Raw genomic sequence first — 115,343 nt, forward strand, 5'->3', positions numbered from 1 at the left:
GCGTGAGAGGGCCGTCTTCTCCGTCGTGTCCGCGCTCGGGACACACTGCGACAGCCGCCGTCCCAGCACCGCCGACTCCGGCCCCCGCACCGCGGTGTGCACGGTGCGCGAGCCACCGAAGCGCTGCACCTGGGCCTCGTGGATGTCCACCAGCGCCACCGCCGCCGCGCGCACCGACGCGTCATTGCCCTTGCGCAGCAGCCCCACCAGCGAGGGCACCGCGGCCTCCTGGCCGGTGCGCCCCAGCGCGCGCGCCGCCTCCAGGGTGTAGAAGGGGTCGGGCAGCAGGCCCAGCAGCGCGGGCACCACTACGGGGTCTCCACACCGGCCCAGCACGTCGATGGCGGGGAAGATGCGGAAGAAGTTTCCGCTGCCCAGCGCCGCCAGCAGCGCGTCCACCGCCGCGCCGCCGCCCACGCGGCCCAGCGCCTCGATGGCCGCCACCGCCACGTTGTCGTCCGGGTGCACGGTGAGCCGGGACAAGAGCGGCACCGAGCGCCGGCTGCGACGCCGGCCCAGCACCTGGGCGACGTCACAGACGATGGCGGGGTTGGCGTCATCCCCCAGCGCCTCCAGCGTGCCCTCGACATCACCGGTGGAGGCCACCAACGCCTCCACGGCGGCCGCCAGTCGCGCCTCACTGTCGCGGCGGTGGAGCAGCACGTCGCGCAGCGGCGCCACCGCGGGCGTCCCCAGCTTCGCCAGGGCGCCCACCACCGCGCGCCGCACCGCCCAGCTCTGGGCATCCAGCCCGCCCACCAGCAGCGCCAGGCTGGCGGCGCCGCGCCGGGCGAGCTGCTCCACCTCATCCACCTGGGAGCGGTCCTCCGCCGACAGCGTCAGCGGGTGCACCGACGTCGAGGACGCGGCCGTCATGCCCGCTGCTCCCGCGGCGAGGCCGCCACGGCCTCAGGGCTGTCCTTCACCCCACCCAACGCGCCTCGCAGCCGCGCGAGGCTCTCCGACTGCGAGCCTTGCAGCCGCGTGAGGTGGGCCAGCCGGCCCGCCACCTCCTGCACCTCCGTGGCGGTGATGGCCGTCGCGCGCGCCTGCTGCGCGGTGGCGGTGGTGATGTCCCGCGCCCGGAGGCGAATCTCCTCCACGCTCTTGGCCAGGCCCTCCATCACCGCCGTCGCCTCCGCGCTGGCGCGTGCCACCACGGCCACGCCCGTGGCCTGGCGGCTGGCGGAGGCCGTGAGCGCACCGAGCGCCTCCGTCTGCTCGTCCAGCGCGCGCGACGTCTGCCGCGCCACGCGCCGTACCTCGTCCGCCTCCCGCACCAGCCCGCTGAGCGCCTTCGACTGCTCCTCCGCGGCCCGCGTCACCGACGCGGCCAGCTTCGCCACCTGGCGGCTGGCCGTTTCACTCTGCTTGAGGGCGCGGGCCTGCTCTGTCATGCCGCGCGCGGACTGGGCCACCTGCTTGCGCGTTTCTTCCATCGCCCGCGTCACCTCCTGGGCGGCCGTGGCCTGCTCGGCCAGCCCCACCAGGGTGCGCTGGGTGGCCGCCGCCGCCTCCTGCGCCAACGTGCCCACCCCCGCCACGTCACGGCTCTGGGTGGTCACCACCCCGCTCACACCCTGGACGAGCTGACGCATCTGGGAGGTGCCCTTGGCCAGGTCCGCCGCCGCCACCGCCTGCTCCTGCACGGCGCGCGACACCTTCTGTACCGCCTCCGCGAGCTGACCGTTGGAGCGCACCACGTCGCGCAGCGCGCGCGCCTGCTCGGAGGTGGCCTGCGTCGTCTGCCGCGACATGCGCCGCATCTCCGCGCCGCCCTGCGCCAGCGCCTGGGCGGCCTGCGCCTGCTCCGCCGCGGATATGGCGATGGCCCGTCCCTGTTCGCTCACCTTCGCGGTGCCCTGGACCAGGGCCTGCGTGGCCTGCACCTGCTCGCTGGAGGCGCGCGACACCTCGCGCACGTTGCTCCCCAGGTCCTCAACCCCCTTGAGGATGGTGGACAGCGCGCGCTCGGCATCTCCTGCCAGCGCCGCGCCCTCGTCCGCCGCACGCACGCCTTCGCCCGAAGCGGTGGCCGCCTCGCGCGCCGTCGTCTGCAGACCCCGGACGATTTTCGCCACGTCCGCGCTGGCCGCCGCCGCGCGGTCCGCCAGCGCGCGAATCTCCTCCGCCACCACCGCGAAGCCCCGGCCGTGCTCACCGGCGCGCGCCGCCTCGATACTGGCGTTGAGGGACAAGAGATTCGTGCGGTCCGCGATGAGGTTGATGGTCTGCACGATGTCGCCAATCTCCTCGGCGCGCCGCCCCATCTCCTTCATCACCCCGGCCGACCCGACAATGGACTCGCGGATACGGCCAAAGCCGGCGATGGAGCGCGCCACCGTGGCGCCACCCTCCCGCGCGGTGCTCCCCACGCGCTCGGCGGTGGTGCGCGCCTCCTCCATCATCTGCGCCACCCGCCGCGTGGACGCCTCCAGTTGCGCGGAGGCCGTGGCGCTGCCAGCCGCCAGGGAATTGATTTGCTCGGAGGCCTTCGCCACCGTCTGCGCGGAGCGGGCGAGCTGCTCGATGGTGGCCGCGTTGGCCTCCACGGTCGCCGCGTTCTTCTCCGCCGTGGCGGCCACCTCCTCCACGCTGGCGGCCACCTCCTCCACGGAGGACGCGGTGCTGGCGGAGTGGGTCTCCAGCGTCCGGGCGTTCTCCGCCACGCCCTTCACGCTGCGCGCCAGCTCCTCCACCGTGGCCGCCGTGTCCTCCACGCTGGAGGCCATGGCCGTGGCGTCCCGGGACGCCTCGGCCAGGGAGCGGACCATTCCCGTCACCGCCTGCGTCACCTGCGCCACGCGCTCGCCCACGCCCTGCGAATCCGTGGACAGCCGGACAATGCCCTTGGCCATCTCCTCGGCGGTGGCGGCCACCTGCTCGGTGGCGGCGGCGCTGGACTGGTTGCGCGCCACCAGGTCCGCCACGGTGGCGTTCATCTCCGTCATGGAGGCCAGCAGCTCCTCGCTGGAGGCGGCCAGCTCCTCCGCGTTGGCGCTCACGCCCTTCACCGAGCGCGACACCTCCTCCAGCGCCCCCGCCGTGGTGTCCGCCGAGGCCGCCAGGTGCGCGGCGTCCTTGCGCACGCCAGCCACCGAGGCGTTCACCTCCTGGAGGGTGCCCGCGGTGGCCTCGGCCTCCTGCACCTGGGCCCGCGCGGAGTCGCTCACCGTGCGCTGCGAGCGCACCAGCTCATGGACGGACTGGCCCGTCTCCTCCACGTGCGCGGCCACCGATTCGATGGCGGCGCGCACCTGCTCGGAGGCCGCGGCCTGCTCGTTGCCGCCGGCCGCCAGCCGCGTCGCGAGCCCCTCCACCTCCTGCACCAACCCCACGCTCTCCTGGACACTGCGCGCCGCGTCTTCGGCCAGGGTACGGGCCTCTTCCAGCGCCACCCCTGCGTTACCGCTGTCCGTCGCCATCCAACGTCTCCTCCCCGATGACCCGAGGGAAATCGATGAGCATCACCAGGCGCGGGCCCACCTGGGCCACGGCCTTCACGAAACCGCGCGCTCCCTCCACGACCAGCGGAGGGGGCGGCTTGAGCTGCTGGGGGTCCAGCTTCAGCACCTCGCGGGCGCTGTCCACCACGAGCCCCACGACCCGGCTGCCGAGCTGCGCCACCACCACCCGGGAGTCGAGCGTGCGCTCCACCGGCGGCAGGCCGAAGCGCAGGCGGGCATCCACCACCGGGATGACGCGCCCGCGCACCTGCACCAACCCGGCGACGTGCGGCGCGGCGCCCGGTACGGGCGTGGCCCCCGTGAAGGACTCCATCTGGAGCACATCCGCAGCGGGCAGCACGTACTCGGCTCCGTCTACCTTGAACACGACATGCAGCACGCTCATGCGAGGCGCCCCTCTTCCCGGACGGAAGCCCTGCGTTGGTGCGGCGCGCCGCCACCTCGCGCCAGCCCGAGCGCGGCCAGGTCCAACACCAGCGTGGGCCGCCCATCCCCCAGGTCCGTGGCGCCCGCCACGCCGGGCACGCGCACCAAGGGGTCCTCCAGCGGACGCAGGACGATTTCCTGCTGCCCCACCAACCGCTCCACACCGAACGCGACCAGCTCACCGCGCTGGCGCACGAGGAGCGCCTTGGCCACCGAGCCTCCACGGCCGTCCGCTTCCCCGCGCCCCAGCAACCGGGCCAGCCCCATCAGCGGCACCGAGTTCCCCCGGCGCTCCAGCAGGGCCACGCCCCCCGCGCCGGCGGGCCACACCAGTCGCGCGGCGTCCACCTCGACGAGCTCCTCCACGGAGCCCACCGCCACGGCGTAGCGAAGCCCGGCGCACTCGAAGACGAGCGCGTCCAGCAGCGTAATCGTGAGCGGCACGCGGAGCCGGAAGGTGGTGCCGGCGCCGGGCCGCGTCTCCATCCCCAGCTCGCCACCCAGTTGGTCCACGATGATGCGTTGGACGATGTCCATGCCCATGCCCCGCCCGCTGGTCATGTTGGCGGCATCCCGGGTGGAGAAGCCGGGCCGGCAGAGCACTTCCAGCAGCGCGTCCGGCGTCGGAGGCACGGGCACGCCCGCGCGCGCGGCCACCGCCCGCGCATCCACGCCGCGCCCGTCATCCGACACGGTGAGGTCCAGCAGCCCACCCGCCCGGCCATGGCTGGCCACACGCACCACGCCCTCCTCCGGCTTGCCCGCGACGCGGCGCGCTTCCGGCGACTCCAGCGCATGGTCCACCGCGTTGCGCACCAGGTGCACCAGCGCGGGCAGCAGCCGGTCCGCCACGGCCTTGTCCAGCTCCGCGTCCCCCACGTCCAGCTCCAGCCGCACCGACTTGCCCGTGCTGCGGCGCAGGCCGCGCACCAGCAGCGGCAGCCGCTCCAGCACATCCCCCACCCGCACCATGCGCAGGCGGAGGATGGCCGTGCGCATGTCGCGAAGCTGGCGTGCGTTCTCCTGGAGGATGGCCTGCAGCTCGCGCGTGGGCGCGCCGGCCGCCGTCAGCGCCGCCACCGCGCGGGTCAGCCGCGAACGGTTGACCACGAGCGCCGCCAGCCGCTCCAGCGCCTCGTCCAGGCGCGACACGTCCACCCGCAGGGAGCCGCCGCCGCGCCGCGCCTCCTCGGGCTCCTCCTCCGCCAGCGCCGACTCGGGCAAGGGCGCCAGGGCGGGTGCCCGGGGGGCTACGACGGCCAGCGGGCGCACCGACGCGGGCGGGCCCCCCGCGGCCTCCAGCAGCGCGGCGTCGGAGGCCTCGGTGAGCAGCAGCAGCACGAAGGTGAGCGCCCCACCGCCCGCGGCGGGCCCCGACAGGGGCAGCACCTTCACCGTCTCGCCCAGCGAGGCCACGCGCTCGCGCACGCTGTTGATGGTGATGCCGTTGGCGGCGCGGTCCGCGCCAGGGATGAAGTCCAGCCGCACCGCGCGGCGGCCTTCGGTGGCGCCCGTGGAGAGCTGCTCTCGCTCCGCCGCGGAGAGCCGGGAGGCCACGGCCTCCTCCAGCGCCAGCGCGGCGGGCGCGGCCTTCGCGGCGCTCTCACCCGGAGCGCCTTCGGCATCCAGCGCCTCCAGCCGAGACATCAGGCCCGGGGGCACCGGCGCGGCCTGCTTGCCCGCGGCGAGCTGGCGGACGCGCTGCTCGATTTCGCGCAGCCCCTCCATCAGCGGCTCCACGCTGGCCTCGGGCAGGCGGCCCCCCGCCCGGTCGGCGTGGCGCAGGCACGTCTCCATCCAATGGGCGATGTCGACGATGGGCTCCACATCCACCATGGCCGACAAGCCCTTGATGGTGTGCACGGCGCGGAAGAGCTCGCGCACGGCGCGCGGGTGCGGCAGCCCCCGCCGGATGCTGGCCTCCATGGCCAGCAACTGACGGTGCCCCATCCCCAGCAACTCCTCCGCCTCCGCCAGATAGGCGGGAAGGAAGTCCGCGAGGTCCACGGACGCGCTCAAGCGCGCCTCCCCTCCAGCAGCCCACGCACCTCCGACAGAATGGCGTCCGGCGTGAAGGGCTTCGTCATGAAACGGCTGGCACCCGCCGCCAACGCCCGCGTCCGCGAGGCCTCGTCCCCACGCGTGGTGACGATGATGATGGGCAGCTCGCGCAGCCGGTCCTGCCCTCGCACGAACTCCACCACCTCGATGCCGCCGATGTCCGGCATGTTCAGGTCCAGCACCAGCAAGTCATACGGCTGGAGCGACAGCCGCTCGATGGCCTCCAAGCCACTGGAAGCATGCGAGAAGGTGAGGCCCGGATAGGGCCGCAGGCACGCGACCACCATGTCGCGCATCACTTTGCTGTCATCAACGACGAGCACATCGGCCATGGCGTCCCCTGGAAACGGCCACCGAACCTAGAGCGATTCCGCGAAGTTGAAAGACATTGCCGGACATGGGGCTGTTGCAGCGCACACTGGCAGACAGTCCACAACAGCGCCGTGCCCCGCCTGGGACCGCCGGTATCAGTCCCGACGCGCCTGCGGTGCGGACGCCGCCGGACTGGGCGTCCTCACCTCGAGTGAGGGGATACGTGGAAGGCGAGCGCGACGGACTGGGGCCCCTCTTCCACTCCGTCTCCTGCCTGGCCTGTCACCTGGGCAACGGCCGCGGCCGGCCGACCGCGGAGGGCCATCCTCCGGCATGGCGGAGAAGCGGCGTCCTCACGCAAGGCGTTCCTCCGGTTGTCGCCGGAGGAACGGGACGCGCTCGTCACCCTCCGGGGCTCACTCGAGTCATCCGAGGGACGCCGTCAGTCCCTCATCGCGGGCGGGCCCTCGCGCGGCAGACGGACGCGAAACGTGGCGCCCTCTCCGGGGGTGCTGTCCACGGACACGCCGCCCCCATGCGCCTCCACGATGCGGCGCAGCCGGTACAGGCCCAGGCCCAACCCGCCGTAGTGCCGCACCGGCACGGCGCGCTCGAAGCGGCGGAAGAGGCTCTCCAGCCGCCCGGGCGCGATGCCGATGCCATGGTCCTTCACCATCAGCGTCGCCACGTCCCGCTCGGACTCCAGCGCCACCTCCACCGGCTTGCCCGGCCCGAACTTCATCGCGTTGGACAACAGGTGCGTCATCACCTGGGACAGGCGCGCCGCGTCCCACCGTCCCGGCGTGGGCTCCAGCGGGCTGAGCACCAACAGACAGCCCGCGCGCGCCGCCGCATCCTCCGAACGGGACACCGCCTCGCGCACCACCAGCGCCAGGTCCACGTCCTCCAGGTGCAGCCGGGGCGCGCCGCCCTGGAGCTGCGACACGTCCAGCAGCGACTCCACCAGGTCCGACAGGCGCTGCACCTGCCGGTCCGCCGAATCCAGCGCGCGCTCCAGCCGCTCCGTCCCGCTGCTCAGGCCCGCGCGCAGCACGCCCTGGGCGCCCTGCACGCGCAGCCGCAACGCCGCCAGCGGGGTGCGCAGCTCGTGGGCCGCCACGCTGAGGAAGTCGTCGCGCGCGCGCACCGCCTCCTGCGTCTCGCGGTAGAGGCGCAGTTGCTCCGTCACGTCGCCAATGATGCCGGCCATCCGCACCGGACGCCCCTGCGCGTCCCGCAGCGCCCGGCCACGGCTCACGCACGAGCGCCAGGTGCCGGTGACGTGCCGCAGCCGCAGGGACACGTCATAGGGCGTGCCCCGCTCCAGGTGCGCGGACAGCGCGGCCATGACGTCCGGCCGGTCCTCCGGGTGAATCAGCTCCAGGAAGGCGGAGAACGTCCCGCCGAAGTCCCCCGGCCCCAGGCCCAGCATGTCCAGCAGCGGCGGACTCCAGTAGAAGGCCTGGCCGCGCAAATCCCAGTCCCAGATGCCGTCGTAGGAGCCGCTCACCACCAGGCGGTAGCGCGCCTCGCTCTCCCGGGCGGTGCGCTCGGCCTGCTCCAGCAGCCCCACCCGCCGCTCCAGCTGGCGCACCATCCGGTACAGGTGGTCCTCGGTGCTCAGGTCCCCGGGTGGCGACGTGTGGGAAGGCCCGCCGGCGCGCAGCTCACGCAGCAGCGCGCCCACCAGCTCGTCGCCCTCCTGCGTCCTGCGCACGAAGCCGTTGGCCCCCACGTTGTGGGCCATGCGCAAGTCCAGCTCATCGGGCGCGATGGTGTGCGTGAGGATGACGGGCACCCGGGCCAGCCTGGGGTCCTGCCGGAAGCCCAGGCACAGCTTGAAGCCGTCCATGCCCGGCATCAGCGCGTCCGCCAGCACCACATCCGGACCGCGGCGCCGCGCCAGGTCCAGCGCCGTGGCGCCATCCGCCGCCAGCACCACCTCGAAACGGAAGGGCGCCAGGTACAGCTGCGCCAGCTTGCGGGAGACCGGGTCGTCATCCGCCACCAGCACACGGGGACGCCGTGCCTCCGGCCCCCCGGACGCCTCCACCGGAAAGGCCTGCCGCGCCCCTTCCACCAGCGCCCCCAGCGACAGGGGCCGGCTCAGGTAGCGCTCCACCGACAGGCCGAGCGGGCGCAGCGCCTCCCGCTCTGCGGGGAAGGCGCTGATTTGTAGCAGGGCGCCCGCCAGCGACAGTGCGCTCCGCAGCGACTCCAGGTGCGTCCCATCCGACATCAACAGGCCAGCCGCCGCCACCACCACCTGCACCGACTGCGTCTGCAGCAGCGTCAGCGCGCCCGGAACGTCCGCGGAAGCCCAGACCCGCCAGCCCTGACTTTCCAGAGCAAGCACCTGGAGCTCCCGGGAGGCACCAGGGTCTTCGATGAGCAGGAGGGAGGGCGTCATCACGACGAGTCGAAGGCGAGCGTGCGGCCAGGGCGTCCGGACACCCCAGATGAAGGAAAGAGTCGCAGTCTGGGCACCGGACGCAGCGAGTCAAGCAGTCCGGCGGCAAGTGTTCTCCGGTGCAAATGACCGCCAGTCGGTCGCCGGCCCTCGGCTTCTCCCTCCAGAAACGCACTTGCGTGGCGGATGCATCCACGGCGGCAGCGGTATCCCGTCAACAGTCGCATCCGGGCAGGCAGGGGCCACCTGTGGCCAGCCCGCCCTCCCCGAGGTCTTTCCCAGTGACATGCCGCGCGGCTTCCGGAGCTCCAACTTCCCGCACCATCCCCGCCGTCGGGTGACGCCAGACACGCCAGCCACCAGGCACCGGGGGCGTGACCTTCAACTCACGGTTCACCCAGGCACGGCGGCAACGAAGATTCTTCTGCATCCAGATTGCATTGGAAGCAGATACAACACCGAGTGCATGCGCGAGGAGTCGGGGGAGACCCGCTGGGATGCATGACGCGGAGCGTGAGGACTCAACGCTCCAGGTCTCAGCAGGGTGAAAGTGGCCGTCAAATCGGTTATCGAAAGGGCATCATGGGAGCAAAGAGAAGTGCCGTGCAGCCGAAGCTCACTGAATTCCAGGACCGGATTCGTTCCGCGGGCTTGCGCAGCACCGCGCCCCGTGTGGCGGTGTTGCGGGAGCTGGAGGACGCCACGTCCCCGATGAGCCACGCCGACCTGGTGGACGCGCTGGGTGACGAGGGCTACGACCGGGTGACCATCTACCGCAACCTGACGGACCTCACCGAGGCCGGCCTCGTGGTGCGGGCGGACCTGGGCGACCACGTCTGGCGCTTCGAGCTGAAGCGCGCGGGCGTGGGGCACGGCGGCAGCCACCCGCACTTCACCTGCACCGACTGCGGCACCGTGGCCTGCCTCCCGGAGGAGTCGGTCCGCATCGCGTCCTCGAAGGGCGTGCCCCGCGCGGTGTCCCAGCGCTCGGTGGAAGTGCAGCTTCGCGGTCTCTGCGACGGCTGCAACTGAGTGACGCTCGACGCGGTGAAGCGGCTCAGTCAGCCGCCCAACTGAGCGTGAGCGCCTGCCCGGCTGCCCTGCGGCCGGGGGTGCCCCTGGGGCACCCGGCCTGGATTGGCGAGAGCAGGAAGCGGCCCCACCCTTGCTCCCAGCAGTCGGACCAACCGAACTGAACCCAGGGAGAGGGATGATGAAGAAGCTCATCACCGCAGTCGCATTGTGCGTGGGAAGCGCCGCGTTCGCGCAGCAACAGCCGTCGCAAACGCAGGTACCCCGCCCCGGTACGGAGAAGAGCACCGGCGTGGACGCCACCGAAGTGGGGCCCGCCATCGGCAAGGCCGCCAAGGACGTGACGGGCGTCCAGACGGAGGAGGAAGGCACCTTCAAGATGGACAAGGCCATGAGCCTGCGAGGCACCCTCAAGGATGCCACCGCGGACGGCGTGAGCCTGTCCCGCCCGGGCCTGCCCGACGCGGACCTGGACGTGCGGGACAAGACGGTGCTGATGCTGGACGGCAAGAAGGTCGCCAAGACGGATGAGATTCCGGAAGGCGCCGCGGTGCGCGCGAAGTTCCAGCTGGAGGGCGATGAGGTCGTCGCGCTGGAGCTGCGCGCCACCAGCCCCAAGGGTGCCAAGAAGAAGCAGCCGGGCACCGGCGGCGCGGGCACGCAGCCGCATGAGTCCGTCGACAAGGAGCTCGACGGCACGCCGACGCGGTAGTCCTGGCGACACGCGCATCGTGCCTCGGAACGGGCCCGCTTCCACACTGGAGGCGGGCCCGTTCGTTTTTCGTCACCGCGTGGCGCTCTTCTTCTCCAGGCAGGGAAGCGTTTTGCCCACGCAGACCCTGTTTCCCGGGCGGCCAGGCGTCCAAGGCCCGGTATGCGAATTGCTGTGCGTCCCGCAGGAGGAGGAAGCGGTGAATCGACGACTGTGGGGCGGGTGTCTCGGGGCAGTGGTGATGACGGCATGGGCATGCGGTGGCTCGAACGAGCCCACCTCCCCCACGACGGGCAACGATATCGACAACATTCCACCGGTGACGCGGCCAGAGCCCGACGCCGGCACGCAGCCAGATGCGGGGACGGAGCCGGACGCGGGCTCGGAGCCGGACGCGGGCTCGGAGCCCGACGGGGGCTCGGAGCCACAGCCGGACGCGGGCAGCGGTCCCGTTGAAGGACCGTGGCCGACGGACGCGGTGACGAACTACTCGTCTCGCTACAACATCTCCCGGGTGCAGGCCGTGGGCGTGGATGCCGCGCACAACATCTGGCTGCTGGATGGCGACCGGATTGGCGTGCTGCGCGCGGACTCGCGGCAGGTCGTCTGGACGCGCTCGCCCATTGGCCAGGCCCAGGGCGGCTTCGGTTCGGACCGGGCGGCCACCGGCTCCACCGTCATCTGCGGTGGCAGCGCGGGCCGCGCCTACGTGGGCTACGCCACGACCGACCTGCGCGCGGACCCGGACTTCCCGGGCCTGCAACCCAACTACATCGTCAGCCCCAACGAGTGCTACCAGCCCGACCCGGCGCAGCCGTGCTACCCGTACAGCCACCGTCGGCTCCAGTACTACAGGCAGGGTGACGTGGACGTGGTGCGCCTGGATGGCAGCGGGCAGATTGTCCTCGAGGAGCACCTGCACCAGTCGGTGCGCAACACGACGGACGCGAACGGCAATCCCCGCGTGCAGACAGGCCCGCGCCGGCTGGATGACGTGCACAACCTGGGCATCCGCAACAGCAACGACCACCACTTCGACGAGGACCGCAGCATCCTGAGCTGCGTGACGGTGATGCACGGCCGTGACGAGGGCGACGTCTACGTGGGCTCCAACCACGGCGTCACTCGCATCCGCGGCCTGGAGTACAGCTCCCACCGGCACCCGGTGTGGCTCAACGAGAAGGGCAGCCAGATGGCGGGCTACACCTACGGGCTCGGCATCGCGCAGGACGGGGACGTCCTCATCGCCAACGAGTGGATGTTCGGCATCGTCACGCCGACGCCCCGCCACGGCGACTGGGACAACATGGACAAGCGCGTCAACCTGATGAAGGTGGAGTCCTCCTACCTGCCCCAGCTCAACAGCATCAGCGAGTTCGACAGCTGGCGCGGCTTCCAGCAGACGACCGACGGCCGCTACTACCTGGGCAGCAAGGACCACGGCCTGTGGGAGATGACGATTACGGGGGCCTCCAATCAGGCCCAGACGGGCACCCGGCTGACCGGCGCCAACGCGGAGCAGAACGCCGCGCTCCAGAACATCAACGCGCTGGCGGCCACGGGTGACGGCTCGCTTTACATCGGCACGGACCGCTCGGGCCTGTGGCGCCTCACGCCGCAGAAGACGCTGGAGAAGGTGGCGGACGTGAACGGCTCCCGGGTGCGGCAGCTCATCTACGACCCGCGGGTGACGCCGGCGGCGCTGTACGTCCTCACCGACAAGGGCCTGACGGTCCTCCGCGGCAACTGAAGCGCGGGGAAGCCCCAGGGGTGCCACACACGGGCGCCCCGGGGGTTCGCGTCTTGAAGCTACCGCGCGCCCGCGGCGGCCTTGGTGGGCACCGGGGGCCGCGTGGGCAGGCGGAGGATGAACGTGGAGCCTTTTCCCTGTGCGGAGCGCACGGTGATGCTGCCGCCCATGGCCTCCACGATTTGACGGGTGATGTAGAGGCCCAGGCCCAGGCCGCCGTAGTGCCGCTCCGACACCGCGCGCTCGAACTTGCCGAACAGGCGCGCCATGCCGTCCTCGGAGATGCCGATGCCCTGGTCCTTCACGGCGAGCACCGCCGTGGGGCCCTCGCTGGCCAGCGACACCTCCACCGGCTGGCCTCCGCCGTACTTCACGGCGTTGGAGAGCAGGTTCACCAGCACCTGCTCCAGGCGCAGCGAATCCCATTCGCCCAGCAGCGGTCCGTCCACGTGCAGCGACAACGTGCTGCCGGCGCGGGTGAACTCCTCGGAGAAGGCCTCCGCCATCTGCCGCACCATCTGCGCCAGGTCCAGTTCCCGGGGCTCCAGCGACAGCCGGCCCGCGGCCAGCCGCGACACGTCCAGCAGCGTGTTGACCAGCCCCACCAGCCGCGACAACTGGCGGTCCAGCACGCGGGCCCTGGGCGCCAGCTCCGCGGGCGGCTCCTGGTTCGAGCCGCCTACCTGGCGCAGCAGCAACTGAAGGTGCAGGCGCAGGCTGGTGAGGGGCGTGCGCAGCTCGTGGGCCGCCACGCTGAGGAACTCATCCCGGGCGCGCACGGCCTCCTGCGTCTCGCGCAGCGCCTGCTCGCGCACCGAGCGCTCCCGGGCCGCGCCCGCGTCGCGCTGGGCCTCCACGCGGCGGCGCTCCGTCATGTCCTCCACGTAGATGCACGCGGCGACGATGGCGCCATCACGGCGCACGGGGTGGTAGCTGGCGCGGTAGACGCGGGTGCGCTCGCCGTGGGCGCCCGACTCGCGGTGGATGATTTCCACGCCCTCCAGCGCCACGCCCGTCTCCAGCACGCGGCGGACGCGGCGCACGACGTCGGCCGCGGAGGGCTCGGCGCGCAGCACCTCCACCATGGGCTGGCCCAGGTGGGCCTCGCGCGACACGCCATGCATGGCGGCCATGGCGTCGCTCACCTCGACGAAGCGCAGCTCGCGGTCGATGATGGCCATGCCCAGCGGCACCGTGGACATGAGCTCGGCCAGCTCCACCGGCCGCGAACCGCCGCCGGAAGGGGGCGTGGCGATTCCTCCACCTTCTGTAGCCATCCCAACGGTCACCGTCACTGCACGCCCCCCGGACGTCTGTCCAATGACGGAAGGATGCCTGATGACGCTTCGGAATCTTCCTGAAATCGCGCGGGTTTTCCACGCACCTTGAGCGCCGGCCGCTGGCTGGGCAGGCGTGCGAGGGACACCTGCTTCAACCCACCTCGCCAGGCTCGCTACAATCGAGCCCTCACGCCGTCCCCGGCACCGAAAGGAACCGAACCGCATGCGCCTGAGACGTCTCGCCCGTCGTGACGCCCCCCTGGCAGCCCCGGCCAACAGCTTCCGGCGGAACCTGCAGGAGGACGGGCGCAATGCGCTGGTCGCGCGCAGCGGAGCCGACCCCTTCCGCACGGAGCGGCGCCTGCGCTGGCGGGACCACTTCTCCCTTTCGGAGAACGTGCTGATGGTCCAGCACATGCACGCCGAGCACGACGGCCTGCGCATCGCGCAGCTGTCGGACGTGCACGTGGGGCAGGCCACCTCGGCGCTGCGCATCCGCCGCGCGGTGGAGGCGGTCAACGAGGAGAAGCCGGACCTGGTGTTCCTCACCGGCGACTACGTCACGCACAGCCCCAAGCCGTTGCCGCGCGTGCGCGAGCTGCTGGCTGGCATCAAGGGCCCCGTCTACGTGGTGATGGGCAACCATGACCACTGGGTGAACGCGCCGTACCTGCGCGAGTCCTTCGAGCGGATGGGCTACACGGTGCTGCAGAATGAGCACCGCCAGGTGCACGTGAAGGGCGCGCCGGTGACGGTGCTGGGCATCGACGACGGGCTCACCGGCCGGGACGACGTGGAGGCCACCTTCCGAGGTGCGCCGGTGTCCGGCACACGGCTGGTGCTGGCCCACACGCCGCCCACGGCGGAGAAGCTGCCGGCGCACGCGGGGCTGGTGCAGTTCTCCGGGCACACGCACGGCGGCCAGTTCGTGGTGCGCGGCCTGACGGAGGCCCTCTTCCGCCGCGCGGGCCAGCCGTACATCCGCGGCCACTACCACGTGAATGGCAACCAGCTGTACGTGAACCGGGGCCTGGGCTTCGGCTTCGGCGGCCCCTACCTGCGCCGGGGCAGCGAGCCGGAGGTGGCCTTCTTCACGCTGCGACAGGCCGCCGTCAGCGCCGGGTAGCGCACGCCAGCCTGGCTTGCGAGCCCGCCGCGCATCTCCTAAGCAGGGGGCATGCACCCGAGGCTCTGGTGGCCTGCATCCCTGCTCCTCGTGTGCCTTGCTTGTGAAAGCGTTCCTCGCAAGGCCCACGAGACGGAGCACTACGGCTTCATCAGCGACGACTCGGACTATGTCTGGGCCCGAGGTCCATGGTCTGCCGTCGAGCCATCCCGGGACGTGGATGACGTCATCGACCGCCTGTGCCCCGCCATCATGAAGCTTCCGGGCGCGACCGACAGGGATTACGGACAGGAATACTGCGGCCTCATCTACTCCCGAGGCGACGACATCTACCGCGTCAGCCATCCCTCTCCCCTCGGCCGATGGCAACTGCGCAGGGAAGCGACGAAGAAGTCCTGCTTCCCCGTTCGCAAGGTCATCGACCCCGAGGCCCGGTCCCTCTCCATCCTCGCCGACTACCACAGTCATCCCTGGCACCCTTCGCCGCTATCCGAGCCGGACCGGCGCGCAGCCAATCAACTCTGGCTCATCAAGATTCAGTTCGATTCGGCGTGCCACATCCAGAAGCTGATCCCCCACCTGGATGATGTAGACAGGCCCGGCGAGGTCTACTCGCGTCGAGGGAAGCAATGGGTCCGCATCGGGCTCATCAAGCCCGCAGACAAACCGTTCGGCTTCATCACCCCCGTCGGACGCGAGGACTGACAGGAGACATCATGCCAAAGTGGTTGCCCCTGATGTGCCTGTGCACGCTCGCGGCATGCGCCCTCTTCAAGAAGCCGCCTCGTCCTGTCCACGCGCCCGCGGAGGAAGCCTCGAGGTTCGAGCTCCCCGTTGGAATGCCGGAAGAGGGACGCGTCATCATCCGGCGCCCCCTGGCCCAGGCTGTCCAGCTCGCCATGGAGGACTACCTGCCATGGGACCTGAAGCTCCCGCCGGGCGACCGGCCCGGAGGGGAGTGCCTCTATCGGCGAGAGTCCTACGACGTGACAGCGGCTCCGTACGAAGGCGGAATCATCCTCGTGAGCATCTCGCTGGACCCCGACGCATGCGAGAGAAAGGGTGCCCCCTACGACATGGGGGCGCGGTATGCGATCGACTCGAAGACCTGGCGAATCCTTGCGGTCCAGCGCTGAGGATTCCCAACGCAGATGCGCGGAGGCCCCGGCCGTCAGCGCCCCCACGCCCTGAGCCTCAAGGCCGCAGCGGAACGCCCAGCCTCCCGCTCCCCAGCCCTTCCGCCTTCTTGCGCCGCAGGCTGAAGGGCCCGGACCCGAAGTAGACGATGAACAGCGCGCCACCCGCCATGGAGAGGTTCTTCATGAAGTGGATGAGCTGGTCCTGCGCCTGCACCGGGTCCGTCACCAGCCAGAACCTGTGGACCATGAAGGCGGCGGACAGCAGGAAGATGGCGATGGCCGCCGCGCCCAGGCGAGCGAACACGCCCAGCAGCACGGACAAGCCGCCCACCACCAGCGCCACGCCGGACCCCAGCACCGCCATGCGCGGCTCCGGCACCCCGGACGCCTGGGCCACGCCCGTCAGCGCCTCCAACTGGAAGAAGTGGTTCAGGCCGCTGGTGATGAAGATGGCCGAAAAGAGCAGCCGGCCAATCGGCGCTAGCACGCCCATGAATCCTCCCTGTCGTCCCTCCTCCCAGCCCCTCAACGCTGGCAGGACGTCGTCATTCTCAAATTGAGCATCGATTCCTGCGTGACACCGGCCGCTCGCCTAGCCGCTCGCCCTGCGCCGCCAGCCCCTTGAGGCCACGGCACGCTGCGACAACACGCCACACGCGGGCCTCCAGGCCAGCACGTATGGTGCCCGGGCCGTGAAGAACGCCCTCACCGTCACCCTCCTGTTGTCCAGCGCCCTGCTGCTCGTCCCCACCTCGAGCGCCTGGGCCTGCGCCACCTGCGCCTGTGGCGACCCCACGCTCATGTCCATGGGCACCGAGCAGCCGTTCTCCGGCCGCCTGCGCGTGTCCTCCACCGTCCGGGGCTGGGGCCACACGGTCGGCGAGGAAGGGGTGGACGCCCTGCGCCTGCGCGAGGCGCGCATGGACCTGGCGGTGGCCTACGCGCCGCTCCCCTGGCTGTTCCTCTCCGCCACCCTGCCCCTGCAGGCCCGCGAGGTGCGGCACGTCAGCCTCGCCCGGGACCGCGGCTGGGGCATTGGCGACGTGGAGGTCGCCGCGAAGGTGTTCCTCTTCCAGGACAAGGCCTTCTCCGCGGACCACCTGTTCAGCGTGTTGGGCGGCGTGAAGCTCCCCACCGCGCCCGTGCTGCGCGGTCCCGACGGCACCCAACTGGCCCTGGACAGTCAGCTCGGCAGCGGTTCCGTGGATCCACTGGCCGGCCTCGCCTATCAGCACTTCCGCGGCAGTTGGTCCTTCCTGGCCAGCGCCACCGGATTCTTCCCCACGCGCGGCATCCAAGGCTTCCGCGCGGGTGTCTCCCTCCGCACCACGCTCGCCGCGCAATACCAGCCATCGGCCCGCTGGGCCCTGCGCCTGGGCTTCGACAGCCGCCTGGAAGCGCCGGCCGACTCGGAAGCCGAGCACCAGGGCCACACGGACAGCGAGCGCCATGAGCACACGGGCGGATTCATCGGCTACGCGTCTCCCGACGTGATTTTCAGCCCGGGCATGGACGTCGTCGTCGCGGCGGGCGTGCGCGTGCCCTTCATCAACCAACTGCGTGGCCGCGTCGTCCCCACGCCCATCGCGATGTTGTCCGTCGCCTACGACCTCTGAACCATGCGCACCTTCCTCAAGCCCGTCACCGTGGGCGCCGCCGCGCTCCTGTCTCTCGCCGGCTGCGGCGGCACCAACGTCCAGGACGGCATGACGCTCGACCTCGCGCTCATCACCGCCCGGGCGCGGCCCATCTCGGGCGCGGCCGGCGAGCGCGAGCTCATGAACGACCAGGGCACCCGCGCCGTCCTCACCAGCGGCTTCGTCACGCTGGGCAGCGTGGAGCTGCTCCCGTGCGCGGAGGTCGGCTGGAAACGCTTCCTGCGTCAACTGTCCCCCGTGGGCACAGCGTGGGCCCACCACACGGTGACCCACCCCACGCGACTGGACACCGCGCACGTCGTGAACCTGGGCAGCGCGGATGGGACGGTCATTCCGCTGGGCGCGGTGCACCCGCCGCCGGGCCGCTACTGCCACGCGCGCCTCAACTTCGAGCCCGCGGGCAACGACGCGCAAGGCCTGGCCGCTGCCGCCCAGGGCGACGCGCCGGTGGACATGGTGGGCCGCAGCCTGCACCTGCGCGGCACCCTGAGTACCGGACAGGACAGCGAGCCCCAGCCCTTCGAGGTGAGCTTCCAGACGCGCGCCTCGGTGGACGTGCTACTGGAGTGGGTGACGCTGTCGGAAGCCAATCCTCACACGCAGCTCGTCTTTGCGCTCTCGTGGGATACGTGGCTGGATGGCGTCAGCGCCGAGCAGCCACCCGCCAACGTGGACCTGGTGGGCAACGTGGCCCGCTCGGTGGTGCCTCCCTCCTCCGTCGCACCATGACGCCTCCGCCCCAAGCCGCCCCGCCGCTCCCCGAGCCCGACTCCCGGGCCCGCATCAACCTGGAGTGGCTGCTGCGCTTGCGATGGGGCCTGCTCTTGGGCCAGACGCTCGTCATCGGCGTGGCGGCCTTCGGGTTGGAGCTGGCGCTGCCGATACCGGAGCTCTCCGCGCTGCTGGGCCTGGAGGCGCTGACCAACGTGTCGGTGCGGACGTGGCTGGCGCGCGGCCTCCGGGTGACGGAGGGCACCCTGGGCAAGCTGATGCTGTGGGACACGCTGGTGCTCACCGGCTTGCTGGCCCTCAGCGGCGGCACGCACAACCCCTTCACCACGCTCTACCTGGTGAACGTGGCGCTGGGCACCGTGCTGCTGCCCTCGCGGTGGATGTGGGGCCTGCTCGGCTTCACGCTGACGGCCTTCGGTTCGCTGTTCGTGTTGCAGGACGTGGAGCTGCCAGCGGGCCTGTCGCGGCCGGACCACGCGGAGCTGATGCGGCTGCACATCAACGGCATGTGGGTGGCCTTCGCCGTGGCCGCGGGCTTCATCGTCTACTTCGTCCAGCGCGTCACGCGGGCGCTCGGGGCGCGGGAGCAGGAGCTGGCGCAGGCGCGCGCGCTGCACGCGCGGCGGGAGAAGGTGGCCTCGCTGGCGACGCTCGCCGCGGGCGCCGCGCACGAGCTGTCCACGCCGCTGTCCACCATCGCCGTGGTGACCAAGGAAGTGGAGCGCGCGCTGGCCATCGCGGGCACCTCCGAGTCCGTTCGCGAAGATTTGCGCCTCATCCGTCAGCAGGTGGACCGCTGCCGCGACGTCCTGGTGCAGATGTCCGCGGACGCCGGGCAGACGACGGGGGAGCCTTTCCACCCCGTGCCCCTGGGTCGGCTGGTGGAGGACATGCTGGCGGAGCTTCCCGGCGCGGAGCGCGTGACGGTCGACCTGCCCACCGAGGCCCGCGACTGGCGCGTCCACGGCCCGCCCCGGGCACTGGCCCGGGTGCTGCGCGGGCTGGTGAAGAACGCGCTCCAGGCGTCGCAGGTGTCACGTCCCGTAGAGCTGCGCGTGCAAGCGCGCGGCGAGGGTGCCCTGCTGGAGGTGCGCGACGCGGGCACGGGGATGGCGGCGGACGTGTTGTCCCGGGCGGGCGAGCCCTTCTTCACCACCAAGCCACCGGGCGAAGGAATGGGCCTGGGGCTCTTCCTGGCACGCACGCTGGTGGAGCAGTTGGGCGGCTCCCTGGAGCTGCGCTCGACGCCGGGCCGGGGCACCACGGCGAGCCTCTCGCTGCCGGTGACGGAGGGCGCGCCATGAGCATCGCGAGCGCGGGCACGGAGCAGCGCCCCAGCCTGTTGCTGGTGGATGACGATTCCACCCTGCGCGAACGGCTGGCCCGCGCCTTCCGCGAGCGCGGCTGGGACGTCACCACCGCGGGGGACTACGACGAGGCCCTTGCCGCCGCGCGCCGCGAGTCGCCCGAGTACGCGGTGGTGGACCTGCGCATGCCGGGCCGCAGCGGCCTGGAGGTGGTGAGGGATTTGCTCGCGGTGGATGCCTCCACGCGCGTCGTCGTCCTCACGGGTTATGGAAGCATCGCCACCACGGTGGATGCCATCCGGCTGGGCGCGGTGAACTACCTCCCGAAGCCCGCGGACGCGGACGACCTGCTCGCGGCCTTTGCGCGTGCGTCCGGCGAACCCTCCGTCGCGACATCGGAAAGCTTCGAGGCCCCGTCCCTGGCGCGCGCCGAGTGGGAGCACATCAACCGCGTGCTGGCGGACTGCGGCGGCAACATCTCCGAGGCGGCGCGCAAGCTGGGCATCCACCGGCGCTCGCTCCAGCGCAAGCTGCAGAAGTACCCGCCTTCCCGCTGAAACGCTCACGCCTCCCGGGAATTACCGGACTCGCAGCGAGCGAGGGCCCCGTGCCAGTCACTGGGGACCTTTGCTATGGGTGGCGGAATGTCGACCGCACTCCAGACCCGTCCTCCCAGCCACCTGGCCCCCGGCCGCTTCGGCCAGACGCGCTACATGATTCGCCGCAAGTTCTTCAAGCTGTTCGGCGACGCGTTCCACATCTACGACGAGGCGGGCAACCTCGCCTTCTACTCGAAGCTGAAGGCCTTCAAGTTGAAGGAAGACATCCGCATCTACACCGACGAGGAGATGCGTGAGGAACTGCTCACCATCAAGGCGCGCGGCATCCTCGACTTCGGCATGACGTACGACGTGACGGATGCCACCACGGGCGAGCGCGTGGGCGCGCTGCGCCGCAAGGGCCTGCGCTCCATCCTCCGCGACCAATGGCTGGTGCTGGACGCGAATGACCAGGAGGTGGGGAAGATTGAAGAGGACAGCATGATGTTGGCGCTGGTGCGCCGCTTCCTGACCGCGCTGATTCCCCAGTCCTTCACCGGGACAATCGGCCTCAACCAGGTGCTCGCCTTCCACCAGCGCTTCAACCCGTTCATCCAGAAGATTGATTTGGACTTCTCCATGGACACCGACCGCCAGCTGGACCGGAGGTTCGGCATCGCGGCGGCGGTGCTCATGTGCGCCATCGAGGGCCGGCAGCAGTAGTCCTCCCAGACTGGTGACGGCGGCCTTCAGGGAGCCGCCGTCATGTCACGCAGAGAGGGCCTCAGCGGGAGCGCGCGCTTCGACCCGCCAGCAAGCGGCGGTGAACCGCACCTCGTCGCCGTACACATAGGGCTCGAAGGCAGCGCGGATGGTTTCGATGACGTGAGTCCGGGTCCTCTCGTCGGCTTCGTGAAGCACGCGGCCGACGGGCCCGAGCCGGGTCACATACTGGAGCAACCCCTGCTCGGGCAGGGTACAGGTGACATCAATGGGGTGGATGCCGATGTCCATCCAGCCGCTCTGCTCCAGGATGCGATGGACCCGCTCCCCGTCCGCGAAGGCGAACTGGCCCGGCGCGTTCGGCTGGCGGGCGGGCAGGTTTGGCAGGAGGGGCGCCGCGGCCCGCTCAGCGGTCGTCATGAACGGGTTCTCCGAGGGACTTCGCCAGGCGATGAAGCTCAGTCCGGCATGCTCCCTTGCGGAACGTCTCAGGTTCACGAAGGCCCGGACGGCATCGTCGAAGAACATCACGCCGAAGCGTGAAATCACCATGTCGAAGCGCCCTCGCTCGAAAGCGTGATGCTCCGCGTTGGCCTCGATGAAGCTGGCGGCCACATGCTCCGCTTCGGCCCGGGCCCGCGCCGCCGCGAGCATGGGCGCGGAGATGTCGATGCCGACGCAGTGTCCCTGGGCGCCGAGCCGCCGCGCGACGGCGAGCGTCGTGCCGCCCGTCCCACAGCCCACGTCGAGCACCTGACGCGCGCCGCGGGCTTGGACAGCGTCGACGAGCAGGTCCTCGAACGGCTTGAACATCCCTTCGAGCAGGTCCCGGCTATCGACCCAGGCCTGTCCCGCGGGGCCATTCCAAAGCGCTGCCTGCCCCTCCGGGGGCTGGTGACCAGATGCCATCGCGCGTCTCCCTTCACATGCCTTCAAGAAATGAAGGCCGTACAGTGCCAGTTCAAGTCGACTTGAGGTCAACAGGGTGAGAGACCTGGACATCACCGAGGTGGCCCGGCGCACGGGCGTTCCTGCCTCGACGCTGCGTTTCTATGAGGCCAAGGGCCTGCTCTCCTCGACGGGCAGGCGAGGCCTGCGCCGCCTGTTCAATCCGGATGTGCTGGAGCGGCTCGCACTCATCGCCCTGGGACGCGAAGCCGGCTTCTCACTGGATGAGCTGGCTCGGATGTTCGCGCCGGACGGACAACCGCGCATTGACCGGGAGCTGCTGACCGCGAAGGCCGAGGAGCTCGACAGCACCATCCGGCGGCTGAGCGCCATGCGCGATGGCTTGCGGCACGCGGCGAACTGTCCCGCGCCGAGCCACATGGCATGTCCCAGGTTTCGCCAGCTCCTGGCGACTGCCACGGCCTCCAGAAAAAAGCGGGCGCACGCGTCGCACGGGAGCGAAGGCGGACGCACGCGCCGCCGGAAGCAAGCCCCATCACGTCCGGCGCACGATTAGGTGGCGCCGTCCGTGGGCTCGCGGGCAGGGGGCTCGCGAGCGGCTGCGGCACGCAACACAGGGAGCAGGCGTCATGAGGCTGGCTCGCATGGACGCGCGTCCAAGGACGCGTCGGCGACTGAGCAAGGCCCACCAATTGCCACCGTGATGCAAATACAACAAAACCCACTATACTCCTCGCCCACGAGGAAGAACGGGGATTCTTCCCGCTGCTTTCCTCCTGCATGCGGGACATGCCCCTGCTATCCAACGCAGACCCCGCGGGCGTTACCAGGGCAGCAGGCCAGGGCCAGGAGCGCATGCATGTTCCACGAGCCACCGCGAGGATGGCCTTCTCCCCTCGCTCGCGATGACACAACTCGCTCAGACCCCACTCCCCGACTTCGCCGCCCCTTCCGCTGCTTCGTCGCGTGAGACGGTGGGCGCCAAGGGCCGCCGCATCGTCGGCATCGACGCCCTCCGAGGGCTGGTCATGGCGCTGATGATTGTCGACCACGTGCGGGAGTACTTCTACCTGCACGCACAGGTGAGCGACCCGGTGGTGATATCCACCACGCCGCCCAGCCTCTTCTTCACGCGGTTCGCCGCACACCTCTGCGCGCCCGTGTTCGTCATCCTGACGGGCGTGGCGGCCTGGCTCTATGGCCAGCGGCACGGAGGGCGCCAAGCCGCCTCCAGCTTCCTGTTCAAGCGCGGCCTCTTCCTGCTCGTGCTGGAGCTGACCGTCATCAACTTCGCCTGGACCTTCACGCTCCTGCCCCGGACCTATTACTTCCAGGTCATCGGCGCGATTGGCCTGTCGATGATGGTGCTGTCCGCCCTGCTCTACCTGCCACGCCCCGCGCTGCTCACCTTCGCGCTGCTCGTGATTTTCGGCCACAACCTGCTCGACCCGATTCACTTCGAAGCGGGCCAGCCGGGACAGGCCCTGTGGGCGCTGCTGCATGACCGGGGCTTCATCGCCCTTCCGTGGGGCGCGCAGCTCAAGACGTCCTACCCCGTCCTGCCGTGGATGGGCGTCATCGCGCTGGGCTTCGCGGTGGGACCGTGGTTCTCGTCCCAGGTCGCCCCAGCGGTGAGGCGCCGCCGCCTGCTTCTGGCGTCCGCCTCATCGGTGGGCCTCTTCGTGCTGCTCCGCCTCATCAACGTCTACGGCGAGCCCTTGCCGTGGTCGCCCGGCGCTACGCCGATGGAAACGGTCATGTCCTTCGTCAATCTGACGAAGTACCCGCCGTCGCTCGACTTCCTGCTGCTGACGCTCGGCGTGGGCGCGGGCCTGCTGGCGCTGCTGGACAAAGCGCCTGCGTCACTGACATCCACCCTGGCGGTGTTCGGCGCCGCGCCGCTGTTCTTCTACGTCGTCCACCTGTACCTGCTGCACGCGATGAACAAGCTCGCGCTGCTCACCTTCGGTCCCAACCAGGGCGCGCTGTTCAGCCTGCCGAATGTCAGCGCACTCTGGCTCATGGCGCTGCTGACGACGGTGCCCATGTGGTTCGCCTGCCGCGCCTTCGCCGCGCTGAAGGCCCGCTCCTCCAGCCCCTGGATGAGCTACCTCTGACAATCGGCCCCGGGCTCAGGTCCGCGCCATGACGGGGAAGAGGTTCGCCTCGCGGGGGGACGGCAGTCCCCGCCAGCGCGGGTGAAGACTCGCGGCACGTAGTCGCAGAACGCGGCCTGGAGCGCCGAGGTGCCGGGCCCGATTTCGGTGACGGTGGGAACGCGCTTCGAAGCCATCCATCCACCCTACGCGATTCCCACCAGCGGCCAACGGACGCGAGCCCACACCGGAAATCCCCAGCGCTGCGTACTCTCAGCCTTCACCCGGAAGCCGACCAGTCGCCTGTTGTCACAATGCCCATCAGCAACTGAAGGGTTGCGCGCATGACCTATCTACCCCCGTCCGCTCATCCCCCCGCCATTCTGCCTTGCGCCCCAGCAGAATGGCGAAAGCCGAATCTGAGCCTCGCTGAAGCGATGCGGCTCTTGAGGAAGAGAGGGAGCGGGCTCCCTTCCTTCCCTGGACTTCAACGTCTACGGGCTGAACATGCCGGTGAGCACGCTGGCGCGGCCTCGAGGCAGCGAGCGCTTGAACGGGCTCGTCGCGAGACTTGAGCCGGGCTGGTACCAGCTCTGGATTTCCGCGAAGTACGTCCCGCCCGCCCGCAGCACGTCCGGGGGCAGGTACACGCTCTGGAGATCCGTGTGCAGCATCGCCACGCGCGTCGCGGTGGTGGAGCCGTTGCTCGTGCCGAGCCGGTAGATGTTCACCACGTAGTTCGTGGCCGTGCCGATCAGCGGCTTCGACCAGCGCAGCGAGGCGTCGGTCCCCACGCCCGTGAGGTTCTGGAACGCGCCGCGCGTGTTCACCAGGGGCGCCTGCACCGGCCCGACGAGGGGCTCCACGGGCGCGGCGGTGAACGCGCTCGCCTCTTGCTCCACGCGGATGTCCACGCTCATGGTGTAGGGCGTCGCGGTTCCCAGCGCGTAGCTGTGCGTGAAGCCCGCGACGGCGGTCGCCACCTTCTGCCACGCCGCCGGGAGCGGGTTGTTGTAGGTCATGCTCCCCGTGACGATGTCGGTCCGCTGCGCGTCAGGATTGAGCTTCACGAGCAGTGGCGGCCCGCTGATGGACGCGAACGCCGAGCTCAGCGCGGCCGGCCGGGCGGACATCCAGATCTCGTTGTACGTGCTGACCGCGCCCGGGTTCACCTGGGTGCGCATGGCTTCGAAGGCCGAGCGTCTCCAGTCCACCTCGAAGGTGCCTGTCGCGACGGGCTGGGTGAAGGTTCCGTTGACGGTGGTGGGCTGGCCCTCCACCTGCGTCATGCTCGCGTTGAGCACCTTGTGCATCGCGCGGTAGGACACTCCATTCGCGCTCGTCTGCAACCGCATCTGCGCGAGCGAGAACACATCCCCGCGGCTGCTGTCGAGCAGCACCGGGTTGAGCATGTGGGCGTAATCGAAGCTCAGCCCGGAGAGCGACGTGGCGCCCGCCAGGGGGCGCCCCGTGGCGGCGCCGCCCATGTAGCCGAACGCGCCCGCGTTCAACGAATACATGTCCAGGAAGTCCCCCGGCTGCCAGGGGGACAAGCCGGTGGCGGACACCGTCACGGGAGTGGGCAGCGAGGCGAAGGTGCCATCGCGGCCCCACTCCGTGGAGCCCAAATCGAACGCGCGGCCGGTGCTCACCAGGTAGCGCGAGCCCAGCTTCAGGTAGATGCGGCCGGAAGGGACGTTCGGCACGGAGATGGTGCCGTCCGCAGAGCCCGTGCCCGGATAGGCCGTGAACGCCCCCGTCGATGAGTCCCGCAGGTATGCCACCACCGACGTGGCGGACTGGTCGTAAGGCTTCGTCTCGTTGCCCGACGTGGCGACGAAGGTGACCAGGCTGGTACCGGTGACATGGGTGACCAGGTCTTGGGTGACCTGGGAGGTCGCGTCCGTCGATACGGAGGAGTCCACCGCCTCGGCCTCGTCGAGCCCCGCGCAGCCGACCCCTGTCATGCCGGCCAAAAGCCCGAGGGAAATCAATGACATCTTCATTGTGAAGGCAACCCTTTCGGCGAGGCACGAATAGCGCCGCGCAGGGAGACTCATACCGGGTCGGTCTGACTTTTCCGGGAGCGCTTCGACTCCAACTTTCCCTCGGGGATATGAAAACAAACGCGCTTCTCGACAGGTGAGCCCGGCAACGGACTCTGTAATGACTGGCACCATTCGCTTGGTGACTGCGGTCACCGCCGGGGGGCCTGGAGCGCGTTGCGTGGTGCCATGCCCTCGCCTCCGTGCCTTGCTCCCAGCAGAATGGCGAAAGTCGAGTCTAAGCGCGGGCGCCGGCCTCCTGGAGCACCCGCCAGGAGGCCGCGGCCTTCGCGTCACAGGAAGCGTTTGAAGAGGTCCAGCTTCCCCGTGTAGGGCGGGTAGCGCAGCTTCATGTCGAGCAGGAAGGGCCGCTTCACCACGCCCTTGCGGTGGCTGAAGGCGTCGAAGCTGGCCTGGCCGTGGTAGCCGCCGCTGCCGGACTCCCCCACGCCGCCGAAAGACAGGCCCTTCGCCGCGAAGTGGACGCACACGTCGTTGGCCACCGCGCCGCCGCTCGACGTCTCCGTGAGGACGCGCTCGTTCACCGCCGCGTCCTTGGAGAAGGTGTAGAGCGCCAGCGGCTTCGGCCTCGCGCGGACGAAGCGGATGGCCTCGTCGATGCTCGGACAGTCCACCAGCGGCAGCAGGGGCCCGAAAATCTCCTCCTGCATCAGCGGGCTGGACAGCGGCGCGTCGGTGATGACGGTGGGCGCGAAGAAGCGGCTGTCCGCGTCCCGCTCACCGCCAACGGCCACGGTCCCGTCCTGCGCCAGCTTCGAGACGCGCTCGAAGTGCCGCGAACTGATGATGCGGCCATAGTCGCGGCTCTCACGCGCGTTCGCGCCGTAGAAGCTGGTGACGGCCTTCTGGACCAGCTCCGTGAAGCGGCCCTTGAGCTCGGGCGGAATGAGCACGTAGTCCGGGGCGATGCAGGTCTGCCCGGCGTTGAGGTACTTGCCCCAGGCGATGCGGCGCGCGGTGACTTCCAGGTCCGCGCTCTTGTCGATGATGCAGGGGCTCTTGCCGCCCAGCTCCAGCACGGTGGGCGTCAGGTGCTTCGCCGCGGCTTCCGCCACCACCCGGCCCACCTGGGGACCGCCGGTGAAGAAGATGAGGTCCCAGCGCTCGTCGAGCAGGGCCCGGCTCACCTCCGCGCCGCCTTCCACGACGGCGACGACGTCCTCGGGGAAGGCTTCTTTCAGCATCCGCGCGAGCACGGCGGACGTCGCCGGGGACAGCTCGCTGGGCTTCAGCACGGCGGTACAGCCCGCGGCGAGCGCCCCGATGAGCGGAGCAATCGCCAGCTGATAGGGGTAGTTCCACGGGGAGATGATGAGCGTCACGCCCAGCGGGTCCGAGTACTGCCAGACGCGCGCGGGTTGGATGGCGAGCGGCGCCGCCCCCTTGCGCGGCGCCATCCACGCCTTCACGTTCTTCAGCGCGTCCTTCAGCTCCCCGTAGATGCTGCCCACCTCCGTGAGGTAGGCCTCCTCGGGGCTCTTGGAGAGGTCCGACTGCAGGGCGGCGAGAATCTCCGCCTCGTACTTGCGTGCCGCCCGTTCGAGCACCTGCAACTGCTCCCGTCGCCACGCCAGCGGCAGCGTGGCCCGGGTCTCGAAACGGGCTCGCTGCTTCTCGACGAGCGCCTTCGCATCGAACGAAGGTGGAACGGCGGCGAGACGACTGGAGCCCTGCGTCATCGGACCTCTCCTTGTGTGAGCTGCTACTTCAAGAGTTCGCCTCTTTCGGCCTTCTCGACGAGCGACGCCGGCGGCTCGAAGTGCGCACCGTAGCGCTGTGCGAGCTCACGCGCGCGGGCAATGAAGCCCCGCGGCCCGTTGCCCGTCCGGCCCTCGTAGCCGTTGATGAACTGCACCACCCCGCCCGTCCACGCCGGGAAGCCAATGCCGAGGATGGAGCCGATGTTCGCGTCCGCGGCGGAGCGCAGCACGCCTTCGTCGAAGCAGCGCACCGTGTCGATGGCCTCGGCGAACAGCATCCGCTCCTTCATGTCCTCGAAGGGGATGGTGTGGCCGGGCTTGGTGAAGTGCTGCGCCAGTCCCGCCCACAGGCCCGTGCGCTTGCCGTCCACGTAGTCGTAGAACCCGCCGCCCGTGGAGCGGCCCTTGCGCTGGTGCTGGTCAATCATCGCGTCCATCACGGCGTAGCTGCGGTGCTCCGTCCAGGGCTTGCCCTCCGCCAGGAGGGCCGCCTTCGTCTCCTGACGAATCTTGCGCGGCAGCGTCAGCGTGAGTTCGTCCACCAGCTGGAGCGGGGCGGCGGGGTAGCCCGCCTGGAGGCCGGCCTGCTCGATGGAGGCGGGCGAGATGCCCTCGCCCACCATGGCGATGGCCTCGTTGAGGAAGGTACCGATGACGCGGCTGGTGAAGAAGCCCCGGCTGTCGTTGACGACGATGGGCGTCTTCCCAATCTGCACCGCGATGTCGATGGCCTTCGCGAGCGTGGCGTCGCTCGTCTTCTTGCCCGCGATGAGCTCCAGCAGCGGCATCTTGTCCACGGGCGAGAAGAAGTGCATGCCCACGAAGTCTTCCGTCCGCTTCACGCCCTCGGCGAGCACGGAGATGGGCAGCGTGGACGTGTTGGACCCGAGCACCGCGTCCGGGGCGACCACGTCCTGCACTTCCTGGAAGACCTGGTGCTTGAGCTTCACGTCCTCGAACACGGCCTCGATGACGAGGTCACACCCCTTGAGGTCGGCGGCGTCCGCGGTGGGGTGGATTCGCGCCAGCAGCGCGTCCCCCTTCTCCTTCGTGGACTTGCCCTTCTGGATGGCCTTCTCCACCAGCTTCACGGAGTACTGCTTGCCCTTCTCCGCCGACGCGAGGCTCACGTCCTTGAGCACCACGTCGATGCCGGCCTTGGCGCAGACGTAGGCAATGCCCGCGCCCATCATCCCCGCGCCCAGCACGCCCACCTTCTTCGCGGTGTGCTGCGGGTAACCATTGGGACGGCCGCCACCGGAGTTGATGTGCTGCATGTCGAAGAAGAACGCCTGAATCATGTTCTTCGCGACCTGCCCGGTGACGAGCTCGGTGAAGTAGCGCGACTCCACGGTGAACGCGGTGTCCACGTCCACCTGCGTGCTCTCCACCGCTGCGGCCATGATGGCGCGGGGCGCCGGCATGTTCGCGCCCTTGAGCTGCTTGCGCAGGTTCGCGGGGAACGCGGGCAGGTTCGCCGCCAGCCCCGGAGACGACGGCGTGCCGCCCGGAATCTTGTAGCCCTTCTGGTCCCACGGCTGCTGCGCGGTGGGATGGGCCTTCACCCACGCCTTGGCCGCGGGCAGCAGCGCCTCCACGGAGTCCACCACCTCATGGACCAGGCCGGCCTCCTTCGCCTCCTGCGGGCGGTAGCGCTGGCCCTGGAGCAGCACCTTCATCAGCGCGTCCACGATGCCCAGCATCCGCACCGTGCGCACCACGCCGCCGCCACCGGGCAAGAGGCCCAGCGTGACTTCCGGCAGGCCCACCTGGGCTCCCTTCACGTCCGCGATGATGCGGTGGTGGCAGGCCAGGGCAATCTCCAGCCCGCCACCCAGCGCCGCGCCGTTGATGGCCGCGACCACGGGCTTGCCCAGCGTCTCCAGCGTGCGCAGCTGCGCCTTGATTTCCTGCCCCAGCTCGAAGGCCTGCTTCGCGTCCTCCTTGCGCACCTTCAGCAGGTCCTTCAAATCACCACCGGCGAAGAAGGTCTTCTTCGCGGAGGTGAGGATGACACCGGTGACGGCGTCCTTCTCCTTGACCAACCGGTCCACAATCGCGCGCATGGACTTCAGGTACGCGGCGTTCATGGTGTTCGCGGACTGGTTCGGGTCATCCAACGTCAAGACGACGATGCCGTCGGCGTCCTTGTCCCAGCGGATGGTGTTCTGCTCGCTCATGGGGTTCGCTCGAATCCTGTCGAAGTGTTGGAAGAGAAGCTCAGACGCGCTCGATGAGGGTGGCCACGCCCATGCCACCACCGACGCACAAGGTGATGACCGCGCGGCGCGCCTTGCGTCGCCCCAGCTCGTCCACCATCGTCCCCAGAATCATCGCGCCCGTGGCGCCCAGCGGGTGCCCCATGGCGATGGCGCCGCCGTTCACGTTCAGCTTCTCATCCGGAATGCCGAGGTCCTTCTGGTACTTGAGCACCACCGAGGCGAAGGCCTCGTTGAGTTCGAACAGGTCGATGTCCTTCACCGACAGGCCCGCAATCTCCAGCAGCTTCTGGGTGGCCGGAATCGGGCCGGTGAGCATGATGGTGGGGTCCGAGCCGGACGTGGCCACCGCGGCGATGCGCGCGCGCGGCGTGAGGCCCAGCGACTTGCCCACCTGCTCGGAGCCGATGAGCACCAGCGCCGCGCCGTCCACGATGCCCGACGAGTTGCCCGGCGTGTGGACGTGCTCGATGCGCTCCACGAAGTGGTACTTCTGCAGGGCCACCGCGTCGAAGCCGCCCGCCTCGCCCATGACGGAGAAGGACGGGTTGAGCTTGCCGAGCGACGCCACGGTGGAGTCCGGGCGCATGAGCTCGTCATGGTCCAGCACGGTGAGGCCGTTCTGGTCCACCACGGGGACGACGGAGTTCTTGAAGTACCCGCCGGCCCACGACTGGGCCGCCAGTTGCTGCGAACGGGCCGCGTAGCGGTCCACGTCCTCGCGCGTGAAGCCCTCGATGGTGGCGATGAGGTCCGCGGAGATGCCCTGCGGGACGAAGTAGGTGTCGAAGTTCGTGGCCGGGTCCATGGCCCAGGCGCCGCCGTCCGAGCCCATGGGCACGCGCGACATGCTCTCCACGCCGCCCGCGATGACCAGGTGCTCCCAGCCCGAGCGCACCTGCTGGGCGGCCATGTTCACCGCCGTGAGGCCGGACGCGCAGAAGCGGTTGAGCTGCACGCCGCCCACCGTCTCGGGCAGCCCCGCCGCCAGCACCAGGGTACGGGCGATGTCGGCGCCCTGCTCCCCCACCGGCGACACGACGCCTAGCACGACGTCGTCGATGCGCTGGGGGTCCAGGTTCGGGTGACGCTTCTTGAGCGCGTCCACCAGCCCGGTGAGCAGCGTGATGGGCTTGGTGCCGTGCAGCGCGCCTTTCCTGCCCTTGCCGCGAGGGGTCCGGACGGCGTCGAAGATGAATGCTTCCTGGCTCACGAAGAGCCTCCTTGGGACGGGGATGTGGGTCTACAGGGAACGGGCGACGAGCTCTTTCATGATCTCGTTCGCGCCGGCAAGGATTCGCAGCACGCACGTGTCCGCGAACAGGTGGGCGAAGGGGTACGCCTTCATGTACCCGTACCCCCCGAGCCACTGCAAGCAACGGTCGGCGGCGATGCACGCAGGGTCCGTCACCTAATACGTCGCCATCCTGTACGCCGGGTGCGGCCCCAGCCAGCGCGGCGAGAGGTTGACCGGCGGGGACAGCGGCACGATGTGCGGATGCGACGCCAGGACGCTGGCGTTGTTCACGCAGCAATCGATGCCGCCAAAGCGCGCCGCGGCCTCGTCCACGGCGCGCCGCACGTCCGCTTCCTCCCACACGTCCCCCACCGCCGCGAGCGCCTGGCCCCCCGCGTCCTGGATGGCCCGCGCCGCGGTGTGCACTGTCCCGGGGGCTGGGCGTGTCTGTCTTTTCCAGCAGCACGACGTTGGCGCCCAGGCACACTCCAGAATCTGCTCGCGGCGTTCGTCCGGCTCCAACCGCGTCCAGCGGGGTGCGCCGACCGAGCTCATGGCGACTCCTCCCGCAGTGGCAGGAACGAGGGCAAATCCTGCGCCACGGTCCGGGTGACGCGAGGCGGCCGTTTCTGCAGGAAGGCCGTCACCCCTTCCTCCCGGGCCAGGCCCGCTCCCAGGTGCGGCAATCCTGACGTTCGCGTCTGTGCAAGTCATTCCGGAGTGGGGCACGGCTGACCCGCAAAAGCAGCTAGTGCTGCTTTTGAAGTTTTCCCTGTCCGGTTCGATACTGCGGGTGCCGGGACACACTTCGTGGTCCGGCCACCCGTCGTCGTGGAGTCACCATGAACCTGCTTTCGAAGACGCTGTTCGTGAGCGCCGCGGCCCTTGTCACGCTCTCCCCGCTGTCCGCGTCAGCGCTGCCCCCAGATTGCGACGTGCAGTGTGCCGACGAAGCGCCCTGCTCGCTCGTTTGTGCGGTGCCCTGGGGGAGCCGCATCATCACTTGTGAGCGGTGGTTCAGCGAATACGAGCTGGGCGGCACGTGCACGCCGGACGCCCAGATTCCTTCCGAGGAAGAGGATGAACTGTCGTCGGTGGAGCCGCGCCAGAGCAGCACGTCCGGCATGGCAGCAGCCTGCCTGTCCGCACCGGTGAGCGCCCCGTAACACGCGTCACCCTCGGCCGGCCCGCTCCGCGCATCCTGGCGTGGGGCGGGCGCCATGACACCCCAGGAAGAGGCCGGATTGCGCATCTATCAAGTCGAGGCGCCGCGACCGTCGCGCTACACGGGAAACCTGCATGCCGCGCATCGATGGAGCCTGCCTGGACTCGCGGACTGTCCCGGCTGTGGTGCTACCTGGAGCACCGCCGGGCTTCACTATCCCTGCGTGGACCTGACATCGCTCCCGACACGGCACGAGTACGAAGAGCCTCGCCCTGAGCCATACGAGGAGTGGGCTCGATTGCGCGAACAGGTGCGGCCCCAGGTGCCCCCCGGGTTCGCGTTGATGCCCGGAACCAAGTTTGGCCCGATGACCGGACGCGCCTCCGGAACCTTTGGACAGCTACATCTTCAAGCGTGGTCCCTGAGCCTCCGCCGTGAAGCGCTGGAACAACTGCGGCAAGCAGGATTGCAAGGGCTGAACGGCTGCCCGATGCAACTCAAGGGAAGCGGAAGGAACCTGCCCGAGCTGCTCGAACTCCAACTGACGCCCTGTGGACGCTTCCACCCGGACTGCCTTCCATCCGACCGGGAGCCTCCGTGCCCCACATGTGGCGTTGAGAGCTACGGTCTCCCCGCCCCCTACCTCCTCGACACGGCCACCATCCCCACCACGGCGGACGTCTTCCGCCTCGCGGCCTGGCCCACGCTCATCCTGGCCACGCAGCGCTTCGTGGACGCGGTCCAGCGCCTGGAGCTCGACGGCGTCACCTTCCGTCAAGTCGCGGTCCGCTGACCCACGGCCACGAACAACGACGCATCAGGCAAACCGCTCCCTGCCCCCAACGAAGCGCGGGAGGTGTGGAATGCATATCGCGGACAGCCATTTGAATGAGCCGGGCGTGCGGGGAGGGCCCGGTGACAACCCACATCTTCAGCCTGGATGCGGCGGCCACCGCGCTCGGACAGGCTGGGACTTCCATGGCATCCTCCCGAGGGGTAGGAGGACAGGCCGCCACTGCGCGCGGCACGGGGGCGCCGCGAAGACGTCAGCGCCTAGCAGGCGCCACAGTCCGCGGCGCAGCTGTCCGGCGTGTTGCTGGTGCCGCAGCGCTCGGAGAGCTGGCACGTCCCATCACCGCACTTGTAGATGTCCTGAGGACGGATGCGGGTGGTGAGCGGGCGGTACGTCACGCCGTTGTACGTGCAGCGCGTGTAGTACGTCCGCGTGGAGTCCTGCTGGCAGTGCGTCAGGGCAGCCCCCACGTGGGTGATGACGGCCGCGCAGTCCGGGTCCCCGCTCCACGACGACAGGCCACACGCGCGCACCGTGCTCTCGTCGTAGGCCAGATAGGGCGCATCGTTGGCCGCGAAGAGTCCCTGACCATTGAAGAGGTTGCCGAAGAAGACGGCCTCATTCTGATTGTAGATCTGCACCTCCTCGGCCGTCGTCGGAATGGCGACGCCCTGCGAGTCCTTGCCCTGCACGGAGATGTTCAGGTGCACACCGTACTTGTTCACGTGTGCCGCCAGGCAGCTCGACACCAGTTGCTGCTCGGGCTCCGGGGCAACCGGGGCGCCCGGGCTCGACGGAGGCGGAGGCGTGGGGCTCGACCACGTCGGCGCCAGCCCCAGCGAGCCATGCCAGGTGTGCGTGGTGCCCGCATGCGTGTACGTCAGGGACTGGCCGGAGGCGAGCGCGCACCGGACGATGTATCGCATCACCTCCTCGGCCTTGACAGGGTCCGCGCTGAACCACGTATTGAAACCATTCGTCGACAAGCCGTTCGTCGACAGTCCATTCGTCGACAAGCCATTGGTGGACAGGCCGTTTGTCGACAAGCCGTTCGTCGACAGCCCGTTTGTCGACAAGCCATTGGTGGACAAGCCATTGGACGACACCAACGCGTCCGACTGGGTGCCCAGCGTCTCGCTCGCCGTATCCATCGGCTCCGCCGGGCCACACCCCACGGCGGCGACAAGAAGCAACGCTGGCAGCAGCTCCCACCGGTGCGCACAACGGCGTCCGGCGTAGGTGACCTTGGAGCTGGAACAGGTCTTCGAGGTGGGGTGGTGATACATGGCTGCCTCCGGTTTTTGGGGGTAGCCGCGTTTCTCGCGGCCAAGATAACCGGTAGTCCTTCTTTTCCCCTCTGACAGGTGCCCTCTCGGGCAGTTCGCGCACGTCGGTCATGCGGCAAACACGTAGTCCGTGCGCCGGCTGACGCTCAGCCTTCAATCCGCCCAGCCGCCAACGTTGCAGTTACACGCGATGTCTCACGCCCAAGGGTGCGGGCTCCTGCGACTGTCGCGCGTCTCGTGGCATTTTCACCGTAAAGGTCGTTCCCTCTGCCTCGGAGGAGGACACGCACACAGCTCCTCCGTGCGCCTGGACGATTTGTTTCACGATGAAGAGTCCCAGCCCCAGGCCACCGGCGCCACGACGGTGGCCCTTCCCAGGAGCAGTGCCCACCTGGCGGAACGGGTCGAACAATGTCTCCATCTGTTGAGGCGGAATGGGCGTCCCGGTGTTGTGGACCTCCAGGACCTGCTCACCGTTCACGGCGATACATTTGAGCCGGACGGGCGTGTCCTCGGCGCCGTGCTCCAGCGCGTTGCCCACCAGGTTGCTGAGCACCTGCGCCATCCGGTCCGCGTCCCAGAAGCCCTCCGATGCGCCCTCCACGTCCAGGGTGATGTGCCGGTCCGGATGCGCGGCGGACAGCTCCTCCACCACCATCCGGCAGACGATGGCCAGACTGACCGTCCCCAGGTGCAGGGGGATGCCGCCCGCCAGACGCGCGCGGGTGAGGTCGAGGATGTCGGAAATCATGGCGCCCATCCGCGCGGCGCTCGCCTCGATTCGCTGAGCGCACTGCTGCTGCTGGGCCGCCGGCAGCGTGCGTTGCGCCAGGGCTCGCGCGGACAGGGCAATGGCATTCAGGGGGTTGCGCAGGTCATGCCCGAGGATGCCGATGAACCGCTCACGAAACTCCGCCTCCTCGGTCAGCCGCTCCAGCGCGAGGTGGCGCGCGTTGCCATCCAGGGCCTCGCGGGTCAGCCGGGCCGTCGCGTGCTCCAGCGCGCCCTCCGCCCGGTGGCGGGCCTCGCGCTCACGCTCCAGCGCCTCGCGAAGCGCCTGCGCGTCGTCCGTGTCATCGGGCAGCAGCCACAGCACGAAGGCATCCGACGCCTTCATGCCCACGGCCCGGAAGCGCGCCTCCATGCCCTCGCGGGTGATGCGCAGCACGACGGACACCGGCTCGCCCGTGTCCACCACGCGCACGCAGTCCTCCAGGCACAGCCCTCGCACGCCCTCCTGCTCCCAGCGCGACACCCATGGAGGCAGGACCCAATCGTGCGCCACCGGCTCGGCGGACGCCTCGAGCGCGGCCTGGCGCAAGTCGAGCACCTCCCCCGCCGTCCCTCGCACCGTCTCGAAGCGCAGACAGGGCGCGGCGCCTCCCGCATGCGTCGTCCAGGTCCAGGCGGAGCCCCACTTCGACGACAGACAAACCCCCATCGACGTCCCCCTGGCACGCCCTCCAGCCCCGATGCTCGACGCCCGGTCGCGGAACGCACACGGGACAAGAGTGACAAATCTCCGGGGGCGCGAACTTGTACGTGGGTACTGGCGCGACCTTCAGTGCTCACTCCGCGCCAGTGCCAACGCGCCACGCGGCCCGGCAGCCGCCGCGGTGTCGTCATTCCGCAATGGCCCTGCGCGAACGGCCAGGGCCCCGGCTCAATCCATGATGGCGATATCGCGCAACTCGGGTCCAAACGCACCGCCGGGGAAGGCCTGCTCCGGCGTCGTGGCGGCACCTGTCATCCGGTCGACCTGATACAGGACGTATGGGCCGTCACCGTTGAGGTCTCCCACGGAGTAGAGCCCATCGATGGACGGGACGGGCGACTCAGCCCGCCGCACGCGGCAGGCGCACGGTGAAGGTGGTGCCGTGCTGCTCGGAGGACACCACCTCCACGCCGCCGCCGTGGCCGCGCACGATGTCCTGCACGATGTAGAGCCCCAGGCCGATGCTGCGGGTGGACTGGCCCTCCTTCAACGCGCCCCGTGTCAGCGGCTCGAACAGGCGAGGCAGCAACTCACGGGGGATGGGGGCGCCCCCGTTGAAGACAGACAGCAGCGCGGCCTCGCCCTCCAGCCGCGTGTCCACCCGCACCGGGGCGTCCGCGGGGCTGTAGGCCAGGGCATTGCCCAGCAGGTTCGTGAGCACCTGGGCGATGCGGTCCGAATCCCATTCGCCGCGCACCTCGCCCTGGACCTCCACCTCCACGCGTCGCCCGGGGTTGGCCACCAGGAGCTCATCCACCACCTGGTGCACCACCTCCCGCAAATCGGTGGTCTGACGGTGCAGGGCAATGCCGCCGCCCAGCCGGGCCTTGGTGAAGTCCAGCAGGTCGCGAATCATCCGGGCCGCGCGCTCGGTGGCCTGGCCAATGCGCCACACCATGCGCTTCTGCGGCTCCGTCAACTCACCCTTCTTCTCCAGCAGCCCCGCCGACATGGAGATGGCCGCCAGGGGATTGCGCAAGTCGTGGGAGACGATGCCCACCAGTTGCTGTTCGAACTCGGCGCGCCGGCGCAGCTCCTCTTGCGACCGCTGCTGCTCCGCGAACAGGCGCGCGTTCTCGATGGAGAGCGCCGCCTTCGCCGCCAGCTCCTCCACCAGCTCCTGGTCCTCCTGGGTGAAGCTCCGGCCCGGGCCCATGCGCCCCACCGACAGCGTTCCCACCACCTTGCCCTGCGCCCGCAGCGGCACGCACAGCAGGCTGCGCAGCGCCTCGCCCTGCCCCAGCTCCCGCCGTTGGTCCTCCGACAGCTCGGGCACGAGGAGCGGCCGTCCGCCACGGAGCACGAAGTCGCTCAGCCCCTCGCCGGGGAGCAGCGGCGCCCCATCCTCCCCCTGATTGGAATGGCTGGCCGCCACCTCCAACCGCGTCGCGTCGTCGGACAGCAGGCACAGCGTGCACGTGTCCCCCAGGAAGTAGGCGACCTGGCGGGTGATGGTGTCCAGCAGCACGGACAGGTCGCGGTTCGTCGCATCGAAGGCGTCGGATGCTTCCGTGAGCATCTGCAGCCGTGCGGCGGCGGCCCGGGCCACGGCATGGGCCCGGCGCTCCTCCGCCGTCAGGTGCACCCGGTCCAACGCCTGGGCACACGCATGCGCCAGCGCGGTGAAGAAGGCCCGGTCCATCTCCGTGAAGGCCCGGGGCCGCGCGAAGGACAGGCCAATGGCACCCAGCGCCCGTCCCTTCACCAGCAAGGGCAGCGCGAGCGCCGCCTCGTGAAGGCCTCGCGTATCCATGAGCGGATAACGCGCGCGCCACTCCTCCGACGACCCCACCCAGATGGCCTGCTGCTCCCGCAGCGACTCCACCAGCGGCATGGCCGCCGTCATCGGGATGCGCCGCCACCGGCTCAGCACGCTCTCCGGGTAGCCAATGGCATCCACCACCTCCAGCGCCTCGCCCTCCGCGTCCAGGAGGTTGACGGAGCCCGCCTTCGCGCCAGCGGCCACCAGCCCTTGTTCGAAGAGCGCGCGGCACACCTGCGGCACGGTGGCCGCCTCCGACAGCCGGGCGGTGAAGTCCCGCAACCGGTCGATGTAGCCCGCGGCCCTCAGCGCGGCATCCCGCGCCTCGGCTTCCTTCTGCCGCAGCAGCTCCGACTGGCGCCGCACCTGCTGCTGCGCGCGGAACAGCTCCACGAAGACGGACACCTTCGAGCGCAGCACCTCCGGCGGAAAGGGCTTCTGGAGGAAGTCCACCGCGCCGGTGGCGTAGCCGGTGACGAGCTCCGCGTCATCGCGGCCGTAGGCGGTGAGGAAGATGATGGGAACGTTGCGCGTGCGCTCACGCTGCTTGATGAGCGCCGCCGTCTCGAAGCCGCTCAGCCCCGCCATCCGCACGTCCAGCAGGATGACGGCGTAGTCCTCGCGCAGCAGGAAGCGCAGGGCCTGCTCCCCCGAACAGGCCTTGTCCATGCGGATGCCCAGCGGCTCGAGGATGGCCTCCAGCGACACCAGGTTCGACACATGGTCATCCACCAGCAGCACGGCGGGAGCATCCGAAACGGCCTTCGCCTGGCGGTGCGGGTCTTCATCCGAAATCCGCAGGTGCGTCAGCGTCAGCCGGCTGGCCACGGAGGCCCCCCGGCTGAAAGGGATGCCCCCCCGCTGCAACGGCACCATCGTCGGAATCCCGTCCTGCGACATGAAGAAGTCACCTGGTGTGCGGTGGTCAGGAACTCGGCCCGGCGTCTCCGGGCCCCCAGGAGCGGACTGGCCCCCGGAACAACTGGCGGCGCGGAATTACACCGCGTGGCGCGCCATCGTGCCCAGATGAAGGCGAAGGCGCGGCGCCAAGCGTGCGCTATCCATCAGTCCGCGTGCTCAGTAACGACCCTTCACGCCCAGGATGGGTAGGGCGATGGGAAGCCCCACCGCGTCCTTGCGCAGGGGGAAACCGTCGCCGCCCTCGTACTCGAAGCCCAACGTCTCCCGACGGAGCGTGACGTTGAGCATGTCCAGGTACGCCTCCAGGCTGAAGGTGTCGTAGACCCACGACTTGGACAGCCGCACGTCGAACCGGAGGAAGGCCGGCAGCCGGTCCACGCGATCTCGGTCTGCCTTGACCCAGGCGGGCCTGCCGGAGGCGTCTTCGCCAGGGCGGTGCGTCTGCGTGCCCAGGGTGCCGTATTCAGGGCGCCCGGTATTGAAGTGCAGCACCCCGCCCAGCGTGACGTTGTTGGCGAACTTGTAGCTGAGCACCAGGTTGAGGATGTGCGTCTGGTCGAAGGCGAAGGGCAGGTCCGCCTCCGCCTCGCCCACCCGGTGGCCCTCCGCGTCGTAGCGGTGGAAGCGCGTGCGGCGCGTGCTGCGCTGGAGCGAATACGACAGCCAGCCGAACCAGTTGTCGCCCAGCGGGTGGCGCAGCAGGAACTCCATGCCGTAGGCCATGCCACTGCCCCGAAAGTCCGGGAAGTCGAAGTCCGAGCGGTCGGGGATGCCGCCGCCGTCCCCCAACTGCATGCCGCGGCGCAGGCCCGCTGGAGGCGGCGTGCCGGTGTCCGGCGTGTCGTCGTCCACCATGCCTTCGTCGGCGAAGGGCGTCAGCTCGAGGGTCCGCACCATCGGGTTGAGATAGACGTCCAGCCCCACCTCCAGACCGCGCCACGCCTTCCATTCCGCGCCGACGGAGAGCTGCACGCCTTGCTGGAGCCCCAGCAGCAGGCTTCCCACGTCCACCACGGGCAGGCTGATGAGGGTGGTGGGCGGCTGATGGAAGAGGCCCGCCCCGCCCTTGAGCGTGAGCGCCTCCGACACCTTGTGACGCACGGTGAGACGCGGCTCCAGCGCGCGGCGATCAATCCCCGGCGACAGGTGGTAGTTGTCCACGCGCAGGCCGGGCACCACGGCCCACTTCTCATGGGGCTGCCACACCAGCTCCGTCCACGCGCCCATGAAGGTCCCCAGCGCCACGGGTGCCATGTCCACGTCCGCGTCGGAGCCGCCGTCCTGCTGGAGCAATTCGACGATGGCGCGCTTGTGCTCCACGTCCGCCCCGGCGCGCAGCGTGGCGCTGGGTGACAGCGTCGCGCTGTAGCCCAGGCGCGCGGACCAGTGCCCCTGGTCGATATGGACTTCGGTGGCCTCGCCAGGGGGACTGCGGCTGACGACGGCGAAGCGGTCCAGCCCCCACGTCCCGCCCACCTCCAGCTCACCGGGCCCCACGGGGTGCCGGTGCCGCAGGTCCACCCGGTGGAAGACAATGGATTGCATCGCGGTATCGCCCCATGCGTCCTGGGCCTCCGAACCGAAGGTGTCCGAGGAGCCAAAGGCAAACAGGCGCAGCGTGCCCTCGCCCAGCCGCTGTTCCACCCGGCCCTGATAATCCCAGAAGTCGAGCACCACCTTGGGGTTCTCCCGCCCGGGAGGGGGCGGCGACTGGAGCTGGTTCGCCGCCAGGGCGATGAGCCAGGGCGTATAGGAATAGCGGCCGGCCAGGCTGACGTTGGTGCCGGTGTCCTTGAACGGCGTCTCGATGAAGAAGCCCGCGTTGATGAGGTCCGCGTAGGCGCTGCCGTGGACGCCGTCATCCCGCGGGCGGCTGAGGCGCCCGTCGATGGCGCCCCCCATCAACCGCCCATACCGGGGCGGCGGCGAGCCTGGATAGAAGTCGATGGCGTCGATGAAGTCCGGGTGGATGACGGCCGGGCCCAGGAACAGGTGGAAGAGGATGGGGACGCGGATGCCATCCAGGAAGTAGCCCGTGGCCGCGGGCTGGCTGCCGCGCACCACCGGGTAGGCCACGCCGGACACCATGCTGCCCACGCCGGGAAGCAGCATGACGACGCGGAAGGGGTCCCCCATGGTGCCAGGCACCTCGCGCAGCTCCGCGTCATGCAGGGTGACGCGGCTCACCTCCGTGCGCTCGCGGTCTCCCCGCACCACCGTCTCGTACGGGTTGATGATGAGCGGCTCCAGCCCGTACACCACCTCCAGCGCCTCGTTCGCCTTCAGGCCCTCGCGGAAGACGCCGGGCTTGTGGCCGGGGGCGGTGATACGCACCGCATGCACGCCCGCGGGCCAGCGCGCCTCGAAGCGTCCGTCCACGTCCGTCTGCACCGGCGCGTCTGGATGCGCGTCCGACACCAGCGTGGCCCCTACCAGCGGCCGGCGGTTGCCCTTGGCGCGCACCAGCCCCTTCAGGGTGATGGGCGCCGCGGGCGTGGCACCCTCGGACATGGCCGGCGCGGGCGCCTCGAAGCGGTACTCGAAGAAGATGCGCACGGCCACCGGCAGGCCGTCCAGGGTGGCGGGGGCGAAGCGCAGCGACGGCGCCGCGTGCAGCGCCGCCCGGTCCAACAAGGGATGCAGCCCTTCCATCAACGTGGCGGACTCCACCTCGCCCGCGTCGTCGATGAGCAGCTCCAGCTTCACCACCCCCGCGACGCCGTCGGACGCCAGCCCGGGCGGATAGGGAGCGGGCGAGTCCTGCACCATCACGGGCGGAGTGAACGCGGGCTCGGGCACGCCCGCGTCCTCCGACAAGGGCGCATCCGTCTCCACGGTCCAGCCCGCGTCGGTGCGTTGCAGCTCCCGCTCGGCCCGGGCGGCGCCCCCGTCCTCCGGCGTCCCCGCGTCCTGTGCGTCTGCCCGAGTCCCGAGCATGAACAGGGCCACCACGGCGACCGCCGTTCGCGCTGCTGGCCTGACTGTCCACCACCCAAGTCCGCGGGTCATTCCCTCACCAAGCGGGGCACTGCGCACCCTGTCCCCCATGAGGCCAGGGAGACGGCGGAGTGACAAGCGCCTCGGGGTGGACCCGCGCGGGCCGCGTCAGCCCTGGGCGCGGGGCATTGCCGGCCCTTCCCCTGACGCAATGACAATCACAGCCTTCGGTTCCCCAACGTGCCCGGAGTCCCGGCCGCTGCTGGACGGCACGCACACCGTCAGCGCCATCCACACCTGGGAAGCGGCCACCTCCGGACGGGCAATGCCTCACCGTCCGGAGCCCGGCCCTCACCGCTCCGGCAGGATGGCGGCCGCGACCTGGTTCATCAGGTTGAGCTGGCTGCGCGACATGCGCCGCAGCGTTCGGAGCACCTTCCGCATCTCCGGCAACTGGTCCCTGTGCCCGGAGTCTCCTTCCCAGAGCGCGGCGCCGACACTGGCCGCCGTGGCGAGCCCCAGCCCGACGTCCGCCGACAACCGCAGTGCCAGACACAGCCGGAACAGGGTCGGAACGCTGGGCATCATCTTCCCCCGCTCCATGCGCCCATAGACTTCCGCGGCAATCCCCACACGCCCCGCGACCTCCGCCTGGGTGAGCCCCGCGAGCAGCCGCGCGCCTCGCGCCGCCTCGCCAACGCTCTCCGCCAGACGGCTCTCCAGTTGCTCGCGCGACTTCCGGGCGCGATCCGCCGGGCTTCGAGGCTGGGACCGGGGCCGCTGGCGGGGAGGAGCAGGACCTTCAAGGTGGGTCTTCACTGCGTCAACCTTGTGAGTACGGGCCAAGCTCACGCCCTGCCCGGGAACAGGTCGCGCTCGGTCACGAGTTTTCCTGCGACTTATAACCCACCACGTCCTCATGCGAAATACCGATATGGAAGGTAGTCCCCTGCCCCGCACCCTCAGCGAAAAGTGTCGTACCCGGCACCACACGTTCTCGCGCCGGATGCGCCACGATGCACCAGGCGGACGTCCAGGCGTCAGCCCGCATGGCCCGCCCGGCACCGGGTCCGTCCGGCCCTACTCGCCATGTCTGTCATTGAGGGAGCGGCCAATCCCTCCACCAAAATTCGCTGACCAGGGTTGCCTCGCGAAAGCACTCCATGCAATGTGCATCATTACGGCAACACTTCCGCGACCTGTCTGTGCAGCCTCCTGGACCGGAGGCCCGCGGCCGGACGCGTGAGTTTGGGCATGGGCGGCCAAGGCATTCGCCGCCCATGTGGGGGCCAGCATCCACCCTGGAGCACAGCACAGCACGTCTGGCTTCGGCCTGACGGCGCCCCCTTTCTTCTGGAGTCCCCCCGCAATGGAATTGAGATTGACCTCGCGCCTGGTGCGAGACCCCGCGCCGCCTCAGCCCCTGGAGCCGGATGCCTTGCGCGAGCTGCGTCAGCGCTGCGCGCTCGCCACCCCCGAGGACACCGCGCGCGGCATGTTCTTCCGGGGGGTCCTGGAGACGGTGCGGCGCGTGGGCGGCTCCGCCATGGAGCAGCTCTGCCGCCAGTCCCTGCCGGAGAAGCGCTACATCGACTTCTTCAGCTACCCCATCACCCAGTTCCTGCCGCTGGCCTTCCAGGCCGCCGGCCTGCTCTCCGAGCATTGCGGGGGCGTGGCCGCCGCTCATCGCGTCATGGGCCAGAAGGCCGCGCATGACTTCCTGGAGTCCGTCGCGGGCCGCACCCTGCTGATGCTCGCTTATGACGAGCCGCGGCTGTTGCTGGGACAGCTCCCCACCGGGTTCCTCGCGGCGGTGAGCTACGGCGAGCGGAGCATGGTGTGGACGGGGCCTCGCAGCGGCCGCTTCGTCATGAAGCGGGACTTCATGCCCACCGCGTACCACGAGGGTGTCCTGCACGCCGTCCTGGAAGCCGTGGGCGCGCGCGACATCGGGGTGCAGGGGCGCGAGCTGGGCCTGCTCGACACGGAGTACGCGCTGTCCTGGCGCTGAAGCGCAACAACGCCGGCGGCCCCGTGCTCCGGGCCCCCGGCGGAGAAAAGGCCCCGCCCCACGTCAAGGGAGGCGGGGCGGCGCTTCGACTACAGCAGCGAGCAGAGCAGCCCGGGGAAGCGCGAACCGGAGGGGCAGTTGTCGCCCTGGCAGTACACGACGCCCGAATCGATGACGGGGTTGGCCAGCAGCGCGGGAACCTTCACGTTGCAGGTGCCGATGGCGCTGTTGCCGGACGCGTCCTGCACAGAGTACGTGAAGTTGTAGACCCGGCCGTTGCCCAGCAGGGCCGCCTCGGCGCGAACCATGGCGGACTTGCGGTCCGGGGTCAGCTTGATGTCGTCACATGCCAGCAGCCGGAGCAGGGACAGGGCGTCGTTGGACTCGTCGGAGGTCACACGGATGATGCTGGCAGACGCATCCAGGTCGAGCTCGCCGCCGCAGTTGTCGACGGCCGGCATCGCGCAGTCAGACAGGGGCACCAGCACGTAGTCGGAGCCCAGGACCGGCTGGATGACCAGGCCGCGGTTGGCGCCCGGCGTGGGGGCGCTGACGTCCACGACGGTCACGTTCGCCGAGCACGTGCGGGTGGCCGCGCCGTCGGAGACCAGGAGCTGCGCGCTCGTGGTGCCCAGCCCGTAGGGGCCCGCGGGCGACTGCGCCACGGAGAACGGCCCCGGGAAGCCGTCTGGATCGTACGAGCCGTTGTCGATGCTGGCGCTGCCCTGACAGGCCGCGTCCGCGGGGACGGTGACGCTCTGGCAGTTGGCCACCGGCTGCTGGTTGGTGGCACAGGGAATCTCGAAATCGATGGAGGCGAAGTTGTTGTCCTCGTCGTCCTCCGGATAGGTGCCGTCCTCGTCCGCGACGACCACCACCTTCGTGGTGCCCTCCGGCACCGTGTACGACAGCGAGAAGGGGAAGGTCTCACCCCCCACCAGCCAGGGGACGCTGATGGTGCCCAGCCGCACGCCGCCAGCCCCCGGCGTCCCCGCGTACACCGCCGCGGTGGAGTTCCCGATGCCCGTGGGCTGCTCGTTCTTGATGGCCGCGGAGAGCGTCAGCGCCGTCGCCGCACACGAGGCGGACAGGTCCACCACGCTCAGGTCCAGACCCGTCTCCTTCGCCTCCTGACGCTGGACCTCCATGTCGATGTTTGCCGGGCCCTGCTCGGGAAGAGTGCCCTCACAGCCCGTCAGAAGAAACAACGCCGTCAGCGTCGAGACGCCATGATTCCGTGTCATGTCTGGTTCCTGGCATGCCGGGAGCACGCCCGCTCTGCAGGGGGGAATGCCTCTCAGTGAGGCAATGCTTTTATGTCGATTCGTTTCCCCGGATACCACGGACTCCCAGTGTACGTGGAGACAATTATTTTCACCAGCCTGTATGAAGTCCGCGCTCCCACCGGGGTAATGGACGACACCTCACCTTGACTCTTGATAATCCAGACATGGGGCGATGCATGTCTGACACCCCTGGGTGTCATTATCGACGATGAGTACACACCCCTCAAGACAGGCGCCGTGTATCCACGGCCCCATGAGTCAACTCAGACACATCCACGAAAAAGCAGACATCACGGCCAACCCCCGCATCGTGTCGCGGTGGACATCCGAGACGTCCACGGGCGGACGCATCGCCCTGGGGCCCTGGCGGACATTGGACTTCAGTACAAGGCTACGGCCTCATGTCCACGCCCAACCTCGTCCTCCTCGTGGAAGACCACGCCGACAGCCGGGAGCTGTTGGAGGAGTTCCTCACCCTGGAGGGCTTCACCGTGGAGACGGCGGGCAACGGACTGTCCGCCTGGGAGCGCCTGAGCCGCCCGCCCCTGCCGGCTGCCGTCCTCCTGGACCTGATGATGCCGGTGATGAGCGGCTGGGAGCTGATGCGCCACGTGCGCGAGGACGCGCGGCTGAGCACCCTGCCGGTGGTGGTGGTCTCCGGGGCGGGAAGCTCCCAACCCCTGCCGGAGGGCATCCGGGCCACGGTGCCCAAGCCCGTGGATTTATTCGAGTTGCGCGCCACCCTGGAGCGGGTGGTGAGCCCTGGCTGAGCGCGTCATTCCATCGGCAGGCGGGGCAGTGTCACCCGGACGGTGGTGCCCGCCTGGGCGGTGGAGGTCACCTCGATACGTCCGCCGTGGCCCTTCACCACCTGCTCGACGATGTAGAGCCCCAGCCCCAGCCCGCTGCTGCTCCCTCCGCCGCCCCCTGCCATGGCGCCGCGCCGGAAAGGGTCGAAGAGCCGGGGCAGCATCTCCGGGGAGATGGGCTCGCCTGGGTTTTGGACTTCCAGCACCACGAAGTCGCCATCGTCATACAACTTGAAGGACACGGGCGCGTCCGCGGGACTGTATTGGAGCGCGTTGCCCCCCAGGTTGCTGACCACCTGGAGCAGCCGGTCCCCGTCCCACTCCCCTTCATAGCGGCCCGGCTCCACCCGGAACGCCAGCTTGCGCTCGGGCCAGGCCGCCTCCAACTCATCTACCCCCAGCCGGACCACGGCCCGCAAATCACCGGGCGTGCGGTGGATGGGAATGCCGCCGCCCAGCCGCCCGCGCGTGAAGTCGAGCAGCTCTGAAATCATGCGTTTCATCCGGTCGCCGGAACGGGCGATGCGCGTCACCAACCGGCGCTCGCGCTCCGGAAGCGCTTCGCTGTGCAACAACTGCGTCGCGGACAACTGGATGGCATTGAGCGGGTTGCGCAGGTCATGACTGACAATGGCGATGAGCCGCTCGCCGAAGCGGGCCGCCTGCAACTTGGCCTCCTGGGCGCGCCGCCGTTCGGAGACATCCACCATGGTGGCCACCGCCGCGACGATGGTGCCCTCCCGGTCCAGGATGGGCGCGCTGGAGAGCAGCACGGCAATGTTCTGACCATCCTCGCGGGGGATGAGCATCTCCTCGCCCTGCACCACCTCGCCGTGGCGCAGGCTGCGCGTCAGCGGCAGTTCCTCCATGGCGTAGGGCCGCCCATCCGGGTGCAGCGAGACGCCATTGTCCGCCATGTAGTCCTGCATCGACGTGGAGGGATGGAAGGGCCTGCCGGTGATGACCTCCACCTGCCGGCTGGCCATCACCAACCGGCCGGACGGTGCGTCCGCGATGAACACGCCCGCGGGCATCTGGTCCAGCACCGACGCCAGCCGCGCGCGCTCGGCCTCGATGGCGCCCAGCAGCCGCTGCCGGTCCATCTCCATGGCGCGGCGCTGGGTGATGTCCACCACGGTGGCCACCCGCTGCTCCACGCGGCCGGCCTCGTCCTTGAAAGCCGTGACGTGCGTGAAGGCGGGGAAGCGGGTGCCATCCTTTCGCATGTGCAGGGATTCATATTCGTGCGACGGCTTGGAGTTCGCCGCCGCGACGTGCCGAGGCAACACGCCGCGCGCTTCCGGCGCGTAGGTGTCCTCCAACCGCCGTCCCGTCAGCTCCTCCGGCGAGTAGCCATGCATGCGAGCGAAGGCGGGGTTCACCTCGCGCAGCCGCTCCTCGGTCGCGTCCACCACCGCCACGCCCACGCCCAGCCGCTTGAAGACCTGCGCCCACCGCCGCAGGCCCGCTTCACTCTCCCGGAGGCGCTCCAGGGACGCCTCGGCCACGGCGCGCGCCTCGCGCTCGCGGGCATGCGCCTGGGCCTGCAACAGCAGCGCGGTGGTGCGCGCCGCCATGGCCCGGAAGAGGAACTGGTCCTCCTCCGACAGTTCATGGGTGGCGCGGCTGCCCATCAGCGCCACGCCCATCAACTGCTCTCCCAAGAGCAACGGCACACCGAACAACGCGGACAGGTCCGCATCGCGCAAGGACGGCTCGCTCACCCGGCTGTCCGTGCGCGCCGCGCGAACCAGCAGCGGCTGTCGCGTGGCCGCGATGGTGCCCGTGAACCCCTCCCCCATGCGCACCACGTCCCCCACGGCCATCCCCGTGCCCACCACGCTCTCCACCCGCAGGACGTCCTCTTCCAGCAGCAGGACGGCCGCCACGTCCACCACGGCCACGGTCTCCCGAAGCACCTGGAGGAGGGCCGGCAACAGCTCCGCGGCGTCGGCGCTGCCCAGGGCCGCGGTGCTGATGCGGTCCAGCGCCTGCAACGTGCGCTCGCGCGCCAGCGAGTAGCGGCTGACGGAGGCCGCCACCGCTTCATCCATGGCCTCGTGGAAGACGAGCTCCGCCTCGGGGCGGTGGGTGGCGTTCTCCCGGGACGTCCACAGGCGCAGCACGCACGCGCGCAGCAGCCGGTACTCCGTCACCACCTGCCGCAGGTCGAAGCCTTCCCCCAGCCGCTCGATGGCATGCCGGTCCGGAATATCCCCCAGGCCATCCGCCACGCCGCCGGGCGAGCTGCGCTGCATCAGCGAGGCGACGACCTCCAGCAGCCGGGGCAACCCGTCTCGCAGCGCGAGCTTTGGCAGCGCCTGGGCCGCGGGGATGCGGCGCACCTCCACCTCCCACGCGGACATGATGGATTCCCGCTGCTGTAGAAGGAACTCGGCCAGGAGGATGGGCACAATCTGGTGGATGTAGGCGTCAGCGCGGCCGACGACAACAGCAAAGCGCTCCGAGTGCCCGGCAGCGAAAATGTCCGAAAGCGTGCAGCCACCTCGCACGTCCGGAGTGCGCGTCACGGACACTCCTTGAAAAGAGCGCTGGAGGTCGCCAGGGGCGGCGCTGTTAGGGTCCCTTCGACATGAGCGGGCGCGCACGGTTTGCCTGGGCGCTGGTGGTGGGGCTGTTGGGCCATGCGCTCAACCGATTTCCCGTGGAGCTCATCCCAGGCATCGACATTCTCCTGGGCTTCTTCCTCATCATCCCCGCGGCGCCGCTGCTGGGGCCCTGGTGCGCGGGGCTCGCGGCTGGCATCGCCATGTCCACCACCGTCCAGATGTGGGGCCACCCCTGGAGCATGCTGGGTTCGATGATGGAAGGGGTCGTCCTGGGCGCGCTGACCCGGCGCTACTGGCCCCTTCAGGCGGACGGACTCTTCTGGCTGGGAGGCATCCCCTACCTCATCATCGTCGGCAATCACATGGGCGTGGACGTCACGGCGACGAGCACGCTCGCCATTGCCCTCAAGCAGGCGCTCAACAGCCTGGTGCCGGCGCTGCTGACGCAGGTGGTGCTGATGACGCCCATGGCGCGCGCGCGGCTGTGGCCCCTGCTGACGCCCACGCTGCGCACCTTCACCTTGTCGTCGGCGGTGGGCTCGGCGCTGCTGGTGGCGCTGGTGCTGCCGTTGCTGATGGTGGGAACGCTGGAGGGCCGGGCCCGCTATGCCTCCGAGCGGCGGCGGATGGACGACCAGGGCCTCTCCACCGCTCACCTGCTGGCGGAGACGGTGGACGCGGAGCTGTCCACCGCCCAATCCCAGACCGCCTTGCTGGCGAGCATCGTCACGAATTGGTGGGAGCGCGAAGGGGAGCGTCCACCCCAGCCGCAGTTGGAGAATCTGCTGCGGGACTGGGTGTATCACTCCGCGTTCGCGCTCAACTTCGGCATCGGTGACAGCGACGGCAACCTGGTGGCCATCTGGCCGCCGCTGGGCGTGGCGGCCCAACCGATGGCGGGCGCCAACTTCGCCGACCGCGCCTACTTCCAGGACGTCCGCGGCAAGCGCGAGCCCGTGGTGAGTGGCGTGTTCGCGGGCCGGGGCTCGGTGACGGGTCCTGTCATGGTCGCCGTCGCGCCGTTGCTGCGACAGCAGCGCTTCGAAGGCTTCACGTTGGTGGCCATCAACCTGCCTCGGATGCGAGCGGTGGCGCAGGAGCGCCTGGCTCCAGGGCAGCGCGCGCTGCTGGTGGACCCGGACGGCAACGTGGCCTTTGACACCGGGTCCACGCCCGGGCCGGAGCCACAGTCCCTGAAGGGCACCGTGTTGGGGGAGCTGCTGTCGACGCTGCCCGCCACGGGCACCCGCACCTACGACACGGAGCCCAAGGCCCCCCCGTTGCGGCGGACCCTGGAGGCGCGGCACCTGGCCACCGCGCCGCTGCTCCAACCGGGTTGGCGCGTCCTGGTGGAACATCCGATGCGCGACATGGACTTCAGCGTCATCGGCACCTACAGCGCGCTGCTGGCCACGCTGGCCCTGACGCTGGTGCTGGCCATTCCCATCACCCGCCTGCTGACGCGCATGCTCTCCAGGCCCGTGGAAGCCGTGTCCCAGGCCGCCGGCCGCATGGCCGCGGGCGAACGCGACGTGCGCGCCTTCGGAACGCGCCACCGCGCAGGCGCCATCGAGGTGGAGAAGCTGGGCCTGGCCTTCGACGAGATGGCGGCCCGGCTCCAGCGGCACCTGGAGGAAGTGGAGCGCGTCAGCCAGGCCAAGGCGGCCTTCTTCTCCATCGCCAGCCATGAGCTGAAGACGCCCCTGGCCACCCTCAAGCTGCGCTTGCAGCGGCTGCGTCCGGACACCGTGCGCCAGCAGGACCTGGTCCTCATGGACCGGCAGGTGGACCGGCTGGCGCGGCTGGTCAACCAACTGCTGGATGTGTCCGAGCTGGCCAGCGGCCGGCTGTCACTGGCGCAGGTGCCCCTGGAGCTGTCCGCGCTGGTGCGGCGGGTGTCGGAGCGGCGCGCGGCGTCCGCGCCCCAGCACCAACTGAAGCTGAGCCTGGAGCGCGTGGACGGATGGTGGGACGAGCCCCGGCTGGAGCAGGTCGTCTACAACCTGGTGGACAACGCCATCCGCTACAGCCCGGAGGGCGGACCGGTGGAGGTGGTGCTCCGGCGGGAGGGCAATGACGCGCTGCTGGAGGTGAAGGACCGGGGCGTGGGACTGGGGCCGCGCGGGGGCGAGGAGCTCTTCAGCCGGGCGCTTCGCGGCAGCACGCTGTCCACCATCAGCCGCGTGGAGGGCCTGGGCGTGGGGTTGTATTTGAGCCGTGAAATCATCACCCGCCATGGCGGCAGCATCCACCTGGCGGCCCGCGAGGGCGGCGGCACCTGCGCCATCGTCCGCCTGCCCCGGAACGACCCGCACGAGGCGTGACGTGCACACCGCTCATGGGTCGACGGGTGGCATGTCGGGCCAGGGCCGCGGCAAGGTGGGCGCGGCCACGTGTGTCAGCCGTAACAAGCCGCGCCCCAGGTCGAGCTGGTAGCGGACGCGAAAACCCGAATCGAGCACCACCAACCCACCCTGGTCCGACATCAAAGGCCCGTCGAGCGGAAGGCCCGCGGCGAGAGCGCCCAGCTCACATTGGAGCTTCTCTCGCACCGGAGTCGAACATCCTGCCAGGGTCCGGAGTGCCCGGGGAGCGAGCTGAAGTCGAAGGGCCATGGTCGTTTCACACTGACGAGCCGTGGCGATGACGACAAGCTGTACCTGAAGTGCATATTTGACGTCGGCTTCCAGCCCCATGAGGGGACCACCCCTCACTTCGCTGTGGAGTGCCAGACACCCAAGACAGTGAAGACGCCGCCCGGGCCGAGATTACCGCTGCCGCGCGAGGATACGCCGCCCTTCGACATCGATGGCGTAGGTCGCTTCCATGTCCATGATGATGTTCTGCTTTTCACAGACATCTGGGCGCAATGTCACACGGACGAATGTCACGCCTTCGGGGCCCGGGGATGCAATCACTTCGTACGATTCACGCCGGTAGAGACAGCGCTCCACGTCCAGGGGCAGGAAGTCGTCGAGCGCAAGAGACTGAAAACCTGTTTCATCTTCCGGCACCCGTCATGGAATCGAATCTGGACGCGAAACACAGGTGGGGGCCGTAACGCCAAGCTTCGACGCCATCCAACCTTTCCAGCGAGAATCCATGCTGAAGACCCTTCAGGTGGGTATCAGCCCATCCCACAGGACCCAGGGAAGCACCGGAGCCCCAGGGTGTCGGGCATCGGACGCGGGGTGCGCTGGCCCCTGGCGCAGCCCTCAGGTCCGGGGTATCTGAGACCCCTCACCTCTTCTTCCACCATGTCCCGGCCGCTCCAGCACCTGCTTCTCGTCGAGGATGACCTCGCCTGGCGCGAGCGGCTGACCGTGATGGCTCAAGCGGAAGGGGTGAAGGTCTCCCACGCGGCGGATGGCCAGGAAGCCCTGGACTGGCTGTGCACGCGGCCCCGGGCGAGCCACCCTGACCTCATCCTCCTGGACCTGCTGCTGCCGCGAATGGACGGGTGGGAACTCTACGGACAGCTCCGGACCAACGCGCGTCTGCGCCATCTGGGCGTGCTGATGTTCTCCGGCGCGCTGAGCGGCCAGGAGCCCCCGCTGGAAGGCGTGGTGGGCTACCTGCGCAAGCCGCACGCGCCCGAAGCCGTGGACGGGGCCCTGCGCGCCCAGCTTCGCGGGCTCCCTGAGCTTCCCGCGAGGGACTCCGCCGAGCCCTACGCACTGCACCTGCCCGAGGACGTGTCCCTGCCGCTGCGCACCCTGCCAGGCCCCCTGAGCCACGCGGTGCGCCTACACCTGCTGCGCGCCGCGGAGCTGACGGGGACGGAGCTCCCCCTGGCCTCCACCTGGTTGATGGCGCTCCCCGGGACGCCCCCCTCGCTCCTGGTGACGGTGGACGGCGTGCAGGTGGAGCTGGAAGTGGATGACGCGCAGCGACGGCTCACCGTCAGCAACGTCACCCTGTCACCGAACCTGCGCCACGGCGCCTGACGGCTCAAGGCACCGGCAAGTGCCGGACCTCACCGCTCTCCAAATCCAGCCACACGCCCCGGCCCCCCGCGTCGAATGCCAGCAAGACGCTGTCCGTGAGCCGCACCCTCGGGCGGGCATTCCCTTCGAACGTCAACACGGCGCGGGAAAATCCGCGCCTGTCCGTCAACTGAAGCTGCCAATCCGGCCCCAAATCCATCAACTCCAAAAGCCATTCCCTCGAGAGAAAGATGCCCTTGAGCGTCTCGTGGTCGCTCTCCGTCCGAACCCGATTGCGAAGAGACACGGGCCGCACCCAAGCCAGCGAGCTCCTCAGATGATTCCATCCGCGTTCCACATCCTCGGGGTTGGAGGGAGATTCCATGCACAGGACAGCAGCCTCACCGTCCGGGACCACGGACTGATGCCAGCTCACCATTTTCGGGTCCGACACCTCTGGAGGCAGCTCCGAACGGTCGCGCAATGTGGGCCCGTCCGCGAGCGTATACGTCCACCGCTCCTGTACTCCGACGATGAAACTCATGTGTGTGGCATCCGCCGCAATGGGAAACGCACGGCTGGCAAGTTCCGGGACTCGCCAGAGCGCGCGGCAATCAGCGGCGAGCGCATCCACCATCATCACCATGTTTTCAGAGGACACGAACCAGACATTGCCGTCGTAGCTGGGGGACCAGTCCGTCAATGACATATCGACCCAGGGGCTGCACCTGCGTGTGACCAGGTCCAGCCGGGACAGGCGCCACACCTCGTCCCGCCGCGCGAGTGCCAGGACCCGGTCCCCATGGATGGATGGCACCAGGTGGAAGGCCGGCACGTCGAAGTGCGCCACCGTCCGGCCGTCCTCGCGAACCAGCCGCGCCCCCGCTTCCCCCAGTGCGTACAGCAGCCGGCCGTCTGGCAGCACCACCACGTCATGAAGCGTGAAGGTCCCCGCTTCTGAGGCCCGCACCGTGATGTCGATGCGCGGCCGTGCATGGGTATCGCGCCACGCGGTGTGGGTATTGTCGGCCAGCGACGGCAGGTCCGTGCGCAAGGTGCCGTCGGGCGCCGCGCCCAACAAGCGCTTGATGAGGCTCAGGTCCGAGGTGAAGCGGGCATTGCCCGCCGCCCGGTCCCGAAGCAACGCGCGCAGCGTGGGCACCACCAGCGCGGTGCGGTTGGCGGAAGGAGGCTCTTCCACGAGCGCCAATCCAAAGACGAAGCGCTCGGACGCGCGCTCGGGCGCGTCGTCGTCGAGCAACGCACGCACCCGCGCACCCGCCACCGTCAGTCCATCCTCGAACGCCGTGGCCCACATCGCCAGCAGCCGAGCGCCCGTCGCGCCACCACTCGCCACGCCCCGCTCCAGCCATTCGCGCGCCGGGGCACGATTCTTCGCCACCGGCCACACCACCTGAACGGCGCGCGCGTAGTCGCCGGCCTCGGCGAGCGTCTCCGCCCATAGCAGGCGGAGCGCAAGGGCCTCCGGTGGATTCGAACGCTCCAGCCGCGCCACCGCGTCCCCGAAGGCCCCACTGCGTCGAGCGATGGCGACGGCACGCGCTACGTCCTGAGCCAGGAACCACTGACGCACCACGAGCCCTGGAGCCAGCTTGCGCCCCTCGGCCAGCTCCGCCGCCAGCTTGAAGCGGCCATGCCGCTCCAGGAAGGACACGGCTTCCTCGACGGCGCCCAGCAGCTCCGCGAGGACGAACGCGGCTTCGTCGATGCGCCCCTCGCGCTCGAAGCGACGGAAGGCCTCGCGGTAGCGCTGCTGGAGCGCGGAGTAGAGGCCAGCGCCTCCCCCGAACACGGCCCCCGCCGCTCCCCGCGCCTCCGTCTGGAGGGCGAGTTGCGCACGAGGCCCTGGCAACCCCAAGGCCTCGCGTGCGTTCTCGCTCAGCTCCTTGCCCAGTGGAATGGCGTGCCGCAGTGCCTCGTCGAGGTTGCCCTCCTCGAACATGTCGAAGAGGCGGCGCACGTACTCCGCCTTCCGCTGCCGCCCCCACGCTCCGAGCAGGGTGTTGCGCATCATCCAGTCGGACAGCCAGCTCCAGGGACTCGGGCCCTGTAGTACTCCGGGGGCCACCGCTCCCAAGAGCGCGGCCCCAAGCCGCGCCATCCATCCTGGCCAGCCACGCCCGGACTCGCCGCCTCCGCGCACCGCCGCTCCCTGACGGGAGAACTTCTCGCGCAGCCGTGCCCACCATCCCGGCCGGCGCGCCCCAGCGGCGACGGGAGCGCGGCGCCCCTCCATGCGCGCGAGCATGTTCTGTGCTTCAGGTGACGGCTCGGGCACGCCGGGACCGAAGCGTTCGCGCGACGGCGGAGGCACAGGCTCCAGCACGGGCACAGGGGGCGGCGGCGCGCCCAGCGTCTCCGGGACTCGGAGCGTCCACGCGGACACGTCGAGCCATGTCGACACATCCACCCGCGGCATCGCACCGACAGAGAACACCTGGGACCGTCCCCTGAGCACCAGCAACGCCGCGCCTTCATGGAGACTCGGGTGCCGACGCTCCGCTGGAGACAAGGGCGCCGAGGAGAGGACGCCGTACTCCCGAGTGAGCGGCAGCCCCAGCGCGGCTTCGCACACCACCGTGCGTGGCGCGGACATTTCCACAAGATATCCACCCGCCACGGCGTGAACGGACATGCCGGGCGTCCACACCGCCAGAATCCGGCGGCGAGCCTCCGCCTCACCGAGCAGGGCCGGATCGAACCAGAAAGCCGAGGCCCGAACCGTGCCCCGATGCACCTGCTGCCGGGGCCGTAGCCCCGCACGTGCCGTGCTCATCCCCCGCCCCCCGTATGGATACGGCACAGCACCGCTTCATGCTCCAGGTGGTACAGCACCAGCTCGCCTTCCGTCGTCAGCCACCCGAGCACAGGCACCGCATGGCTGGCCTCCGCGTGGACCACGTCAGCGGCGGCCACCGCCAGCTTGAACTGGTGCTGGAGCCCCACGTTCCAGAAGGTTCGCTGGTCCGGGTCGAGCGCCAACAGTCCGGCATCCCCTTTCGCCTGCGGACAGCCCCCGACGCCCACGGCTCGCAATCCCGAGCGCAGCGCCACGAATTGCACCGAGTCCCGATGGTGCAAACACCACATGCCTGGGATTTTGTTCACCGCGAGCAACCCAGCATCCGGATGCCCCGAGTGGTGCGATGCACCGAACCAGAGGGTGTCGCCCCTCGAGTCCTGCAGGCGAACCTGGCGCACCTCCTTCGCACTCACGATGCCCAGCCGCATGCAACTCGCAGCCCCCCCATTTTCGTCGCGCGTCACGACGATGCTGGAGCCCTTCACGTGAGCGGCGGCGATGACCCGCTGAGCCACCTGGGCGGAGACCACGCGGCGGGAGGAGGCGTCCTCCTCGAAGAAATAGAGCCTGTCGTCCAGGCCGGACAGGAGCACGCACTCCCGATTGAATGCATCGAGATACGTCGTCAGCCGGCCGGGGGGCTGTCCACGAGCAGGATTGGGTGGATGCGCCTGCGTATCGCGCAACGTCCAGGGGAACGCCTTGGGCCCACGAGTCCTCGACTGATGTTGCAGTTGCCCCCGGAAGGCATAGGCATAGGCGCCCTGCCGCCGCATCAGCACGAGCAGCCCCCCCTGCCGCCGCCAACCCGCGCCCAGGAAGGTCTCATCACTCCGAGGCATCATCCGCTGGGGCCGAGCGAGGGTGGCGCGAGGAGAATTGGGCAGCGCCATGGCGCCGACGCCTCCCCCTTCATAGAAGAGCATCAATCGGCGGCCATCCGCGGAGAAGGCAAACCCCGACACCCGCGAGTGCTGGACTGTCTTCACGGGCGCGGCGACGCGCGCACGGAACGGGTCTCTCAACAGACGCACGCTGTCGTCCGGAGACGGCAGGTCGAGCAACACGGAGCGCGGCGCGCGCGCGGCGGGATGCACCTCCACCGCGAGCTGGCGCACCTCGGGCGCCAGGACTTCGGAGACCTCGATGCGCGAGAGCGTCTCCGCCCCCCCGAGCCGGGACAGGCGGGAAGACCCCACGAGCCAGGCGTCCGCCGTCCGCGCGCCGAGCTCGAGTGCCTCACACCAGGCCGAGAGCCGCTCAGCCGAGGGCGGCGCGGTGTCACGCGCGTTCAACCAGGCGCCCAGCGTGGCGGGCGTCACTTCCGTGAACCAGCCACGCCGCGGGTCTGCCTGAAGCACGCCCCATGCGAACGTGGCGCCCGCGGCCTCCGCCCTGCGCGCCATGACGATGAGCAACGCGAGGTGCGCGATGCGCGGAGCGCCAAGCTGGTCCGGTCCCGCATCGAGCAACATCACCGTGCGACGCGCGCGCTGAGGCTGGCGGAACGAGGGCTTGAGATAGGACAGCTCTCCGAAGGCGGCACGGCGCACCAGTTCGTCGGGTGCCTCCAGGGCCCACAGCCATTCACTCACCAGCAGCCGGTCGAAGGAGCCTCTTCGCGACAGGCCGTCATAGCCTTGAGGCTCGCCGCCCTCCCTCTCCGAGGGCGCCCGCAGCGGCCCCAGCGCCACGGACAACCGGGCAACCAGCGGGCCCAGGTTCAGCGCCACCTCCAGCGGGAACTTCGCGAGGATCGACGCCCAGGGGCGTAGCGCATGGGGCAACGTGCTCACGGCGTGTCCCCCCGCGACTCCGTATCCAGCCAGGCCTGAAGCGTGACACGCGACACGGGCCGCGCGGCGTCCATCCTGACGAGACACCTGGACGCGGGCAGCACCGCCCACTTCGCTCCCCCCGCGTGCGCATGCACCACGAACGCACGCTCCAGCAGCGAAGCCGCCACATCTGGCGCCAGCGCACAGGGAAGCAACAGTGAGGGCGCCGCGGCATCCCGCCCCAGGTACACGGCGCCGTCGACCCATGGCAACGACGCCGAGGCCCCGAGGAGCACCAGGAGGCCCCGCCCCGCGACGCCTTCCCAACTGGCAAGGCGTGCGTCGTCCTCGGCGAGCACCCGGCGCGCGAGCGCCACCGCCACGGGGCCTTCTCCTGCCACGGCGAGCGGCTCCAGCGGCTCGGAGCGCGACCGCCACCGCACCGGCAGGAGCGCGGCGTCTTCGCCGCGCGTCTCCAGCGCGTCCCCCGTCCGTGCGTCTCTTCCCGTTGCGCTCACAGCACGTCAGCCACCGCACCCCGGCTCCGAGGCGGCGCCTCCGGAAACCGATGCGCGGAGCCTCCAGGCTCGCGGGCCTGCGCCCAGGCAGTGGCGGAGACAGCGCGGGAACCCTGCGCGCTCACACCGCCACCTCCGTTTCGGATGACTCGAGCCCTGAAGCGCCGGAGGCGAGCACACCCGCCACCTCCGCGCGAAGCACCTTCAAGTCATCGGGAAGCGACTCGGGAGCGAAGCCCGCGTCCATCTCTCGCGCCACGCCCTCCAGCTTGAGCCGCCACGCGGCGAGCGCCTCGCCATTGCCATCCACGGGCCGCTCCGCCAGCAGCGCCTGCCCCGCGGAAGCGATGCGCCGCGCCCGCGCCAAGGGGCCCGCGCTGGCCTCCAGCGCCGCCGCCGGCAGGGCCGGGTTCTCCGTCCCGGCGAGCACGTCCCGCAGCACGTCCCGAGCGAGCGCCTGGGCCTCCTTCGTCGGCACGGCATACACGAGCGGCCACAGGTCCGCGGTCCCTGGCGTGCGCCGGCCCGCGAGCGCCGCGGCGGCGGCGATGAGCTTCTGGACCTTCACCGCGCGGCGGTCGGACAAGGCCACGCCCGCGGCGCGCAACGTGCGCAGCGCATGCGCCAGATGAGGGCGCACCCCGGAGAGGTCCGCCTCCCGCGCGGCCTGGGCGACCACGTCCAGGGACTCCAGCGAGGTGACATGCGCGTCCGCGTCCCCCCACAGTGAAGCGCCGCCCGCGAGCAACTCCTCCAGCCGCGGGTCTGGCACGGGCTCGACGAAGATGCGTGCGAGGAACCGGTCCGCGAAGGCGGCCAGCGACTCGTCTTCCGGCAAGGCATTGGAGGCGCCCACGCAGACGCGCAGGGGGCAGCGCATCCGGGTGTGGCCGCGCCGGAAGGTGCGCTCATTGAGGAGGCCCAGCAGCGTATTCAGGATGGCGGTGGAGCCGAGGAACACCTCATCGAGGAAGGCGACCTCGGCCTCGGGCAGCATGCCCTGGGTCTCCGTTTCGACGATGCCCTCGCGCAGCTTGCGAAGGTCCACGGGGCCGAAGAGCTCGGAGGGCTCGGTGAAACGACCCAGGAGGTATTCGAAGTACGAGCCGCCCAGGACACGTGCGGTGCGCCGCACCGCCTCGCTCTTCGCGGTGCCCGGCGGACCGATGACGAGCAGGTGTTCCCCCGCCACGGCGGAGAGCGCGACGAGCTCCACCATCGCCTCGCGTTCGACCAGGCCCCGGCCCGCACTGGAGAGTGCGTCACGAACGGCGGAGGCAGCGGATTCGAAGGAGCTGGACATGGAACACCACCCTAGCTTCCGGACTTGCCCTCCGGAAGCGCATGCAGGTCCCCACCCCACCCCTCTCTCCGGCAGGGCGGCAGTAGTTGGACTGTCCGCAGGGATGCGCATGGCCACACCGAGGCACGCGCGTCTGCATGATTTCATGACACGCAGCGGCACTCGGAGTCCCCCACGGCGACCTCCAGGCATAGAGTGCAACGCATGAGAAAGCAGTCGATGTGGGTGGCGGTGGTGGGCGTGCTGTGTGTGGGAACGGACGCGATGGCGGCAGGCTGGAATGGCTATGCATCGCTGGGCGCCGGCATCACCCTGGACCATTTGAGCAACTTCCGCACGAAGGGCCCGGCGCTGCACGGATACCTGGGTCTGGAGACCCCACCCGGATTGTCGGTGGGCCTGCTGGCGGAAATCTCCGAGACGTGGGGCCAGCAGTTCCCGGACGCGATGCGGCCGGGGCAGTTGGAGCGCTCGCAGCTCGACTACCGGGCGGTGGGCATCGAGGCGCGGCTGCGCTTCTTCCAGGACAAGCCCATCACGCCGTGGGTGGGCGCGCGGCTGTCGAAGAGCTGGGGGAGCACCTTCACGCCGGACGACGTGGGCACCTGGCTGCGGCAGAACATCGACACCACGAGCATGGCCTTCCGGGTGGGCGTGGACGGCTGGTTCAGCGACCGTTGGGGCGTGTCTGTCTCCACGGGCTTCCAGTTCTGTGACGTGAAGCTGACGACCAACTCGCTCAACCAGTGCGCCAAGCTCATGCAGTCGGTGATTGCCGGGCCGGTGTTGCGCATCTGAAGCCACGGCCCCGCGCGCCCGTTAGAGTGGGCCTGTCATGAGCACTTCGACGACATCGCCTTCCGCCGTGGGTCCTCGCTGGCTGTACCTGCACGGCTTCGCCTCGGGTCCGGATTCGAAGAAGGGCGTGGCCGTGGCCCGGCACTACGCGGACCAGGGCATTCCGGTGGAGCGGTTGAACCTCCGCGTCCCCTCCATGGAGCAACTGCGCCTGAGCGCCATGCTGGACACGGTGCTGGCCGCGATGGGTGGGCCCGAGGAGCGGGTGGTGCTCATCGGCTCCAGCCTGGGAGGCCTCACGGCGGCCCGAGTGGCGGAGCAGGACGCCCGCGTCTGTGCACTGGTGCTGCTGGCGCCCGCATTCCGCGTCGTCCCGCAGTTGCGCCGGAGAATGGGGAATGCGGCGTGGCAGCATTGGCAGACGTCGGGCTGGATTGAGACGGACGACTTCACGACGCAGAGCAAGGTGCGCATCCATTCGGGCTTCATCGCCGACGCGGAGGCAGTGGACGCACGCACGGGTGGCTGGCCCGACGTGCGCGTCCCGACGCTCATCATCCACGGCCGTCAGGATGACACCTGTGACGTCCAAAACTCGCGCCAGTGGGCGGAGGGCAAGCGCCACGTCCGGCTGGTGGAGGTGGACGATGGCCACGAGCTCACCACGTCACTGCCGCGGATCCTGGAGGAGACGGAGGTGTTCCTCCAGCCCTGGGGCACCCGGGGTCCTCGCGCTCAAGGTTCGATGCCGTAAGCGGCAGCCCTCTGCTGCATGACGCGGAGGATGTCGGGTGGCGTGTCGCTGCCCAACGGCAGACGCGTGCGCTGGCCGTCCACGGTGGATTCGGACATCGTCACCTGCCGGTCATGTGCGACGGGAGAAGGGCGCTGTGATCTTCCTTGTATTCGTCCAGCCGGTGCGCGGCGATGAGCAGCATCGTGAGCCGAAGGGCATCGGCCGCGTTCACGTCAGATAGGCGCGAGCCGTTGCGCTTGGAACGACCATCCCTGAAGCCCCTGTGCGAGAAGTGGTCTGCCCCCGATTTTCGGGCCAGTTGAAGCGAGAGAGAGTCCTCGCGGACCAGTCGTTCAATCTTCGCTTCCAGCGTCTTGGGGGCATTCGTTGTCATCCGCCACTGGTCGCACGCAGCGACGAGCTACCCCCCTGAACGCGTCTAAATTTATACAATCCATCAAGCCTTCCGTCGAAGATGACGAGGATTCCAGACGCACACACCTTCAAACCGAAGGAATGTAGTGGCTGTGGCTGAATAGCTTCTATTCATGAAGAACCAAAGAGGTCTCGATGCTCCCCACAAACGGCACCACTGAGCACTTGGCACACACCCTCTCACTACGAATGCAAATCGCATCACCCAAATATCAAATTCTCTCCATTGCCATCGAACTAATCATCTCATCCCTACGCCAGCGCGGAGGGACTTCCCCGGCAGATGCCCCCACCCTCCAGGCCAACAAGTATGTTCACTAGAACCTCGAGAACCCATCCCCAATTGCACCAACAACAGAACTCATTAACATCACACGACTCACGCCATCGACAAACTGGCGTGCGGATTGAAACATGAATTAGCACGCTATCTCAGCACACAGCCACAGTCATGCATCGCCCGCATCTCCACCTCGGGGATGCGGGCGCCCACGTAGCGACCATTCGCCAGCACATTGTTCACGCCGGAAACAACCAAAGCGTGAAGGGCAACGCGACGAGCAGCGGCGAGTTCGCCGAGAGCGACGTGCCCTCGTCGGTGAGTACCCGACGCACCTCGCGTTTCAACCCACGCTCCCCGCGTTCACGAGGAGCGACGACGCTCGACGTGACGGCCCAGAATTTCACCGCGGCGTTTCACCCCACGCTCCTCGCGTTCACGAGGAGCGACCCCCGAGTCGGAGCAGCAGAGCGAAGCGGTGCCGGTTTCAACCCACGCTCCTCCCGTTCACGAGGAGCGACCACCAGAGGGAAATGCATCGTCGGATTCGACAAGCTGCAGTTTCAACCCACGCTCCTCCCGTTCACGAGGAGCGACGATGCAGGACGCGATGCGCAGCACGCCGACGTTCCCGTTTCAACCCACGCTCCTCCCGTTCACGAGGAGCGACGACTTCCTTCTCGGCTGGTGCTCCGATGATTGGTTTCAATCCACGCTCCTCGCGTTCACGAGGAGCGACGACACCGGACGAAGCGGACGACTGGCAGGACAGGTTTCAACCCACGCTCCTCGCGTTCACGAGGAGCGACACTGAAGTGGTGACTGAGAAGGCGCTGGAGGGCTGGTTTCAACCCACGCTCCTCGCGTTCACGAGGAGCGACAACGCTGGCTGTGCTGTTGCAGTGGTTGACGACGGTTTCAACCCACGCTCCTCGCGTTCACGAGGAGCGACAACCGCAGGCCCTGGAACGCGCGCGCCGTAATCTTGTTTCAACCCACGCTCCTCGCGTTCACGAGGAGCGACGCTGGACGGCCTGACCTACCTGCGGTTCAAGACGTTTCAACCCACGCTCCTCGCGTTCACGAGGAGCCACGTCCGGTCGGCACCCTGCCCCTGTGGGAGCACAAATGACGTTTCAACCCACGCTCCTCGCGTTCACGAGGAGCGACAGCTCCAGGACAAGACGGTCCAGGAGTACCTGGAGTTTCAACCCACGCTCCTCGCGTTCACGAGGAGCGACCCGTGTTCTCGATGGCGAGCGTGACCAGCGCGAGGTTTCAACCCACGCTCCTCGCGTTCACGAGGAGCGACCACCTGCGCTGCGCGAGCTGCCCGGGTGCTCACGGTTTCAACCCACGCTCCTCGCGTTCACGAGGAGCGACACCACCCGCCCACGCCGTTGACGCGCCGGTTCTTGTTTCAACCCACGCTCCTCGCGTTCACGAGGAGCGACACCACGGCTTCCGCGCCCGCGAGCGGCACGGACGTGTTTCAACCCACGCTCCTCGCGTTCACGAGGAGCGACATGCGTTGGTGGAGACCATCTCCCTAGCCAACGAGTTTCAACCCACGCTCCTCGCGTTCACGAGGAGCGACCATGGCTGGTCCTCCAGAGCGGCAGCCGTCAGCGGGTTTCAACCCACGCTCCTCGCGTTCACGAGGAGCGACAATCTGTTTCTGCCGCGCGTTGCCGAGGTTCGTGTTTCAACCCACGCTCCTCGCGTTCACGAGGAGCGACGTCCTCCTGTCCATGTACGCCCAAACCTATACACGTTTCAACCCACGCTCCTCGCGTGCACGAGGAGCGACCAGGCGCGACAGGCTGAGCTCGACTACCGGAAGTTTCAACCCACGCTCCTCGCGTTCACGAGGAGCGACGGACCGCGAATGGGCGACGCAGACGGACTATTCGGTTTCAACCCACGCTCCTCGCGTTCACGAGGAGCGACCAAGTCGAAGGGCGAGCGCTCGAAGGACTCGGTGTTTCAACCCACGCTCCTCGCGTTCACGAGGAGCGACTGTCGGCAGCATCCAGCGGCGAGCCCAGGACGCGCTGTTTCAACCCACGCTCCTCGCGTTCACGAGGAGCGACTATCGATGGACCGGGGGTGGCGACCACGGCGCGCCGTTTCAACCCACGCTCCTCGCGTTCACGAGGAGCGACTCCGGACCTGCCCGCAGCCCTCCCGTCACCATGTTTCAACCCACGCTCCTCGCGTTCACGAGGAGCGACACTGTCGTCGGAGGCGACTCCAGATGCTCCAGCCGGTTTCAACCCACGCTCCTCGCGTTCACGAGGAGCGACCCACCCGCAGTCCGAGGTCGTCGCCGTCAACGAGTTTCAACCCACGCTCCTCGCGTTCACGAGGAGCGACCATGCTTGTCCATGCCGGGCGTCGGGGCTGAGGGTTTCAACCCACGCTCCTCGCGTTCACGAGGAGCGACTGGAAGCCGTCGAAGTCGTCGGCCTTCACTGCGTCGTTTCAACCCACGCTCCTCGCGTTCACGAGGAGCGACACGGACCCCGCCTTGGTCCGGTCCTCCACCTCGTTTCAACCCACGCTCCTCGCGTTCACGAGGAGCGACGAAGCCCTTCTGGACCCTTGCGGCTGCCTACCAGTTTCAACCCACGCTCCTCGCGTTCACGAGGAGCGACTCCCGATTTCGGAGGCCGCGCGCTGGTCGCAGGTGTTTCAACCCACGCTCCTCGCGTTCACGAGGAGCGACGATGGACGCGGCGGCTGCCGAGGCGCGCACCGCGAAGTTTCAACCCACGCTCCTCGCGTTCACGAGGAGCGACAATGCACGCGTTTGTGGGTGGCATCGACGCCACGCTGTTTCAACCCACGCTCCTCGCGTTCACGAGGAGCGACTTCGACGTCCTTTCGTGTGTGGCGGGTGAACTACTGTTTCAACCCACGCTCCTCGCGTTCACGAGGAGCGACATGTGACATGCCAGGGCTCGGACGCCAATCGCTCGTTTCAACCCACGCTCCTCGCGTTCACGAGGAGCGACTATCGATGGACCGGGGGTGGCGACCACGGCGCGCCGTTTCAACCCACGCTCCTCGCGTTCACGAGGAGCGACGTCCTGCTGGGCCTGCCTCATCCCCTGCCACCCGTTTCAACCCACGCTCCTCGCGTTCACGAGGAGCGACCGGGGTCCTGGGTGGACAGCATCCTCTCCAGGGTTTCAACCCACGCTCCTCGCGTTCACGAGGAGCGACTGCGCCGCGCTAGCAGCTCCTCCACCTCCTGCATCGTTTCAACCCACGCTCCTCGCGTTCACGAGGAGCGACGTGACTACTTCTTGGCGCCGGAGAGGGGCGGGATGTTTCAACCCACGCTCCTCGCGTTCACGAGGAGCGACGATGACGCAGACCGCTTTCTTCGTCCGCACCTGCAAGTTTCAACCCACGCTCCTCGCGTTCACGAGGAGCGACGAGGCCGTGCCGTTGGGCGTAGGCCACCGTCAAGGGTTTCAACCCACGCTCCTCGCGTTCACGAGGAGCGACCGGCGCCGCGCTGCTGGAGGAATTGGAGGGACTGAGTTTCAACCCACGCTCCTCGCGTTCACGAGGAGCGACTCCTTGAGGTAGGCGAGAACGTCTGTCTCTGGCTTGTTTCAACCCACGCTCCTCGCGTTCACGAGGAGCGACATTCGCGGCGTGGTGGACTGGCTCCCGCTGGAGCGTTTCAACCCACGCTCCTCGCGTTCACGAGGAGCGACTCTGCCTCTCCAAAATAGCGTTCTGACTACGGAATCCAGCCGCATTTCGCGAACCAGCCCGTACTGCCACGAAGGCTCCCCGCCGCTCGTGACGTACACTCGCCCAACTCCATGATTCTATTCGGGATTTCAAAGAGCGCAAACCCTCGACGGAGCGCACACCGGGGCCGGTTCGCGAACGCCTACAGGACCAGCGGCCCCTCGACGTCCAATGGTGCTCTGGCGCCATGATGCTCCGTCTTCCGGGCATCGTCCTCCGACAGGAAGTAGAAGCGCAGGCTGTCGCATTCCGAATCGAATGCGCCGAGCAGGCGGGCGCGCAGGACGACCCAGTCCTTGGGCTCCAGGACACACTCGAAGACGGAGTATTGCACTCGCACGCCATGGTCTCTGCAAGCCCGCGCGATCTTGCGCAGGCGCCGAGGCCCCTGGGGGTCCGACACCCGCACGTCGTAACAAATCAACACGGTCAATCTACGCATCAGCGCATCGCGAAGGGAGGGTAGCCGTCCAGCTCCCCTCGGAGGTGGCGTGCCAACAGCAACGCTTGCAGGTGAGGCGCCATGCCCCAGGTCGTCTCCTGCCCCAGGAACGCGTGCCTCACCCCCACCTGCTTCGCCTCCTGGTACGCCACGAGGAACGTCTTGCGCGCATCGTCCTTCAGCAACACAGCCCCCGCCGACTCCGTGCGGAAGTCCCCGGGCTTGAGTTGCCCCCGGTTCACCAGCGAGAAGACGAGCCGGTCCACCACCGGCGCACGGAACTCCTCCATCAAATCCAGCGCCAGCGACAGGCGCCCAGGGCGGTCCTCGTGCAGGAACCCCACGGCGGGATCGAGCCCAACACCCGTGAGCGCTCCCGCGCAATCCTGCGCCAGCAACGCATAGCCAAACGAGAGCATCGCGTTCAGCGGATTCCTCGGAGGCCGACGGTTGCGGCCATCGAACTTGAAGCCCTGGGCGCTCTTCTTCAGCAGCGCAGGAAAGGACTCGAAGTAGTCGCGCGCCGCGATGCCTTCCAACCCTCGCACCTGCTCCAAGTCATCCACTCGGGTCAGCGCGCGCAGGTGCTCCGACAGCCGCCGCGCCGTCTCCGACAGGGCCTCCTGTCGCTCGGGCGCCGCGTCACGCCGCGCATGCAACACGAACTGCCGCGCGTTCCCGAGCTTCCCCACCACCAATGCCCGGGAGATGGCCACCGAGCGAGCAACATCATCCGCCGCCCGGTACTGCTGCCGCCGCAACAAGACGTTGCCGCCCGGCACGCCCTCCACCCTCGCCAGGAAGCGCCCCGTCATCCCGAAAAAGGAGACATGGATGCCCGCCTCCAGGCAGCTCTCCATCAACTCTGGCGTCAGCCACGCGCGCGTCAGGCACACCACCGAGCGCAGGTGCCGCAAGGGAACCTCCGCCTTCTTCTGGTCTTGAATCGTCACCACCACGCACTCGCCTTCCTTGTTCAGGCGAGTCCCTTCCGCGGTAATGAACAGCGTGTTCAGCGCGGTCGTCATGCGCTCCTCCGTTCAGCCGTCTTCGTCCATCCACCGAGTCAGGAAGTCCCGGGCGCTCCGCTGCCCCGCCGTCACTCCAGGAAGGCACAGCGGCTCCAGCGAGCACTTGTCACATCGGGGTGCGCGCGCCACGACAGGGACCTCCTGCCGGCGCAGCACCTCGTGCATGCGCGCGATGGCGTCCTCGGTCCGCTGGCGCAGCTCCGCGTCGAAGCGCACCGCGGCACGCTTGTGCTCCACACCGTAGAAGAGCGCCCCTTCCGGGACATCCACGCCGTGCATCTCCTCCAGGCACAGCGCCTGCGCGCAGAGCTGCACGCGGTCCGCCTCCCCCGCCTTGCGCCGGCCGCGCTTCACCTCCACCGGGAAGGGCCGCCAGCCCGCCCCCTTCGCGTCCCGCTGGTACTCGACCATGTCCGCGCGCCCGGACACGCGCAGCCGCTGCGAGCCCAGCAACACGGCCCGCTCCACCCGCCGTCCCACCCGCGCGTCATGTCCCGGCAGGTCCACGCGCTCGTGCAGCAGTCTGCCGGAGGCGGTATTGACGTCCTCGCGCCATTGCCGCTCGACGTGGATGAGCGCCGCCTGCCGCTCGCAGTACAGCAGGTGCTGGAGCGCCGACAGCGCCACCCACGTCTCGCGGTCCGCGCTCATCCCACCAGCTCCAGCACCTCAATGCCCTGGGGCAGCCCTGCCTTGTCCACACGGACCTCGTAGTCGGAGAAGCTTCGAGCTGGCTTCTCCGGCTGGGCGCGCACCGCATGGACGCGGTCAAACAGCGCGTGGGCCGGCGCGTTGCCGAGCTCCGAGCCATGCTTGAACACAACCACCTTGCGCATGGACATCAGCCCCCGCGCGGCGCTGCGGTCCAGCTCGAACATGTGAGTGAAGGATTGGAAGAGCAGCTCCAGGTCCGCCGTGCCGAACCCCGTCTGCTTCGCAAGATGCGGTGAGACGAAGCCATGTGCCCGGTAGAGCCCGTAAGGCACGGTGTTCTTCCGGCCCATGGTGCGGTTGTCACCGCCCTGCTTTTCCGCTTCGTCCTCAGTCGCCACCGCCATGCGGGTGATGGAATGCTCTTGCGACACGATAGGGTCCACCGAGCGGGCGAAGGTGAGCTGCACCGGCCCACGCACCTGCCCTGCGTTGGGCCCCGTGGACATCACCGCGCCAAAGGTGCGGACATCGAAGAACGTCTTGCACATCCACGCGCGGCCCTTCTCCACCTCGGAGCCCTGGGCCCTGCCCTTGTCGTTGCGCTTCTTGCCATCCTCCGCGCGAGCGGGTTTCTCGTTCAGGTCGATACCCAGGCTCTTGTATCCATCCGCGATGCGGTTGTTCAGGATGGCCTTCTCCTTGACGAAGATGTCCAGCCCGGGCTTCCCCTCCTGCGTGAGCAGGACGAAGTTTCGCACCTTGCGCTTGAGGCTCACGTCCGTCACCAGCCCATGGCCCGTCTCCGCATCAATGCGAGGCAAGTTGCCGGCGTCGGGATCTCCGTTAGGGTTTCCATCCAACACGTCGAAGAACAGGACGAAGTCATGGCGTTGCTTGAGGTCGGTCATGGCGCTTTCTCTGGAATGGGTTTGGAGGCGGTGAAGGCTCAGGTGGAGGACGCTGCCGAATCAGCCGGAACCGCGGCGGCCTCGCGCTTCGTGAAGAACGCTTCGCGCTGGTGGTAGTAGCCCACGGCGAAGAGGCCCTGCTGCTCGGGCTGGAACACAGGCGGAAATGGGTCCTTGGAAGGCAGCAGGGCCATCACCTCCCCCTTCGTCCGCTCCAGCCACCTGCCGTTCTCCCCCGCCTTGGAGGCATGGTGAACGGAGAGCTGAATCAGCCGGGGGAAGACGGTGACGGGGTTTCGAGACGCGGCGCCGAAGTAACGGTCGCGGATGGTGGCGTTGAGGTCCTTCAGCGCCACGCCCTGCAGCCGCTCCAGCACAGCGAAGAGGCGGCCGAGCACATAGGGCTGCGAAGGATTGTCCTTGTCCAATGACACAGTGACCTCCAGGGGAGTGGATCCACGATTTCGATCTCGCAACAGGTACGCCTTGATGAGTGCGACGCGGAGCCGGAGCTGCTCGCGCTCGACCCCGCCGTCAGCGGGCGGCAACCGCAGCCGGTCTAGCGCGGCCACCAGGAGCTGGCGCGGGAAGGGCTGACCTCGCAACGCCGCCCCCAGCATCCGTGCGGCGATGTCCGGCGTCAGGCCCCGTCCCGAGGGCGCCTCCACGGCCTTGAGCAGGCGATAGACGGGGAGCGGCCCCGCTGGCGCGTCGCCCATGCGCAGGTCGTCGAAATAGCGCCGGATGTTCCGCTTCACCTCGCCCACGCGAGACTCGAACCAATCACGCACCGCGACGCGGCCCGCGTTCCCCGCCAGCGTCACGGCGTAGAAGGCGCGGTCATCCAGTTCTCCTCGCTCAACGCCCTTGAGCGGAGACTCAACGAAGCGCTTGAGGTCATCCTCCGTCGGGTCCAGGAGCGACAGCAGGAAGCTCTCTTCCGAAGGAGAGGCGCGCGTCCAGAACACCATCACCGAGCCAGCCGCCAACTGAATGCCTTGACGGAAACGGCGCTGCTCCGTCCTCCGCAGCATGTCGTTGAGGGCCAGCACGTAGCCCAGCGACGCCTCCTGAGAGATGGGCGCGTTCTCCCCCTGCTCCAAACCATGCGACGAAAACGCGGGCGCGTTGAAGGACACCAGCGACGCCCCGGACGGCTGGGCCTCGGGGACGTTCTTCAATTTGGGGTGCGTAACGGCCACCACGCCCTCGCGGCCCGTCACCAGACACAACGCCCTCCGCCCCAGCGCGCGCTGCGCACCTGCGCGACGCTCCCAGCAGGCACGGATGGCGGGGTTCTGGTGCACGGGCGTCGTGGCCTCACCAACGACGAATGCGAGCATCTCGGAGCCCGTCCACTCCTCGGCCCCCCTGTCCGCCAGCGCCTTGCTCCGCTCGGCCTCGCTGTCCAGGAAGGACTCCACGGCCCGGGCCTCCGCGTCCTTCGTCTCCGCGACGACCTCGCGCACCGGTTTCAAGAAGGCTTCCAACCGGGCCAGGCGCTTCTCCACGCCGCCTGCCTTCGCCTTGGGCGCATCCTTCTCGTAGGCGAGGACGTACTTCGAGTTGTCCGCGAAGAAGCCCGCCGCGATGTTCACCGAGCGCTGCGGCAACCTGGGGATTGGCATCGCATTGCCTCTCCCGTCTTCCCTCGCCAGGGACTCCAGCTTGATGAACTTCCCCTTCGCGCTGATGCGAATGAAGAAGTCCACGGGCTTGACCTCGTACAGAGGGTCATCCGTGAGCCCTCGCTCGCGCGCGAAGTCATTCAGCGCCGTCAGCATCATGGAACGCCTCCCCCCAGCACCCGCGCCCGAGGCGGCACACGCAGCACACCGTCCTCCAGGAACGCCTGGAAGAACTCAGGACGCACCGGCTCGCCAGGAATGTCGAAGACGAAGTCGTAGAACATGAGGCCCAGCGGCCTCCGCCCCTGGCCTGACTCATGCGGCAACAGGACGTCCTCCGCGGGCTCGACGCGCGCCGCGAACTCACGGCATCCCAGGTAGGGCGCATGGAAGAACTGGCCTCGCTCCAGACGCCGCTCGAACATGTCCTCGAACTTGCGCACGTTGTCGTCGGGCCCCGCCTTGCCCGGCACCAGGGCGAAGGAAGCGGTGATGACGTAGTCCACGTCTCGCAGCGCCACCGTGTTGCGCTGGGCCCGGTCCTCGTCCGCCGCGTAGTCGAACTTCCCCACAGTGGCCCGGCTGTTGACCTCGTTGCGGCGGAAGCTGGTCCATCGCACCGGCGCGAGCACGGCGATTTCGTGAACGTGCCAACGTATGGCCGGCTTCCACAGGATGGCCTCCAGCACCCCACGTGCCGCGGAGGGCGTCATCACCTCGTAGCTGACGCGCTCGGCCTTCATCTCGGGCCGTGTGAAACAGGCCACGGGCCCCCGCGCCCTCACGCGAAAACTTCTGCCTGGCGTTGATGTCATCCACACCTCCTGAAGCGGGTCTCAAGCGGGAATGAGGAAGGACGGGTCGAAGATGCCGACGTGGTCCGGAAGCAGGCCGAAGCGCTTGTGGTACACGGACGTGTGCTCCGGCCCCAGGTACGCCACCGTCTCGGCAGCGAGCCGCGCCAGCTCGCGCGCCAGCCAGGCGTCCCGGAGCTTGCGAGGCACCATCACCGTGAAGCGTTGCAGCGCGCGCAGCCGCTCTCGCGAAGGGCCTCGCTCACGCAGCGCATTCACCAGCGGCGCATGGCCCGCGTAGGGCACCACCACCGAAGCGCTCCAGTCGTCCTCGACGAGCTTGAACGCCTTGGACACCTCTTCGAACTGGAACTTCGCGCGCAGCGCCTGAATACCCTTCTCATCCCGGTGGCGCGTGGCGTAGAGCCTGGCGAAGTAGCGCTGGAAGCTCTCGGACGCGAACAAGTCCAGGTCTGGTGATTGCTCCAGCAGGCCGCGTGTGACGTCCTGGGCGGCGCGAGGAACGCCCCTGGGGGGCTGCGTCTCAGGCTCATAGACGCGCAGCTCGCCCAGGCCCTCCATCAGCCCCTCCCGGTTGCACCGGCCAGCGGCCTGGGCCAGCGCGTCCAGGCCTCCCAGGCCTCGGTAGACGACGCCGAAGTCCAGCTCCACGCCCGCCTCGACGAGTTGGGTGGCCACCAACCGCACAGGCTCCCCTCTTCGTTTTCGGGCCTTGATGTCCGCGAGCACCTGGGAGCGATGCTCCGGGCACATCAACGCGGACAGGTGCAGCGAGTCTTCATGCCCCAGCCGTTCATCCACGAGCTCGCAGAGCCGCCGCGCGTCGGCCCGCAGGTGGACCACCGCGAGCACGTCCCGCTCGGCCGCCACGGCGTCGGCCAGCTCGGCATAGGGGAGCTTCCGCCCTGACGAGGGCCAGCGCACGCGCACACGGCGCAGCCGCTCGAAGGCGCGCACCGAGGCCGGGACGATTTCACGCACCTCCGGCAGCCCTTCCGGGAAGTCCGGGCGACGGCCCAGCGCTGGCTGCGTGGCGGTGCAGATGACCACAGAGCAGCCGTAGTCCCTCACCAACGCGCCCAAGCCATCCAGGACGGGCTCCAGGAGCGAGGCGGGCAGCGTCTGTGCCTCGTCGAGCACGATGACGCTCCGGGCCACGCGGTGCAGCTTGCGGCACGCCGACGGGCGGTGAGCGAAGAGGCTCTCCAGGAGCTGCACCGTGGTGGTGACGATGATGGGCGCGTCCCAGTTCTCACTGGCGATGCGGTTGAGCGGCGTCTCCCGGTCCGGGTCGACAGCGGAGTGGTGCTCGATGACGGCGTGCTCCAGCCCCTGGAAGGCCTGGCGGTACGCCTCCGCGCTCTGCTCGATGATGGAGGTGTAGGGGATGGCGACGATGACGCGCTGAAGCCCCTGCGTCCGCGCATGTTCGAGCGCGAAGGCCATGGACGTCAGCGTCTTCCCTCCCCCCGTGGGTACCGTGAGACTGAAGACACCGGGGCGCTGCACCGCGGCCTCCACGGCGGCGGTGAGCACCTCGCGGCGCACCCGGTTCACCTCCGTGTCCGGAGCCCCACGCTGCTTCTCCCGCAGGAAGCCGCGGAGACGCTCGGCGAGCTGCGACAACGACACCGGCACCTCGCGGGCCGCGCTCCTGTTCGCATCGAAGAAGGCTTCAGTGTCCAGGAAGTCCGCGTCACAAAGGACGGAGAAGAGCATCCGCGTCCAGAGCTCCGCTTGCCGTGGTTCGAGCTTGTCGAGCGCCTCCGGAGAGAAGCCCAACGGTCCGTCCAGCAAAGCGGGTGCGTCACAGCGAGCCCGCGCATCGGAGAGCAACGCCTGCTTCTCCGTGCGCCCCACGCGGTTCCGGAGGTTCGACGCGTCGGGCAAGCCTGAGTGGTGCCCGGCTATCGCGAATGCCAGCGGCATCAGACGCCGGTCCCGGCTCAGCGCCCAGAGCGCACCGGCCGTCGAGTGGTCGCGCTCCAGCGCTCCCTCTTTCTCCAGGTGCGCCTCGAAGCCGTTCTCCTTGCGGATGCGTATCTGGAAGTCCCGGGTGTACTTGCCCAGGTCATGCCACTGCCCCACGGCCAGCGCGGGTGCGCGCAAGTCCTCTCGCGGCGCCAGCCTCGCGGCCCACTGCCCCACGGCCTCCAAGTGCTCGCGCAGCAGATGAGCCCGGCTGTCTTCTGCAACGTGAGCCAATGGCTCCGCCGTGACCACGCGTGGCACGGCGGGCCGCTCCGGAAGCCCGAGGTCCTTCTTCATGGCATTCCCCCCACCGCCCACGTGTCTGACCGCACAAGCGAGCACGTGCGTCTGCATTCTCGTTTCCGTCTGGTGACCGGCACAAGACGACTTGTCCTACGAAAGCCCGGGACGCGCGCTCCCCCTGGGGTGGTATGCCCAAGAGCGAGCAATGCGAGCAGGCTTCTGGCCACACAGGCGGCAACCCATGCGTGCCAGACGGCTGAGTCCGCCGCGACGTGCCCACCGATGAAGCGCTCAGCGCCGCTGCGCCATCACCTTGTCCTGGCGGCCTCGCCTCCCCTGGCCATGCATGCGCACGAATGGCCTGGAAGCCTCGCGTTCAAAGCTCGACACCGTCAGTGGGAGCCGCAACGAATACCCGGGCGGGTAACCGCCGACTCGGCAAAGTCAGACATCCACCCAGGTGTTCAATCCCGGCAGTCCGGCAGGCGGGCCTCGCACTCCAGTCGTTGCCTTTGACGCATTGCGATTAGATTGCGCGCCATGAACCGCGAATACCACCGCTGGTACAGCGAGCGACTGCACCGCGACATGGAGCTGCTCATCTTCGGTCACTCGGGCGAACCCGTGCTCCTGCTGCCGACCAGCAAGGGCCGCTTCTTCCAGGCCGAGGACTTCGGCCTCATCGGCGCCATCGCCGACCGCGTCCAGTCCGGCCGGTACATCGTGGTGTGCCCGGACTCGGTGGACGAAGAGTCCTGGTTCAACACCGGCATCCACCCGGCGGAGCGCGTCCGGCGCCACCAGCAGTGGGAGGAGTACCTCCTCCACGAAGTGGTGCCCCTGCTCAAGAGCCGCAGCACCGGCGGGCGCCTCACCCTGGCCGGGTGCAGCTTCGGCGGCTTCCACGCGTACAACGTCGGCCTGCGGCACCCGCACGTCTTCCGGCGCCTGCTGTCCATGGGCGGCAAGTTCGAGACGAACGAGTTCCTCGACGGACACCACGACTCGGACGTCTACTTCCATTCGTGCACGGAGTGGCTGCCGAACCTCACGGACCCCGCGCAGCTCTCCGCCCTCCAGCGTGTGGAGATGGTGCTGGCGGTGGGGGAGCACGACTTCTGCCGCCCCTCCAACGAGCACCTCTCCAACCTGCTGTGGAAGAAGGACATCGGCAACCACCTGGCCGTGTGGCAAGGCGGCACGCACGACTGGCCCGTGTGGCGGCAGATGATTCAGCAGTACCTGCCCTGGTAGCCGCCGCGCGCGCCGCTACGCTTCGACCGGACGCAGCGTGCCCGCGCTCATCCGGTTGAAGCGCCACAGCAACGCCACGGCCACGGTGATGAGGCCCGCGCACAGGCCCCACCAGATGCCCACTACGCCCAGGCCCAGCTTGAAGCCCAACAGCAGCGTCAGCGGCAGGCCAATGGCGTAGTGCCCCACCATGTTGGCCAGGAAGGTGAAGCGCGTGTCACCCGTGCCGCGCAGCACGCCCGCGCCCACGCCCTGCACGCCGTCGAACACCTGGAAGATGGCGCTCACCATCAGCAGCGGCACCACCAGCGGCAACACGTCATCGGGGGCCCCCGCCAGCCGCGCCAGGGACTGTGGGAACAGCGCGAACACCAGGCCCCCCAGCGCCATGAAACCCGCGCCGCCCGCGAAGGCCATGAATCCGCTCAACCGCGCCTGAGGCGTGTTGTGCGAACCCACCGCCCAGCCCACCCTCACGCTGCCCGCGTTGCCAATGCCCATGGCCACGGTGAAGGTGACGCTCGCGAAGGAGATGGCAATCTGGTGCGCACCCACGCTCGCTGGGCCCAGCCCCGCCGCCAGGACGCCTGCCAGCGCGAACACGCCAATCTCCGCCGCGATGTGGAGCCCAATGGGGATGCCCAGCTTCACCGCTTGCGCCAGGTCGGCCCACACCGGCAGGCGCGTGGAGCGCACCGCCCCCTCCAGGGGCCGCGCCCGCACCGCGAGCACGACGACGGCCAGTTGCACCCCGGTGCACAGCGTCGTGGCCAGCGCCGAGCCCGCCACGCCCATGGCCGGAATCGCGCGCAGCGGCCCGAAGACGGGCGGCAGCACCTCGCCGCCAAATACGAGCAGGATGTCCGCGCCCAGGTTGAAGATGTTGGCCACGACGGTCGCGATGACCAGCGGCCGCGTGAAGGCCGTTGACTGGCAGTAGGAGCGCACCGAGAGGAAGGCCAGCATCAACGGCATGCTGGGCGCGCGCCACACCAGGTAGTCCCGCGCACCCGCCACCTCGTCCGGGCCGACTCCCGCCAGCAGCAGCAGCGGCGGCGTCAGCAAGAGCAGCAAGGCCAGCAGCACGCCCGCGAACAGGGCCAGCCACCCGCCCTGCCACAGCAGCGCCCGCGCCCGGGTGAACTGCCGGGCCCCCATCGCCTGCGAGAGCAGCGGATCGAAGCCCATCATCAGGCCCATGCCGAAGCCGCTGACGGCGAAGAAGAGGCCGTTGCCCAACCCCACCGAGGCCAGCGCGGACGTCCCCGCGCGGCCCACCACCAGCGTATCCACCAACCCCATGAGCGCCTGCCCACCCTGGGCGATGGCGATGGGAACCGCCAGCCGAGCCAGCTCCCGGAGCTCGGTGCGGGGGGAATTCACGGAGGACGTTGGCAACACGGCGGTGGACATGGGAAGTGCGCCTATAGCGCCTTCCGGCAGGGAATGCGCTGCCCACGTCCGACGCGCCACGCCTCCCTCGCCTGACCGGAAGGCCCGGTCACACACCCGTGATGCGTCCCCCTGGGACACCCGGCGTCCCAGGGGGCAAGCCCCCGTTACGGCAGCATGGGCGGATGGAAGGGCGCGGTGACCAGCGGCGTCTGGAGGCTGTCCACGTGGGACACGCGCAGCCCCGCGTCGGAGATGGTGTAGACGTAGTCGTCCGCCATGATGCTGCGGCGCACCGTGGGCTGCCAGTACCAGCTCCAGTGCCGGAAGTTGAGCGACTGGTACATGTCCCGAACGGAGACGGTGCCCACCGGCGAGAAGCCCGTGGCCGTGTCCACGCGGAAGACGCGCAGCTCGCTGCGGAAGCCGGACCAGTAGTCGTAGGCGCTGTAGTCCCAGTCCGTGAAGGGCAGGGCCAGCAATCCCTTGGCGGGGAAGTAGGTGAAGGCCTTGTGCTCGTAGAGCGCCTCGCTGTGGCTGCCCATCGAGCCCAGCAGCTGCGTGAAGGTCTCCCGGGGCTGCGCCAAATCACTCACGTCGAAGAGCGACAGCTTGAGGGCGCGGTCCTGCCAGGTGCCGTCCTCGTTGCGGTGCTCGCCGAAGGTGAGCAGGTGCGTGTCACCCAGCGGGTGGATGTACGTGGAGAAGCCCGGAATCTTCAGCTCGCCCACCTTGCGCGGGTTCGCCGGGTCGCTCAGGTCGAAGGTGAAGAGCGGGTCCACCTGCCGGAAGGTGACGACGTAGCCGCGCGTGCCCATGAAGCGCGCGCTGAAGATGCGCTCACCCCGGGCCAGGTCCTCGCTGCGGCCCAGCTCCTTCAGGTGCCCGTCCCGCGCATGCAGCGTCACCACGCGGTTGACCGTCTCCGGAGGCGTCCACACGGTGTCCCCGCCGTTCCCGGTCCCCGGGTTCTCCGGTGGGAGCTCCACGGTGGTGGCCACCCGCAGCACGCCCTCGCGCTCGTCCATGGCGAACTGGTTGACGATGTATCCCTCCACCGTGCCGCTGCCCACGTAGGTGGCCTGGTCCGGGTCGCGGATGTCGAACTTGTGGAGGTACGTGTGCGGCGTCTGGCCGGGCTCCGGCCACCACCACCAGTGGCGAGACGCCACGTAGAGCGCCTCATGGGACGCGTACACCTCGCCGGGCGTGCCCACCACGCTGGTCCGGCTGGGCGACGAATCCTCCGCGTCCAGGTTCAGCGACAGCACCGACATCAGGCCCAGCCCGGTGGGCCCGTTGACGCGGTAGAACGACGTGCAGTCATACGCGAGCGGCTTCACCTCGCCGTCCGCCGTCACGCGCCGGCCCTTCGGCAGCCAGTCCTCCAACGACTGCGCGCGGATGCGCTGCTCGTTCTGCTTGATGAGCGCGTCGATGGACGCGACCAGCCGGGAGCGGTCATCGAAGAACCCCGGCGAGTATTCGGGATAGAGGCGCACGTCCGCTGGCCAGCGGAACCCGTCCGAGAACACCAGCCGCACCGCGCTGTCCACGCGCCGGGCGTTGATGTAGCCGCCGGGCAGGTAGACCTGCTCCAGCACCCGAGGCGCCTCCAGGTCCGCCACGTCCACCACCGTCACCTTCACGGTGTTGCTGTACGCAGGGCCACAACCGAAACCGGCGCAGTCGACGACTGGCATGTCGTCCATGCCGCGGCCCCCCGCCACCGTCCCGGGGCGGTCCTCGGCCACCGCCGAGGTGATGACCAGCCGGTTGCGCTCGGCGTCGAGCAGCATCTCGCGCGGCCAGCCCTCCACCTCCAGCACGGCCGTCCGCGTGAGCTGCTCCGCGGGCCACGAACGGTGGATGTAGAGCCGGGGGCCCGACAGCACGAAGATGCGCGTGCCGTCGTTCTGCACGAAGTCGGCCTCGTGCACGCCGGCGACCTGGTTGTTCGTGCCCGTGTAGTCGTTGGGCCTGTCGCCGCCTCCGGAGGAGTCCTCTTGGGGGGGGCCCGCCGTGGGCGACTCATCGCCGCGGCCACCGGCGTAGGCGTACTGCTTGTAGACCTCCAGCGACGCGCGCATCTGCTTCGTCGCCGTGTCCTCGATGTGCTGCTCCAGGGCCTCACAGCCAGGGAAGCTCTCCAGCCGGGCCTCCTGCTGCACGGGCTCGTTGTCGACCGGGGACAACGGCTTGTTGCCCTCGTCACACCCCACCGCGACGACAGCCACCACTCCGGCCCAGCTCCAGCGTTTCCACTGCCGCATTCGACCCTCCCGTTGCACTTCGGCCCCACTGACGGCCCCCCGGGCCTCCCCGGTGCCACGCCAGCGGCGGCCGGGACATCTGCCACCGGCGTGCCAGGGCACTGGCCCCCTGGGAACCCCGGCCCCGCCACCCGGTGCGGGCGTCCTCGCCTCTCAGAAACCTGAGGCGCGCGGCGAACCTGGAGCCGGAAAACCGAGGCCCCGGGGCACGAAGCGGACGAACTGCTGGGTGAGCACCGGGTCCATGTGCTCCAGCCGCAACCCCATGCCCACCGAGGACCGGAAGACGCCCTGCGGCAGGGGCGGGTTGGACCACGCCACCGTCGCCTCGGCGGTGCAGGGCGCGCGCTGGCCCGCGAGCAACACCTTCAGCGTCAGCCGGGTGCCCTCGCGCGCCGGCGTCAGGGTGCGCACGAAGAGCGCGCCCGGCCCCGCGTCATGGCTGAAGCCCGACAGCGTCGCCCCGTTGGGCGTGGTGAACTCCACCACCGTGAAGAAGGGCACGCGCTCCGCGGCGCGCAGCGGGGCGTGGCCCGGAAGCAGTCGCCCCAGGACGCAGCCGAGCAGCTCGTCCGCGCCCATGTGACGCTTCTCCAGGAGCGGCGCGCCACCCAGCGCCTGCGCCCGGGCGAGCACCTCCTGCGACTCCTCCGCGCGCGACAGCAGCACCAGCGGCTTGCGCGGGTGCGCGTCGTGGAGCTTCGTGGCCAGGGCCAGCGCCTCGCGTGGCGTGCGCGACACGTCCACCACGAAGCCATCCAGCTGCGCGCCGTGCTCCGCCGCCAGGTTCGCCGCGTCCCCCATGTCCCGCGCGTAGAGGACGTGGAGGCCCTCCTGCTCCAACGAGCCGCCCAGGAAGGTGTGCAGGAAGCGCCCGCCCTCCACCAGCAGCACCCGGCGCCCACGCGGCAGGCCCTCGCGGACACGCTCCCGGGCCTGGCGCACCGCGGCCAGCTTCGCCTCCAGAGCGCCCAGCGCCACCGGCTTGGGCAGGAAGTCGTCGGCGCCCGCGCGCCAGCAGTGCATCACCTCGTGGGGCTCGCCGCCGGAGGTGAACATGATGACGGGCACGTTGCGCCCCGCGGCGTGTGCCTTCACCAGCCGGCACACCTCGTCCCCCTGCATGCGCTCCATGCGCAGGTCCAACAGGATGAGCGCCGGGGTGCGCCGGGCCAGCTCGGCCATGCACGCCTCGCCACCCTCCAGCGCCACCGCCTCGCAGCCCAGCCGTGTCAGGTGCAGGCGCACCACCTCCCGGGCGGTACGGGAGTCATCCACCACGAACACGGTGTCACGCGCGTTGGGAGGAGGGCTCATACGTTCACGGATAGGTGGAAAGGGGTGCCAAGGCCACCGGCGCCCGGGGCCACCGTTCGGGGATGGACGCTCAGGCGCGAGGCTCCTGGCGACCAGACAACAGCCGCGTGAGCTGCTTGGCAATGGTGGCGCATTGCGCCGCGTTGCCGCTGTCGAGGGCAGAGCGGCCACCATCCAACAGACGCTGCACCGTGCCCAGGGTGGCCTGCGCCTCCGGGCTGGGGTTCTCCTGCGCGCTGCGCTGGAGCAGCCGCGCCAGCTTCTCCCCGCGCTCCAGCAGCTTGCGGAACAGCTCCTCCGCGCGCTTCGCGTCCACCACGCCCTGCGAGCGCGCGTAGTGGGCCTGCTCCGCGCCCAGCTTCTCCGCCTCGCCCTGCGGCAGCCCCGCACGGGCCTCCAGCCGCACGGCCTCCATGTTGCCTGAGGTCAGGTCCGTGGCCTTGACGGACAGGATGGCCTCGCTGGACAGCTCGAAGACGACCTCCAGCGGCACCTCTCCGCGCGCGGCGACGTGGAGGCGCTTCAGCACCACCTCGCCCAGCTTGTAGTTCTCGTCCTGGAACTCGCTCTCGCCCTGGTACACGGGGATGCGCGCTTCCTGCTGGCCGGAGCTGCCCGGATAGAAGATGTCCCGCGCCACCACCGGCACGCCGGTGTTCTTCTGGATGAGCCGCTTCACGCGCCCACCCATGACGCCCACGCCCAGGCTCTGGGCGGCGACGTCCAGCAGCAGCGCCTGACCGGACTGGCGGACGAGCTCGTCGGCCTGCACCGCGGCGCCCAGCGCGACGGCCTCCTCCGGGTGCACGTCCGTGGAGGGCGCGCGGCCGAAGAAGTCCGCCACCAGCCGCCGCACCAGCGGCACGCGCGTCATGCCGCCCACCAGCAGCACCACGTCCACCGCGTGGGGGTCCATGTTCGCCTCGCGCATCACCGACTCGCAGACATCGAGGCAGCGGCGCGACAGCGGCTCGGACAGCGTTTCGAAGAAGGAGCGCGTCAGCACCGTCTCCAGCTCCACCATCCGCTTGCCGGGCGCCGAATGGTCGCCCAGCCCGGCGACATAGATAGACGCCTCTTCCTTCTCGGTGAGCTCGCGCTTGGCGGACTCGGCGGCCACCTTCAGCCGGCGCAGGCTCTGCGCGTCCTGCGACACCACGTGCCGCAGCTCATCGTCCACCTGCGCCAGGAGCCACTGGACGATGCGCTGGTCGAAGTCCTCGCCACCCAGCCGCGGATCGCCGCCGGTGGCGCGCACCTCGAAGACACCGGACTTCACCTCGAGGATGGACACATCGAAGGTGCCACCGCCCAGGTCGAACACCAGCGCGTTGCCTTCGAAGCCGCGTGACAGGCCATACGCCAGCGCCGCGGCGGTGGGCTCGTTCACCAGCCGCACCACGTCCAGCCCGGCGATGCTGGCCGCCTCGCGCGTGGCCTGCCGCTGGTTGTCGTCGAAGTTGGCCGGAACCGTGATGACACACTTGGTGACGGGGCGGCCGAAGTGCGCCTGCGCGTCCAGGGCCAGCTCGCCCAGAATCATCGCGGACACCTGCGTGACGGGCATCACCCGCCCGGCGAGCCGCACGCGCACGTCGCCAGAGGGCCCGGCCACCAGCGGATACGGCACCAGCGCCTTCGCCTCCTGCACCAGCTCCGGCGTGTAGCGGCGCCCCAGGAAACGCTTGGTGGCCCACACCACGGAGTCCGGGTGTTCCTCGCCCAGTGCTTGTGCCGCGGCGCCCACCACGCGCTCACCGGCTTTGTTCACGCCCAGCGTGGACGGCGTCAACCGGCCACCCGCGCGCGGGGGAATCATACGCGGGCGTCCGTCTTCCACGGTCGCCACGGCGCTGTTGGTAGTACCCAGGTCGATGCCGATGACGAGGTCAAGCATGGGGGGCCGAGAGGACACCACCCTACGGGTGTTCGCGCCAGCTCGCCAAGCCCCCTTCCCGCGCCTTCCTGCCGATAAGCGCCGCTTTCCCGCGCCACGGCCCGGGCCAGCAAGCGTGCCCCCGGTGACAGGGCTTCGCGATGCCAGGGACGTTGCTCGGGGGAAATCCCCGTGCTAAGGGCGCGACCGCCATGGTGAACGTGTCGATCGCCCGCCGCTACGCCCGCGCCCTCCTCGATGTCGCTTCGGAGGCGGGCCGCACTGACGCCGTCGCCGAGCAGCTCACCGCCTTCGCCGACGTCATCGCGAAGAACGCCGAGCTGACGGATGTGCTCGTCAACCCCGCCTACACCCGCGAGCAGCGCCTGCGGGTGGTGGAGTCGGTGATGCAGGCCATCCCCGGCGGCGTGGAGGCCACGCTGGCCAACACCCTCCGCCTGCTGGTGGACCGCAACCGCCTGGGCTACCTGGCGGACATCGCCCGCCTCTTCCGTGACATGGCGGACGCCCGTGCCGGCCGCGTCCGGGGCCACGTCACCAGCGCCGCGCCGCTTCCGGCCGACGCCCTTGCCCAGCTCCAGCAGACCCTGCAGCAGCTGACCCAGCGCAACGTCCTCCTGGAGACGCGCGTGGACCCCAGCCTGTTGGGTGGTGTCTCCGCCCAGGTGGGCAGCATCCTCTACGACGGCAGCATCCGGACCCAGCTCGAAGAGATGCGCCGCGAACTGAAGCAGCGCTGAAGCCCGCCCGCTCGCCGGGCAACCAACGTTCCAGGTCGTCTTCATCACCCCGCAGTCCAGGGCTAACCGGTATTTCCAGCGGACCCTGACAGCGGTATACTCTCAGGTGGTGCGGGACAGCCCCGCGCCGCCTGGACGACCTGACCATGCCGCAGTCCCTACTCCACCGGTATTCCGAAGGTCCGTCCACGCTGGCGGCGCCCGAGGAGGCTCGGCCCTTTCTGGGGGCCCTCCTGAGCGCGGCGGGTTGTGGGGTGGCCCTACTGGACCGGGAGCTGCGTCCCGTGTGGGTGAATGCCACGCTGGCGGCGCTGTCCGGTCTGGAGCCGCGCGCGCACGTGGGCCGTCCTCTCGCGGAGCTGTGGCCGCAGGTGGCGCAGGCCCTGTCACCGCTGCTGGCCCGGGCACTCTCCGGAGAGGACGTCACGGATGCCCCTGTGCGGGGCGTGCTGGCCCCCGCCGCGGGTGAGCGGCACCTGCGGGTGGGCCTGTCCCCCGCGCTGCAGGGCGGCACGCTGGCGGGGGTGGCGTTGTGGGTGCGCGACGAGACGGAGCGCTTCCTCGAGGAGCAGCGCCTGCGCGCGCGGGAGTCCCACATGCGCAGCCTGGCGGACGTGGCCTGCGACGGGCACTTCCTGCATGACAACGGCATCGTGATGGACGCCAACCGCGCGATGTCGCAGCTGCTGGGCTACGCGTCACCCTCAGAGATGATCGGCCGGCACCTGGCGGACTACGTCGCCCCGGAGTTCCGCTCGCAGGTGGGGTTGGTGCTCAGCCGCGGGCTGGAGGCCCCCTATGAGGTGGTCGTCCTCCGCCGGGATGGCCAGCGGCTGCCCCTGGAGGTGCTGGGGCGCTACGTGACGTGGGAAGGCCGGCAGGTGCGGCTGGTCGCCGTCTGGGACATCAGCAGCCGCAAGGCCGCGGAGGAGTTCTCCGCGAACACCGAGCAGTTCCGGCACCAGATGCTGGGCGCCGTCGACGCGGAGCTGCGAGCGCCCCTGCAATCGCTGCGGGACGGCACGCGCTCCCTGCAGCGGCTGGACGGTCTGGAGGAACCGCAGCGCACCCTGGTGAGCCAGGTGGCCCGGTCCGCCCGGCGCATGGAGCGGATGCTCCAGGAGTTGATGGACTTCACCCGCGCGCGGCTGGCGGGCGGACTGGCGCTGCGGCCAGAGCCCGCCGTGCTGGATGCGGTGGTGGCGCGCGTCGTGGAGGAGCGCCGCCGTGAGCATCCCGAGCGAACCCTCCACCTGGAGACGGAAGGCGACCTGCGCGGGCACTGGGACACCCACCGGCTGGCGCAGCTGGCCGACAACCTCCTGGGCAGCGTGCTCCTTCAAGGGGCCGAGGATTCGCCGGTCACCCTCCGCGCGGTGGGCGCGGTGGGCGGCGTCACGATGTGTGTGAGGAGCCCCGGACTCACGGTGGCGGCGGAGGAGCGCCCCTCCCTCTTCGAGCCCTTCCGCAGGGAGCGCGGCGCCACGCCAGAGGGCCTGGGCCTGGGGCTCTACATCGCCAGGCAGATCGCCGTGGCCCACGGCGGGAAGCTGGCGGTGGAGTCCTGCTCCGAGGGCGGCATGAGCTTCACCGCCTGGCTACCCCGCGAGGGGCCGGGGCATTGAAGGCCTCCGCGCCTGGTACCGCCTCAACGGCGGCTGATGCACCAGAGTAGCCAGGCCCGATTCTGGCCCACCCCTGGAGCGTCTTTGCGCAGCCGCCTGTCCCACTCCTGAACGGGCGTCCTCTCCCACCCCGTGGCGGGTGGCGCGGACCGCATTGCAGCGGGTGGGTGTGCGTGGTAAGGGGCCCCGACTTCAAGGTTTCGGCGGCCTGCTCCACGTCGGCCGCCCCTGCGCAAGGACGCATACGCTCATGGAAATCCGCGCCGACGAGATCAGCAGAATCATCCGGGAGCAGATCAAGGACTACGGGAAGAAGGTCACCGTCGCGGAGACGGGTACCGTGCTGTCCGTCGGTGACGGTATCGCGCGCATCTACGGCCTCGAGGGCGCGCTCGCCGGTGAGCTCGTGGAGTTCGCCAACGGCGTGCAGGGCCTCGTCCTCAACCTGGAAGAGGACAACGTCGGCGTCGCCATCATGGGTGACTTCCAGTCCATCCGCGAGGGTGACACGGTCAAGCGCACCCAGCAGATTGCCTCCGTGCCCGTGGGCAAGGAGCTGCTCGGCCGCGTGGTGGACCCGCTCGGCAAGCCGCTGGACGGCAAGGGCCCCATCGCCGCCACCGAGACGCGCCGCCTGGAAGTGAAGGCGCCCGGCATCGTGTCCCGCAAGAGCGTGCACGAGCCCCTGCAGACGGGCATCAAGGCGCTGGACGCGCTGGTGCCGGTGGGTCGTGGTCAGCGCGAACTCATCATCGGTGACCGCCAGACGGGCAAGACGGCCGTCGCCATCGACACCATCATCAACCAGAAGGGCCTGAACGTTTACTGCATCTACGTGGCCATCGGCCAGAAGCAGTCGACGGTGGCCCAGGTGGTGGAGAAGCTGAACCGCTACGGCGCCATGGAGTACACCACGGTGGTGGCGTCCAACGCCTCCGACCCGGCCCCCATGCAGTTCTTCGCGCCGTACGCCGGCGTGGCCATGGGCGAGTACTTCCGCGACAACAAGATGCACGCGCTCATCGTGTACGACGACCTGTCCAAGCAGGCCGTGGCGTACCGCCAGCTGTCGCTGCTGCTCCGCCGTCCGCCGGGCCGCGAGGCGTACCCCGGTGACGTGTTCTACGTGCACAGCCGCCTGCTGGAGCGCGCCGCCAAGCTGTCCGACGAGGAGGGCGCCGGTTCGCTCACCGCGCTCCCCATCATCGAGACGCAGGCCGGTGACGTGTCGGCGTACATCCCGACGAACGTCATCTCCATCACCGACGGGCAGATCTTCCTCGAGACGGACCTCTTCTTCGCCGGCGTCCGCCCGGCCATCAACGTGGGCCTCTCCGTGTCCCGCGTCGGTTCGGCCGCGCAGATCAAGGCCATGAAGCAGGTCGCCGGCACCATGAAGCTGGAGCTCGCGCAGTACCGCGAGCTGGCCGCCTTCGCCCAGTTCGGCTCCGACCTCGACAAGGCCACCCAGGAGACGCTGGCGCGCGGCGCCCGCATGGTGGAGCTGCTCAAGCAGGGCCAGTACGAGCCCATGCCCGTCGAGAAGCAGGTCATGCAGATCTACGCCGCCACCAACCGCGACGACCCCAAGAAGCGCGGCTGGATTCGCGACATCCCGACGGCCGACGTGGTGCGCTGGATGCGTGAGTTCCTGGAGTTCGCCGACGGCAAGCACCCGAACGTCGCCAAGGACCTGGCGTCGAAGCGCGAGCTGACCGCCGACATCAAGACGGCGCTGAGCAAGGCCATCACCGAGTTCAACGAGGTCTTCCAGCCGACGCCGGGCGCCAAGGTTTAACGCCCTCGCCGGTTGTGACCCACGAGCCCCGCCCTCCCTTCACCGGGAGGCGGGGCTTCGTGCTTGCGGGCCCGGCCTTCAGCGAAGGCGGGGCAGCACGCCGTGCAGGCTGCGGTCCACGCCGCCGCGCGCGCCCAGCAGCTCCATGGCCTTCAGCTCGTAGGGCAGCACGTTGTCACGGGCCACCAGCTGCACGTGCGCGCCCAGCGCGGCGGGCAGCGCCAGGTCCAGCTCGTAGATGTCACCGGCCACCAGCGTCTGCTCCGGCGTGGTGCCAGTGGACTCCCAGACGCGCTTGAGGGCCTCGAAGTACCGGCCCCGGCGCAGGTAGACGGGGCGGCGCAGCACGCCGTCCAGCGTCTGCGTCTCCGGCACCGCGGTGAAGCGGGCATCCGCCGTGTCCGGCGGGTCCAGGAGGAACTTGCGCGCATCCCCGGACACCGTCAGCTTCTCGCGCCCCTTGGGCGCCAGCTGGTCCAGCTTCTTCTCCACCAGGTCGGTGTGCGCGTTCGTCACCACCGTCACCGGCAGGCCCGTGGCCACCAGCGCCTCCAGCACCTCCTTCGCCTCCGGCTTGAAGGCCGTGGCCGAGTGCGCGTAGGCCTCCCGGTAGAGCTTCTGCACCACGTCGGAGCGGCGGGCCTCGTCCTGGCCCTGCCCGAAGCGCTGCATGAGGCGGTGGGCCGCGCAGGTGGCCGTCAGGTACGGGTCCGCCGTGGCGGGCGCCACCACCCGGCCGCCCAAGTCCCACCCCAGCGCGTCCGCGCCCGCGCGCAACGCGGCGACTTCCTCCTCCCACGCGGCCTCCAAATCCTCGCCCAGCGCCGCCGCCAGGCCCTGCCGGAAATGCCGGAGGAAGGGCGCGCTCTCCGCCGCCACGTCCGTAAAGGTTCCGTCGAAGTCCAGCACCACGCACGCAATCGCCATCAGACCACCAGCTCCCGAAGATGAAGAAAGGGGCCGGATGACGCCTCACCCACGGGCCTCGAATCAAGCCCGCCTGCATCAACAGGCGGCCAGGCGGCCACCGCCCGCGGGAGCATCACCCCGCGGACGTTCCCCCAGCCCCCCGGGTTGTCATCCCGCCACGGAACGGCCCAACGTACAGCCCAGGCCATACCCGTGGCCTGTCGCCCATGTCCGAGCCCCTTTTGCCCTGTTCCCGTGAGACCGCCGCGGCCTCGGCGCGGGCGCGGGAATTCCTCTCCGAGGCCAGCCGCCTTCTCGCGGAGTCCCTGGACTGGGAGCGCACCCTCGCGTCAATCGTCCAGCTCGCCGTGCGCGAGTGGGCGGACGTGGCCCTGCTGGACGTGCTGGCCGCCGACGGCGCCATGGTCCCTGGCGCGCACGCCGCACGGGAGCCGTCATGGCAGCAGCGGCTGGAACAGGAACGGCCCTGTCCACCTGCCTGGGCCTCAGGAACGGACGAGGCCCCCCTGAGCGTGGCCGGCCCGGCGCCGGACTGGCTCGCGGCCCGCTCCCGGCTGGTGCTGCCGCTGAGGAAGGAGGCACGGCTGATGGGCCTGCTCACCCTTGTCTTCACGGGCGACACGGTGCTGGCAGTGGAAGTGGCGGAGGACTTCGCCCACCGCGCGGCGCTCGCGCTGGCGAACGCGCTTCAGTACCGGGAGGCGCAGGCGCGGCTCGCGGACCTCCAGGCCTTCATGAATGCCTCGCCCGTGGGCATGTCCCTCTTCGATCGGGATTTGCGCTGCCTGCGCACCAACCCCGCGCAGGCCGCCTTCAACCGCCTGCCGCAGGCGGCACACGTGGGCCGTACTCCGTCGGAGCTGATGGGACCCCGCGCCGCGCCGGTGGAGGCGGTGATGCGGGAGGTGATGCACACCGGCGTGCCCGTGGTGGACCAACTGCTGACGGACGTACACCCCGGGGAGCGGCGCCACTTCCGCATCACCTCCTTCCCCGTGTGTGACGGGGAGACGCCGGTGGGTGTGGGCACCACGGTGTCGGAGGTGACGGCGCAGAAGGTGGAGGAGGAGCGGCTGCGCTTCCTGGCCGAGGCCACCTCGCGGCTGTCCCACTCCCTGGACTGGCGCACCACGCTGCGCACCGCGGCGCAGCTGCTCGTGGGCGGGAAGCTGGCGGACTACTGCACCGTGGACGTGCTCGCCGATGACGGCCAGGGCCTGGAGCGCGTGGAGGCCCTGGCGAGTGATGCGGCCACCCAGCAACTCATGAAGGAGGCGCTGCGCTACCCACCGCCGCCCGGCTCGCGCTCGCCCATCCGCCGCGTGCTGGAGACGGGCCGCCCGGTGCTCGCCGCGCAGGTGGACCCGGACTGGCTGGACGCCCTCACCCTGTCGCCCGAGCACCGGCGGCTGATGGAGACGCTGGGCGGCCAGTCGCTGATGCTCGTCCCGCTGGTGGCGCGAGGCCGTACCTTGGGGGTGCTCAGCGTCGTCTCGCAGGACCCGCACCGGCGCTACCAGGACCGGGACCTGGACTTCCTGGAGGACCTGGCGTCCCGCACGGCGCTCGCGGTGGACAATGCCTGGCTGTACCGCGAGGCCTCGCGGGCAGTGGCCGCGCGCGACGAATTCGTCGCCATTGCCACCCACGAGCTGCGCACGCCGCTGTCCGCGCTCCAGCTCCAGCTCGCCTCGCTGTCGCGCGCGCTGGACAAGGACGTGCCGGGCCCTCCGGAGCGACAGAAGCTGGGGCTGGCCAGCGCGCAGCGGCAGGCGGAGCGGCTGTCCCACCTGGTGACGCACCTGTTCGAGGTGGCGCGCATCAGCACCGGCCGCCTGACGCTGGAGCGAGAGGACGTGGACCTGTCCGCGCTGGGGCACCGGCTGGTGACGCGCATGGAGGACGCACTGGTGGCGGCCGGCTGCGCGCCGGTGCTGCACGCCAGCGCGCCCGTGTTCGCCCATGTGGACCGCCTCCGGTTGGAGCAGGTGCTGATGAACCTGCTGTCCAACGCGATGAAGTACGCCCCGGGCCAGCCGGTGGAGCTGTCCGTGGACACGGACGGCACCGCCGCCGTCATCGCCGTGCGCGACTGGGGACCGGGCATCCCCGTGGGCGCGGACGCCCGCATCTTCGAGCGCTTCGAGCGCGCCACCGGCGAGCATGCCCGCGCCAGCCTGGGCCTGGGCCTCTACATCTCCCGCCAGATTGCCCGCGCCCACGGCGGCGAGCTGACGGTGGAAGCGCCTCCCGTGGGCCCCGGCGCGCGCTTCGTGCTGCGCCTGCCCATGGCCCAGGTGCCGCGGGCTCCCACGTCCTCCCCTTGAAGCCTACCCCGCCCAGGCCGCTAACCTCACGGACATGGAAGCGATGCAGCGAAACGAGTCGGCGCCCCCGCGCCGGGCGTGGCTGCCCTGGGGCCTGCTGGTGAGCGCGGTGCTGCTCGCCACGACAGGGGCCTGGGCGGGTTCGCGCTCCATCTCCGCCCTGGTGGAGCGCAACGACGCGCTGACACGCGAGGCAGCCGAGTCCGAGGCCCGCGTGGCCGAGCTCCAGGCCCTGCGCGAGGCCATGTCGCGCCGGCTGCGCACGCTGGAGCAGCAGCACCACGCCGCCTATGCCGCCGCGGTGACGGCCACCGCCGCGTGCACCACGGCGCTCCAGCCGCCGCCCGCGCCGGGCAAGCCCGAACCCCGGCGCCTGGCCAAGGCCAAGAAGCAGGGCCGGCGCTGAGGGCGCGTGGCCACCACGTCCACACCCCCTGAGAGGGTGTGGCCCCCCAGGCAACAAGGCCCACCGCCAACCCCGCGAAACCGCGGGCCTGAGTGCCCGGCCCGCTACGTGCTACCGCCGGAGCCACCGAGTCCCTTTCGCTCCGAGGTCCACGCTCCATGTCGCCCTTCGCGCTTCGCCCCTCCTCGCGCTCCCTGCGGGCCGCGCTCCTGTTCCTGACCGCGCTGCTGCTTCCCCAGGCCCCGGCCCGGGCCGAGCCCGGCATCCGCATCCTGAACTCGCTCCGCGCCGAGGAGCTGGCCTTCAACGCGCTCACCAGCAACCGGGCCGCGCTGGATGCCCTCACCGAGATGCCGCTGCACTCGAAGACGTTCGTCGTCGACAGCCGGCTCAAGTACGCGCTGGAGCACCCACCTGCCCGGAACGTGATGGCGTACCTCACCGAGTGCGCGCTGCCGTCCGGCGCCGCCGTGGAGTGGACCAGCCGCGCTGGCGACACGTACACCTTCAAGGGCGAGGTGGGGCTGTGCCCCGAGTGGGAGAAGGACAAGCCGAGCCAGGCCTGCCTGGGCTATGTGACGGCCTGTCTCCTGGCGCGCAACAACGCCTTCGGCCGCCGCGTGATGGTGTCCATGCGCGGCGAGGACCCGAGCGAGCCCCGGCGCTTCAACCCCTCGGGCGCCCGCGAGGAGTGGAGCCCCATGTTCCTGCCCTGCGCGTCGGGTGAGGCGGGGCTCCATGCCGAGTGCGGCTGGCTGGGGGAGAACGTGGGCACCTGCAACCCGGGTGACCCGGTGACGGTGGCCGCGGGCGCGCCCCACCCGGCCACGTGCACGGGCCAGCTGGGCCGCATCTTCGGGGACCGGGTGCTGCGCGTGTGCGAGGACCCGCGGGGCTGCGCCTGGGAGGACCGTCTGGCGGACACGCTCGGCAACCCCTGCGGCGGAATCGAGCCCAGCGTCGAGTTCAAGTGCCCCGCGAGCGGCCGCTACAGCGTCATGTCCGCGCCCTACAGCCGCGCCGCGATTCCGGGCTCGTGGGTGGCCCCGGTGGCCACCTCCGGCACCTACCCGGCCGAGCCCTTCGGCGCGTACACGTTCCGGGAGGGCGCCTTCTACGGAAACATGTTCGACTCGCGCGGCCTGACGGTGGAGGTCGTCCTCAATCAGGACACCCTCCAGCCCAAGCTCGTCAACCTGCGCTTCAAGGGCGTGGTCCATGACAACGTCCACGCCTGCCACGGCCGGGACTGGGTGGACGGCGACAGCCACCTGCGCTCGCGCATCTGCGCCAACGCCGACATCGGCGGCGAGCGCATCGCCGGCTGCATGGCCCGCGCGGAGGGCCCCTGCGAACCGGGCAGCTACAACCCCCGCGCCGCCCGCTGCAAGGTGAACGACGGCACCGCGGTGTGGGGGGACGGCGACTTCGAGGGTTGCATGGACGAGGCCGGCTTCCAGCACCCCGAGCCCATCACCGTGTACCTGCGCTCGCCCTGCGAGACGATTTCCCCCAAGACGCAGACCACCTGTGGGGTGACGTGTGACTACTCCGAGTTCCCTCCCCAGTGCTCGGACACGTGCAAGCTCAAGAAGTCCCCGGGCCAGTGCCTCCAGACGGACGCGTGCCTGAACAACCCCAAGAACTGCCCGGCGCCACCGCAACAGTGATGCGGATTGAATAAAGCAGGCCGCCCGGCGTCCAGGTCTCCGGCGGCCGCATCCCCGGCCCATCGTCAGGAGCTGACCCGTGTTCCCAATCCGGACCCTGCTGTGTGCCCTTCTCGCGCTCGCGCTGGGCCTGGGTCCCACGGCGGCGGAGGCCCGCTTCGGCAAGCGCTCGCGGCCGTCCCAGAGCGACTCGAACCGGGACAGGGATGACAAGGAGCACGGGGCCTCCGCCATCGGCTCGGACGACGACGACGATGACGACGCGCCCCGCCGCTCCTCCCGGCGGCGCTCCTCGAGCAACCGGCGGCACGTGAGTGGCGGCTCGAGCGCGGTGACGGTGAGCTGGCTCTCCTACCTCTTCATCACCGGCAACCATCGGATGGGCGTGTCGCCGGAGCTGCGCGGGGAGCGCCACGCGGCGGCGCTGTCCTTCCGCGTGGGCCTCCAGGGAGGGCCGCTCAACGAAGGGGGCGGCGGCGCCGACCTGTTCCTCGGGCTGGAGGGCCGGCGCTTCGGCGTGGACCTGCGGCTGACGGGCCTGGGCCTGCCCACGGATGACGGGACGAGCGGTTCGGACTCCATCACCCTGACGCAGTCGCACCTCACCTGGGCGCTCATCTCCCACGAGCGTGCCCGCCTGCGCGCGGAGGCCGGTGTCAGCACCGCGCACGCGCCCGACATCACCTTCGTCGGCCCCAGCTTCGGCGCCTCCCTGGAGGCTTGCATCATCGGCCCCCTGGACCTGGAGGCGCGCATGCAGGTGACGCCCTTCCCCTACCGGCAGGTGGACGCGAACGCCGCGCTGGCGTTGAAGCTGGGCGCGGTGGTGCTGCGCGGCGGCTACCGCGGCATGGTGCTGGATGACGCCGGCTACGTGGATGGCGTCTCCCACGTCGACACCTTCCACGGACCCTTCCTGGGCCTGGGCCTCACCTACTGACGTCCGCTGCAGTCCTCACGCCCGCGTCAGCGCGCAGCCCGCGCTCACGCGGGCGTCTTCACCGCGCCGCTGGGCACCGGGCAGTGCCGCCGCGTCGCCTCCAGCAGCATCTCCAGCCTAACGGGCTTGCGCAGCACCCCCGCCGCGCCAGGCGGCAACGGCCCGGCCTCCGCCGTCATCACCACCACCCGCGTCCCGGCGAAGCGCTCATCGGACCGCAGCCGTTCGAGCAGACCTCGCCCGTCCACGCGCGGAATCTCCCAGTCGAGCAGCACCAAGCAGGCGGACTCCAGCGCCGCGAGCACGCGAAGCGCCTCCACGGCGTTGATGGCCATGGACACCTCGAAGCCCTCGTCATGCAGCGCTTCCGCCATGGCCCCGCGAACGTCCGGGTCATCCTCCACAATCAGGACCTGCGGCTGCACCACGGGATGAGTCACACCCGGCACCCTAGTCCCTCCTTCGCGCCCAGGCACGAGCGACTTCGCCGCATTCCGCTCTCTGTCAAAGCATGAGCATCTGCCGGGCCCGCGCATGCAGATATTACAGCACGCGAAAGGCCGCTGCGGCACCGCGAGCCACACGGCCTCCCGGACAGGCGCGCGGCGTGAGCTTCCACCGGATGGCATTCGCAGCGACGGCGAGCCGGAGCGGTGTCCAGCGCCGCACAGCACACGCTGGTGGACGACTCCTCGCGCCTGGAGGCCCATGGTCCCTGGGGAGGGAAGTCGGTTGAATCCGCCCGCCCCCGAAATCCCCACGAGGAGTGGACCTTGCCCGCATCCAAGGCCGTGCTGTGCGCCGCGCTCGCGGTCAGTGTCCTGCTGGGCACCTCCCCCGCGCAGGCGCGCTTCGGCAAGCGAGCCACCTCCTCGTCTTCGTCCTCGCCACGGAGCACGTCCCGTCAGGCCTCTCCGTCCCAGGAGTCACGCGGCGCCCGAGCCCACCCCGCGTCCGCCATTGGCCAGCCCCGAGAGGGCCGCACGCACCCGGCCTCCGCCATTGGCCGCGAGCGCACGCCCCGGAGTGACGACGCGCCCCGGCGGCGCGCCATGCGCGTGCGCCGGCCGCCACCGGGAGCCATCGTCACGGGGGCCGTCATCGGCGCAACCCGCCCGGGCTTCGCCGCCGCGCGGCCCGCCCAGCGGGTGGTGCGCGAGCCAGAGGACACGGTGCCGCTGCTGGTGCGCATGGGCGTGCAGGGAGACTTGCTGGGCGACGCCGGGGCCATGGGACTCTTCATGGCCATGGATGGCCGCCGCCTGGGCCTGGACGCGCGCATCACCGGCATGTCGCTGCCCGCGATGGATGGCTCGGATGCCACCGACCGCATCACCCTGCTGAGCGCGCACGCCTCCGCCGCGCTGTGGGCGGGGGAGCGGGGCCGGCTGCGACTGGAGGGCGGCGTCGCCAGCGCGCATGCGCCCGACATCCTCTTCGTGGGCCCCAGCTTCGCCGCATCCGTGGAGGCCTGCATCGGCCCCTCGCCGGTGGACCTCGAGGCCCGCATCCAGGCGGTGCCCTTCCCGCACCGTCAGGTGGATGCCCAGGCCGGCCTGGCCGTGCACGTGGGTTCGCTCCACCTGCGCGGCGGCTGGCGGGCCCTCTACCTCAACGACGCCGGGCACACGACCGGGGAGAAACAAATCGAACGGCTCACCGGCCCGTACCTGGGGCTGGGCCTCACGTTCTGACGCCTCGGGTGGTGCTGGCCGGAGCCCCTTCTCTCACGGGCCCCAGCCAGCCGCCCGTCGCGCGCTACTCCTCGGACGCGGCGGCCATGGGCGCCGAACCGCCGCCCAGCTCCGCCACGTTGGACGTCGCAGGCGCGGTGCCACGCTTGGCGCCGCGCCGCTTGGGCGGAGGCGCCAGCCGCGGCTGCGTGCCGAACAGGCGCTCATACGTCTCCGGCGTGTTGATGTTCACCACCACGCCCGGGTCCTTCACCGGCACGCGGCGCACCTTCATCGTCGCCAGCGCGGGCTCCAACTGCTGGCCCTCCGCGGCGCGCAGCCGCTCCGCCCCGCTCCGCGAGAGCACCAGTGGCCAACCAGGCGCGCTCTCGAACTCCGGGCGCAGCAGCTCATCCGCGTCCCCCGCCATCTTCAGGAGCGACTTGAGCGTGGACGCGCGCAGCGCCGGCATGTCCACCGGATGCAGCAACACCACGTCCGCGCCCGCCTCCAGCGCGGCGTCCAGCCCCGCCTTTATCGACAGGAGGGGCCCTTCCTGCCACCGCTCCGCTTCCACCAGCTCCATCCCCGGATGCTGCTCGCGCACCGCCTCGGAGTCCTTCCCCACCACGCCAAGCACCATGGAACCCGCCTTGCCAAAGGTGGATGCCAGGGACTGGAGGAAGCTCTTGCCTCCCTCGTGCTCGATAAGCGCCTTGGGGTGGCCCATCCGCCGGGCCTCACCCGCAGCGAGGATGATCGCCACTGCCTTCATGCCAGCCTCCTCCGCCCCCATGAATGAACGCCGCAGGCCCGGGGGCCTCCTCTCAAAGGCTGTGGCGTCCGCGTGGGATTGCAGCCCACCCCTGGGTCCCAGCCGTCAGCCAGACGCCAGTCACTCCGGACGGGTGTTCGCTGGATGAGCATCCAGCCAGGCGCTCCGTCCCCTATCCGTCATCCGAAACACCGTGCCCTGTCAGGGGGGCTCCCGCGGGAATTCGAAGCCGCAGAAGGGCTCCGGGTCGGAACCGGGGCAGCCCTGGAGGGCTCCATGACGGATGCCTCCCCGCGCTCAACGTGACCATCCTCGCCGCCAGGTGCACCAGCTCCGGCGCGGACTTCCGCTCCCAGGCCGTGTCCTCCGGACGCGGCGTGCGAAGCGGAGCGCACCCTTCTGACACCGCTGAAACCTTGCACCGCCAGACACCTGCGCACACTGGGGCGCCTTGAGGCACACCCTGGGCGTCTGGCTACGGTGCCCCCCGTTCAGCCACTCGGGAGGTCGCGACATGACGGAGTCCACGCAACACGGCCAGGCACAGCACGGACGACCCTGGGTGCCCTGGCTGGTGACGGCGTTGGTGGTGCTGATGTCGGGCGGCGTGATGTACCTGGCGCACCGCGGGACGAGCCAGGCCGAGGCATTGGCGGAGCAGTCCCGCCAGTCCGCGGTGGAGGCCGCCACGCGGGCGCGTGACGCGGAGGCCGCGCGGCTGCAACTGGAGCAGAAGCTGGCGGCGCTGGAAGCCGAGCGCGCCCAGCTCGCCACGGAGAAGGAGCAGCTCAGCTCGGAGAAGGAACAGCTCAGCCAGACGGTGCAGGAGCAGGAGGCGGAGCTGGCGAAGCTGAAGGCCACCTACGACGACCTGCAGGACAAGATGAAGGCGGAGATCGCCGAGGGTGCCATCCGGCTGTCCCAGGCCGAGGGCCGCATCCAGGTGGACCTGGTGGACAAGGTGCTGTTCGACTCCGGCGACGCGAGCATCAGCGCACGCGGCCAGGAGGTGCTGACGCGGCTGGGCGGCGTGCTGGCCAAGGTGGATGACAAGTCCATCCAGGTGTCGGGCCACACGGATGACTCGCCCCCGTCGCAGAAGCTGCAGAGCACCTTCCCGTCCAACTGGGAGCTGTCCGTGGCGCGCGCGGTGAACGTGGTGCGCTTCCTCCAGGACACCGGCGGCGTGCCCGCGCGCCGGCTGGTGGCGGCGGGCTACGGGCAGATGCGGCCGGTGTCCACCAACGCGACCCCGCTGGGCCGCGCGCGCAACCGGCGCATCGAGGTGCTCCTCATACCGGACCTGCCCTCCAAGCGCACACCGGCCGCGGCCGTCCAGCGCGCGGTCGCGGGTGGCACCGCGACCAAGGCCCAGGCGAAGCCCGCGCGCGGGGCGAAGTAGCCGCGCGCCGCAGGCCACGCCTTTCCGCTACTGCTTCTCCACCGACTCCAGCAGCTTGCGGAAGGCCTTCTCCGAAGCGGCCACCGTCTTCTCCGGGCCCGTCAGCTTGAAGAAGACGGCGCCCTGGGCGCCTTCGACGATGGCGCCCAGCAGCCGGAAGCCGGGCTTGGGCGTCGAGGGGCCCATCATCGGCCCGCCGCCCGTGTACGTGCCCTTCACGTCCACCGTCGTCAGCGGCATGCCGTTGACCTTCTCCGCCTTCGTCTTCGACTTCTCCTGGGGAATGGGCTTGCCGTCCGCCGTCTGGAACTGGCCCACCCAGCGCTTCACGTTGGCGTCCACCGCGCCGCCCTGGCCCTGGCCGAAGTAGAAGACGGCCAGCTCCGCGCCCTCCGTGTCGCCCTTCGCCGCCGGAATCTTGTACGTCGCCGCGCGCATCGGCCGAGCCCCCTGCACCGCCCAGTCCGCGGGTGCCGTCCACTTCAGGCCCCCCGCCTCCTCCGCATGCGCCACCACGGCAACGGCCACCACCAGCACACCCAATAGTCGGTTCATGCGCGGCAGCGTAACCGCCCGAGGCCCACTGCGCAGCGTGTCAACGACCGCCCGTCTCACAACCCCGCACGCGCCATCACAAGTGACACGACGCGTCAAGTCCCTTGTCTTCCTGCCAACCCATGGACGTGGTACGCCACGGACGTTTCCAGTCCAGTCATCCCAACCCAGGACTTGGAGGGGGTTGTACCCATGAGAAAGGTGTTGTTCCTCGGGGCCTTTGCCCTGGGCGCCTCGGCCTGTACTCCCGATATCGCCCAGGATCCGCCGCGGAGCCCCGAAGACTCCGTCGTCGCGGAGTTCGATCCGACCGGGTCTCCGCCCGTCGTCCCGTCTCCCAACGACCTGGCCATCGTCAACGGTCTGGTCAACGCGCCCATCAACCCTCAGGCCTCCCCCGCGGAGCAGGAGTTCACGCGCGACTACGTGAACACGCTCAACGGCTTCCCGACCACGGTCACCGCGACCACCCGCATCCGGGGCCTGGAGGCGGGAACGGTCAACGCGAACACGGTGAAGATCATCGACGTGTACGCGGGTACGCCGCTGGCGAAGCCGGCGACGCCCAGCTACATCGGGTACAACGAGGAGACCAACCTCGTCACCATCATCCCCCCGCTGCCCGGAGGCTGGCCCAAGGGTGGCCGCTACGCCGTGGCCATCATCGGCGGTGAGAACGGCGTGAAGACGACGGATGGCAAGCCGGTCATCCCGTCCGCCACGTGGGCCTTCGCCAGCTCCACCGAGCCGCTGGTCACCTGCGACGACCTGGATGCGCCCAACTGCCAGACGGCCACCGAGCTCATCCCCTCCACGGAGACGGAGCCCGCCGCCCGCCTGGCGGACCAGACGGCCAGCGCCCTGCGGCTGGAGCAGCTGCGCCGCGGCTACGCGCCCATCCTGAAGGAGGTGTCCGAGCAGTTCAGCGTGAAGCGCGAGGACATCGTCCTCCTGTGGACCTTCTCCATCATGGACCACCCGGAGGCCACCTTCGATCCGGGCAACGGCGTCGTCCCCTTCCCCAATGACCTGCTGCGCAACCCCGCAACCGGGAAACTGGCCCTGCCGGTGCCCCCCGAAGCCGGCACCGCGCAGAACCTCATCCTGGGCCTCAACACCCTGGACGGCTGGTCCACCACCGCGCCCATCGTGTCGGAGAACGGCGCGGGACGCGGCCCCATCGACACGGGTTCCCTGCTGGACGCGAACACCGTGCGCATGAAGATCGGCTTCACGCCGGACGACGAGACGGAGCCGAAGACCACGCTGCGCTTCGTCAAGCTGACCAACCACGCCTCGGGCACCAACCCCCAGGTGAAGCTGTGCTTCAACTGCGAGCCCGTCGTGGAGGGCCTGACGCCGGCGCCGAACTCGCCGCAGCAGCTCCAGATTGTCCCGGAGGTGCCGCTGGACGAGGCCACCCAGTATGGCGTGGTGATGCTGCGCGGCATGAAGGACACGCTGGGCCGCACCGTGGCGCCCACCGCCGCGCAGGCGCTGATGCGCATGGCCAACCCGCTGGTGGACGCCAACGGCAAGAGCCAGGTGGCCGCCGTTCCTGACACGCTCGCCCAGGACCTGGAGCCGGTGCGTCTGGGCATGAAGTCGCTGTTCGACAACCTGGAGGCCGCGGGCATCCCGCGCAAGGACATCAACCTGGCGTGGGCCTTCACCACCCAGAGCACCCGCTCCATCCTCGAGCGGCTGAACGACGCCCCCACGGCGGTGCCGGCCGACCCCGTCTACCTGGTGGACCAGACGGCCACCATCAAGGGCACGATGGACGCCCTGACGCTGGAGAACAACGCGGTGGGCCGTGTCTTCATCGGCGCGTACCACTCGCCCTTCCTCCTGGATGACGTACAGGGCACGCTCAACCGCGCCACGCCGCGCATCGACCGCGTCCCGTTCATGCTCTTCACGCCCGCGGGCGCGGCGCCCGCGGACGGCTACCCGGTGGTCGTCTACGGCCATGGGCTGACGGGCAACCGCACCAACATCATGACGGTGGCCAACAACTTCAACGCGGCGGGCTACGCCGTGGCGGCCATCGACACCGTGTTCCACGGTGAGCGCGCCAGCTGCGCCGGCATCAGCGAGGACGCCCCGGTCATCGTCGACGCGAACCGCGATGGCGTCCCCGAGCTCACCATCACCACGCCGGACGCGGCCTGCGACGACGGCGACACCTGCGACGTGACGGCGGGCAGCCCCACCTTCGGCCGCTGCGTGTCGAACAACCAGCCGGCCTGCAACGTGGGGCCGACCGCGTCGCCGCACGGTGACCTGTTCTGCTCCAGCCAGGGCCTGGGCCGCTGCGTGGCCGCCCCGAACAGCGCCACCGGCACCTGCGAGGGCGGCGACTTCGCCCGTCCGGGTCCCGCCCAGCCGCCGTACGTCTCCAGCGCGGGCTTCCTGAACCTGGTCAACCTGTTCGCCACCCGCGACAACTTCCGCCACCACGTGGTGGACTTTGCCCAGCTGGTGCGCGCGCTGGACACCGACACGCTCAACGGCCGCCTGGTTGCCGCGGGCGCCGGTACGCTGAACACCAGCCAGTTCAGCTACGTGGGCCAGAGCCTGGGCGGCATCCAGGGCGTCCTGTCCGCCTCCGTGTCCCCCGTCGTGGGCCGCACCGCGCTCAACACGGTGGGCGGTGACCTGGTGGACATCCTCCTGACGGCCACGGACCCGGCGTTCGTGCGGTACCGCTCGGGCTTCTTCCAAACCCTGGAAGACAACGGCCGCGCCCCGGGCACGCCGGAGTTCTACGAGTTCATCACCCTGGCGCGCACCATCCTGGACCCGGCCTCGCCCCGCAACTACGGCAAGTACCTGGAGAACTGGCCCGAGGACGCTTCCAAGCCGTCGCTCCCCGAAAACCGCGATGCGTTCATCCAGTACATCGCGGAGGACATGGTCATCCCCAACGCGGTGACCGAGGGCCTCATCAGCGCGGCCCACCACCCGCTGGTCAACGTCTCCACGCCCCGCACGGTGCAGACGTACCTGGCGAAGGACGGGATGGGCCTGCCGACGGACGTGCGTCACGCGTTCTTCGGCATCGTGGACCCGTCGCTGGACCCCAGCTCGGCGGCCAGCCAGTTCCTCCGGTCCGTGCGCAACACCGCGCAGAACCAGGTCATCCAGTTCCTGAACACGGGCGTCGCGTCGCCCACCCCGTAACGGCCTCCAGAGAGAGAACGAACCAACATGAAGAAGACACTCTCCCTCATCACGTTGCTCGCCGCCGGGACGACCCAGGCCGCGGGCTTCCAGGTCAACACCCAGAGCGCACGCTCCTCAGGCATGGCCAACGCGGCGGCGGCGTGGCTGGATGACTCGTCCGCCATCTACTCCAACGCGGCCAACATCCTGGGCGTGGAGAAGCTGGACGTCACCGCGGGCGTCACCGGCATCCTCCCCAGCCTGCAGTTCACCCCCACGGATGGCCTGGTGCAGGGGCAGAAGACGACGCTGTCCCCGCCGCCGCACGTGTTCGCCGTGTACAAAATCACGGACTCGCTGGCGGCCGGCGTGGGCTTCTACACGCCGTTCGGCGCGAGCAGCCGGTGGAAAGACGGATTCGTGGGCCGCTTCCGCGCCCAGGAGTCCGCGCTGTCCATCTACAACATCAACCCCACGGTGGCGTACCAGCTGCACGACCGCTTCCGCGTGGGCGCGGGCCTGAACATCACCCGCGGCACGCTGGAGCTGAAGCGCGCCCTGGGCTTCGTCACCAGCGAGGGCCAGGTGCACCTGGGCGGCGCGGGCTGGGGCCTCGGCTTCAACGCCGGCGTCCAGGCCGTGGTGGTCCCGAAGCTCGTCACGTTGGGCGTGCAGTACCGCAGCCCCATCAGCATGACGTTCAAGGGCGACGCGGACTTCCAGAACGTGCCGCCGGCCTTCCAGGGCCGCCTGCCGGACACCCGCGTGGAGGGTGACGTCAAGCTGCCGCAGTCGGTGGTGGCGGGCATCGCCGTCACGCCGCTGGACCGCCTGACGATTGCGTTCGACGCCAACTGGGTGGGCTGGTCCAGCTTCCCGGAGCTCGCCATCGAGTTCCCGGACAACCCGGCCATCAACAACCCGCTGCCGAAGAACTGGCGCTCGACGTGGAACTTCCACCTGGGCGGTGAGTACGGCATCACCGACGCGCTGCAGGTGCGCGCCGGCGTGCTGCTGGACCCGGCGCCCAGCCCGGATGACACGCTGACGCCGGACCTGCCGGACGCGGACCGCTTCGGCGTGTCGGCGGGCGTGGGCTACAGCTTCGGCGCCGTGCGCGTCGACGCGGCCTACCAGTTCGTCAACCTGTCCGACAAGAACAGCACCGCGCCGGGCATGACGGGTACCTACAACGGCACGGCCCAGGTGTTCGGCCTGACGCTCGGCTACTCCATGTAGTCTTCCGGCACCGTCCGGACCTCACCGCGCCCGGGTCTCCTCACGGAGGCCCGGGCGTTGTGTTTCCAGCGCCAGCCCTTCGCGTCAGACGCGCAGGTCTCCGTCGTGCAACACCCGCCCGGAGGCCAGCGCCTGCGCCGTGCGCTGGAGCCGCTCCGTACCCATGCGCATCAACTGGCCCTTGAGACCTGGCTGGCTGAGCAGGTGCTTCTGGAAGGCTTCGCGCTCCAGCCGCAGGACCACGCCCGCCACGTCCGCGCGCACCGTGGCGGACACCGGCTTGTCCAGCAGCAGGGAGATTTCACCGAAGACGTCGCCCTCGCGCAGCGCGGACAGCGCCACGCGCCGTCCATGCGGCTGCTCCAGCCACGGCGTGCAGCGCCCACGCAGCAGCACGTAGAAGGCGTCTCCCGGCTGGCCCTGCGTCATCAGCGCCTCGCCCGCGGCGAAGGAGCACAGCTCGAAGTCGCGCGACACCGCGGCCTTCTGCGCGGGCGACAGCTGATTGAAGAGCGGGTTGCTGCGCAGCAGGTTCTCCACCATCCGCCGCCGGTAGAAGGCGTCCACCACCGCCGTCACGTCCGGGTGCCGCGCCGCCACCGCCTCCATGTGCTGGCGCGTGAGCTCCAGCAGCACCGCGCGCTCGGTGGCCACCACGGTGGCGAGCCTGGGCCCCTCGGAGATGAGCGCCAGCTCCCCGAAGAAGTCCCCGGGCGTCACGGTGCCCACGCTCCGCCGTTGGCCGTCCTCCAGCGCGCGCACCACGTCCGCGCGGCCCTCCACCAGGGCGAACATGGAGGCGCCCGGCGTCCCCTCCTCCACCACCGTCTGCCCCGGAAAGAAGGCGCGCACCTGAAGCACCTCGAGCAGCGCGACGAAGGTCTCCCGGCTCACCTGCGAGAGGATGGGCAGCCCGGCGGCGCCCTCCTCCGCGACATGCGCCCGGGTGGCCTCCACGGGCACCGCCGCGCCCGGCGGCAGGGCGAAGCGCTCCGCCAGCACGCGCGCGGTGCGCACGAGCGCGGCCTGGGGCGCGCCCAGTCGAGGCAAGGCCACGCACGCGGCCACCGCGCGCAGGGGCTGGCCCGCCTTCGTCCAAGCCAGCGCGGCCTCCTGGTACGCGGCAGCGGCGTCCGCGGGACGGCCGAGCCACTCCAGCAGCTCCGCCACCTTCTGACGCACCTCCGCGTCGTCCGGCGCGTCCTTCACCACGCCCTGGTATTCCGCCAGGGCCTCCTCCAACCTGCCCTCGCTGGCGAGCTGGACGGCCCGCTGCCTGTCCGCGCCGTGCACGTGCGCCATGGCCGCCTCCCCTGCTACGCGCTGAGCGCGCGCACGCGCTCCGCGAGCTTTTCCGTGAAGAGGCGGAGGATGCGCAGCGCGGCCGCCGCGTGCGTGTCCAGGTAGTGCTGGAAGTCCACGCGCGTCACCCGCAGGGCCCGCACGTCCGTGCGCGCGCGCACCTGCGCGGACGTGTCTCCGTCCAGGATGAGGGAGACTTCGCCGATGAAGGCTCCAGGCCCCAGCGTGTTGAGCAACCGGGCGCCGGGCTCCGGACCGGCGAGCACGTCCACCGTCCCCTCCAGCAACACCAGCAGTCCCGAGCCGGGCGCGCCCTTCTCCAACACCGTGGCCCCCTGCGCGAACTGCACCGGCCGCGCCAACTGGTAGAGGTCCTTCATGTCCACCAGGGACAACTCGCCGAAGAGGGGAATGGCCTTGAGGTATTCGTAGCCGTCCGGCGGCGGCGGTGGCGGCGCGCGGGCGGGCTCCACCGACGGACCGCCATTCAGGTTCAGGTGACGCAGCAGCCGCGTGTGCTCCGCCTGGAGCGCGATGTCACCCCGAAGCTCCGGCTCCTGGAGCGCATCCGCCAGCAGCACCAGCGCCTGCCACGACTCCCCTTGCGCGTCCAGCAGCGCGCTCATCCGCAGCACCGCCTCACGCCGCGCCACCGCGATGTCCGGAGACACGGCACGCAGGGACTCCAGCTCCGCGTGCGGGTTGCCCAGCTCGCGGTACACCGCGGCGGCCTCCATGGGACGGCGCAGCCGGGTGAGACAGCGGGCCATGGCCTCGCGCGCCTGCAACGACTCGTACAGCGACAGCGCCCGCTCCAGCGCGCCGCCGCGCTCGAAGGCCGCCGCCGCCCGGGCCGGTTCACCCGCGCGCAGCCACGCCTCCGCGGCCAGGAGCAGCGCGCCCGCCTGCTCATGGAGCTGCGCGACGTCGGCCGCGGCGCCATCCACCTCCAGCACCCGCGCGGCGCCAGCGAAGTCACGCGCCCGCCGCAGCACCGACACCAGCGTGGCGCGAGCGAACGCGGACGCACGCGAGGACTCCTCCAGCACGACGTCCCGCTGCGACGCCGCCAGGGCCTCGTAGATGCGGACGGCCACATCCACCGTCCCCTGCGCCACCGCCTCCCAGAAGGGCCGCGTGCCCGTGCTGGCGGGCAGCTCGTCACCGTGCCCCGGCTCCACCGTGGAACGCGCCATGCCGTGAACTCCCCCAAGCACCCCTGGGCCCACCCCCTGGGCTCTCCACGTGCCGGATTGGCGCCGTGCGTAGCAGACCCCATGAAGGGAGGCGAGCGTCCTCGCGAGGCAGGCGTCTTCCACATGGAAGACGCCGCCCAGGGCCGCGTTCAGTCCACCTTCGTCGGGAACGGGTTGCGCTCGGCGAAGCCGAGTTGGTGCCAGTACGGGTAGGTGGGCGTCACCGCGCTGGCCGCGTCGAGCCGGGCCACCTGGTCAGGGGTGAGGTTCCACCCCACCGCGCCCAGGTTCTGCCGGAGCTGCTCCTCGTTGCGCGCGCCGATGACGATGGTGGACACGGAGGGGCGCTGGAGCAGCCAGTTGATGGCGACCTGGGGCACCGTCTTCCCCGTCTCCGCGGCGACGGCATCGAGCGCGTCCACCACGCGGAAGAGGTACTCCTCGGAGAGAGGCGGCGCCCCCTGGGCGTTGAGCGAGGACTGCATGCGGGAGCCCTCGGGCCGGGGCTGTCCCCGGCGAATCTTCCCCGTCAGCCGCGCCCAGCCGAGCGGGCTCCACACGACGGTGCCCACCTTCTGGTCCAGGGCGAGGGGCATCAGCTCCCACTCGAACTCCCGGCTCACCAGCGAGTAGTAGGCCTGGTGCGCCACGTGCCGCGCGAGGCCGTACTTCTCCGAGGTGGCGAGCGACTTCATCAGGTGCCAGCCGGAGAAGTTCGACGCGCCGATGTAGCGAATCTTCCCGGCGCGCACGAGGTCGTCGAGCGCCCGCAGCGCCTCCTCGACGGGCGTGAGCGCGTCGAAGGCGTGCAGTTGGTAGAGGTCGATGTAGTCGGTGCCCAGCCGCTTCAGGCTGGCCTCCACCGCGCGGGTGATGTGGAAGCGCGAGGAGCCCACGTCGTTCGGCCCCTCACCCGAGCGGAAGGTGCCCTTCGTGGAGAGGATGACCTTCTCCCGGCGGCCGGAGATGGCCTTGCCGAGAATCTCCTCCGCCAGGCCGCGCGAGTAGTTGTCCGCGCTGTCGAACATGTTCAGCCCCGCCTCCAGGCTGATGTCCACCAGACGCGTGGCCTCCTCGACCCCGCTGCTGCCCCACACCTTGAAGAAGTCCCCCTGGCCTCCAAAGGTTCCCGTCCCGAGCGTCAACACCGGGACCTTGAAGCCAGAGCCGCCGAGCTGCCGATATTCCATTCCCATAGAGGGGCCTCCTGGTAACGGGCGAGCCCCAGGCGCTCAATCGGAATGCGCGACCCGGGCAGCAATTCCCCCCGCTATGCTCCGGCGGGGCGAACGTTAACGTGGGGACCGGCACGTTCTCCCGGAGTCCATTGGCATGAAGTCGCGCATCACGGTTGCCTGGAGCACCGTCGCGTCCCTCCTGGCCGTGCTGCCTGGAACGGCGGCGCATGCCCACGCCGGCCTCCCGGAGACGTCCAACGTCACCCTCCGCCGAGGCCACCCCCAGGACTTCTTCTCCGGGACGACGTTCGGCGCGGTCATCTCCCGCGACAGCGGCAAGACCTGGCGTTGGGTGTGTCCGGATGCCATGGGGTATGGCGGATGGCGCCCGGAGGCCTACCTGTGGCGGGAAACCGGCGACATCCTCGCCGCCACCGGCAGCGCCCTGCTGCACTCTCCGGATGAGGGCTGCTCCTGGCGCACGCATCCCTTCTTCAAGTCGACCTGGGTGACGGGGCTGGCGGCCCACCCCACCGATGACCGCGTCTTCCATGCCGTCACCGGACGGCCCGGCCTCGCCAACGGCCTGTACCGCTCCGACGACGGCGGAGAGACGTGGACCGCCTCGCCGCTGCTGCGCACGGGGCTGGAGCTGAACGCGGTCCGCGTGTCCCCGGTGGACCCCCGCCGCCTCTACGTGTCGGGCGTCTCCAACAACCAGATGGTGGTGCTGCGGAGCGACGACGCGGGCGACACCTGGCAGGAGTTCCCCCATGCGCTCCCGGAGCTGCTGCGACCCTACGCGCTGACCGTGGTGGCGGTGGACCCCGTCGCCGTGGACGTGGTGTGGGTGCGCGTCTCCGCGCAGGGCTACACGCACCTGCTGCGCAGCGATGACGGGGGCCGCACGCTGACGCAGGTGACCGTGTTGGATGACACGTTCATCAACATGGACCTGTCCTCCGACGGCGGCACCGCCTGGGTGGGCACCCTCAACTACTTCTTCATGGGCTCGAGCACCGGCCCGCTGGAGAAGCAGCCCCTGCCCACCGGCAACGCGTGCGTGCTGCGCGACGGCGAGACGCTCTACGGCTGCGGCTCCACCTGGCTGCACGACTGGGCTCTGGCGCGCAGCACGGACCAGGGGCGCACGTGGGAGCACATCTTCGCGCTGTACGAAATCCAGGGCACGCAGCTGTGCCCACGCGGAACCCCCGTGCGGGACCTCTGCCCGGCCCGCTGGCCGCAGCTCGCGGAGCAACTGGGCGCTCCGCTCTACCCGGATGGTGGTGTGGAGGAGCCGCCGCCGCCGGATGCGGGGCCCCCGGACGCGGGCACGCCCGACGCGGGGCAACAGCCGCCCGAGCAGCGCCCACCCGAACCGAAGTCCGGTGGCTGCGCCGCCGCTGCGGGCCCCGCCCTGCCCCTGCTGTTGCTGCTGTCCTCCCTCCTCCCGAGGCGCCGTGGCCCACGGCGTCCACATCGATAGGCTGCTGATGACACTCCCGATTCGAAAGCGGCTGTGGGCCCCCTGCGCGGCCGTGCTGCTGGTGCTGGGCACCGCCTGCGACGGCGAGGACGCGCCACGGGACGAAGCGTGCGGCGAACCCCTCTACGGCGGCGAGGCCACCGACGAGGCGTGGCGCACCTTCGTCGACGCGCAAGGCCGGCCCACCGACAGCTCTCAGGCGGTGACGCTGGAGTCCCCCGCCCCGGGCCAGACCTATGCGATGGACGCGGCGCCGCCCACGTGGCGTTGGACGTCTCCGCTGGCCTCCCGGCCTCCATCGCGCGAGACGCCCCACTCCATGCTGGCGCTGCTGGGCAACCTGCTGCTGCCGTCCGCCCAGGCACATCTGCCGCCCGTCACCGGCGACTTCTACTGGGTGCAGGTCACCGTGCCCGGGCGGCGGTGTCCGGTGGAGCTGCTGACGTCGAACATGGAGTGGCAGCTCGACGCGGCGACCTGGGACACGCTCCGTGCCGCCTCGGGTCAGGAGCTCCGCGTCCAGGTGACCAGCGCCTACCTGGTCCAGAACCGGCTGCGTGAAGGTCCGTATCGCCTGGAGTCACCACGCACCATCCGCGTGGAGGATTCGCGATGAGCCACCGGACACCGTGGTGGATGCCCGCGCTGGCGCTGCTGATGGCCGGCTGTGATGAGAACTCGGCGCGGGTGGTGGGCGTGACGCCACCGGACGGGCTGGACTACGCGCACGAGGAGCCCTGGCGGGAAGGAACGTTCATTCCACCGCCGGGCCCCGGCGGACGCATCCTGGTCACCAACAGCCTGGATGACACCCTCAGCCTGGTGGAGCTGGCCACCGTGGGCACGCCGGACTTCCGCGAACTGGCGCGCGTGCCGGTGGGGCTCAACCCGGTGGAGCTGGAGGGACCGCACCACACCGCCGTGTCGCCCGCGGGGGACTTCTATTACGTCGGCATCTCCAACTACGTGCCAGGGGGTGGCTCGGGGCCGCATGGTGCCCACGGCACGGGCGCGGATGACGGCTACTGCCTGAAGCTGGACGCGCGCGACAACCGGATCGTGGGCTCGGTGCGTGTGAACCCCAATCCCGGCGACGTCATCATCAGCGCGGATGGGAGCACGCTGTACCAGACGCACTTCGACACGCTGAAGATTGCCGAGATGGCGCGCCAGGGCCGCCCCGAGTCGGACATGAACGCGAACCTGGCCATCATCGACGCGCGGACCATGACTCGGAAGGCCATGGTGGAGGTGTGCCCCGCGCCGCACGCGGTGCGCCTGTCCACCGACGAGCGCACGGCCTACATCGCCTGCTGGTCGGACGAGGTGGCCATCGTCGACCTCGCGGAGGCGAACACGCCGGTGACGCGGGTAAAGGTGGTGGCAGCGGGCTCGGGCAGTGCGGTGGCACCCCGGCACCAGCCCTACGCGCTGACGCAGTCCCCCACCACGGGCGAGGTCTGGGTCAGCTCCATGGCCAGCCGGCAGGTGCACGTGCTCAATCCCCAGACGCGCGCCATGATGCCCGAGCGCGCCGTGCCGCTGCGCGGGCCGCCGATGTTCGGCGCGTTCACCGCGGACGGGCGCACGCTGTACATGCCCTACCAGTTGGTGGACGCGCTGGCCGTCATCGACCCGGAGACGGGCACCGTGCTGCGCGAGGTGCAGCTGGCGGACGCCGGCTGTCTCAACGTGCATCAAGTCACGCTGACGCCCGACGAGCGCATCGGCCTGGTCGTCTGCGAAGGCGACCACGTGGGGCCGGGCACGTTGCACGCGGTGGACCTGACGGAAGGCACGGTGGTGGGCACGGTGGAGGTGGGCATCTTCCCGGACTCGGTGAGCATCCTGCGGGGGCAGCCATGAAGCGCGCGGCCTGGGGTGTGGTGGCGCTGGCCCTGGCGCTGACCGGCTGCGACGACAGCGGCGACGGCCGCGTGCCGGCGGCGGAGTACGGCGAGGTGCTGTTCAACGACTCGCGGCTGTCGGAGAGCGGCTTCAACAGCTTCTCGTGCGCGACCTGCCACGCGACGACGCCCACCGCGCCAGCGGGGCGGATGGACTCCGGCTACACGCTGTATGACTCGGCGTTCCGGGAGAGCTGGTGGGGCGGCTTCGAGACGCGCCTGCTGGACGCGGTGAACTTCTGCTACGTCAACTTCATGCGGGGTGTGACGCCGCTGCCGAAGGACTCGCCGCAGAGCCGGGCGCTGTACGAATACCTGGTGAGCATCAGCCCGAGCCCGTCCGCGCCGGCCCGTCCCTTCACGGTGGTGAAGGACATCGTCGAAGTCACGCGCGGTGACGTGACGCGCGGACAGCAGGTCTACGTAGAGGCCTGCCAGAGCTGCCACGGCGAGCCCCACACCGGCGCGGGCCGGCTGACCGAGCTGGCGTCGATTCTGCCGGAGGTGACGAACGACTACGACGCGCTGTTCCCCGGCGTGCCCAAGTCACTGGTCGTCATCGAGAAGGTGAGGCACGGCCAGTTCTTCGGTGTCGGGGGCAACATGCCGCTCTACAGCCTGGAGTCCCTGTCTGACGAGGACTTGGGCGCATTGCTGGCATTCCTGGCTTTGTGACGGGACCTGCGTGTTCCGGTGGAGCCCACGGGCCACCGGACATAACCTCGCCGCGGACACACACGTGGGAGCGAGAATGGGGTTCTGGGGCAGGCTTTTCGGGAGGAAGACACCAGCGGCCGGCGAGGTTCCTCCCGGCTCCTCCAAGGCCTGGGCGGTGGAGCCGCGCGAAGCGCTGATGCGGCAGGTGGAGGCCCTGCTGCGCGCCGACCCGGCGGTGGAGAAGGTGGAGCGGCGCACGCAGGACTACGGCCTGGACATCACCCGCGCCGGAAGTGACTGCACCTTCTTCCTGGACAACCTCTTCGCGGACACGCGCGAGCTGCCGCCCGAGCAACGCGTCCAGCTCATCCAGCGCTACCTGCGCGCGCTGTGGCAGGAGTCGCCGGATTCGCTCCACTGGGAGCAGGCCCGCGAGCTGCTCCTGCCCGTGCTGCGCGCATCCACCTTCGGCATGTCGCTGCAGAAGCCGGCGGAGTTGGACCGGGAGATGGTGGGGCGGCGGACACTGCCCTTCCTGCGCGAGCTGCTGGTGCTGGACCTGCCGGAGTCCGCCATGTTCGTCCAGCGCCGGCACCTGGAGACCTGGGGCGTCACCGAGGACGAAGCCTTCACGGCGGCCCACGCGAACCTGGCCCGGCTCCCGGACGAAGGCGTGGAGCTCTACGACGAGGAGCACGGCCCGCTGTGGACGGTGGAGACGCGCGATACCTATGAGACGTCCCGGCTGCTGCGCCCGGGGTTCCTCGCGTCCTTCGCCAGTCGCGTGGAGGGCCGGCCCATCGCCATCCTCCCGGAGCGCTCCACCCTGCTCATCGGTGGCGACGCGCGTCCGGAGCTGGTGGCACGGCTGACCGAGAGCGCAGAGCGGGAGTACGCGGCCGCGTCCCGATGCCTGACGCCCGCCCTGTACACGGTGGACGACGCAGGACGCGTGGTGCCCTACGTGCACCCCGGTCAGGACGTGCTGGCGAACCGGGTGCGGCTGGCCCACGTCCGCCTGGCGCTGGCGGAGTACAGCGCCCAGAAGGAGGAGCTCGACGCGCTCCATGCGGAACAGGAGGTGGACCTGTTCGTCGCCAGCTACAGCGCGACGGCGCGCAAGCGGGACGAGTTCCCCATCTCCTGGTGTGTCTGGTCGCACGACGTGGACGCCCTGCTGCCGGAGGCGGACATGGTCGCCGTGCGCCCCGCGGCGGAAGGTGATGAGTTCTTCACCGTGCCGTGGCGGGAGGTGCAGCGCATCGCGGGCCGTTGTCTCACGCCGGTGCCGGAGCTGTGGCCGCCGCGCTACCGCACCACGGAGCAGCCATCCCCGGAGATGGTGAAGCAACTTCGCGCCGCGCAGGTCACCTTCGAGAACTTCCAGGCGCCCTGAGACAGGAGGACGGCACGATGCTCGCTTGCGTGGACGTGGACTACCGCCCCGAACTCACCGTGGCCGCGTGCGTGCTGTTCCGAAATTGGGCGGATGCGAACGAAGCCTCGCACCTGGTGGAGCATGGGCCCGCCGCCGCGCCTTACGAGCCCGGGCAGTTCTACCGCCGCGAGTTGCCACACCTGCTCCGGGTGCTGGCGCGGGTGGAGGTGCCACTGGAGGCCATCATCGTGGATGGCTATGTGTGGCTCGGCGAGGACCGGCCGGGGCTGGGGGCGCACCTGTACGAAGCGCTCAACCGGGAGGTGCCCGTCATCGGCGTGGCGAAGACGGCCTACGTCACCACGGGGCCCTCGGTGCCCGTGCTGAGGGGGAAGAGCCTGCGGCCGCTGTTCGTCGGAGCGGCGGGTATGGACGCGGCCACAGCGGCGGAGCACATCCGGCGAATGCATGGGGCATCTCGCACGCCCACGATGTTGAACCGGGTGGACCGGCTCTGCCGCATGTCCTGAGCGGAGCGGCGAAGCCAAACCCCCGACATTTCCGAACAGCGACTGTCGCCTCTCCGCCCGGGGAGCGACCATCCTCCTGGAATCCTCGCGCCGGGAGGCTTACCTTTGACGGCGGATGGCCTCGCACCCGACCTCACAACTGGGCTTGTTCGACACGGCGGCGCCCGAGCGCGCGGACGTGGAGACGGAGCTGCGCGTGGGCACCGGAGTGCAGAGCCGGCTTACAGCGAGTGAGGAAGCGCTCTCGCTGGCGAAGGATCAGCGCGCGGCGCGTACCGCCCCGGAAAGCCGGCTCTCTGCGACTGAGGAAGCACTTCCATTCGCGGCGGTTCAGGGCGCGGACACCGAGTTGGAAAGCCGAATCCCTGCGCGGGAGGAGGCACTTCCGCTGGCGGCGCACCTGGCGAGGCGGTTGTCTTCGATTCTCGGCGTGCCGGTCCATCTGCGGCTCACGGACAACCGAGCCACGCTGGTGAGCTTCCGTCGGGGAAAAGAAGGCCTGCGGCTGCGCGTGCATCACCTCTTCCTGGGAGCACCGGACGCGGTGGTGCAAGCCATGGCGGCGTATGCGGGCCGGACGGATGCACAGGCGGGCGAGGTGCTGGAGTCCTACGCGCACGCGCACAGCGAACGGGTCCGTCGGGAGCGACGTCCAGGAAAGCCGCTGCGCACGCGGGGCCGTTGCTTCGACCTGCGAGCCGTCTTCGCCCGGCTCAACGCGAACTGGTTCGACGGCCAAGTGCAGGTGGACGTGGGGTGGGCGCGCAAGCCGGCCGGCACGAAGCGGCGCAGCATCCACGTGGGCGGCTATGACGCGCGGCTGCGGGAGATTCGAATCCATCCAGCGCTGGACCGGCCGCATGTGCCCGCGTTCGTGGTGGACTACCTCGTCTTCCACGCGATGTTGCACGCGGACCTCGACGACGGCACTAGCAACGAAGGGCGCTGCGCACCCAACCACACGCCGGCCTTCCGTGAGCGCGAAGCCTTGTTTCCGTTACGGGACTCGGCCCAGCGCTGGCTGAGTGACCACCACGCGTCCCTGCTTCGCGGCTGAAAAAGCATGGCGGCCCGACCAGGCGCCGCTCTTCCTCGACGGACAGACTCAGCCACCTGTCCTGTCCACCCCGTAGACCATGAGGACATCCGCCATCCGCGCGGGGAACAGCCGTCACGCAGGCATCTCAAGCAGCCCGTTCCGTCCAGTTAATGGGAGAGGCATGGGGATTCGGTAGCGCGCGGCACCCCCTCGCTCGCGGCCCCGACAGTCCAAATCTCTCGCAAGGCGAATCCCAAACGCCAATTTCAGGGATCTTTACAAAACCACAACACACACACTCCAAACGGCAACAAAACCACCCAACCAAAGCCCTCCCTCAATCCAACACTAGACTATCCAAAACCACCAACGTACAAGGCCAACAACCAAGCCAACACCAGCCTTTCTGCCCGCTGGCACGGCCAACTCTGTCTATTCGTCAATATCCCACACACGGAGAAGCGCTCGTGAGAATCGCCTCTTTCCTCTCAATCTTTCCGCAGTGGCTCATCTTGAGCCTGAGCCTACTCGGAACCCAAGCCTTCGCACAGTATGTCCCTGGACCGGATGGCGTCATCCTTTTGGGCATAGGCACCGCGAACCGCTACCTGGTGGCAGGGGGTGCGAGGTTCTTCATTCCTCCCGCGCAGCACAGCCTGTTCCCTGGCACCCTTGTGGCGCTCGACCAGTCCACCATCGACTCGTATACGCAGATTCCTCGAGACGGCACGCTCTTCCGCCAGTACGGCACATCCGCGACCTATGTCATGGCGGGACAAATGCATTGGCTGATTCCGTCTCTCGAAGAACTGGACCACTGGGACGACTGGAAGACGATTCATGTCATCCCGAACAGCAACTGGGGCGACCCTATCTACTTCCTCAACTACTCCAACACCATCTTGGTCCGAGAGCGATCAACGAGCCAAATCTATCTTTGGATTGCTGGCGCCAAGTTCCCGCTCACAGATCCTGCCGACATCGCGTACTACGGAGGGAGCACCAACGTGAAGACCATCCCGCTCGGTTCAATGGCAGGCATGACGAGCGAACCGTGGTGCGGAACAGTCCTCCGAGAGCGCTCCAGCACAACTGCATATGCGCTCGGCTATCACATGGGCGACAATCCGCTGATCATGAGGAAAGCCGTCACGACCGCACCAGCGGGAGGAGTGGTTCCAGACGGAGTGCTCTCTTCGTACCCTCCCATCCCTGGGGTCGCCTGCATCTGGTAGCAATGCCTCCGTGGCACCTCACATCAACTGAGGCACGGCCATTCCGGCGCCTATCTATCTAAACGATGGGGCAGGCTCGCCTACGAGCCTGCCTACTCCTCGGATTGGAAGAACCTCACAGCAGCGCCGACGCCATTTCGCGCGACAGCGGCTCCGCGACAGCCTTGCTGCGGCATGCAGGTGACTTCCCTTAACACCTGTTTTCCCTGGGATTTGGATTGGCTGCATATCTGACGTCCCCCGCGCGCCGGGACAGTAGCGGGCGCATGCCCTATCGATGCATGCTCGGGGGAATGCGTTACTTCAGCGTGGAAGAAGCCAATCGGCTGGTGCCGCTGTTGAACCGCACCTTCGAGCGGGTCCGCCCATGGGTGGAGCGTGCCCAGCAGCTCGCGGACGAGCTGGGCGCCGCGCCCAGCCCCAACGACCCGAGCCTGGCCTCCCTGCGCGACGAGCGCGACGCCCTCCTCGAGCGCATCCGCGGCGAGCTCCTCCAGCTCCAGGAGATGGGCCTCGAAATCAAGGGCGCGGACGGCCTCGTGGACTTCCGCGCGAACCGGGGCGGCGAGCAGGTCTACCTGTGCTGGCGCTTCGGAGACCCCGCCGTCTCCCACTGGCACGCCCTGCTCGACGGCTTCGCGGGACGGCGTCCCATCGAAAGCCCGGACGACTTCGCCCCCACGTACCTCAGCTAGCCGCCCCGCCACCGAAGCTCTTCTGCAACAGCGACATCTTGTTCCGCGCCGACAACAACTGCTGACGCAGTGAGTCCGCCTGCCGTGCCACGTCGAGGAACGCCTGTTCCTCCGCGGCCTGCGCCAGCGAATGGGCCTCGTCCGCGACCAGAGACATCCGCTCCTGGAGCGCCTGGAAGGTCCCCGCCAGCGCGGCGTTCTCCTCCGGCGTCTTCGCCGCCTGCCGCTGCTGCGCGAACTGCTGCATCTGCACGTTCAGCTCGCCCGCGTTCTGTCCCAGGGCGCCGTAGCGCACGAGCAGGTCCTTGAAGACCTCGGTGCGCCGCTGGAGCTCCTGCGCACGCAGGTGGATGGCCTCGGCTTGAGCCTGCTGCCGATCTCTCACCTTCGAGATGGCCCCCACCAGCGCCGTCACCCGCCCCCGGAGCTGCTCGTCCAGGTCTGCCAGCCCCTGCAGCATCGCCGACGCGCGCTCCAGGTGCTTCTCGGATTGAAGTGGCGCCTTCTCGAGCTGCTCGGCCTGGGACTCGAAGCGCGCCAACTCCGCGTCGAGTGCCCGGGCGGCAACCACCAGCTCGGAGTCCTGAAGCTTGTCACGCTTGCTCATCGTGGGCGGGACCATGGCATTTCCCAAGAGACGGCGCCGCACCCAAGCAGGCACCCCAGGTCGCCTGCTGGCCTAGCCGCCCGGCAACCCCTGGCCGTGAGGCTCGATGCGCCCACGGTGTGCTCGCCAGCGGCGTCCGTCATCCCCAACTTCCGGACATCTGACGTCACGAGGTGCACACATGCCCATGGGTTTCTCACGCTCCGTGCTCGTTACCGGCGCCACTGGCCAGCAGGGGGGTGCCGTCGCACGGAAGCTCTTGCAGCGCGGCCACCGCGTCACCGCCTTCATCCACCACCCGGACTCCCCCACCGCCCGCGAGCTCGAGTCGCTCGGCGCCGAGCTGGTCGTCGGGGACTACGACGACCTGGACTCCATCGCCCAGGCGGCCCAGGACATGGACACCATGTTCGCCACCGCCACGCCCTTTGGCCCGGGCGGCGTGCAGGCGGAGGTCCGCCACGGGAAGAACCTGGCGGACGCGGCCCGGCTCGCGCGCGTACAGCACTACGTCTACTCGTCGGTGGCCGGAGCGGACCGCCTGACGGGCATCCCCCACTTCGACAGCAAGCACCGCATCGAGATGCACGTGCGCGGCAGCGGCCTGCCCTACACCATCCTCGGGCCCACCTTCTTCATGGAGAACTTCACCAGCGGCATGTTCGAAGAGGGGCTGAAGGCGGGCGTGCTCGCCATGGGCCTGTCGCCCACGCGTGGCCTGCAGATGGTGGCCCTGGAGGACCTCGCGGCCTTCTCCGTCCGCGTCATGGAGGAGCCGGAGCGCTTCGAGGAACAACGCATCGAGGTGGCCTCCGACGAGGTGACGGGCCAGCAGGCCGCCGGGCTGCTGTCCATGGTGAGCGGCCACCGCATCCACTACGAGCAGCTTCCCCTGGACTACATCCGCGAGCGCAGCGAGGACCTGGCCGCCATGTACGAGTGGCTGGACCGCAAGGGCTACCAGGCGGACATCCTCACGCTGCGGCACCGCTTCCCGGAGGTCCGCTGGCACACCTTCGAGGACTGGGCGCGCGGACAGGACTGGAGCGCGCTGACTTCTCCCGCGTGGCCCCATGCCGCCGCGGAGCCCGTATCCCCATGAGCCCCCAAGGCCCGGCGCGGCGGGCTGTCCTTCAGTGAAGCGTCGGCGAGACGTCCCGCATGGACGTGCGGGGGAAGCCTTCCAACAGCGACGCCTCGTCGGACACACCCAGTTCGCGCCGCAGCGTCGGGCCGTCCATGGGCAGACCGAAGAGCGCCGCCGTGGGCACCCAGTCCAGGGCCGCGGCCACCAGGGGCCCCAGGCCCACGAGCGCCACCGCCGCGCCTCGCGACGTCCCTGTCGCCAGTCCGCCCACCACCATCCCAGCGCCCGTCACGATGCGGAGCCACCGCCCCGGCCGCGACGCCAAGAAACCAACGACCATGTGCACCTCCCAGGGGCGAAGATGGCCACGTCCTGGCGGGCGGCCACCCGGGCCAAAGCCCCGCACGGGTGGAACGCCGGGCAGCCAGGCAGCCCCCCACAGGCGCCCTGACCGGGCGCCTGCTCGCCGTGCATCTCACGCGGGCTTCATCGGTGCGGCGCCCCGCCTGTCCGCTGCCGGCTTGCGGGGTGAAAGCCAGCTTTCGCGCACGGGGCTCCACGGACCGCCCTGGGGGAGGCAACCATGTTCAGTCGTTCGGAAATCCACAAGGGGATGAAGGTGCGCGGCAACGACGGGCACGTTCTCGGACGCATCATCGAGATGAAGGGGGATGAGCTCATCGTGGAGAAGGGCCTCATCCGCCGGCAGGACTTCGCGGTGGCCCTGGCGGACGTGCGTGAAGTCGTGGGCGGAGAAGTCGTGCTCAACCACGGGCGGGACAGCCTCTTCTCCGCGCCCCGGGAAGTCCCGCCCACGAAGCACTGACGGCTCAGACGCCGCGGCTCGCGTCCGGCGCGCCCTCCGGGGCAGCGGTGGCCTCCGGTGCACCGTCACCGCGCCATCCGGCACGCGCCTCCGCCTCGCGGGCCGCGCGTCGCCCCGCGGCCACGTCCACCCGGGACAGCACCGCCGCGCCCGACACGAAGAAGAAGAGCAGGGACAGCACCGCCTGCCGGCTGGAGCCCGTCAGCTCCACCGTGGCCGCGAACACCAGCGGGCCCGCCACCGCGGTGACCTTCTCGAAGACGCTGAAGAGGCCGAAGAACTCCGCCGCCCTGTCCCGGGGCACCATCTGCGCGAAGAGCGAACGGCTCAAGGCCTGACTGCCGCCCTGCACCATGCCCACCAGCAACGCGAGCGCGAAGAAGTGCACCGGCGTGCGCATGAAGTAGCCCAGGAACGTCACCCCCATGTACACCGACAGGGCGAACATCAGCGCGCGCTTCACCCCCACCCGCCCCGCGGCCCGGCCGAACAACACCGCGCACGGCACGCCCACCACCTGCGTCAGCAGCAACGCACCAATCAGCGCGCCCCGGCCAATGCCCAGCTCCGTCCCGTACAGCGTGGACAAGCGGATGATGGTGCCGATGCCGTCGCTGTAGAGCAGATAGGCCACCAGCAACAGGAAGGCCTGACGGTGCTGGCGCAGCCCGCCCAGCGTGCCCGCCAACTGCGTGAAGATGCCGCGCAGGGACAGCGGGGGGCGTTGGATGGACACGTCCGGTTTCGGCTCGGGGATGCACCGGAAGAGGGGCACCGAGAAAATGGCCCACCACACCGCCACGGAGGCGAAGGCCACGCGCGAGGCGGCCCCTGCGTCC

Annotated in this window: 95 protein-coding genes and 1 CRISPR repeat array (1 of these 96 running past the window's edge); of the genes, 44 read left to right on the plus strand and 51 right to left on the minus strand. The window is 69.6% G+C overall.

The features are described from left to right. The 6 genes from FL344_RS00005 to FL344_RS00035 all read right to left on the minus strand — a co-directional run. A partial coding sequence (locus FL344_RS00005; RefSeq protein WP_194862919.1) for a HEAT repeat domain-containing protein occupies positions 1–876 on the minus strand: 876 nt, incomplete at its 3' end. Further along, entirely contained in the window at positions 873–3,425 is a 2,553-nt protein-coding gene (locus FL344_RS00010; protein ID WP_141617016.1) for a methyl-accepting chemotaxis protein, read from the minus strand. The genes FL344_RS00010 and FL344_RS00005, both read right to left, overlap by 4 nt. Continuing rightward, positions 3,406–3,852 carry a chemotaxis protein CheW gene (locus FL344_RS00015; RefSeq protein WP_011556884.1) on the minus strand — a complete coding sequence of 149 codons (447 nt, stop codon included), beginning with the start codon at positions 3,850–3,852 and terminating at the stop codon, positions 3,406–3,408. Before FL344_RS00015 ends, FL344_RS00010 begins: the two co-directional genes overlap by 20 nt. Then, positions 3,849–5,912 (minus strand): chemotaxis protein CheA, encoded by a 2,064-nt coding sequence (locus FL344_RS00020; RefSeq protein ID WP_141617017.1) that lies wholly within the window; start codon positions 5,910–5,912, stop codon positions 3,849–3,851. Before FL344_RS00020 ends, FL344_RS00015 begins: the two co-directional genes overlap by 4 nt. Beyond that, on the minus strand, positions 5,909–6,286 hold the full coding sequence (locus FL344_RS00025; protein WP_141589024.1) for a response regulator: 378 nt from the start codon (positions 6,284–6,286) through the stop codon (positions 5,909–5,911). Before FL344_RS00025 ends, FL344_RS00020 begins: the two co-directional genes overlap by 4 nt. Before the next feature lie 422 nt (positions 6,287–6,708). Then, a complete protein-coding gene (locus tag FL344_RS00035) occupies positions 6,709–8,676 on the minus strand; it encodes an ATP-binding protein (protein ID WP_228564630.1) in 1,968 nt (655 codons plus the stop codon). A 582-nt stretch (positions 8,677–9,258) separates the two neighbouring features. Between FL344_RS00035 and FL344_RS00040 the strand changes: the two genes are divergently transcribed. The 3 genes from FL344_RS00040 to FL344_RS00050 all read left to right on the plus strand — a co-directional run bounded on the left by FL344_RS00040 (position 9,259) and on the right by FL344_RS00050 (position 12,170). After that, a complete protein-coding gene (locus tag FL344_RS00040; RefSeq protein WP_141589022.1) occupies positions 9,259–9,708 on the plus strand; it encodes a Fur family transcriptional regulator in 450 nt (149 codons plus the stop codon). A 178-nt stretch (positions 9,709–9,886) separates the two neighbouring features. Next, positions 9,887–10,420, plus strand: a complete 534-nt coding sequence (locus FL344_RS00045) for a hypothetical protein (protein WP_141617019.1) — start codon at positions 9,887–9,889, stop codon at positions 10,418–10,420. Beyond that, positions 10,377–12,170: a hypothetical protein gene (locus tag FL344_RS00050; RefSeq protein ID WP_141617020.1), complete on the plus strand. Its 1,794-nt coding sequence runs from the start codon at positions 10,377–10,379 to the stop codon at positions 12,168–12,170. Before FL344_RS00045 ends, FL344_RS00050 begins: the two co-directional genes overlap by 44 nt. 59 nt (positions 12,171–12,229) lie before the next feature. On the opposite strand, the gene FL344_RS00055 is transcribed toward FL344_RS00050, so the two are convergent. After that, a complete protein-coding gene (locus FL344_RS00055; RefSeq protein WP_141589035.1) occupies positions 12,230–13,390 on the minus strand; it encodes a PAS domain-containing sensor histidine kinase in 1,161 nt (386 codons plus the stop codon). Positions 13,391–13,673: 283 nt separating this feature from the next. On the opposite strand from FL344_RS00055, the gene FL344_RS00060 reads away from it, so the two are divergent. From FL344_RS00060 to FL344_RS00070, 3 genes are read left to right on the plus strand one after another with little or no spacing between them, the layout of a single operon-like run. Next, positions 13,674–14,576 (plus strand): metallophosphoesterase, encoded by a 903-nt coding sequence (locus FL344_RS00060; RefSeq protein WP_141589019.1) that lies wholly within the window; start codon positions 13,674–13,676, stop codon positions 14,574–14,576. Positions 14,577–14,627: 51 nt separating this feature from the next. Beyond that, positions 14,628–15,281: a Mov34/MPN/PAD-1 family protein gene (locus FL344_RS00065; RefSeq protein ID WP_141617021.1), complete on the plus strand. Its 654-nt coding sequence runs from the start codon at positions 14,628–14,630 to the stop codon at positions 15,279–15,281. Between the two features lie 11 nt (positions 15,282–15,292). After that, positions 15,293–15,712 carry a hypothetical protein gene (locus FL344_RS00070; RefSeq protein WP_141589017.1) on the plus strand — a complete coding sequence of 140 codons (420 nt, stop codon included), beginning with the start codon at positions 15,293–15,295 and terminating at the stop codon, positions 15,710–15,712. 58 nt (positions 15,713–15,770) lie between these two features. Here FL344_RS00070 and FL344_RS00075 read toward each other — a convergent pair whose 3' ends face one another. Beyond that, positions 15,771–16,208, minus strand: coding sequence for a DoxX family protein (locus FL344_RS00075; RefSeq protein WP_141254211.1), 438 nt, complete (start codon positions 16,206–16,208; stop codon positions 15,771–15,773). 199 nt (positions 16,209–16,407) lie between these two features. On the opposite strand from FL344_RS00075, the gene FL344_RS00080 reads away from it, so the two are divergent. From FL344_RS00080 to FL344_RS00100, 5 genes are all read left to right on the plus strand, one after another. Continuing rightward, positions 16,408–17,331 carry a transporter gene (locus FL344_RS00080; protein ID WP_194862920.1) on the plus strand — a complete coding sequence of 308 codons (924 nt, stop codon included), beginning with the start codon at positions 16,408–16,410 and terminating at the stop codon, positions 17,329–17,331. Positions 17,332–17,334: 3 nt separating this feature from the next. Then, positions 17,335–18,102 carry a hypothetical protein gene (locus FL344_RS00085; protein WP_141617023.1) on the plus strand — a complete coding sequence of 256 codons (768 nt, stop codon included), beginning with the start codon at positions 17,335–17,337 and terminating at the stop codon, positions 18,100–18,102. Beyond that, positions 18,099–19,409, plus strand: coding sequence for an ATP-binding protein (locus FL344_RS00090; RefSeq protein WP_141617024.1), 1,311 nt, complete (start codon positions 18,099–18,101; stop codon positions 19,407–19,409). Before FL344_RS00085 ends, FL344_RS00090 begins: the two co-directional genes overlap by 4 nt. Then, positions 19,406–19,969: a response regulator transcription factor gene (locus FL344_RS00095; protein WP_141589013.1), complete on the plus strand. Its 564-nt coding sequence runs from the start codon at positions 19,406–19,408 to the stop codon at positions 19,967–19,969. The genes FL344_RS00090 and FL344_RS00095 overlap by 4 nt, the downstream gene beginning before the upstream one ends. Before the next feature lie 87 nt (positions 19,970–20,056). Beyond that, the gene (locus FL344_RS00100) at positions 20,057–20,674 is read left to right on the plus strand and encodes a hypothetical protein (protein WP_194862921.1); all 618 of its coding nucleotides are present in this window, start codon (positions 20,057–20,059) and stop codon (positions 20,672–20,674) included. 45 nt (positions 20,675–20,719) lie between these two features. Here FL344_RS00100 and FL344_RS00105 read toward each other — a convergent pair whose 3' ends face one another. Next, positions 20,720–21,697, minus strand: a complete 978-nt coding sequence (locus FL344_RS00105; protein ID WP_305021735.1) for a class I SAM-dependent methyltransferase — start codon at positions 21,695–21,697, stop codon at positions 20,720–20,722. On the opposite strand from FL344_RS00105, the gene FL344_RS00110 reads away from it, so the two are divergent. Together FL344_RS00110 and FL344_RS00115 are read left to right on the plus strand one after the other, a co-directional pair. After that, positions 21,660–22,139: a helix-turn-helix domain-containing protein gene (locus FL344_RS00110; protein ID WP_141617026.1), complete on the plus strand. Its 480-nt coding sequence runs from the start codon at positions 21,660–21,662 to the stop codon at positions 22,137–22,139. The two genes, FL344_RS00105 and FL344_RS00110, sit on opposite strands and share 38 nt — an antisense overlap. Before the next feature lie 349 nt (positions 22,140–22,488). Next, positions 22,489–23,700 carry a DUF1624 domain-containing protein gene (locus tag FL344_RS00115; RefSeq protein WP_141617027.1) on the plus strand — a complete coding sequence of 404 codons (1,212 nt, stop codon included), beginning with the start codon at positions 22,489–22,491 and terminating at the stop codon, positions 23,698–23,700. A gap of 473 nt (positions 23,701–24,173) precedes the next feature. On the opposite strand, the gene FL344_RS00125 is transcribed toward FL344_RS00115, so the two are convergent. From FL344_RS00125 to FL344_RS00150, 6 genes are all read right to left on the minus strand, one after another. Then, entirely contained in the window at positions 24,174–25,685 is a 1,512-nt protein-coding gene (locus tag FL344_RS00125) for an ABC transporter substrate-binding protein (protein ID WP_141617028.1), read from the minus strand. Positions 25,686–26,017: 332 nt separating this feature from the next. Further along, positions 26,018–27,424 carry an aldehyde dehydrogenase family protein gene (locus FL344_RS00130; protein WP_141589008.1) on the minus strand — a complete coding sequence of 469 codons (1,407 nt, stop codon included), beginning with the start codon at positions 27,422–27,424 and terminating at the stop codon, positions 26,018–26,020. 23 nt (positions 27,425–27,447) lie between these two features. Next, positions 27,448–29,625, minus strand: a complete 2,178-nt coding sequence (locus tag FL344_RS00135; RefSeq protein ID WP_141617029.1) for a 3-hydroxyacyl-CoA dehydrogenase NAD-binding domain-containing protein — start codon at positions 29,623–29,625, stop codon at positions 27,448–27,450. Between the two features lie 40 nt (positions 29,626–29,665). Continuing rightward, positions 29,666–30,877, minus strand: a complete 1,212-nt coding sequence (locus FL344_RS00140) for an acetyl-CoA C-acetyltransferase (RefSeq protein WP_141617030.1) — start codon at positions 30,875–30,877, stop codon at positions 29,666–29,668. 30 nt (positions 30,878–30,907) lie between these two features. Further along, on the minus strand, positions 30,908–31,075 hold the full coding sequence (locus tag FL344_RS00145) for an acyl-CoA dehydrogenase family protein (protein ID WP_141617031.1): 168 nt from the start codon (positions 31,073–31,075) through the stop codon (positions 30,908–30,910). Further along, positions 31,076–31,456, minus strand: coding sequence for an SDR family NAD(P)-dependent oxidoreductase (locus FL344_RS00150; protein WP_228564631.1), 381 nt, complete (start codon positions 31,454–31,456; stop codon positions 31,076–31,078). 287 nt (positions 31,457–31,743) lie between these two features. Here FL344_RS00150 and FL344_RS00155 point away from each other — a divergent pair, with 287 nt between their 5' ends. Beyond that, a complete protein-coding gene (locus FL344_RS00155; RefSeq protein ID WP_141617032.1) occupies positions 31,744–32,067 on the plus strand; it encodes a hypothetical protein in 324 nt (107 codons plus the stop codon). 54 nt (positions 32,068–32,121) lie between these two features. Beyond that, complete coding sequence (locus tag FL344_RS00160; protein WP_141617033.1) at positions 32,122–32,859, plus strand: double-CXXCG motif protein; 738 nt, start codon at positions 32,122–32,124, stop codon at positions 32,857–32,859. Positions 32,860–33,119: 260 nt separating this feature from the next. Here FL344_RS00160 and FL344_RS00165 read toward each other — a convergent pair whose 3' ends face one another. The 6 genes from FL344_RS00165 to FL344_RS00190 all read right to left on the minus strand — a co-directional run bounded on the left by FL344_RS00165 (position 33,120) and on the right by FL344_RS00190 (position 42,079). Then, a complete protein-coding gene (locus FL344_RS00165) occupies positions 33,120–34,145 on the minus strand; it encodes a hypothetical protein (protein ID WP_141617034.1) in 1,026 nt (341 codons plus the stop codon). A gap of 181 nt (positions 34,146–34,326) precedes the next feature. Then, positions 34,327–35,586 (minus strand): sensor histidine kinase KdpD, encoded by a 1,260-nt coding sequence (locus tag FL344_RS00170; RefSeq protein WP_141617035.1) that lies wholly within the window; start codon positions 35,584–35,586, stop codon positions 34,327–34,329. A 222-nt stretch (positions 35,587–35,808) separates the two neighbouring features. Beyond that, the gene (locus FL344_RS00175; protein WP_141617036.1) at positions 35,809–35,994 is read right to left on the minus strand and encodes a hypothetical protein; all 186 of its coding nucleotides are present in this window, start codon (positions 35,992–35,994) and stop codon (positions 35,809–35,811) included. Further along, complete coding sequence (locus FL344_RS00180) at positions 35,981–38,302, minus strand: GAF domain-containing protein (RefSeq protein WP_141617037.1); 2,322 nt, start codon at positions 38,300–38,302, stop codon at positions 35,981–35,983. The genes FL344_RS00175 and FL344_RS00180 overlap by 14 nt, the downstream gene beginning before the upstream one ends. Before the next feature lie 177 nt (positions 38,303–38,479). Then, on the minus strand, positions 38,480–41,260 hold the full coding sequence (locus FL344_RS00185; RefSeq protein WP_194862922.1) for a TonB family protein: 2,781 nt from the start codon (positions 41,258–41,260) through the stop codon (positions 38,480–38,482). A 351-nt stretch (positions 41,261–41,611) separates the two neighbouring features. Continuing rightward, a complete protein-coding gene (locus tag FL344_RS00190; protein WP_368667408.1) occupies positions 41,612–42,079 on the minus strand; it encodes a helix-turn-helix domain-containing protein in 468 nt (155 codons plus the stop codon). Between the two features lie 550 nt (positions 42,080–42,629). Between FL344_RS00190 and FL344_RS00195 the strand changes: the two genes are divergently transcribed. Then, a complete protein-coding gene (locus tag FL344_RS00195; protein WP_141617040.1) occupies positions 42,630–43,271 on the plus strand; it encodes a DUF2378 family protein in 642 nt (213 codons plus the stop codon). Positions 43,272–43,360: 89 nt separating this feature from the next. Here the strand turns inward: FL344_RS00195 and FL344_RS00200 are convergent, their stop codons facing one another. Beyond that, positions 43,361–44,515, minus strand: a complete 1,155-nt coding sequence (locus FL344_RS00200) for a CARDB domain-containing protein (protein ID WP_141617041.1) — start codon at positions 44,513–44,515, stop codon at positions 43,361–43,363. A gap of 443 nt (positions 44,516–44,958) precedes the next feature. Here FL344_RS00200 and FL344_RS00205 point away from each other — a divergent pair, with 443 nt between their 5' ends. Then, positions 44,959–45,327 (plus strand): response regulator, encoded by a 369-nt coding sequence (locus FL344_RS00205; RefSeq protein ID WP_141254248.1) that lies wholly within the window; start codon positions 44,959–44,961, stop codon positions 45,325–45,327. Positions 45,328–45,332: 5 nt separating this feature from the next. On the opposite strand, the gene FL344_RS00210 is transcribed toward FL344_RS00205, so the two are convergent. Next, entirely contained in the window at positions 45,333–47,732 is a 2,400-nt protein-coding gene (locus FL344_RS00210; RefSeq protein ID WP_194858258.1) for a PAS domain S-box protein, read from the minus strand. A gap of 227 nt (positions 47,733–47,959) precedes the next feature. On the opposite strand from FL344_RS00210, the gene FL344_RS00215 reads away from it, so the two are divergent. Beyond that, on the plus strand, positions 47,960–50,260 hold the full coding sequence (locus FL344_RS00215; RefSeq protein WP_141617042.1) for a sensor histidine kinase: 2,301 nt from the start codon (positions 47,960–47,962) through the stop codon (positions 50,258–50,260). Positions 50,261–50,272: 12 nt separating this feature from the next. On the opposite strand, the gene FL344_RS38860 is transcribed toward FL344_RS00215, so the two are convergent. Both FL344_RS38860 and FL344_RS00225 read right to left on the minus strand, forming a co-directional pair. Beyond that, positions 50,273–50,488: a hypothetical protein gene (locus tag FL344_RS38860; protein ID WP_228564632.1), complete on the minus strand. Its 216-nt coding sequence runs from the start codon at positions 50,486–50,488 to the stop codon at positions 50,273–50,275. Between the two features lie 216 nt (positions 50,489–50,704). Further along, positions 50,705–50,950, minus strand: a complete 246-nt coding sequence (locus tag FL344_RS00225) for a hypothetical protein (RefSeq protein WP_228564633.1) — start codon at positions 50,948–50,950, stop codon at positions 50,705–50,707. Between the two features lie 243 nt (positions 50,951–51,193). On the opposite strand from FL344_RS00225, the gene FL344_RS00230 reads away from it, so the two are divergent. Beyond that, entirely contained in the window at positions 51,194–51,883 is a 690-nt protein-coding gene (locus tag FL344_RS00230) for a response regulator transcription factor (RefSeq protein WP_141617044.1), read from the plus strand. Between the two features lie 4 nt (positions 51,884–51,887). Here FL344_RS00230 and FL344_RS00235 read toward each other — a convergent pair whose 3' ends face one another. The 4 genes from FL344_RS00235 to FL344_RS00250 all read right to left on the minus strand — a co-directional run bounded on the left by FL344_RS00235 (position 51,888) and on the right by FL344_RS00250 (position 58,486). Continuing rightward, positions 51,888–54,659, minus strand: coding sequence for a bpX6 domain-containing protein (locus FL344_RS00235; protein WP_228564634.1), 2,772 nt, complete (start codon positions 54,657–54,659; stop codon positions 51,888–51,890). Next, a complete protein-coding gene (locus FL344_RS00240) occupies positions 54,656–56,482 on the minus strand; it encodes a hypothetical protein (protein ID WP_141617046.1) in 1,827 nt (608 codons plus the stop codon). The genes FL344_RS00235 and FL344_RS00240 overlap by 4 nt, the downstream gene beginning before the upstream one ends. Continuing rightward, positions 56,479–56,982: a hypothetical protein gene (locus FL344_RS00245; RefSeq protein WP_141617047.1), complete on the minus strand. Its 504-nt coding sequence runs from the start codon at positions 56,980–56,982 to the stop codon at positions 56,479–56,481. The genes FL344_RS00240 and FL344_RS00245 overlap by 4 nt, the downstream gene beginning before the upstream one ends. Before the next feature lie 121 nt (positions 56,983–57,103). Further along, positions 57,104–58,486, minus strand: coding sequence for an AAA family ATPase (locus FL344_RS00250; RefSeq protein WP_141617048.1), 1,383 nt, complete (start codon positions 58,484–58,486; stop codon positions 57,104–57,106). A 3-nt stretch (positions 58,487–58,489) separates the two neighbouring features. Here FL344_RS00250 and FL344_RS00255 point away from each other — a divergent pair, with 3 nt between their 5' ends. Then, on the plus strand, positions 58,490–59,083 hold the full coding sequence (locus FL344_RS00255; RefSeq protein ID WP_141617049.1) for a hypothetical protein: 594 nt from the start codon (positions 58,490–58,492) through the stop codon (positions 59,081–59,083). A gap of 37 nt (positions 59,084–59,120) precedes the next feature. Further along, positions 59,121–59,837, plus strand: coding sequence for a YqiA/YcfP family alpha/beta fold hydrolase (locus tag FL344_RS00260; RefSeq protein WP_141617050.1), 717 nt, complete (start codon positions 59,121–59,123; stop codon positions 59,835–59,837). 100 nt (positions 59,838–59,937) lie between these two features. On the opposite strand, the gene FL344_RS00265 is transcribed toward FL344_RS00260, so the two are convergent. The 8 genes from FL344_RS00265 to FL344_RS00300 form a co-directional block, all read right to left on the minus strand. Next, entirely contained in the window at positions 59,938–60,213 is a 276-nt protein-coding gene (locus tag FL344_RS00265; RefSeq protein ID WP_141617051.1) for a hypothetical protein, read from the minus strand. Positions 60,214–60,874: 661 nt separating this feature from the next. Continuing rightward, positions 60,875–64,265: direct repeats of the CRISPR family, unit length 37 nt; unit sequence GTTTCAACCCACGCTCCTCGCGTTCACGAGGAGCGAC. Positions 64,266–64,447: 182 nt separating this feature from the next. Next, positions 64,448–64,747 carry a CRISPR-associated endonuclease Cas2 gene (gene cas2 / locus FL344_RS00270; protein WP_225888307.1) on the minus strand — a complete coding sequence of 100 codons (300 nt, stop codon included), beginning with the start codon at positions 64,745–64,747 and terminating at the stop codon, positions 64,448–64,450. Beyond that, positions 64,747–65,775 carry a type I-C CRISPR-associated endonuclease Cas1c gene (gene cas1c / locus FL344_RS00275; protein ID WP_141617052.1) on the minus strand — a complete coding sequence of 343 codons (1,029 nt, stop codon included), beginning with the start codon at positions 65,773–65,775 and terminating at the stop codon, positions 64,747–64,749. The genes cas2 and cas1c overlap by 1 nt, the downstream gene beginning before the upstream one ends. 12 nt (positions 65,776–65,787) lie before the next feature. Further along, positions 65,788–66,429: a CRISPR-associated protein Cas4 gene (gene cas4 / locus FL344_RS00280; protein WP_141617053.1), complete on the minus strand. Its 642-nt coding sequence runs from the start codon at positions 66,427–66,429 to the stop codon at positions 65,788–65,790. Next, on the minus strand, positions 66,426–67,340 hold the full coding sequence (gene cas7c / locus FL344_RS00285; protein WP_141617054.1) for a type I-C CRISPR-associated protein Cas7/Csd2: 915 nt from the start codon (positions 67,338–67,340) through the stop codon (positions 66,426–66,428). Before cas7c ends, cas4 begins: the two co-directional genes overlap by 4 nt. A gap of 38 nt (positions 67,341–67,378) precedes the next feature. After that, positions 67,379–69,127, minus strand: a complete 1,749-nt coding sequence (cas8c, locus tag FL344_RS00290) for a type I-C CRISPR-associated protein Cas8c/Csd1 (protein ID WP_141617055.1) — start codon at positions 69,125–69,127, stop codon at positions 67,379–67,381. Beyond that, entirely contained in the window at positions 69,124–69,783 is a 660-nt protein-coding gene (cas5c, locus tag FL344_RS00295) for a type I-C CRISPR-associated protein Cas5c (protein ID WP_194862924.1), read from the minus strand. The genes cas8c and cas5c overlap by 4 nt, the downstream gene beginning before the upstream one ends. A 21-nt stretch (positions 69,784–69,804) precedes the next feature. Continuing rightward, the gene (locus tag FL344_RS00300; RefSeq protein ID WP_228564635.1) at positions 69,805–72,051 is read right to left on the minus strand and encodes a CRISPR-associated endonuclease Cas3''; all 2,247 of its coding nucleotides are present in this window, start codon (positions 72,049–72,051) and stop codon (positions 69,805–69,807) included. A 486-nt stretch (positions 72,052–72,537) separates the two neighbouring features. Here FL344_RS00300 and FL344_RS00305 point away from each other — a divergent pair, with 486 nt between their 5' ends. Further along, a complete protein-coding gene (locus FL344_RS00305; protein WP_141617058.1) occupies positions 72,538–73,251 on the plus strand; it encodes an esterase family protein in 714 nt (237 codons plus the stop codon). Positions 73,252–73,266: 15 nt separating this feature from the next. On the opposite strand, the gene FL344_RS00310 is transcribed toward FL344_RS00305, so the two are convergent. The 4 genes from FL344_RS00310 to FL344_RS00325 form a co-directional block, all read right to left on the minus strand. Beyond that, positions 73,267–74,664 carry an MATE family efflux transporter gene (locus tag FL344_RS00310; protein WP_141588976.1) on the minus strand — a complete coding sequence of 466 codons (1,398 nt, stop codon included), beginning with the start codon at positions 74,662–74,664 and terminating at the stop codon, positions 73,267–73,269. A 146-nt stretch (positions 74,665–74,810) separates the two neighbouring features. After that, complete coding sequence (locus tag FL344_RS00315; RefSeq protein ID WP_141617059.1) at positions 74,811–76,916, minus strand: beta-propeller domain-containing protein; 2,106 nt, start codon at positions 76,914–76,916, stop codon at positions 74,811–74,813. 153 nt (positions 76,917–77,069) lie between these two features. Next, on the minus strand, positions 77,070–78,233 hold the full coding sequence (locus FL344_RS00320) for a TIGR02266 family protein (RefSeq protein WP_141588974.1): 1,164 nt from the start codon (positions 78,231–78,233) through the stop codon (positions 77,070–77,072). Positions 78,234–78,303: 70 nt separating this feature from the next. Continuing rightward, positions 78,304–80,130 (minus strand): Hsp70 family protein, encoded by a 1,827-nt coding sequence (locus FL344_RS00325; protein ID WP_141617060.1) that lies wholly within the window; start codon positions 80,128–80,130, stop codon positions 78,304–78,306. Between the two features lie 191 nt (positions 80,131–80,321). On the opposite strand from FL344_RS00325, the gene atpH reads away from it, so the two are divergent. The 3 genes from atpH to atpA all read left to right on the plus strand — a co-directional run bounded on the left by atpH (position 80,322) and on the right by atpA (position 84,293). Further along, complete coding sequence (atpH, locus tag FL344_RS00330; RefSeq protein ID WP_011556945.1) at positions 80,322–80,870, plus strand: ATP synthase F1 subunit delta; 549 nt, start codon at positions 80,322–80,324, stop codon at positions 80,868–80,870. A 146-nt stretch (positions 80,871–81,016) separates the two neighbouring features. Continuing rightward, positions 81,017–82,495, plus strand: a complete 1,479-nt coding sequence (locus FL344_RS00335; protein WP_141617061.1) for a PAS domain-containing protein — start codon at positions 81,017–81,019, stop codon at positions 82,493–82,495. A 250-nt stretch (positions 82,496–82,745) separates the two neighbouring features. Next, the gene (atpA, locus tag FL344_RS00340; protein WP_141617062.1) at positions 82,746–84,293 is read left to right on the plus strand and encodes a F0F1 ATP synthase subunit alpha; all 1,548 of its coding nucleotides are present in this window, start codon (positions 82,746–82,748) and stop codon (positions 84,291–84,293) included. 78 nt (positions 84,294–84,371) lie between these two features. Here the strand turns inward: atpA and FL344_RS00345 are convergent, their stop codons facing one another. After that, the gene (locus FL344_RS00345; protein ID WP_141617063.1) at positions 84,372–85,220 is read right to left on the minus strand and encodes an HAD family hydrolase; all 849 of its coding nucleotides are present in this window, start codon (positions 85,218–85,220) and stop codon (positions 84,372–84,374) included. Positions 85,221–85,429: 209 nt separating this feature from the next. On the opposite strand from FL344_RS00345, the gene FL344_RS00350 reads away from it, so the two are divergent. The 4 genes from FL344_RS00350 to FL344_RS00365 all read left to right on the plus strand — a co-directional run bounded on the left by FL344_RS00350 (position 85,430) and on the right by FL344_RS00365 (position 90,566). After that, on the plus strand, positions 85,430–87,550 hold the full coding sequence (locus tag FL344_RS00350) for a PAS domain-containing sensor histidine kinase (RefSeq protein WP_141617064.1): 2,121 nt from the start codon (positions 85,430–85,432) through the stop codon (positions 87,548–87,550). A 34-nt stretch (positions 87,551–87,584) separates the two neighbouring features. Then, positions 87,585–87,956 carry a hypothetical protein gene (locus tag FL344_RS00355; protein WP_011556949.1) on the plus strand — a complete coding sequence of 124 codons (372 nt, stop codon included), beginning with the start codon at positions 87,585–87,587 and terminating at the stop codon, positions 87,954–87,956. A gap of 158 nt (positions 87,957–88,114) precedes the next feature. Then, a complete protein-coding gene (locus FL344_RS00360) occupies positions 88,115–89,626 on the plus strand; it encodes a hypothetical protein (RefSeq protein ID WP_228564636.1) in 1,512 nt (503 codons plus the stop codon). Between the two features lie 79 nt (positions 89,627–89,705). Then, the gene (locus tag FL344_RS00365) at positions 89,706–90,566 is read left to right on the plus strand and encodes a hypothetical protein (RefSeq protein ID WP_141617065.1); all 861 of its coding nucleotides are present in this window, start codon (positions 89,706–89,708) and stop codon (positions 90,564–90,566) included. 44 nt (positions 90,567–90,610) lie between these two features. Here the strand turns inward: FL344_RS00365 and FL344_RS00370 are convergent, their stop codons facing one another. Next, a complete protein-coding gene (locus FL344_RS00370; protein ID WP_141588966.1) occupies positions 90,611–91,015 on the minus strand; it encodes a response regulator in 405 nt (134 codons plus the stop codon). A gap of 324 nt (positions 91,016–91,339) precedes the next feature. Between FL344_RS00370 and FL344_RS00375 the strand changes: the two genes are divergently transcribed. Next, positions 91,340–92,260, plus strand: a complete 921-nt coding sequence (locus tag FL344_RS00375) for a hypothetical protein (RefSeq protein ID WP_228564637.1) — start codon at positions 91,340–91,342, stop codon at positions 92,258–92,260. A 64-nt stretch (positions 92,261–92,324) separates the two neighbouring features. On the opposite strand, the gene FL344_RS00380 is transcribed toward FL344_RS00375, so the two are convergent. Next, positions 92,325–93,014 (minus strand): NTP transferase domain-containing protein, encoded by a 690-nt coding sequence (locus FL344_RS00380; protein WP_194858249.1) that lies wholly within the window; start codon positions 93,012–93,014, stop codon positions 92,325–92,327. A 514-nt stretch (positions 93,015–93,528) separates the two neighbouring features. Between FL344_RS00380 and FL344_RS00385 the strand changes: the two genes are divergently transcribed. Further along, a complete protein-coding gene (locus tag FL344_RS00385; RefSeq protein ID WP_141588963.1) occupies positions 93,529–94,416 on the plus strand; it encodes an OmpA family protein in 888 nt (295 codons plus the stop codon). A 27-nt stretch (positions 94,417–94,443) separates the two neighbouring features. Here FL344_RS00385 and FL344_RS00390 read toward each other — a convergent pair whose 3' ends face one another. Further along, positions 94,444–94,971: a hypothetical protein gene (locus tag FL344_RS00390; RefSeq protein ID WP_244172330.1), complete on the minus strand. Its 528-nt coding sequence runs from the start codon at positions 94,969–94,971 to the stop codon at positions 94,444–94,446. A 192-nt stretch (positions 94,972–95,163) separates the two neighbouring features. Between FL344_RS00390 and FL344_RS00395 the strand changes: the two genes are divergently transcribed. Continuing rightward, complete coding sequence (locus FL344_RS00395; RefSeq protein ID WP_141617067.1) at positions 95,164–98,157, plus strand: hypothetical protein; 2,994 nt, start codon at positions 95,164–95,166, stop codon at positions 98,155–98,157. Positions 98,158–98,184: 27 nt separating this feature from the next. Then, entirely contained in the window at positions 98,185–99,378 is a 1,194-nt protein-coding gene (locus FL344_RS00400) for an OmpP1/FadL family transporter (RefSeq protein WP_141588961.1), read from the plus strand. An 84-nt stretch (positions 99,379–99,462) separates the two neighbouring features. Here the strand turns inward: FL344_RS00400 and FL344_RS00405 are convergent, their stop codons facing one another. The 3 genes from FL344_RS00405 to FL344_RS00415 all read right to left on the minus strand — a co-directional run bounded on the left by FL344_RS00405 (position 99,463) and on the right by FL344_RS00415 (position 103,066). After that, positions 99,463–100,680 carry a cyclic nucleotide-binding domain-containing protein gene (locus tag FL344_RS00405; protein WP_141617068.1) on the minus strand — a complete coding sequence of 406 codons (1,218 nt, stop codon included), beginning with the start codon at positions 100,678–100,680 and terminating at the stop codon, positions 99,463–99,465. Positions 100,681–100,694: 14 nt separating this feature from the next. Next, positions 100,695–101,876, minus strand: a complete 1,182-nt coding sequence (locus FL344_RS00410; RefSeq protein WP_141588959.1) for a cyclic nucleotide-binding domain-containing protein — start codon at positions 101,874–101,876, stop codon at positions 100,695–100,697. Positions 101,877–102,025: 149 nt separating this feature from the next. Beyond that, positions 102,026–103,066, minus strand: a complete 1,041-nt coding sequence (locus FL344_RS00415) for an aldo/keto reductase (protein WP_026114086.1) — start codon at positions 103,064–103,066, stop codon at positions 102,026–102,028. Between the two features lie 142 nt (positions 103,067–103,208). Between FL344_RS00415 and FL344_RS00420 the strand changes: the two genes are divergently transcribed. The 9 genes from FL344_RS00420 (at position 103,209) to FL344_RS00460 (ending at position 111,984) form a co-directional block, all read left to right on the plus strand. Then, a complete protein-coding gene (locus FL344_RS00420; protein ID WP_141617069.1) occupies positions 103,209–104,543 on the plus strand; it encodes a sialidase family protein in 1,335 nt (444 codons plus the stop codon). Between the two features lie 7 nt (positions 104,544–104,550). After that, on the plus strand, positions 104,551–105,159 hold the full coding sequence (locus tag FL344_RS00425; RefSeq protein ID WP_228564638.1) for a hypothetical protein: 609 nt from the start codon (positions 104,551–104,553) through the stop codon (positions 105,157–105,159). Then, positions 105,156–106,409 (plus strand): YncE family protein, encoded by a 1,254-nt coding sequence (locus tag FL344_RS00430; RefSeq protein WP_141617071.1) that lies wholly within the window; start codon positions 105,156–105,158, stop codon positions 106,407–106,409. Before FL344_RS00425 ends, FL344_RS00430 begins: the two co-directional genes overlap by 4 nt. Continuing rightward, positions 106,406–107,125, plus strand: a complete 720-nt coding sequence (locus FL344_RS00435) for a c-type cytochrome (RefSeq protein ID WP_141617072.1) — start codon at positions 106,406–106,408, stop codon at positions 107,123–107,125. Before FL344_RS00430 ends, FL344_RS00435 begins: the two co-directional genes overlap by 4 nt. Positions 107,126–107,201: 76 nt before the next feature. Further along, positions 107,202–108,503, plus strand: a complete 1,302-nt coding sequence (locus FL344_RS00440; protein ID WP_228564639.1) for a DUF1444 family protein — start codon at positions 107,202–107,204, stop codon at positions 108,501–108,503. 17 nt (positions 108,504–108,520) lie between these two features. Further along, complete coding sequence (locus FL344_RS00445; RefSeq protein WP_090495675.1) at positions 108,521–109,015, plus strand: endonuclease V; 495 nt, start codon at positions 108,521–108,523, stop codon at positions 109,013–109,015. Between the two features lie 115 nt (positions 109,016–109,130). Then, positions 109,131–110,072, plus strand: coding sequence for a hypothetical protein (locus FL344_RS00450; protein ID WP_141617074.1), 942 nt, complete (start codon positions 109,131–109,133; stop codon positions 110,070–110,072). 449 nt (positions 110,073–110,521) lie between these two features. Then, positions 110,522–111,289 carry a hypothetical protein gene (locus FL344_RS00455; protein ID WP_228564640.1) on the plus strand — a complete coding sequence of 256 codons (768 nt, stop codon included), beginning with the start codon at positions 110,522–110,524 and terminating at the stop codon, positions 111,287–111,289. A 293-nt stretch (positions 111,290–111,582) separates the two neighbouring features. Next, positions 111,583–111,984 (plus strand): DUF2203 domain-containing protein, encoded by a 402-nt coding sequence (locus FL344_RS00460; protein ID WP_228564641.1) that lies wholly within the window; start codon positions 111,583–111,585, stop codon positions 111,982–111,984. Here the strand turns inward: FL344_RS00460 and FL344_RS00465 are convergent. Then, positions 111,977–112,591: a hypothetical protein gene (locus FL344_RS00465; RefSeq protein ID WP_026114088.1), complete on the minus strand. Its 615-nt coding sequence runs from the start codon at positions 112,589–112,591 to the stop codon at positions 111,977–111,979. The genes FL344_RS00460 and FL344_RS00465 overlap by 8 nt on opposite strands. Positions 112,592–112,772: 181 nt before the next feature. Here FL344_RS00465 and FL344_RS00470 point away from each other — a divergent pair, with 181 nt between their 5' ends. Continuing rightward, on the plus strand, positions 112,773–113,693 hold the full coding sequence (locus FL344_RS00470) for an NmrA/HSCARG family protein (RefSeq protein WP_141588943.1): 921 nt from the start codon (positions 112,773–112,775) through the stop codon (positions 113,691–113,693). 31 nt (positions 113,694–113,724) lie between these two features. On the opposite strand, the gene FL344_RS00475 is transcribed toward FL344_RS00470, so the two are convergent. Next, on the minus strand, positions 113,725–114,018 hold the full coding sequence (locus FL344_RS00475) for a YgaP-like transmembrane domain (RefSeq protein ID WP_228564642.1): 294 nt from the start codon (positions 114,016–114,018) through the stop codon (positions 113,725–113,727). A 243-nt stretch (positions 114,019–114,261) separates the two neighbouring features. On the opposite strand from FL344_RS00475, the gene FL344_RS00480 reads away from it, so the two are divergent. Continuing rightward, positions 114,262–114,504 carry a DUF2171 domain-containing protein gene (locus FL344_RS00480; RefSeq protein ID WP_141617077.1) on the plus strand — a complete coding sequence of 81 codons (243 nt, stop codon included), beginning with the start codon at positions 114,262–114,264 and terminating at the stop codon, positions 114,502–114,504. 4 nt (positions 114,505–114,508) lie between these two features. Here the strand turns inward: FL344_RS00480 and FL344_RS00485 are convergent, their stop codons facing one another. Next, positions 114,509–115,343, minus strand: the 3' portion of a protein-coding gene (locus tag FL344_RS00485) for an MFS transporter (RefSeq protein WP_228564643.1). The gene runs 554 nt beyond the window's last position; only the last 835 of its 1,389 coding nucleotides appear in the window; its start codon lies beyond the right edge, outside the window; its stop codon occupies positions 114,509–114,511.

Origin of the sequence: Myxococcus sp. AB036A (genome assembly GCF_006547355.1) — a bacterium.
Lineage (GTDB): Bacteria > Myxococcota > Myxococcia > Myxococcales > Myxococcaceae > Myxococcus > Myxococcus virescens.

Coding starts and splice junctions, on each gene's coding strand:
- FL344_RS00335 (WP_141617061.1), top strand. CDS start 81,017: ATGCCGCAGTCCCTACTCCACCGGTATTCCGAAGGTCCGTCCACGCTG.
- cas5c (WP_194862924.1), bottom strand. CDS start 69,783: ATGACATCAACGCCAGGCAGAAGTTTTCGCGTGAGGGCGCGGGGGCCC.
- FL344_RS00040 (WP_141589022.1), top strand. CDS start 9,259: ATGGGAGCAAAGAGAAGTGCCGTGCAGCCGAAGCTCACTGAATTCCAG.
- FL344_RS00465 (WP_026114088.1), bottom strand. CDS start 112,591: ATGAGCAAGCGTGACAAGCTTCAGGACTCCGAGCTGGTGGTTGCCGCC.
- FL344_RS00325 (WP_141617060.1), bottom strand. CDS start 80,130: ATGCTTGACCTCGTCATCGGCATCGACCTGGGTACTACCAACAGCGCC.
- FL344_RS00035 (WP_228564630.1), bottom strand. CDS start 8,676: ATGACGCCCTCCCTCCTGCTCATCGAAGACCCTGGTGCCTCCCGGGAG.
- FL344_RS00315 (WP_141617059.1), bottom strand. CDS start 76,916: ATGCGGCAGTGGAAACGCTGGAGCTGGGCCGGAGTGGTGGCTGTCGTC.
- FL344_RS00265 (WP_141617051.1), bottom strand. CDS start 60,213: ATGACAACGAATGCCCCCAAGACGCTGGAAGCGAAGATTGAACGACTG.
- FL344_RS00450 (WP_141617074.1), top strand. CDS start 109,131: ATGGCCTCGCACCCGACCTCACAACTGGGCTTGTTCGACACGGCGGCG.
- FL344_RS00210 (WP_194858258.1), bottom strand. CDS start 47,732: ATGTCCGCGTGGGAGGTGGAGGTGCGCCGCATCCCCGCGGCCCAGGCG.
- FL344_RS00070 (WP_141589017.1), top strand. CDS start 15,293: ATGCCAAAGTGGTTGCCCCTGATGTGCCTGTGCACGCTCGCGGCATGC.
- FL344_RS00430 (WP_141617071.1), top strand. CDS start 105,156: ATGAGCCACCGGACACCGTGGTGGATGCCCGCGCTGGCGCTGCTGATG.
- FL344_RS00060 (WP_141589019.1), top strand. CDS start 13,674: ATGCGCCTGAGACGTCTCGCCCGTCGTGACGCCCCCCTGGCAGCCCCG.
- cas7c (WP_141617054.1), bottom strand. CDS start 67,340: ATGACCGACCTCAAGCAACGCCATGACTTCGTCCTGTTCTTCGACGTG.
- FL344_RS00300 (WP_228564635.1), bottom strand. CDS start 72,051: ATGAAGAAGGACCTCGGGCTTCCGGAGCGGCCCGCCGTGCCACGCGTG.
- FL344_RS00205 (WP_141254248.1), top strand. CDS start 44,959: ATGTCCACGCCCAACCTCGTCCTCCTCGTGGAAGACCACGCCGACAGC.
- cas4 (WP_141617053.1), bottom strand. CDS start 66,429: ATGAGCGCGGACCGCGAGACGTGGGTGGCGCTGTCGGCGCTCCAGCAC.
- FL344_RS00355 (WP_011556949.1), top strand. CDS start 87,585: ATGGAAGCGATGCAGCGAAACGAGTCGGCGCCCCCGCGCCGGGCGTGG.
- FL344_RS00320 (WP_141588974.1), bottom strand. CDS start 78,233: ATGAGCCCTCCTCCCAACGCGCGTGACACCGTGTTCGTGGTGGATGAC.
- FL344_RS00135 (WP_141617029.1), bottom strand. CDS start 29,625: ATGAGCGAGCAGAACACCATCCGCTGGGACAAGGACGCCGACGGCATC.
- FL344_RS00015 (WP_011556884.1), bottom strand. CDS start 3,852: ATGAGCGTGCTGCATGTCGTGTTCAAGGTAGACGGAGCCGAGTACGTG.
- atpH (WP_011556945.1), top strand. CDS start 80,322: ATGGTGAACGTGTCGATCGCCCGCCGCTACGCCCGCGCCCTCCTCGAT.
- FL344_RS00470 (WP_141588943.1), top strand. CDS start 112,773: ATGCCCATGGGTTTCTCACGCTCCGTGCTCGTTACCGGCGCCACTGGC.
- FL344_RS00410 (WP_141588959.1), bottom strand. CDS start 101,876: ATGGCGCGTTCCACGGTGGAGCCGGGGCACGGTGACGAGCTGCCCGCC.
- FL344_RS00405 (WP_141617068.1), bottom strand. CDS start 100,680: ATGGCGCACGTGCACGGCGCGGACAGGCAGCGGGCCGTCCAGCTCGCC.
- FL344_RS00200 (WP_141617041.1), bottom strand. CDS start 44,515: ATGACACGGAATCATGGCGTCTCGACGCTGACGGCGTTGTTTCTTCTG.
- FL344_RS00360 (WP_228564636.1), top strand. CDS start 88,115: ATGTCGCCCTTCGCGCTTCGCCCCTCCTCGCGCTCCCTGCGGGCCGCG.
- FL344_RS00115 (WP_141617027.1), top strand. CDS start 22,489: ATGACACAACTCGCTCAGACCCCACTCCCCGACTTCGCCGCCCCTTCC.
- FL344_RS00445 (WP_090495675.1), top strand. CDS start 108,521: ATGCTCGCTTGCGTGGACGTGGACTACCGCCCCGAACTCACCGTGGCC.
- FL344_RS00480 (WP_141617077.1), top strand. CDS start 114,262: ATGTTCAGTCGTTCGGAAATCCACAAGGGGATGAAGGTGCGCGGCAAC.
- FL344_RS00010 (WP_141617016.1), bottom strand. CDS start 3,425: ATGGCGACGGACAGCGGTAACGCAGGGGTGGCGCTGGAAGAGGCCCGT.
- FL344_RS00420 (WP_141617069.1), top strand. CDS start 103,209: ATGAAGTCGCGCATCACGGTTGCCTGGAGCACCGTCGCGTCCCTCCTG.
- FL344_RS00150 (WP_228564631.1), bottom strand. CDS start 31,456: ATGAGCTCGGTCGGCGCACCCCGCTGGACGCGGTTGGAGCCGGACGAA.
- FL344_RS00085 (WP_141617023.1), top strand. CDS start 17,335: ATGCGCACCTTCCTCAAGCCCGTCACCGTGGGCGCCGCCGCGCTCCTG.
- FL344_RS00185 (WP_194862922.1), bottom strand. CDS start 41,260: ATGCTCGGGACTCGGGCAGACGCACAGGACGCGGGGACGCCGGAGGAC.
- FL344_RS00400 (WP_141588961.1), top strand. CDS start 98,185: ATGAAGAAGACACTCTCCCTCATCACGTTGCTCGCCGCCGGGACGACC.
- FL344_RS00440 (WP_228564639.1), top strand. CDS start 107,202: ATGGGGTTCTGGGGCAGGCTTTTCGGGAGGAAGACACCAGCGGCCGGC.
- FL344_RS00100 (WP_194862921.1), top strand. CDS start 20,057: ATGTCGACCGCACTCCAGACCCGTCCTCCCAGCCACCTGGCCCCCGGC.
- FL344_RS00160 (WP_141617033.1), top strand. CDS start 32,122: ATGACACCCCAGGAAGAGGCCGGATTGCGCATCTATCAAGTCGAGGCG.
- FL344_RS00345 (WP_141617063.1), bottom strand. CDS start 85,220: ATGGCGATTGCGTGCGTGGTGCTGGACTTCGACGGAACCTTTACGGAC.
- FL344_RS00235 (WP_228564634.1), bottom strand. CDS start 54,659: ATGAGCACGGCACGTGCGGGGCTACGGCCCCGGCAGCAGGTGCATCGG.
- FL344_RS00260 (WP_141617050.1), top strand. CDS start 59,121: ATGAGCACTTCGACGACATCGCCTTCCGCCGTGGGTCCTCGCTGGCTG.
- FL344_RS00125 (WP_141617028.1), bottom strand. CDS start 25,685: ATGAAGATGTCATTGATTTCCCTCGGGCTTTTGGCCGGCATGACAGGG.
- FL344_RS00385 (WP_141588963.1), top strand. CDS start 93,529: ATGACGGAGTCCACGCAACACGGCCAGGCACAGCACGGACGACCCTGG.
- FL344_RS00395 (WP_141617067.1), top strand. CDS start 95,164: ATGAGAAAGGTGTTGTTCCTCGGGGCCTTTGCCCTGGGCGCCTCGGCC.
- FL344_RS00045 (WP_141617019.1), top strand. CDS start 9,887: ATGATGAAGAAGCTCATCACCGCAGTCGCATTGTGCGTGGGAAGCGCC.
- cas2 (WP_225888307.1), bottom strand. CDS start 64,747: ATGCGTAGATTGACCGTGTTGATTTGTTACGACGTGCGGGTGTCGGAC.
- FL344_RS00255 (WP_141617049.1), top strand. CDS start 58,490: ATGAGAAAGCAGTCGATGTGGGTGGCGGTGGTGGGCGTGCTGTGTGTG.
- cas8c (WP_141617055.1), bottom strand. CDS start 69,127: ATGATGCTGACGGCGCTGAATGACTTCGCGCGCGAGCGAGGGCTCACG.
- FL344_RS00065 (WP_141617021.1), top strand. CDS start 14,628: ATGCACCCGAGGCTCTGGTGGCCTGCATCCCTGCTCCTCGTGTGCCTT.
- FL344_RS00025 (WP_141589024.1), bottom strand. CDS start 6,286: ATGGCCGATGTGCTCGTCGTTGATGACAGCAAAGTGATGCGCGACATG.
- FL344_RS00460 (WP_228564641.1), top strand. CDS start 111,583: ATGCGTTACTTCAGCGTGGAAGAAGCCAATCGGCTGGTGCCGCTGTTG.
- FL344_RS00380 (WP_194858249.1), bottom strand. CDS start 93,014: ATGAAGGCAGTGGCGATCATCCTCGCTGCGGGTGAGGCCCGGCGGATG.
- FL344_RS00130 (WP_141589008.1), bottom strand. CDS start 27,424: ATGACGCAGGGCTCCAGTCGTCTCGCCGCCGTTCCACCTTCGTTCGAT.
- FL344_RS00170 (WP_141617035.1), bottom strand. CDS start 35,586: ATGGGGGTTTGTCTGTCGTCGAAGTGGGGCTCCGCCTGGACCTGGACG.
- FL344_RS00090 (WP_141617024.1), top strand. CDS start 18,099: ATGACGCCTCCGCCCCAAGCCGCCCCGCCGCTCCCCGAGCCCGACTCC.
- FL344_RS00195 (WP_141617040.1), top strand. CDS start 42,630: ATGGAATTGAGATTGACCTCGCGCCTGGTGCGAGACCCCGCGCCGCCT.
- FL344_RS00425 (WP_228564638.1), top strand. CDS start 104,551: ATGACACTCCCGATTCGAAAGCGGCTGTGGGCCCCCTGCGCGGCCGTG.
- FL344_RS00050 (WP_141617020.1), top strand. CDS start 10,377: ATGAGTCCGTCGACAAGGAGCTCGACGGCACGCCGACGCGGTAGTCCT.
- FL344_RS00230 (WP_141617044.1), top strand. CDS start 51,194: ATGTCCCGGCCGCTCCAGCACCTGCTTCTCGTCGAGGATGACCTCGCC.
- FL344_RS00075 (WP_141254211.1), bottom strand. CDS start 16,208: ATGGGCGTGCTAGCGCCGATTGGCCGGCTGCTCTTTTCGGCCATCTTC.
- atpA (WP_141617062.1), top strand. CDS start 82,746: ATGGAAATCCGCGCCGACGAGATCAGCAGAATCATCCGGGAGCAGATC.
- FL344_RS00155 (WP_141617032.1), top strand. CDS start 31,744: ATGAACCTGCTTTCGAAGACGCTGTTCGTGAGCGCCGCGGCCCTTGTC.
- FL344_RS00435 (WP_141617072.1), top strand. CDS start 106,406: ATGAAGCGCGCGGCCTGGGGTGTGGTGGCGCTGGCCCTGGCGCTGACC.
- FL344_RS00215 (WP_141617042.1), top strand. CDS start 47,960: ATGAGCGGGCGCGCACGGTTTGCCTGGGCGCTGGTGGTGGGGCTGTTG.
- FL344_RS00180 (WP_141617037.1), bottom strand. CDS start 38,302: ATGTCGCAGGACGGGATTCCGACGATGGTGCCGTTGCAGCGGGGGGGC.
- FL344_RS00165 (WP_141617034.1), bottom strand. CDS start 34,145: ATGTATCACCACCCCACCTCGAAGACCTGTTCCAGCTCCAAGGTCACC.
- FL344_RS00390 (WP_244172330.1), bottom strand. CDS start 94,971: ATGAACCGACTATTGGGTGTGCTGGTGGTGGCCGTTGCCGTGGTGGCG.
- FL344_RS00310 (WP_141588976.1), bottom strand. CDS start 74,664: ATGTCCACCGCCGTGTTGCCAACGTCCTCCGTGAATTCCCCCCGCACC.
- FL344_RS00350 (WP_141617064.1), top strand. CDS start 85,430: ATGTCCGAGCCCCTTTTGCCCTGTTCCCGTGAGACCGCCGCGGCCTCG.
- FL344_RS00415 (WP_026114086.1), bottom strand. CDS start 103,066: ATGGAATATCGGCAGCTCGGCGGCTCTGGCTTCAAGGTCCCGGTGTTG.
- FL344_RS00475 (WP_228564642.1), bottom strand. CDS start 114,018: ATGGTCGTTGGTTTCTTGGCGTCGCGGCCGGGGCGGTGGCTCCGCATC.
- FL344_RS00305 (WP_141617058.1), top strand. CDS start 72,538: ATGAACCGCGAATACCACCGCTGGTACAGCGAGCGACTGCACCGCGAC.
- cas1c (WP_141617052.1), bottom strand. CDS start 65,775: ATGACGACCGCGCTGAACACGCTGTTCATTACCGCGGAAGGGACTCGC.
- FL344_RS00095 (WP_141589013.1), top strand. CDS start 19,406: ATGAGCATCGCGAGCGCGGGCACGGAGCAGCGCCCCAGCCTGTTGCTG.